Genomic DNA, 115,343 nt, shown 5'->3' with positions numbered 1-115,343 from the left:
TGCTGAATGTGTGATCCAGCCTGAAGAAATCAAGTCGACACCGCTTTCTGCGACCGCCCTGACCGTGTCGAGTTCTATGCCGCCAGATGCTTCCAAAAGCACCTTGCCGTTTGCGATTCCGACGGCTTTTTCAAGCGTTTCGGGCGGCATGTTGTCGAGCATGACGACATCCGGCGCTGCAGCGAGGGCCTCTTCAAGCTGTTCCAGCGTATCGACTTCCACCTCGATTTTGACAAGGTGCCCGGCAAAGGCCTTGGCTGCTTTGATGGCGTTTGTCACCCCACCGGCAACCGCAATGTGGTTGTCCTTGATCAATACGGCATCATCCAAACCAAAACGGTGGTTGGCACCCCCGCCGCATTTGACCGCGTATTTTTCGAAGGCGCGTAGACCCGGCGTGGTCTTTCGTGTGCAAACAATATCGGCTTTCGTATGGGTGATCTGATCGGCAAACAAGGATGTTGCCGTTGCGATTCCTGACATATGCCCGAGGAAATTCAAGGCAACCCGTTCCGCGGCAAGCAGCCCCCGTGCCGGTCCTTCAATACGCGCAACGATGTCTCCCGGAGCCAGCCGATCGCCGTCATTGCGGGCAATTTCAAACTGCAACGCTGTATCGGTTTGCCGAAACGCACTTTCTGAACATCCAACGCCTGCAAGCACACCTGGCTTTCGCGCTGCTATCACCGCGCGGGCTGTCGAGGTGGATGGCAGCGTCGCCTGACTGGTGACATCACCCGCCCTGCCCCAGTCTTCAAGCAGTGCGGATTTGACCGCCTCATCGATCATGAGACGCGGGAGTTCAGGCAGTGTGGCGCGAGACATGCGCTCCTCCGGTCAAACAGTTTCCAGAGCTTCGGCGGTCAAGGTCTCGACCTCGCTCAATGTGGTATAAGAGCGCTTGGCAAGATCCGGATTTTCCTGAGGGAAATCCTTGCGGAAATGGCCTCCCCGGCTCTCTTCCCGTTTCAGCGCCGCGGCCGCAATAATCTTTCCGGCGACCATCATGTTCCTGATCGATTGACGTACGCAGATCTTCTCGGCACGCACAATATCACTCAAGGCTTCTTTCAAGCTGCCAGCATCGCGAAGGACCCCGACATTCTTGGACAAGGTCGTTCGCAGAACGGTGATGGCGTCGCGTTCTTCAACATTGCGCTGACTTGGAAGACCAGGAGCGTCGTCCATTTCGTTCCAATAAGCGCTTCGAGGCGTCGGCATCAATCCCTGGATGTCTTCTGCAATCCTGGCGGCGAACACCACGGCCTCGAGCAGAGAATTGGAAGCAAGACGATTGGCGCCGTGAGCACCGGTTGAGGCCACCTCACCGGCCGCCCACAGACCGTCAAGCGATGTCCGCCCATTTGCGTCTGTCAGGACGCCACCCATGTGATAGTGCTCCGCCGGCGCAACGGGCAGCAAATCTTTTGACGGATCGATGCCGGCGGCCGCAGCCGCCCTGAAAACCGTTGGAAACTCTTCCTGAAACTTTGCGCCGATCGCCTCGCGGCAGTCGAGAAACGCGCCTCGCCCAGCCGAAACTTCCTCATGGATTGCCCGGGCAACAATGTCGCGAGGGGCAAGTTCCAGGTTAGGGTGGACCTTTTCCATGAAACGCTCACCGGCCTTGTTCACAAGAATAGCGCCTTCTCCACGAAGGGCCTCCGTGGCAAGAGGGGCAGGATCTTTGCCGACATCAAGAGCAGTGGGGTGGAACTGAACGAATTCAGCGTCTGCAATAACAGCTCCAGCTCTTGCTGCCATCGCAAGTCCGTGCCCATTGGCCTCGTAAGGGTTTGTGGTCAGGCCGAACAGGTGACCGACCCCACCGGAGGCTAGCACCACCGCTTTGGCCGGGAAAGCCAAACGCTCAATGCCGCCGCGCCGACGTGCTAGGACACCGGTCACATAACGACCTTTGCCCAGAAAACTCTCGCCGATATAGCCTTCAAGAATACGGATGGACGGCGTCTTGCGTACGGCTGAAATGAGCGCATCCATGATTGCCCGGCCGGCCATATCCCCGCGAACCCGAACAACCCTGCTGTGGGAATGGGCCGCTTCGCGCGAAAACTTCAAACGTCCTTCCAAGTCCTTGTCGAATGGCACGCCATAGGAGAGCAGATCGTGGATACGGTCGCTGCCTTCACGGGTCATCTGTTCGACGATTTTCTCCTCGCAAATGCCGCAACCGGCCGCCAGCGTATCGTCGCGATGCTCTTCAACCGAATCCGGTTCTGATATTGCCGCGGCAATGCCACCCTGCGCCCAGGCAGACGAAGCGCCTTGCCCGATGGGGGCATTGGTGATGACGGTTACCGGGCGCGGGCTGAGTTTCAACGCACAAAACAAACCGGCTAGGCCGCCGCCGAGAATGACGACATCATCGACATCCTTGCCAATATAGGCAGGTGCAAAATCCTCAACCGACACTTCCATGGGAACTTCCTGGAACAAATTGGGCATGGCCCGAAAAGCTTCCGGATCGGCCATCGCTTGTTACGCCGGCCGATCCTGAGCAGAACGCTTTATGCGGTTTAGACCGAAGCGGGTCAGATTTTCAAGTTGATCATCCGTTCAACCGCAACCCGCGCTCTTTCCGCAATCGCCGGATCCACAACGACTTCTTCCTTCATCTCAAGCAAAGACTCCAGGATCTTGTCCAAAGTGATCCGTTTCATGTGTGGGCACAGGTTGCACGGGCGAATGAAATCCACATCGGGCGTTTCGCTGGCAACATTATCGGCCATGGAACACTCGGTGATCATCATGACCTTTTCCGGTTGCCTGGTTTTCACCCAGTCGATCATATGCGCCGTGGAACCTGCAAAATCGGCCTCGGCAACAACCTCCGGCGGGCATTCCGGGTGCGCGATGATCTTCACACCCGGCTCGATCTTGCGGTAGTCGCGCAGTTCCTCGGCAGTGAAGCGTTCATGGACTTCACAAGCGCCGTCCCAGATGAGGACTTCCACATCGGTCTTGTTACCGACATTGGCCGCCAGGTATTTGTCCGGGATCAGAAAAACCTTGTCGACACCAAAACTCTCGACGACCTGCAGTGCGTTGGAGGATGTGCAGCAAATGTCGCATTCGGCTTTCACGTCTGCGGACGTGTTCACGTAAGTGATGATCGGCACACCTGGATTTCGTTCCCGAAGCGCGCGCACATCCGCGCCGGTGATGGATTCGGCAAGCGAACAGCCGGCGCGCATGTCCGGGATCAGTACGGTCTTTTCCGGGCTGAGGATCTTGGAAGTCTCGGCCATGAAATGCACACCGCATTGAACGATCACATCGGCGTCCGTCCGGGTTGCCTCGATCGCCAGCTGCAGGCTGTCACCCACAATGTCCGCGACCCCGTGAAAGATATCAGGCGTCATGTAGTTGTGTGCGAGAATGACGGCGTTGCGCTGCTTCTTAAGCTGATTGATCGCATGAATTGTCGGAGCCAGGGCCGGCCACTCAATGGCCGGGATGATGTGCTTGACCTTTTCATAGATCGGCGCGGTCGCTTCCGCGACTTCAGGTGTATAGCTCAAATCAGGGCGTTCGATCTTCCCGAAACGCTCCAATGCCGTCGTTCCATTTGCGATCGGTGTTCCGACCGGTGCAGATGTCTGGGCGATGGTCATGGCGACCTCCCTAATGCGCGGGTCTTGCATAAGCACTTTGCCCGCCCTCTATTATACTCAATATGAGCATATATCTCGCAAAAGAAAACGGGCACGGTGACCCTTACCCTTTTGCTCTTTCGGAGTTTATATAGGCCTGTTTTACTCTCAAATCCATCGTTTTTCCTCAAAAACCGGAACTAAATTTCATTCTTGTTAGATTTCAGAGCGTTATCAACAATTCTCCCGCTGCGACAAGTAGCCAGCTAAACACCTGACAGCCAAGTTGTATCCGTTTCAGGACACATTCGGCTCATTGATCAACCTATCAAAAATACGCGTTTTGCGATGACCAACCCCTCACTTATCCTATCGTAAACTCACGATATGAGGTGTCCATGTCTGCCACATCCAGCTTGCCCCGATCGGGTCCCAATATTCCCCTGATCATTGCCTGCGGTTGCCTGATTGCCCTGCTTTCCTTTGGTCCGCGTTCGGCCATGGGGCTCTTTTTCCAACCCATGACGGAAGCACGCGACTGGAGCAGGGAAATTTTTGCCCTGGCCATTGCAATTCAAAACCTCATGTGGGGCATCGCTCAACCGGTCGCGGGAATGGTATCCGATCGGTTTGGCACCTGGAAGACGATGGCATTCGGCTCACTGCTCTATGCCAGCGGATTGCTTATGATGATAGATGCTGAAAGCGCAGTCGCCCTTCATGTTTCTGCTGGTGTCCTGATCGGCCTTGGAATTGCGTTTTCGTCTTTCTCCCTTGTCCTGGCCGCATTTGGACGCGCGGTGTCACCCGAACAAAGATCTCTCGCATTCGGAATTGGAACGGCTTCCGGCTCGCTTGGACAGTTTCTGTTCGCACCTCTTGGAGGGGCGCTCATCGCAAATATCGGCTGGCAACAGACATTGCTTGTCTTCGCAGGCCTGGTTGCGCTTGTCCCGCTGCTGGCCATTGCGTTACGCGGCAAGTCAGATCCGCCACAAGAACAAAACCCGGCGAGTGATCAGAAGCTGAGCGCCGCGGTTGCCGAAGCATTCCGAACCCGCGGTTTCATCTTGTTGACCATCGGCTTCTTTGTTTGCGGCTTCCACGTTGCCTTCATCACCGTGCACCTGCCTCCCTATATTGCCGACCTTGGCCTGGATCCGGCGTGGGGCGCGACGGCCATTGCGTTGATTGGACTGTGCAACATCGTAGGGTCTTTGGCGGCCGGGTATATTGGCGGACGCTATTCGAAGCCGATCTTTCTATCGCTGATCTATATCGGTCGTTCCATTGCGATTTTCACTTTCATCATGCTGCCGATCACACCGTTTTCGGTTTTGGTCTTTGCGGGCGTCATGGGGCTGCTGTGGCTTTCAACGATCCCGCCGACATCCGGGCTGGTAGCCGTGATGTTCGGTCCCCGTTACATGGCGACCTTGTTCGGTTTTGTCTTCCTGTCTCACCAGATTGGCTCATTCCTGGGGGTTTGGCTGGGCGGCAAACTCTATGATGAGACTGGCTCATATGATGCAATCTGGTGGTGCGGTATCGCACTGGGTATTTTTGCGGCCATCGTCCATTGGCCCATCGAAGAAAAACCGGTGCAGCGTCTGGCACAGGAAGCCGCAGAATGAAAAAAGGCGGGCCTCGGCCCGCCTTTTCCAACAAAGGAATCGGAGATTTTATCCAGCTACTTTCGAAAAATCCGCGACAACGTGTGTCGCGTCCCTGATCTCGGCGAGCAACTGCAAGCGGTTGGTTCTCAAGACCTGATCTTCCGCATTGACCAGAATATCCTCAAAGAACCTGTCTACCGGTGCGCGTAGCCGTGAAAGCGCTTCCATGGCACCTTCGAAATCCTCGTGTGCGACAGCTTTCGCCGCATCGGCGCGGGCCGTGTCGATGGCAGCAGCCAGGTCGATCTCGGCCTGCTCCTGAAGATGATCCGCATGAGGCTTTCCGGTAACCGGTGTTCCGTCCTTCTTCTCTTCCGCACGCAGAATGTTTACCGCGCGCTTATACCCGGCAAGCAGGTTGGTACCATCGTCGGATGAAATGAACTTACCCAGCGCGTCGACACGTTTTACCACCATCAGAAGATCGTCCCGGCCTTCCAACGCGAAAACCGCGTCGATCAAGTCATGTCGGGCCCCTTCGTCTTTCAAGTGAACTTTCAGTCTGTCGCCGAGAAACGCCAGCAGATCTTCCGTCATACCGTCAGGATCGCTGATCGGGACAGAATTCAAGCCAGCCGCTGACAGGATTGCTTCGCCAAGTCTGACACGAATGCCATTCTCCAGCACAATTCTGATCACGCCAAGGGCGGCGCGCCGAAGTGCATAGGGATCCTTGGATCCGGTTGGCTTCTCATCGATCGCCCAGAAGCCGGCGAGCAGGTCGAGCTTTTCCGCCAGAGCGACAGCAATCGCCACCGGGTCCGTCGGCACTGTGTCGCTTGGACCCTGCGGCTTGTAGTGTTCCTCGATTGCCGCGGCGACCGATGCGTCCTCACCTTGCGCCTCCGCGTAGTAGCGCCCCATCAGACCTTGCAGCTCCGGAAACTCGAACACCATTTGCGAAACGAGATCGGCCTTCGCCAGTTCCGCACCCCGCCTTGCTTTGGCGTCGTCGGCGCCGACAATCGGTGCGAGTTGAGACGACAAAGTCATCAGTCGATTGACCCGGTCTCCAACGCTGCCCAGTTTTTCGTGAAACTTGACTTCACCCAACTTCGGCAAATTATCCGAGAGCTTGGATTTCAAGTCCGTCTCCCAGAAGAACCTGGCATCCGACAAACGGGCCCGGATGACCTTTTCATTGCCCGCAACAATCAGTTTGCCGCCATCTTCCGCGACAATGTTGGAGACTAGAACAAATTGGTTCGCCAGTCGCCCCGTTCCCGGGTCCTTCATGACAAAGCACTTCTGGTTCACCTTGATCGTAAGCTGGATGCACTCATCTGGGATTTCCAGAAATGCGTCATCGAAACTACCCGTCAAAACAACGGGCCACTCAACAAGCCCCGCGACTTCCTCCAGAAGTCCAGGATCTTCGACAAGATCAAGTCCCAGCGCCAGTGCCCGGTCCTTGGCATCGTTGAGAATAATTTCTTTGCGGCGGTCTGCCTCCAGAACCACTTTGTGCTTGTCAAGGCCGGTCGCATAGTCGTCGAACCTGCGCACATCGAACGGCTTGTCAGCCAGAAAACGATGGCCACGTGTGGTCTGACCTGATCGAATGCCGTCAAATTCAAAGCGAACGACATCCGGTTCTTCCGTTTCGGGACCAAATGTTGCAACGATCGAGTGTAAAGGCCGGACCCAACGTGTCGACCTAGTTCCCCAGCGCATGGATTTTGGCCACGGGAAATTTCTCAAAAGACCCGGCATGAACTCGCCAATGATATCGAGCGCGGTCCTGCCCGGTTTTTCAATGACGGCGACGTAAAAGTCGCCTTTCTTCGGGTCGTTATGAATTGAAGCCTGATCAATTGAAGACAGTCCTGCTCCGCGCAGGAAACCTTCCAATGCCTTTTCCGGTGCCCCGACGCGCGGACCTTTGCGTTCTTCACGCGTCGCCTTTGATCCGACCGGCACACCGGCCACATGCAATGCCAGGCGGCGTGGCGTCGAAAATGCCTTGGCGCCTTCATAGGGCAGACCGGCCTCCACCAGAGCGTTGGTCACAAGGGATTTCAGGTCTTCAGCCGCCTTACGCTGCATACGGGCTGGGATTTCTTCGCTGAAAAGCTCAAGCAGAAGATCGGGCATGGAATTTCGGACCTTTGGCATTGGTGAGACATCACCGGACATGTGTGAGCGTCCGTTAGCAAGACAGCAGCCTCTTGTCACCCCTTTTCCCGGCAAACGTATCCTAAGTACTTCTGACGAGCATTGAGTGTTTCCAGACAAATGCTTCATTCTTCTTCAAGAAATGCATGTGAAACTCGAGCTGCATTAAAGAATTTGATGTATTGAGGCTCCTCAAGTGATAAAACGAGAAGTTGCGAACAACCGTTACCTGGCACGATCAATGGTTGTATTACTTGCACTTGTACTTGCGAGTTTTATTTCCTTGCAAATTTTTCCTGATATTTTTTTCAATCTGGAAACAAACAACGATCAATTTCTCCTCAAGATCATCACTAGTTCCCTGTTGGCCGTCGCGTTTGTCGGACTTGCCGTTGGAACCTGGGCAACGCGCCGTCTGCGCAAAGAACTGAAAGCACGTTCCTCCGCACATAGTGAAGCCCTGGCTCTGGCGCAGCACGATCCCCTTACAGGGCTTCCCAACCGCCGCAGGTTGCTGGAGGCTTTCAGCGACCTCAGCAGAGACCTTAAACCGGACAGTTTCCGCGCGATCATGATGCTTGATCTGGATGGGTTCAAACCGATCAACGATGTCTATGGTCATGCATTCGGCGACACGCTGTTGCGCAGCTTTGCGGACCGGCTGGCCGAAACGCTCGGCAAGGATGGGATTGTAGCCCGTATCGGCGGCGATGAGTTTGCAATTGTTTCGCCTGTCTTCAAGGACAAGTCGGAAGCAGCAGGCTTTGCCCGCCGGCTCCTGACGCGCATCAACGACCGGTTTGAATTCGGTGAACGACAGATTTCAATAGGGTCCGGCATCGGCATTGCACTTTATCCGCATGACGGGCACGCCATCACGGAATTGTTGCGCAGGGCCGACATCGCGCTCTACAGGGCCAAGTCCTCAGGCCGTTCGACCTATCGTTTCTTCGAAGTCGATATGGATGCATCCATCCTGCATCGGACACTCCTGGAACAGCGCTTGCGCAAGGCAATCGCCGACAAGGAAGTCAAAGTCCACTATCAGCCTATTCTGGAAATGACATCTGGTCGTATCGCAGGCTTTGAAGCCCTTGCCAGATGGACAGATGCGGACTTCGGACAAGTTCCGCCTCTGCAATTCATTCCTATTGCTGAAGACTGCGGAATCATCTCAGAGCTGACACAGCACTTGCTTGCTGAAGCCTGCAGTGTCGCAAAGACCTGGCCGGAAGACCTTTACCTGTCTTTCAACCTCTCTCCCGTGCAACTGCAAGACCCGGCCTTGCCGGACCAGATCCATTCGATCCTCCAGGCCTCGGATTATCCTCCCAAGAGCCTCGTCCTGGAAATCACGGAAACGTCCTTGGTGAAAAATCCTGAGTCTGCTAAGCGGATACTGGGAGAACTGACCGAGACCGGTGTCTCCATTGCCCTGGATGATTTTGGGGCCGGGCACTCCAGTCTGAGTTATTTGCGTGACTTCCCGATCCAGAAGGTGAAGATCGACAAGTCCTTCACGGAAAGGATGCTCGTCGACAAGCAGTGTGCGGCAATTGTTGAGGCAATCCTCGTGCTGTCAAAAGGGCTCGATATCGATGCGGTCGCCGAGGGCGTAGAGGAAAATGACGTCCACGAAGCCCTCAACTCCAATGGCTGTCACTATGGCCAGGGGTTTCTTTATGCAGCTGCAGTAACTGCCGAAAACGCTGCTTCGCTATTGGAATCACAGACCGATGGACGGTTGCCCTTCACCAGCAAAACAAGTGCGGCTTGAATCCAACTCCCTTTGACGCCTCAATGCACAGCCACCTCGGCGATCATCCGCCAAGAAACAGGATGATAATCGCCGCATTCGCAAGATCGACGAAGAAAGCCGACACAAGAGGCAAGATCAAGAACGCCTGTGTGGCCGGGCCATAGCGTTTGGTTACAGCTGTCATGTTGGCAATCGCCGTTGGAGTAGCGCCGAGGGCAAATCCGGCAAATCCTGCCCCCAGTACGGCTGCATTGTAGTTCCGCCCCATCATCGGATAGACCACCAGAACGATGAAGAGAGCAGCCACCACAATTTGCGTCGCGAGGATAAGCATCATGGGCCCGGCGAGACCTGCAATCGTCCAGAGCTGCAAACTCATGAGCGACATGGTCAGGAATATGCCCAGCGCCAGGTCCGAAAGGACGGCCAGCGACTGACTTCTGGCTGGCCAGGTCATTTTCTTGAATACCAATGGAACGGTGTTGGAAAGAACGATGCCGCAAAAAAGACAGCAAACAAAAATCGGCAAATCGAGACCGATCCCGGTCACTAGTGCTTCCTGAAGACCAACACCCAAGGCAATGGCAATATTCAGGACAAGCAATGAGCGCATAAGTCCGGTGTGAGTAACCTGCGCAACGGCTTCCCGCTCGGTTTCAATGCCGATCATCGGTGCTTCTTCCGGCCGGTCCGGATCTGGCTTTGCACCTTTTCGTTCAATCAGATAATTGCCGACCGGACCACCGAGCAAACTCGCCGCAATGAGACCGAGCGTAGCTGTCGCTGCACCGATTTCAACGGCGCCGACAACGCCATAGTCTTCAACCAGTTTCGGCCCCCAGGCGATGGCTGTGCCGTGACCTCCGACAAGCGAGATCGTTCCGCCAAGCAGCCCAAACCCGGTTGGCAGCCCGAGTGCGGCTGCAATCCCGGTCCCCACAGCATTTTGGAGCAACATGTAGCCGACGGTCAGGCAGAGCAAAATCAACAGCGGCTTGCCGCCTTTGGCCAGATCGGCAAATCGAGCATTCAGGCCAATTGCAGTGAAGAAGACAAACAGCAGATAATCTCTGGATTGCAGCGAAAACCCGATTGCCTTGTCGAAGGCGAGATAGACAATCAACGCCAATGCGGCGACCAGAAGTCCTCCAGAGACAGGTTCCGGTATGTTGTAGTGGCGCAGGAACGGGATTTTTTTGTTCAGTCTGACACCCAGGAAATAGACCAGGATAGCCAGATTGAAACTTACGAATTCGTCGAATGACAGTGCGTCGCCAGTCATTGCATTCCCTGCACAGCTAGTAGACCTGACGGCCCGAGATGTAATTTCATTCAAACCTCTGCGGAGGTGAAGTCAAGTTTGGCTACCAGCCACCGCCGCCGCCGCCACCGCCACCGCCGCCAGACGACCCACCGGACGAACCGGAGCTCGACGAAGAAGGGGCAGGCAATGAGGACTGGAAGGACCCTGCCATTGCGCTTGCAGTAGCTCCGACGCTTCTAGAGATATCATGGGCGTCAAAGGTTCTGCCGGAATACCAGTGAGGGTTATAGGACGCGGAAGTTGCTGAACCGGCGGCGCTCGAAAGCCAGCGTTCAAACGCCTCGGCCCAGGGTTTTTCAACGTCCAGAGCAACTGCGTAGGGCAAGAGCGCTTCAAAGTGCACCGTGCTCATATCCGGAACGCCTGACATGTTGAGGCGGTCTTTTTCAGCAACCGTCAGATAGAGCCGCAAGCCTTCAATTTCATCCAGCATGGCGCGACCTTGCCGCGTTGGCGCACCGATTATGGAAAAGAAAAGAATATTTCCTGAAATCAAGAGTGCGACGACGACGGGAACGGCCTGCATGGTACCCAATGCGCCGGTCACAAGACCCGCCAAAAGCGATGCGCCCAATAGAGCCACGCCCAATATCGCGAAGGTGAGCATCAATCTCCAGATCAGCCGAGCCCCCTCCAAGACAAGCAGACCGATGACCGCGGCAAACGCCGTGGCAAATACGGAGAAGAAAAGGAGCATAATAAGGAATTCCCTTTCGTTCTCTGCAACCGGAACAAACACAAACAGGCCTGCAATGGTGAGAAGGCTCAAAAGAACACCGGGAAAAAGATAGCCACCATTATTCCTGAAGTAGACGTTGTGGTTCTCGGAGACGATAGCACTTGTAAATGTGCTGCCCAGCAACTGGATCGATTTGCCATTCCGCTCATTCAGCGCGAGTGGCGCGTCTCTGCGATGCAGCCATTTTTCAAGAGCAGCTTCCCCCTTTGGCAGTCCTTCGCCCGGCTTTCGGCCTTCCGGTCCCTCCGATATCAGAGAGATCGTCATGTCACCGTCGCTATCATCAAGCCGCAAACGCTTTTTCACGGCCAAGTTGAGACAGGCTGCAGACAGCGCCACCCAACCACCACCGAGACCACGCTTATAGACATATCTCATAAGCGCTGGAGACATTCCTGACGGTGGCTTGAACCTGGGAAAGATAACGCCCTTAGCCGGGTCACGCCCAGCCCTTAACCAAGCCCAAAGGTAATAGAGCCACACCAGCAATACGCCCGCACCGCCGATCAGCTCGGTCCTGAAGTCGCCGGCAATCTGCAGCAGTTTCCGGGTTCCGGTTGGTTGCGCTATAGACCCGACCGGCATGGTCACCACGACCGTCAGCCCTTCTTCAGGTGAAAGCGGGGCCGTCGTGCTGAAAACTATCTCATGGCCATTATCGCCTGGCTGTGCCGAATAGTCCTGTCCGGTTGCTCCGAAGAAACCGGTATACCCGGTCCAGTCGGTGGCCCTGACCCCTTCCGGCAAAACGACGCGTGCCGATGCCTCGTCAATTGGAAATGCCCATTCATTGCCGGTAACGTTCCAATAGAGCTCATCATGAGATGAGAAAAAGCGTATCTGCCGGTCGGTTTCGTACTGGATCGTATAGGTGTAGGTTCCAGGCCTTAGCAGGATGCTCTCTTCACCGATATAGATCCGGACCCCGGCTCCATTCTCCTTGGTAAAATGCGCTGCTGAACGTCCATCCTGCATAACGGAAAGCAGCTTGAAACCGACCCTGTAGCTGCGCCCTCCTGCGCTCTTAGCAGTCAGTGGGATGTCCCGGAAAATGCCGCGCTTGATCTGATCACCTTCCGCCCGCACCGTAATCGTTTCAGTCACGGTCAGGTTGCCGCTCGCTGCAACTTCTATGTCTGAGACATAATTCAGGATTCTTTCGTCCGCACCGGCACTCGCCATTGCAACAAGAAGCCCGACCCATGCAAGACCGGTAGCAATAAGGCTCTTCATCATCCTGTCCACGGTTCAGAAAGAAACCTTGGGAACCGCGCGTTCGGCGTCATCTTCGATCTCAAAATATTCAGCCTTGTCGAACTTGAATTGGCTGGCGATCAGGTTCGACGGGAAGCTTTCAACAGCGACATTCAATCCTCTGACCGCGCCGTTGTAATACCGGCGTGCCATTTGGATGGCATTCTCGATCTCATCCAGTGACTGATGCAAATCAGTGAAGTTCTGGCTCGCCTTCAGGTCAGGATAGGCTTCCGCAACAGCAAACAATCGCCCCAATGCTTTCGAAAGCTCGCCTTCCGCCTTTGCCCGGCCTGCTATGTTGCCCGCCGGAATTGAACTTATGCTCGTGCGCAATTGCGTCACGGTGTCGAGCGTTTCCTGTTCATGGGATGCGTAGCCTTTGACCGTCTCAATAAGGTTTGGAATAAGATTGCTGCGGCGCTTGAGCTGGACTTCGATACCACTCCAGCCTTCCTCTACCATCTGACGCTTTTTCACGAGCGCGTTGTAGAGAAAGATGACAAGTACAGACAGCGCGATCAAAAGCGCCAGGAAAAACCAGGCCATATTCAAAACCTCCTAAAAAGTCTCGCGGAGGCTATCCGTTGCGACACGGATTGTCATCACGCAGAGTGAATGGACAGGGATGCAGCCGATGCATTCTGTTGCCAGCAAGAAGCCTCAATTCGGCATCGGCATATAGCAATTGCCAACGAGCTGGCCAGAACGCGTGATCATTCGTCCATCCGCTCTGATATCCCTGTCTTGCAGACGCAGAGAAATATTACTCGGCAGCCTGATTGTGATAGCCGACGCCACCGGCTTCTGTTTCCAGGAAGGCAGCACCGCATGCCTTGGCCAATTCGCGAACGCGCAAGATGTAGCTTTGGCGCTCTGTTACGGAAATAACACCACGTGCGTCCAGAAGATTGAAGGCATGACTAGCCTTGATGCACTGATCATAGGCCGGTAGCACGACCTGATGAACATTGGCTCCAGCCTCTTCACGGGCCTTCGCGCCCGCGTCGAGCAGCGATCGGCATTCCGTTTCCGCGTCCTTGAAGTGCCTAAACAGCATTTCCGTATCAGCGTGTTCAAAATTATGCCGGGAATATTCCTGTTCCGCCTGCAGGAAGACATCCCCGTAGGTGACTTTTTGGTCGCCTTCCATGCCGTTGTAGTTCAGCTCGTAGACGTTATCGACGCCCTGGATATACATTGCGAGACGCTCAAGACCATAGGTCAGCTCCCCGGAAACAGGCGAGCATTCAAAACCGGCGACCTGTTGGAAATACGTGAATTGCGAGACTTCCATGCCGTCGCACCAGCATTCCCAACCAAGACCCCAAGCGCCCAATGTCGGGCTTTCCCAGTCGTCCTCGACAAAGCGAATGTCATGTATCTTGGGATCGAGCCCGATCGCATAAAGCGAGTCCAGGTATAGCTGCTGCAGATTGTCGGGAGACGGTTTGAGGATAACCTGGAATTGGTAATAGTGTTGCAGCCTGTTCGGGTTTTCTCCGTAACGACCGTCGGTTGGCCGGCGCGAAGGCTGCACATAGGCAGCTTTCCAGGGCCGTGGTCCAAGCGAACGCAAAGTGGTTGCCGGATGAAAAGTTCCCGCGCCGACTTCCATGTCATAGGGCTGCAGAACCACGCAGCCCTGGTCTGCCCAAAAGCGCTGCAAAGTCAGGATCAGGCCTTGAAAGGAATTTTCCGGGCGCATGTGCGCCGGCACGGTTTCTGTCGACATTGGATATTCATTCCGCAAGAGGCTTTTGGCGGCAGGACATCCCGCCGATGCGGTGCGAGAGGTGCCACGATGTGACCTCTAGGTCAAGGTGAGTGCAACACAGCTGTTATGGAGCAACGGGACGCTCCTCCCTTACCAGGGGTTGACGGTTCCCGGCGGACAAACTACCAACGGGTCCGGCTCCAGGCGCCAGCTGCTCGCGGACTAAATGTCTTGGTGAAGATCTGGAACAGACGACTTTCGTTCCTCCGCGCGTTTCGTGAAGGCGGCAATGCGAGCTCCCCTCTCCCGTGAAACGCCAGATTTTGGAGAACGGAATGTCGACCGACATGTCCCAGACCAATGCGTTTACGCAAGGGCCCCTTGTCCCAACTCTTTTGAAAACTGCTTTACCAATCGTTCTGGTCATGAGCACAAACGGGCTTTTGACCGTTGCCGATGCGATGTTTCTTGGCCACTTTGTCGGACCGGAAGCGCTTAGTGCCGTTACTTTGATGTTTCCGGCCTATATGCTGCTCGTCGCAGCAGCGACGCTTATTTCAGGCGGAATGTCGAGTGTCCTCGCCCGCGCGCTCGGGGGTGAGCAAATACGTCTCGCCCAAGGCGTTTTTGTTGGCGCCCACGGTCTTTCGCTGCTTGCGGGCGCGACGGCGCTCCTCCTTTTCACAATGATCGGGTACCCGCTCATTCTCAAAGCGGCGGAAGGATCTGAGCCGATAGCCCGGATGGCCCATATTTATCTCGCGATTACAATATGGACCTCGCCTCTCCTGTTTGTACTGTCTGTGCAGTCAGATGCCCTGAGGTGCGAAGGCTATGTCATTCAAATGGCAGGCGTCAGTCTCTTTGTTTCGCTGTCCAATATCGCGTTCAATTTTCTGCTGGTCGCTATATTGGACTTTGGCGTTGCCGGAATGGCGTGTGGAACAGCGATGGCGCAAGTTTTGGCGTTTGTCTTCGTGATTGGCTTTCGCATGCGCACCAACAGCATTTTGAAACCTCAGGTTCTTCGCAGTCATTCGTTGACTGCACACTGGGTTTCAATTCTCAAACTCGGCGCTCCGCAAAGCCTCAACTTTGCAGGAATTGCCCTCGGATCGGCTGCAACCTTTGCTTCCCTTCAGCATTTCGGGTCGGCGGGTTACGAAGCCACTGTCGCCGCATTCGGTCTCATGACCCGCATCATGACGTTCGTGTTCTTGCCTCTTCTGGGGTTGACCCAAGCGCTGCAAGCCATGATCGGCAACAACTATGGTGCTGGAAAGTGGCAGCGGTCGGACAACACACTGCGTCTGGGGCTCATGATTGCGTTCTTCTATTGCCTTAGTGCCCAGGTCTTGCTGACACTTTTTGCCCGCCAAATAGGTTTCTTGTTTGTCGAGGATGCGAGGATCGTTGGCGAGTTGGACAGGATCATGCCGATCAACATCGCGATGATGCTGGTAACAGGGCCATTCTTCGTTATTGCGACCTATTTCCAGGCACTCGGCGATGCTGGACGCGCAGCATTGATCAGCCTGATCAAGCCCTACTTTTTCTTTCTGCCGCTGTTGTTCGTGTTACCTCAGTATTTCGGAGAAATCGGCATCTGGCTCGCCGGTCCTGCAGCCGAATGTCTGCTGCTTTTGCTGACGGTAGCCGTTCTTTGGTCAACTGCCAGAACAAACTCCACGCGCTGGGGATTGTTTGTCGCTTCGGCAGCAAAATAACGTCAAGACCAATTGTAGGCGGGGTATTTCGCTCCGCCTGCTTTCTCTAATTGCTGGGCCGGTACTTTCCGCTCACCGGGTCGCGCACCAGCTTGGTACCACGTCCATTCGGATCTGCGTTGGCAGCAGCTTTGGAGATCTGATTTTCAACTTCGGCCATCTTGCGCTTGACCCGTTGAACAATCCAGTAGCCGCCAACGGCCAAAGCTGCCACTCCAATCAATTCCGTCATCTTCTGTTCCCCTTCTTGCCCGGAAGATCACACTTGTATTGTGCCTTTTTAAAGGCCGTAGCGCATCCAGAGCGCTCGTTCCTCAACGGCGGAAATAAGGTCCTGTCCGAGCCCTTCCGTCAAAGATTTACCTGACAGGGCGACACCCAGTCCGGCTTTCCTTCCGAACAGTCCTCGCGGTGCTGCCACGAGTTTCGGCTCGGTCATGTCGCCATACCGGTCCCTGATAACGCTGCGCAAATCGCCAATTCCATCGACCAGGCCAAGTTCGACCGCTTTGCGCCCTGTCCAGAATTTGCCGCTGAACAGATCCGGATCGTCTGTCAGAATATCCCCCCGGCGCGACTTGACGATGTCGATGAAGGTGTCATGGATTTCCTGTTGCAGTGTCTTCAGATATTCGATGTCCTCAGGCACTTCAGGTTGGAAGGGATCGAGCGTGACCTTCTTTTCCCCGGCTGTGTAAACCCGGCGGTCAACTCCCACTTTCTTGATCAATTCCGTAAAGCCGAAGCCGGCAGCGACGACGCCAATCGAGCCGACGATTGAAGAGGGGTCGACAAAGATTTCATCGCCGGCCAGTGAAATCATGTACCCGCCGCTGGCGGCAACATCCTCGACAAAAACCAGAACGTCCTTTTCATTTTCCTTCGCAAGATCGCGAATGCGCTTGAAAATCAGCCTTGATTGAACCGGAGATCCGCCAGGCGAATTCACAATTATGGCAACCGCGGGTGCTTTCTTGAACGAAAAGGCTTTTTCCAGCGGCAATGCGGTTGTCGCGAGAGAAAGGCCAGTGCGCATCGGGCTGTTCATTCCGATGGCCCCTTGAAGGCGGACGACCGGAACAACCAGCTTTTCGTTTCGGAAACGTTTGGGGAGATAGCGGCGAAGAGAAGAAAGCACGCGCAATTGGTCCTGACAGAGTTCACAAACTCCTCCCGATATATGTATCGGGAACTGACTTTCAAAGGTTGTGATGCCGGGAAAATCAGCAGGACAGTATCAGCTTAGGCTCATGCACCGAATGCACTGATCTTCTTTTTCCGAACCGGTTTCGGTTTCGGCTCGGCTTTTTCTTCCTGAAGTTTTCGGATCAGCTCATTCGGCTGAGGGGCCGGTTCAGTGGCAAATGGCCAGCTGAGTTGAACCCCCGCCTGCCCGTTCTTGTGCCACACTATCCGTCCCGCTACCGGCAAATCCAGACCGGGTATGGATATGTCGATGTTGTCGGGCAGACGGGTGAGATGTTCCCCTTCCAGGCGGCAGCCGGACCGGCTGGCATCGACAATCCGGCACTTCATTGAAACAGGGTTGGACTTGCCGCAAACTATGGCGGTGATCCAGACCGGACGACGGACTTCGCGGCGCTTGTCATCTGAGGCAGGTTTGTTGACCTCAAACGAGATCTGCGCTTCGTTGTCGCCATAGGCGATAATCGCACCATGCAACAGCTTGTCAAAACCGTCGATGCGAAGCCCGACCTCTTCCTTAAGAAGGTCAACCTTATCTGAAACGATCCAACAACCGGTGTCCGTCAACTCGCGAGCAGCAACTTCGAAACAAGACATATCTGCAAGATCGACGACGAGTGCAGACATGCCTTCCGCAGCATTCGTCGCAATGGCCAAATGGTTCAATTTATCCCCCGCAATATTGACAGGGATGTTACAAATCGAAGCTGAATTCCGAGTTAACGCAAGGAGATAACACACTCTTTCAAGCCTGATCTGAGCTTGGTGCATTCGGTTCAAGCACCGCGTTTCAGATATAGCCGGCCCACCGCAATTCCCCTTTGTTCAGCAAGCGACTGCGGGACGAAAAAACCTCAGTCAGGTCCCTTCCGGCGCTTGACCCCAAAACCACTTGAGTTGCTTTTGGCTTTGTCCTTAACACCCGCTTTTCCAGCAAGATCCGGCGGTTTGATACGCGTTTCAGTGTTGTCACCGTCATTGGCGAATTGCCAAGTGAGCTTCACTCCGGCAAAGCTGGAATTTCGCCAAACAATTTCGCCTTTGACGGGCATATCGAGGCCGGCAATCTGCAGCTTGATGTTTTCTGGGAGAACTTCGAGACCTGTGCTCGACAATCGGCATCCGGATTTGCTGGCGTCGACAATGTCACATCTGACGCCATCATCAGACTTATGACCGCTGACCCAAGCAGGAATGGATACCGACTTGCGCGGCTCCCTGCGTTTCTCCACCTGGCTCTTGTCTTCAACCTTGAAGGATACATAAACGCTGCCGTCTTCGACTTTCTCGACGCGGCCTTTGATCATCTGCTCCATGTCGGCAAGGCGAATTCCAACCAATTGACCGATCTCGGTCAGCTTGCCCGAGCGGATCTCGCAACCGGACTTGTTGAACTTCGACGCGGTGGTTTCCTCACATGCGAGCGTGCCGAAATCGAGAACAAGAACCGGCTGACCTGTGACTTCAGGACCGTCTTTGACTGTCTCAGACAACGTGCCCTCCCTAGTCCTGGCGCACGAGCATGCCGCGCGCGGGCGGAAGAGTTTCAAGCGTCAAATATTAGGTCACATCCGATTTAACAGGACCTAAATATTTTCGCGGACTGGACAGTTAAACTTGGCAAATTGCGACGAAATACGAATCCCTACAGAGATTCCTTCAAGACGATTTCAAATTGATCCGTTCAACCAACTTTTAACTAGAAGATTTACCTAGGGAATAACGCACTCAAATTTGAATTTTGACTTTATTTTTTCAGGCTCTGACTGATCGCCAAAAAATCCCGCCAAGAAAGACGCTTCTCAAGGGGACTGCGAAGCAGATATGCCGGATGATAAGTCGCTATCGCGGCAATTTCCTTGCCGCTTCCGGGATAAGCCATCCAACGGCCACGCATCTTGCGAATACCCTCCTGAACGCCAAGCAAGGTCTTGGCTGAGGCCGCTCCGAGGAACACGAGCACATCCGGGTTCACAAGTTCAATCTGCCGCTTGATAAACGGTTTGCAGATCTCGGTTTCCTGAGGTGTGGGCGTCCGGTTTCCAGGTGGGCGCCAGGGCACTACATTGGCGATATAGGTTGACGATCGCTCCATGCCGATCGCGTCAAGCATGCGATCAAGGAGCTGTCCAGACCGGCCCACAAAAGGCTTGCCCTGCAAATCCTCATCCCGTCCAGGTGCTTCACCGACGAACATAAGCCTCGCCTCAGGGTGACCATCGGCAAACACAAGGGTCTTGGCTGTCAGTTTCAAATTGCACCCGTCAAAGGCTTCCAGACAGGCCCGCAACTCCTCAAGCGATGTCGCGGATGCTGCGATATCCCTGGCTGCCGCAATAATTTGAGCATCAGGCAGCACAGCACTCGGCTGCTCACCTCGCGTTGCCGCCGGTGCGGCTGGACTTGCTGGCGGCTGGGCGGGACGTGCGTCCCTCGGTCGTTCCGGAGCGACCAGGGTGGGCGCAACACTTGGCGGACCTGCGACCGTTTTCTTTTGACGAAACTGCTCCGCCTGCTTGTTGGTCAACTCATACCAGTCAAGTGGCTTGTCACCCATGAAACAGTCCACACCGGCGCTGGAATAGAAATCCAGCAGGGCTTCCAGGTGAGACATGTCGATTGGGTTTTGCTGCACTACCACTACCTCCGGCGGACGAGTTTAATCAGCTAATGCAATAGAACAAGAGAGCTCCTCGCCACAACGAGGGCCGATCATCGTTATCCAACGGGTTTGCACAATCTCAGGCCAAATTTGTTTATTACGTTTACGTAAACGTAATTTTCCACTCTTGACGCCCAGACCCCGCTTTGGTCTATCTGAACCTCAAATGGTGAGAACTGAACTCAAATTGCCTCTTAAAGACAAAAATTGTCGTGTTTTGCGCTGCAAAATGAGGCAAAAGGGCGATATGGGCGAAGCCGTGCCCCTTTTGGGCGGAGGGAGAAAAAGATGAGCGAACAAGACGCGCTTGGCGAACGCGAGAGCATGGATGTCGATGTCGTGATTGTGGGTGCAGGCCCTGCAGGTCTTGCAGCTGCAATCAGACTGAAACAGCTCGCCAACGAAAAAGGCGAGGAACTAAGTGTCGTGGTCCTGGAAAAGGGATCGGAAGTCGGCGCTCATATTTTGTCGGGCGCTGTGATCGACCCAGTCGCGCTGGACCAGCTTCTTCCGGAGTGGCGGGACGAGGACACGCCGATAAAAACGCCCGTCACCGCAGACCACTTTCTGGTGCTCGGACCGGCCGGTTCGATGCGTTTGCCAAATATGTTCATGCCCAAACTCATGGGCAACCACGGCAATTACATTGTTTCGCTTGGCAATGTCTGCCGCTGGCTTGCCGAGAAAGCGGAAGTTCTTGGCGTGGAGATTTACCCCGGATTTGCCGCCGCGGAGCTGCTTTACGACGAGAGCGGAAACGTTGTCGGTGTTGCCACTGGCGACATGGGTATTGGCCGCGACGGAAAACCGAATGCCATGTTCACCCGCGGCATGGAACTCAGAGGCAAATACACGCTGATCGGTGAAGGTGCGCGCGGATCGCTTGCCAAACAACTGATTGAGAAATTCGATCTCGACCGAGAGAGCGACGTCGCGAAATTCGGTATCGGCATCAAGGAACTATGGCAGGTTGACCCTTCGAAGCATCGACCAGGCCTGGTTCAGCACTCGTTTGGGTGGCCGCTGGACGGCAAGACCGGTGGTGGCTCGTTCCTCTATCATCTGGAAGACAACCAGGTGGCGGTCGGCTTTGTGGTTCATCTCAACTACGAAAATCCATGGCTCTCGCCGTTCGACGAATTCCAGCGTTTCAAAACGCACCCAGCCATTTGCGATACTTTCGAAGGCGGCAAGCGCATTTCCTATGGCGCACGCGCGATCACGGAAGGCGGCTTTCAGTCCGTGCCGAAGATGTCGTTTCCAGGAGGCCTGCTGATGGGATGCTCGGCCGGCCTCGTCAACGTGCCCAGGATCAAGGGCTCACACAACGCGATGCTGTCCGGAATGCTGGCGGCGGACGAAGTGATGTCGGCCATCGGGCGCGGGGAAGCTCATTCGGAACTGACGAATTACGATGCGGCATGGCGCAACAGCCCGATTGGCGACGACCTGAAAAAGGTACGTAATGCAAAGCCACTTTGGTCAAAGTTCGGCACCTGGCTTGGCATTGGCCTTGGTGGCCTGGACATGTGGACCAACGAGTTGTTCGGTTTCTCGTTCTTCGGAACAATGAAACACGGCAAAAAAGACTCCGAGACACTGAAACCGGCCAAAGACTGCAAGAAGATCGACTATCCGAAGCCAGACGGCGTAGTTTCCTTCGACAAGCTTTCGTCTGTGTTCCTGTCCAATACCAACCACGAAGAAGATCAGCCGATTCACCTGAAGGTGAAGGACGACGTCCTCCAGAAGTCTTCCGAGCATGACATCTTTGCAGGGCCCTCCAACCGTTACTGTCCGGCCGGCGTTTATGAATGGGTGGAAGAAGGTGAAGACGCTCCGCGATTCCAGATCAATTCGCAGAACTGCGTTCACTGCAAGACCTGCGATATCAAGGATCCGAACGGCAATATCACCTGGACCGTACCGGAAGGAGCTGGCGGGCCCAATTACCCGAACATGTAGGTGTGATTTCCGATGACCAAGGTTGAGCCACGGCAAGTCCGTGGCTTTTCTTTTTTATCGAAGACCCTTTTCCCAAAAACAAAACAGCACCGGAAAGACGTCTTTCCGGTGCTGCAGTCTTGCGGCCGATGGGTCGTATCAAGCCGGTATCAGTGGGGGTCCGGCTTGTTGCGGTTGTCCATTGCGTAACGCTGAGGAGCGGAAAGCCCACTCCTTCGCATGTCACGCAAACGCCCGCGCCACAAGGTCTTCGCCAGCGTTCATGACGACAGGCGATTATGTCGTGAGGTCGAAGGTCCTGATGGAGCCAACGTGCACAATATCCCAGATGTTGTCTGGATTATTTGGGTTTGGCCGAATAATTAAATTCGATTAACCAAACCTCATTGGGCGCTGATGTAGCTTCACGTTACGGAAACGTCAACCAGAAATTTCACGGGATAAAAACTAATTATAACCCCAGAAAGTCTCTTTATACCAATTGGTCAAATTTTGCTCCTGACCAAGTGTGAGATGACCTCCTGCTTCTCTGCATCTGAAGCTCCCGGCGAAAAGCTGCCGTAAAGGTTACTTGGCACTATTTACAGTACGCACAACTGTTTTTCCCTTTAATTTACAATCACATAGAGAAATGCATGTCGCATGTTTTGCCCATAAATTTTTTTTATATCACAATAGATTACAGAAATACTAAGTGCAATTCTTTGAATTTACAGCACTTATTCAATGTAGAAACGCTCGCAAGTCGCCTGCTTGCGTGACGCACTTCACCATAATGACGCGCATCCGCACTATAACTATTTGTTTTTATTTATCTTTAGACTTATCCACACCCAGAGGCATCGTGGAATAGTTATGATTGCGCAGTTGGGATGGTTAATTTAGTTTTACTTTTAACGGGGCTAATTTGATTTGTAATAACGTTCAAAGCGTTACCAGCAATCTCCTCGCGGTGTTCCCGCGGCAATCCCCAAATACGATCAAGAGGTCGGACCGCACAATGCGGTTGGATACCTTGTGGACAGGAGGGACATTAAGTCTCGAGCAAGGACGCGGCGGTTCTGGCTCAGGAATTAAGAAACTCCGACAATTTCATTCAGAAAAGCCTGTGCTCTTCTGAAACCCATCGACCACAAGGACAGCACCGGGAAGGCCACTTCCCGGTGCTTTTTCATGAAATCAAGACATCTTGGCGCAAACACAAATTCCCAAGACAGGAATACTAGGCTGCGTTTTGCCGATTTGACGTCCGTCTACGGCGTGAACGCCTGGAATGTGCCCTGTTGTCGTTATCGCCTGAAGCGGATTGTTTGCGGTACGGCTTCTTGGCCGAAGGCTTGTTGCCCCGATTGCCTCCACCACGCTTCGCTTTGCTTGCTGCTGACATGGGGGGAACTTCTCCACCAGCCACCGCAATCTCGATACCGATCAGTTTCTCGATCTGCCTGAAGAGACCGATTTCTTCCGGTGCACACAAGGCAACAGCTTCACCTTCCGCGCCTGCACGTGCTGTCCGGCCGATCCGATGCACATAGGCCTCGGCAACCTCAGGCAACTCGAAGTTATAGACGTGACTGACACCAGGGATATCGATCCCTCTTGCAGCAACATCCGTTGCGACGAGAACATTGATGGCGCCGGACTTGAGATCCCGGATTGCGCGTTCGCGCTGGTTCTGGCTTTTGTTGCCATGGATGGATCCTGCGGAAATGCCGGACTGCGCCAGTTTTCTCATCAGGCGCTCTGCACCGTGTTTGGTGCGGCAGAAAACCAAAGACATGCCATCCGGCTTGGCTTTCAGTTGACCGACCAGGAAATCGCCCTTGGCTTTTTGGTCCATGAAGTGGACCGACTGCGTGATCTTGTCGGCTGTCTTTCCAGCCGGTGCGACTTCAACCCGCTCCGGATTTCTGAGGTAGGACTGGGCAAGTTCATTGATCTGTTTCGGCATCGTGGCGGAAAACAGCAGTGTCTGGCGTTCATCGGCCACAAGGCCGGCAATCCGGCGAAGCGCGTGAATGAAGCCGAGATCCAGCATCTGATCTGCTTCGTCGAGAACGAGATAGGACGCGGTACCAAGATCAACGGCTCCACGGTCCACCAAATCAAGCAGACGGCCCGGCGTCGCCACAAGAATGTCCGTTCCCCTGGAAAGGCGTTTGATCTGGCCATTGATGGACACACCACCGACAACAGAGGTGACCCGAAGTGGCGTTTTCTTCAGGAACGAAATCAGGTTCTTTGCAATCTGATTGACAAGTTCGCGTGTCGGCGCCAGCACCAGCGCGCGCGTTCCCCGCGAGCGAGGCTGGGTTCCATCGGCCACGAGCTGGTCGATCAGGGGAAGTCCGAAAGCGGCAGTCTTGCCGGTACCCGTTTGAGCAAGACCCATCAGGTCCTTGCCCTCAAGAATAAGCGGGATTGCCTTTTGCTGGATCGGCGTCGGTGTCGCATAGCCATTTTCAGAAACGGCAGTAAGCAGGTCGCCGGAAAGTCCCAGGCTGTGAAAATCGGTCAAATTGAATTCCTTGACTGCAAGCGCTACGAAACACGCTTGCGGTACCGCACGGCACCTGCCCTGCGGTTTGTTATGAAGCGCGGCAGCCGGAATCAATACAATGAAGGCTCCATGCCGCCAGACCCTCGCGTGAATTGGGAACTGTTTGAGCCCCTCATTAGGCTCATGTTTGGACAATCGGAAGCGGCAGCCAGGAAACCAGTCGGTTTCCAAATTTTTCGGCGCGCTGTCTGCTCACGCGGCAGCGATTGCTGGCTGCTATATCGTCTTAGCAGCCGCAAAAGTCAAGCCAAGCAGCTTGAAATCCCTTTAATGATCAAACCATTCGTTAACGTGTCAGGGAACCAGCCGGATAAGGCGGCCCTCATCGCTGTCGGTCAAAACATAAATGAAACCATCAGGACCCTGACGCACATCACGGATTCGCTCGCCAAGATCCGTCAGCAACTGCTGCTCCCCAACAATTTCGTTTCCGCTCAAATCCAGTTTGGAAAGATGCTGGCCACGCAACGCCCCAACCAGAAGGTCGCCTTTCCAGTCAGGGTAGGTATCTCTCGTAACAAAGGCCATGCCTGAAGGCGCGATGGACGGATCCCAATAGTGAATGGGTTGCTCCAAACCAGGTTTGGAGGTGCCTTCGCCAATCTTGCCGCCCGAATAATGCCGTCCGTAGGAAATAATCGGCCAGCCATAGTTCTTGCCCGCCTCAGGAATGTTGATTTCATCCCCTCCCCGGGCTCCGTGCTCGACGGTCCAAAGAACACCGGTTGCGGGGTTGATCGCAGCACTTTGCGGGTTGCGATGACCAATTGACCAGATTTCCGGCTTGTAGCTGTCGTCGCCGACAAAGGGATTGTCAGGTGCCGGAGTGCCGTCTGAGGTCAGTCGCAAGACGGAACCTGTGTGGTCTGAAGTCACTTGAGCCCTGTCGCCGTCTCCCCTGTCGCCGATCGTCATGAACAACGTGCCATCCGGCGCGAAAGCGATCCTGGAGCCGAAGTGTCGCCCGCCATACGCCTTGTTGTTGCCTGCAAAGATCGTCTCGCCTTCGAGCGCATATCCGCCGCCTTGCGATTGACCCAGCACCGCTTTGAACAAAGATGTGCCGGCTCCTTCCGGAGACCCTTGCGAGAAGGTCAGGTATACCGTGGCATCGTTCTCAAAATCCGGGCTGAGGACAACATCCAGAAGACCACCCTGACCTTGCGCAAACACGTCCGGCACGCCTTCGACCACCTGTTGATTGCCTTCTGCATCGACGTGTTTCAAGACACCGTCGCGCTCAGTTACCAAAAAGCCGCCGTCCGGCAGCATGGCAACGCTCCAGGGATAGGAAAGTCCCTCTGTAACCGTCTCCAGATTGAACGAAGATTGAGCTGCCACTGGAAGCATCGTGGCACCTGTCATGGAAAGGGCCATTGCAGCAATTGCAGGCAGGCAAAACGTCCTGAAATTCATGAGGTGTTCCGTCCTTGAGCTGACCAACAAGTGACCACATAGGTAGGCACTTTGCTGGCGGTTGACAGCGTCAAACGTGCAAAAAACGGAAATGTCATTTCAGGAGGTTATAGCGCCGCCTTCCAATCGCGCGGAAATTGCCCGCTTTTCATAAGCGACATTCCAATCAATCAGAGTGCGCCAGATGAGCTCGGCCTGGTCACTTTCCAGACCCAGTTCCGCTGCCCGCGCTCTGATTGCTGCAACCATGGTTTCAATACGCTCATGGTCGAAGGCCTCTTCAGGCCGATTCTTCAATTCCGCCATGCGGCGCACATATTCTTGCCTGCGGGCAAAAATTTGAAGGAGGTCTTCATCAAGCCTGTCGATGGCTGTGCGGATGTCGGATTTGTTGACGCAATCTGCTGGGTGTTTCACTTGGTTCACGCTTTGGTGGACAGAACAGAAGCGAACCGGGTGTACCGGTTCGCATCAGGAAAGGGAATGCGCAAATTGAAGCAGCGATCAGCTCGTCCGGGTCTGCGCTTCCACGCTGGCAAGCGCTGACATGTTGACGACACCCCGGGAGGTTACGGACGGCGTCAGAATATGAGCCGGTCGCGCAGTTCCCAGAAGGATCGGCCCAACGTGGAGAGCTTGCGTGGCCACCTTCAAAAGATTGTGGGCAATGTTGGCGGAATCGAGGTTCGGAAACAGCAAGAGGTTCGCTTCGCCCGTAAGCTTGCTGTTGGGCATGACACGTTCACGCAAATCGGTACTCAGAGCAGAATCGCCATGCATTTCACCGTCGGCTTCCAGTTCCGGATGCCGTTCCCAGATAAGTTCAAGGGCTTCGCGCATCTTGCGCGAGGACGCTGTTTCACGAGAACCAAAATTGGACATCGACAGAAGAGCGATTTTGGGTTCGATACCAAACCGGCGAATTTCCTGGGCTGCCAGGATTGCCATTTCGGAGATCTCCTGAGCCGTCGGATCTTCGGTCACAAAGGTATCGGACAGGAACAGAGCGCCCTGGCTGTTGATCAACAATGACATGGCCGAGAGATCGCGTGCCGTTTCACAAACACCAATGACCTGCTTGATGTCTCTCAGATGGCGAGTGTAGCGCCCTTCCAGCCCGCAAATGACGGCGTCCGCCTCACCCCGCCGGACCGCGAGTGCGGAAATGACTGTGGCGTTCGTGCGCACGACGGTTCTTGCCGCATCAGGCGGCAGACCGAGGCGGCCGACACATTCGAAATACTCGTCGACATATTCGCGATAACGGGGATCGTCCTGCGGGTTGACGTATTCGAAATCGACCTCCGGGCGGATTTTCAATCCAAACCGTTCGCAGCGCTGCTGAAGAACATCGGGCCGGCCGACCAAAATGGGTTTCGCGATCTTGTCCTCAATCAGAACCTGCGCGGCTCTCAATACCCGCTCGTCTTCTCCTTCCGCGTAAATGATCCTTTGCGGATCCTTGGTAGCGTTGTGGATGATCGGTTTCATGATGAGACCTGACCGGAACACGAAGCGGTTCAGCCGGTCATAATAGGCAGCAAAATCCTCGATCGGACGCGTTGCAACACCGGTGTCCATGGCTGCCTTGGCAACAGCTGGTGCAATGCGCAGGATCAGACGCTGGTCGAATGGTGACGGTATGAGATAATTCGGGCCGAAGATTTCGGTCTTGCCGCCATAAGCACGCGCGGCCACATCGGAGGGTTCTTCCTGCGCAAGGCCCGCAATTGCCTCAACTGCAGCACGTTTCATTTCTTCATTGATCGTGGTCGCGCCAACGTCGAGCGCACCACGGAAGATATATGGAAAACACAAAACGTTGTTGACCTGGTTCGGATAGTCGGAGCGCCCGGTGCACATCACGACATCACTGCGCACTTTCTGCGCCTCTTCCGGCATGATCTCCGGGTTGGGGTTTGCAAGAGCAAGGATCAAGGGTCCCTTGCCCATCTTCTCAACCATATGTGGTTTCAAAACACCGCCTGCGGACAATCCCAGGAAGACATCCGCACCATCAATCACCTGATCAAGCGTGCGCAAATCTGTCTTTTGCGCAAAAGCGGACTTCCACTCATCCATGAGAGCTTCGCGTCCTTCATAGACGACACCCTCAATGTCAGTGACCCAGATGTTTTCACGTTTTGCGCCAAGGGATATCAGCATATTCAGACAGGCGAGCGCGGCAGCACCGGCCCCGGAGGCAACGATCTTGGCATCTTCAATCTTCTTGCCGGCCAGCTGCAGACCGTTTCGAACCGCCGCTCCAACGATGATCGCCGTGCCGTGCTGATCGTCGTGAAAAACCGGGATGTTCATTTTTTCGCGCAACTTGGCTTCGATCATGAAGCATTCAGGCGCCTTGATGTCTTCCAGGTTGATGCCCCCGAACGTCGGCTCCAGAACCGAAACGGCATCGACGAACTTGTCGACATTGTTTTGCGCAACTTCGATGTCGAACACATCAATGCCGGCGAATTTCTTGAAAAGAACCGCCTTGCCTTCCATCACCGGCTTTGAGGCAAGCGGTCCGATGTTGCCAAGTCCAAGAACAGCGGTTCCGTTCGAGATCACAGCGACAAGGTTGCCCCTGGACGTGTAATTGGCGGCCTTCGCGGGATCCTCGGCAATTTCAAGGCAGGGTGCGGCAACGCCCGGAGAATAGGCGAGCGCCAGGTCGCGCTGGTTGCCCAATGGCTTGGTGGCCTGGATTTCGAGTTTGCCAGGCCTTGGATGTTCGTGAAAATACAGGGCGGCTTCTGTCAGATCGCTTTCGTTGGATTTGCTGTCGCTCATGACTGTCCCTGTCTCCCTGGCATATTCCGTTAGGTAGTCTTTTTCTGCAATTCGCGGCGGCATGGCCCCCTGCCAACTATTGCAGCGATTTGATGAATTGTCTCTGAGCTTTATCTGGCGCGATGCAAAATGAGAACCCGCAACAGTCCAAAGAGCACAATGCTGTTCAGGATATGCCACAGGAAATGCGTTCCCAAGGCAAATTGGTTGCAGATTGGCTCATCCAACATGCGGAAAGTCAATGAAAGCGCGAAGACAATGCCCGTGATCAGCACCTGTGCGCCGAGGCGGCTGTTTTGCCTTCTGAACAAAGCGCCCACGACGAAAATCGCGAGCAGCGCCGGCACATATCCCGCAGAAGAGCCGACCAAAGGTGCGATCACTTGAGCGACAAACGGTGTTGCCAGAAAAAACCCGACAACAATCAACAATGCGAGCCACCAGGTGACTGCAAGAAACCGTTTCAGTGCAAAAAACAAATAGACATGAATGAATATGGCAATTGGCAATATGTCAGCGAGTGCTGCCCATCTGGTTGCGAAGGTGTGAAACAGGAATGAGCCGACACCTATTACAAAAACAACGCCAATCAAAACAAACGCCGGCCAGTCATCCGGTGTTTTTCGCCGCCACAAGAAAAACGCGACAATTGCGGCGACCAGAAAGGCAGCGTTTGTGATGGCGTTGACCGGTTCAGACCAGAAATCGGGCCCAACCCGCTCGCAATAATTGTCGACCTGTTCATTCAATGCCATCTGCAACGCACCAATCTGCTGCTTCTTTTCAGATCTAACTACAGCCTGGACGTGACAGTTTCAGCAATCAAGCGGGCCAATCGCGAAACACCTTCTTCAATTTTCCGTTCATCAGCGCAGGAAAAACTCAGCCGCATCGTGTTGGCACCGCTTCCATCGGGATGGAACGCTCTTCCGGGAACAAAGGCGACTTTGGCCTTTTCAACAGAGCTCTGCAGCAGTTCGGCAGCATCACACGCAGTCGGCAATTCCACCCAGATGAACATGCCGCCTTCCGGTCTGGCCCAACGGCACTCCGCCGGCATGTGCTTTTCCAATGCTTCCAGCATGGCATCGCGCCGCGCCCGGTAGATCCGATTTGTTCGGGCCGTGTGGGTGGCGAAGTCGCGTTCAGCAACGCGTGCCATGGCATCCTGGTTGAGAACGGGCGTGTTGAGATCGCTTGCCTGCTTGATCAACACAAGCCTGGAAATCACTTCAGAGGCCGCACAGATCCAGCCAAGCCTCAGACCTGGGGACAGGGATTTGGAGAAGCTGCCACAATAAAGCGTCCGGCTGTTCTCGATACCGCCGGAGTTTTGACAATCCAGAGCCAGCATCGGCTCAACGGCTTCACCGTCATATCGCAGACTTTCATAAGGAGCGTCTTCGACAACTGCGCAGGATAATTTCTCAGCCAAAGCCAAAATGCGGCGCCGGTCTTCAAGGCCAACAGTCAAACCCGTTGGATTGGCGAAATCGGGAGACAGATATGCGAACTTGACCTGCCCACCGAATTCATCAGCCTTTCTTGTGTAGTCTTCCGCGGCACGGTTGGTTCCAGGATCCAGCCGGTCGAATTGCAACTCATATGCGTTGAAGGCCTGAACCGCGCCGAGATAGGTTGGCCATTGGACAAGTGCAGTGTCCCCCGGGGACAAAAACAGCTTGCCGAGATAGTCCAGTGCCTGTTGCGATCCAGAGGTGATCAGAATGTTTTCAGGTGCGCATTCCACACCGAGTTCGCGCATGTGGGCGACAATCCACATTCTCAAGCGCAAGCTGCCTTCGCTCACTCCGTATTGAAGCGCCCTGGATGCCTCCGGACCGCCCAGGATCTCCTCATAGGCTTTCTGGAAACTCTCTGTGGGAAACAGCTCGGGGTCGGGAATACCGCCTGCAAATGAAATCACATCCGGGCGGTCCAGCAACTTCAGCAGTTCGCGAATTTCCGACGCGCGCATTCGACTGGCACGCTTGGCGTAAAGACTTTCCCAGGTGGTCATGGCGGGCTCACTGGCTTTCAAAAGAGACAAATTAAGTCAATAATACTGACCTATATATTTTGCAAGTGTCTCAATCTTTTTATTTTTTGTAATTTTATTGCGTAAACAATCTTCCAAACCACGCAAATACGGCTGAGCTGGACCCGAGGGTCCTGAGTGCCTAAGTGTTGATGCAAAGGAGTTATTCATGTCACGTCTCGATGAAAGCCGCCCGTTCATTCCGCTCAATATTGCCGTTCTGACGGTGTCCGACACACGTTCATTGGATGAAGACAAGTCGGGCAAAACGCTTGCAGACCGGATCAAAAGCGCTGGCCATACCCTGGCAGACCGCAAGATCGTCAAGGACGACGTTCCGGCCATTCAAGAGATCGCAAGAGCCTGGATTGCGGACAAGGGAGTTGACGTCATTGTCTCTACAGGTGGGACCGGTTTCACCGGCCGGGACGTAACACCTGAGGCCATGGAGCCGCTGTTTGAAAAGCGCATGGACGGTTTTTCCGAAGTGTTCCATCGCATTTCCTATGACAAGATTGGAACGTCGACTATCCAGTCCCGGGCAACAGGCGGAGTGGCCGGCGCAACGTACATTTTCGTGCTCCCCGGATCGACAGGGGCCTGCAAGGATGCGTGGGACGGAATTTTGAAGTGGCAGCTCGACTATCGCCACATGCCGTGCAACTTCGTTGAAATCATGCCGCGGCTCGATGAACACTTGAAACGCGGCAAACTCCAGGAGGCTTGAGAATTGCCGTTTCTCATTCGATCAGCAGTCCTGGACGATGAGCGCGCTGTTTCGGCATTGCTCCTCAAAAGCTACACAGCGCTGCTCAAGAGTGCTTACGATGCAGCAACACTTGCCAAGGCTCTGCCATTGATCACGCGTTCAAGACCGGAGCTCCTGACCTCCGGCAGCTATTATCTGGCGGAAACTGAAGACGGCCAGCTGGTCGGCGCAGGAGGCTGGACAAAGGCATCCCCGACAGGGCTCGACGAGACGGAAAACAACGGTAACATTCGCCATTTCGGCACAGATCCAGAATTTACCAGCCGGGGAATTGGGCGTTTGTTGATGCAACGTTGCTTCGAGGACGCGAAATCTGGCGGCCTTTCAGAGTTTAATTGCTATTCGACGCTGAATGGCGAGAGTTTTTACCGCGCCTGCGGCTTCAATAGCATCGAACGATTTCTCGTTCTCCTGCCCGGGAACGTCGAATTTCCATCCATCCGCATGACCTGTCCTCTGTAACTTCGGCAGAAACGGCCTAATTCAGCCGGAAAGGAGAAAAGAATGGGTATGCTCGTCGATGGCAACTGGGTTTCCGATGCAACAGGAGACAGCGTTGATGGCGATCGCTTCGAAAGATCGAAAGCACAGATCCGGAATTGGGTCACACCAGACGGCTCCGCAGGCGCAACGGGGAAAGCTGGATACCGCGCTGAAAGTGGCCGTTACCATCTCTACGTTGCCTGGAACTGCCCCTGGGCGCACCGCACGTTGTTGATGCGTGCGGTGAAGGGTCTTCAGGATCACATTGGAATATCTGTCCTTGCGCCGAAACGCACAGAAGATGGTTGGGTGTTTGACCCGAAAAACGGCTATACCGATACCCTCGCTGGCGCTGCGGCCCTGCACCAGATCTATGCGAAAGGCACCTCTGACTATACAGGGCGGGTCACAGTGCCCGTTCTGTGGGACACCAGAACCGATACTCTGGTGAGCAACGAGTCGGCTGAAATCATCCGCATGCTCAACAGTGCCTTCCAGGGCATTGCCGAAAACCCGGCCGACTATTTCCCAAGCGAGCTGCAGAACGACATCGACGACTGGAATGCCTTCATCTATCCGGAACTCAACAATGGCGTTTATCGTGCAGGCTTTGCGCGCTCACAAACAGCTTACGATGAAGCCGTTACCGAGGTCTTCGAAGCGCTGGACCGGATCGAAAGCGTGCTTGAGACACGTTCCTGGTTGACTGGGGAGAGCATCACGGAGGCCGACATTCGTCTTTTTCCGACACTGGCGCGGTTTGATACCGCTTATTGGAGCGCCTTCAAATGCAATAAACGCAGGCTGATCGACTACCCGCATCTGTGGGCCTATGCCCGCCGGTTCTTTGCCCTTCCAGGCGTCGCCGACACGGTAAAGCTCGACATTTACAGGCGAGGCTATCACTCAAAAAGCGAGCTGCGAAATCCGAACGGCATCGTGCCGCTTGGACCGATTGTCGACTTTTCAGAGCCGCTTGAGGCAGCCTAGGCTGCAGCCTCTCTAGCGCGTTGCCAAAGCAGGATGGCAACAGGCTTGACGAAGGCGAGGAAGAATTGGCGCTTCTAACCGCCATTCGGCGTCGGAGAAGGCCGTCTCATTCTCAGCGCTCGTTTGTAGAGCTTCAATCGTACAGACATACCGAACTTCAATGTCTGCTTTGCGCCCAAAACACTGCGGCTTGGTCCGTTTGGTCGGCCGGCGTCTTAGAGCCCAGAGTGTCCGATGCTGCGTTCCAGGCAAATGTCCGCAATACACGTCAGGCCGATTGATGAAGCAGCAGGAGAATTTCTAGTCCTTGATCTCCCATGGGGCTGTTGTCGCGAATGCGCCTCGAAGAGTATCTACGAACTCTTCGGCTCGCCGAGACAGCGGCCGGGCAGCCGGCCGAACCAGTTTTGCGTCTCGTCCATATGTGCGGTGATCGTTCAGCACTGTCTCCAAAGTGCCCTCTAGAATTGCATCGTTACAAACGAAACTGGGCTCCAGACAAACGCCCAGACCTGCTTTAGCCGCGTCAACCAAGACCGTACCATTATTGGTGACAATGCGCGGTGACAGTTGCACGTCCAGTTTTTGACCGTTCGGGCGCGAAAATCGCCAGCGCGCGGGATCCGGTCCAACACGATACGCGAGCGCCGGAAAACCAGTCAGATCTTCTGGTGTACCTGGGCGGCCATACTGATCCCAAAAGGCCGGGCTGGCTGCGACGACATAGTGGACAGAAAAAAGGGGTTCCGAGGTCAGCGCCGGATCATCCAAATGCCCGAGACGTATTGCAAAATCAAATCCCCCTTCGATCAGGTCGACGGGCCGATCACTTAATTCCATGTCGAAATGAATCTCGGGATTCGACGCTGCGAATTGGTTGGCGAGTGGTGCCAGATAGCGCAGACCGAATGCGGGTGGGCAAGCGACGCGTATGAGACCTTTTATCGGTCTGTCTTGACCGGAAATCGCGCTGTCTGCTTCGTTCAGATCAGATAAGAGCCGCAGACAGTGAGCGTAATATTCCCGGCCTCTTTCGGTGGCCTTTACTCCACGCGTCGAGCGGAGTGTAAGTCTGACGCCAAGGCGTGCTTCCATTTCGTCAACCCTGCGGCTGACTGCTGAAATCGCCACACCTTGGCGTTCAGCCGCAGCTGAAAACGAGCCAGTCTCGACAACGGCCACAAATGCTTCAATCTCGGCAAATCGATTCATTTGCTTTCCAAAAATTAGATATCAGATTTCAAAATAACACATCTACTGAAAATTATTAGAAATTATATATTCAGCCGACCCACGCTCTTGAATTGCCACCAGAGGAGCAAAATTTGCGCCGGCGCCTTCATACACTTCCGATTTTCACACTGGCTATCTTGTGGCTCGTCGGCTGGACACTGCGTGTACCGGTTTTGGCCACTCCTCCATTGGCAACCCGCATTGCGGAATCCTATGGGCTGGAAGCTATGGGGATCGGAGCTTTGACCATGTTGCCTGTGGTCGCCATTGCCTTTGGCGCGATCCCCGCGACTTTCCTAATCGGACGCTTCGGTTTGAAAGCTGCAATTGCTTTTGGTGTTTTGCTGATGGCGGTGGCCTCCACCGCGCGCGGATATGCGCCTTCGAGTCTGATGCTTTTTTCGGTTTCTGTTCTTATGGGATTTGGCGTTGCCCTGTTCCAGACTGCTTTACCCGCGGCGACCAGGGTTTGGACGCCTCGACACATTGCACTCGGAAACGCCGTATATCTGAACGGTATGATGGTTGGGGAAGTGTCTGGTGCAGGATTGACCTTGCCTTTGGTGCTGCCACTGGCCGGCGAAGACTGGCGCATGGCGTTGTTCCTGTGGTCTGTTCCCATCTTGCTCATATCGTTGGCCGCGACGTTCGTGCGTGCGCCCAAAGAAACCAATGATGCACCCGAAGTCGGTACGCGGGATCCGGCATCGACTGCATCACTGCCAAACTGGAACGACGCGTGCGTTTGGCAATTTGGGCTGCTCCTGGCCGGATCGATTGTCCTATTCTATGTCATCAACTCCTATATCGGCGTGATACTGGATGCACGAGGTGAGCGTGATGCACTTGCCTGGTTACTGTTGCTCTACAACGCGACCCCATTGATGGCTTCGTTCGCAGTGTTGGCAGCGCCAGGCTGGATTGGCAGGCGAATGCCCATAGCGGCATCTGCGGGATTGGCCGTGCTCGGGCTTGCTCTATTTACCTTCTTCTCCGGATGGGCTTCTTGGTTGGGTGCCCTGCTCACCGGGTTCGCAGCATCGGTAGAACTCATTCTGTTGGTATCGCTGCCAGCCGTCATTGCAAAAGGAAGAGCTGTGACACAGCTGTCTGCAGGAATGACTCTCATCGGCTACGGCATCGCATTCCCGCTGCCTATGATCGGTGGCTGGTTCGCTGAACAAGTTGGTTGGCTGGAAATCTCTCTGATCCCGTCCTTGGTGTTCGGGGTTGCCATTCTGATCCTGGCGGGAGAGCGCCGGTTTCCGGTCTACACCTGGGCACGATAGGAGACACAAGTAGAATGAAATGATCGTTGAACAAGTTACGATCAGGGTTGCCTTCGCCCGCGGCCAGACCGTTTGACCCAATCGCAGAGAGCGATTGTTTTCGGCAGGTGAGAGCGAAACAGTTAGGGCCCGTTCCGGGGGCGCATTGCAACCTGACAGCCCCCAACTGCAGCGAATGGCGGGTTTGAGCCCAGAGTGACCCTGAGAGGCACCCTTTGAGTTGCCTCTCATGGTCCATAGCGCTGAAGACAGTCAGACCGTCAAGCTAATGTTGAACTTATTTCCGTCTGGGTCACGAAAATAACCACCGTAAAAGTTCTTGCCTCGATGACCCGGGGCTCCTTCATCGGTTGCGCCGAGTTCAATTGCCAGAGCATGAACGGCATCGACTTGATCTTGATCCTTTGCTGCGAGCGCAACCATGGCACCATTTCCGTGAGACGCAGTTTCGCCATTGTAGGGCGTGGTCACTACTATTTTGGGTTTTTCAGGCCCAAAGCTATAGCCGATCATGTTGTCTAGGCTAAAGGCGCGTGTACCGTTTATTGCGCAGAACAACGCATCGAAAAAAGTTGCGGAAGCAGCAAGGTCATTTGACCCAAGAGTGATGTAGCTAATCATGATTTTTCTTTTTGCATGAGTAATTGTTGCGCCCTATGAGGCGGCGCGCTGTAAAACCAAAGAGCGGTTTGCGTGGAAATACTCAGGCAATCATGCACGCATTTTATCTGCGTAATTGCGGATTAGCAACGGCAGTTATGTCCGCGTAGCCGCCTGACGCGGCAGATGGATCAACCCCGGCAGTTATACCAGAAGCGGGCATCGGCCACTCTTCAATTATAAGTATACGTCCTCGGGCACGGTCCCAAGAAACTATGCGCTCAGATCCCTCGCAATCTGGATTGCATACAAGGTGCAAAGGCAAGGGAAACCCAGACGGTTTGTGAGCTGCTGCAACACAGATGACAGTCCCGCTCTAGGGGCTCCGATCAATGTCGGAGTGCACCATCATAAGGGGACGTTCCCTGGCTCGCCGTTGCCTGTCATTAGCCGTGGAGTTTGATCGCGACCCTTGCCGGAATGCGCAGGATCCCAACGCAGAACCGGGCAAATGATTGGCGCAAGCCTGCAATGAGGCCCTCCCGCTGCGGTTCGCCGGATGTGACCGCGGCTGCCCGCAGAAACACCATTCGGCCGCGGCCAATGCGCTTTGCTATGTCGAGATCTTCCAGCTGCGGCAAAGGCCTGTGACCACCGAGCTTTTGATAGAACTGACGTGAGATCAGCAGCCCTTGATTTCCGTAAGGCATGCCAAGCAGCTGGGAACGGAACGCCGCGACGGATTCCCCAAGACGGGCACCTGGCCCAAAGGCTTCGTATCGCAGCCGAAAGCTGGCCGCCGTCCGGGGTCCGTTTGGCGCGCGGGCTGCCCGTTCGACAAATGCCTGTGCTTCATGGTGCCAACCGCTCTCAAGTAGCGTTTCAGGCTGCAAGAACAGCAACCAGTCGCCTCTTTTGGCGATCTCAGCACCCAACGCGAGGCGTTCAGCCTTTGATTTCTTCAAGACCGCCCAGTGGCAACCGGCCGCGTCCGCGACCTTGCCGGTATTGTCCGATGAGCCACCGTCCACGATCACGACTTCGCGCACGACGCCTTCCGCTGCTGCGGGCACAAGCGCCGAGAGGGCATGGACCAGCTCGGTTTCGGAATTGTATGTCGGAATAATGACGCTAATCATGTCCCGAAGTTCTACAGGATTTTTTTTCAAAGTGCGAGTGAATGGGCTTGAGAACGCGCGGAAATTGGCTAATGTTCTACTTATGTTCTCATTTACTCGCCTGAAACGATCATGAACGCGCCTACGCAATTCGCTGCAGCGCAGCAAACGGCCGACATTCCCGAAGACAGTGCTTCCCGGTTGAAGGAGGATAGAACAAGAGGCCGGGGCTCAGCACTTAACAAGTCCGGCCGATTTGAACCCCTAGCCTATGAAAGCTTTGACGATGGCTGGGACACTCTTGAAGATCTGCCCCCATTGCAAACCGAGGTACAAGAAGAGCGTGCACGGACGATCATAACGCGCAATTCTTCGCCCGATCTTTCCTTTGACCGTTCGATTAACCCTTATCGCGGCTGCGAACATGGTTGTGTCTACTGTTTCGCGCGGCCAAGCCACGCCTATATGGGACTGTCTCCCGGGCTGGACTTTGAAACCCGCCTTTTCGCCAAACCCAATGCGGCGCAGCTTCTGGAGCGGGAATTGTCCAAACCGGGCTACATTCCGCGCGTGATCGCCATCGGCACGAACACCGACCCCTATCAACCGCTGGAACGCGGATACAAGTTGATGCGGGAAATCCTGGAAGTTCTCGACAACTGTTCTCATCCGGTCGCGATCGTGACAAAGTCAGCACTCGTGACCAGGGACATCGACATCCTCGCGCGGATGGCCGAACGCAATCTGGTCAAGGTCGCGCTCTCCGTCACCACCCTGGACAAGAAGTTGTGCCGTGCCATGGAGCCCCGCGCGTCCGCACCTCACAAACGTCTTGGTGCTATCAAGGCCCTGAACGCAGCAGGCATTCCCTCGCTGGTCATGATGGCACCCATTATCCCTGCTCTGACCGACAGTGAGATTGAAAACATATTGGAAGCAGCTGCCGAGCACGGTGCACAGGAAGCTGCTTATGTCCTTTTACGGTTGCCCCTTGAAGTCTCCGAACTGTTCCGCGACTGGCTGCTCAGGCATCGCCCTGACCGATACAGGCACGTCATGAACCTCATCAGATCCATGCGTGGCGGCAAAGACTATGACGCCAAATGGGGGGAACGCATGAGAGGTCGAGGTCCCTATGCGGATCAGATCTCCAAACGCTATTCGCTTGCTGCAAAACGTCTGGGCCTCAGCTTACGCAGAAAGAAACTGAACCTGAATGAATTCCGCCAACCTCAAAAAGGTGGTGTGCAACTGGACCTCTTTTGAAGTCCCGGCTTGAAGTGATTTCTTGCAAACGGCAGGTTGATCGACATGACTGGCACGCCTTCCCTGTTCGATCTGGCTTTTCCCGATCGCCCAGACCTATCTCTTGAGCGCAGGTACGCCTTGGATTTTGACGGGCTTTTGTGCGGTGTTGACGAAGCCGGGCGCGGGCCATGGGCCGGGCCGGTTGTCACTGCTGCTGTCATTCTTGACTACGAGCGCGTGCCGGATGGGCTGGATGATTCCAAGAAGCTCTCCGAGGCCAAACGCGAAGCCTTGTATCTGGACATCGTTTCCAGCGCCTGGATTTGTGTGGCCAGTGCCTCACCGGCGACGATTGACCGTCTCAACATCCGCGCGGCGACACTTTCCGCAATGGTGAGAGCCGTCAACGGATTGCCAAAACGCCCCAGCTATGCCTTGATCGACGGCAGAGACATTCCACCCGGTCTATCGCAACCGGGCCAGGCATTGATCAAGGGCGACGGCCGCTGCCTTTGTGTCGCTGCCGCGTCCATTGTGGCCAAGGTTACACGGGACAGAATGATGGTCCGGCTGGAGGACCGGTTTCCGGGATATGGCTTCGCCCAACACAAGGGATATGGAGTGCCCAGGCATCAGGAAGCGCTTGAGGCACTTGGCCCGACAGTTCATCACAGGATGAGCTTCAAACCCGTCCGGCTGGCCGCGGAAGTGTCGAGTGATTGATGTGCAGTGCGAATGTAAAAAACGCATGAAAAAAGCGGCCTCGAGAGGCCGCTTTTTTATCTCAACTCGGAAGTTCCCAAGTATTAATTCAGGCGCTCTTTTACCTGCGCGATGCTTTTGGTCAGGATGTCGTCGGCGACTTTGTCCTGAACCTTTGCAGCGAGGATCTCCTCGGCTGCTGCAACGGCGATATCGGCTGCCTTGGCGCGAACTTCAGAGATTGCCTGGCTTTCTGCCTGAGCGATCTTGTCTTCCGCCGCCTTTGTGCGGCGCGCGATCATCTCTTCAAGAGCCTGGTTGGTTTCAACCGTCAAACGCTCTGCTTCCGAATTGGCTTCAGCAATGATGGCTTCTGCCTCGCCCTCAGCTTCGTGGCGCTTGCGCTGATATTCCGACAAAAGAGCCTGGGCTTCTTCACGCATCTTGCGTGCTTCTTCCAGTTCCTTGCGGATTGTATCGGCGCGATCGTCAAGCGATCCGCCGATCTTGCCGGGCACCTTGAGATAGGCGATCAGTGCAAAGAAGAGAACGAGACCGACCAGGGCCCAAAATGTTGCGTCCATGATCGTCTCCTCAGTTCATCGCCGACTTCAGCGCTTTGTTCAGATCGGTTTTGGTCGGAGCCTTACCAATCAGCTGCTCTACGAGAGCTGATGTGGTGTCTCCGGCAATCTCTTCGATCTGGGACAGTGCTTCAGTCTTGATGCCGGTGATATGTGCTTCCGCCGCTTTCAGCTTTTCGCCGAGTTCGGTCTCAGCTTTTTCCCGGCGCGCATCCTGCTCGGCCTTCAACTTTGCCCGCGTGTCATGAGCAATCCCATGAGCCTTGTTGCGAGCTTCGGCTAGTGCCTGTTCGTACGCGGCGATCGCTGCGTCGGTTTCTGCCTTCAGGCGGTTGGCCTCGGAAAGATCTCCGGCGATGCGGTCCTTCCGGTCTTCCAGGATCCCTGCGATCCGCGGCATCGCCACGTTCTTCATGATCCAGTAGAAAATACCGAAAGTGATTGCGAGCCAGAACAACTGGGACGCAAAAGTCGTCGCATCGAACGGCGGGAAGCCCACGCCGTGCTCGCCGGCTGCTTCCGCGATGGCCGCATGGCCTTCAGTGGTCGTTTCGCCTGCCATTTCCTGTCTCCTAAATCCGGCTAGGCGGCGCTATTGGAGCGCCGCCACCGGAGTCGCATCAAATGTCGCTGTTTGAGAGCGATTAAGCGAACAGGATAAGGAAGGCGATCAGAAGGGAGAAGATGCCCAAAGCTTCCGTCACGGCGAAGCCGAAGATAAGACGGCCGAACTGGCCATCGGCAGCGGACGGGTTGCGCAGGGCGCCTGCGAGGTAGTTACCGAAGATGGTGCCGAGGCCGATACCAGCGCCGCCCATGCCCAGGCATGCGATACCCGCACCGATGTATTTTGCTGCTTCTGCTTCCATGACACGTGCTCCTAGATGTGTTTGCAGATTTCTCACGCACGGCGCTCTATCGCCGTGTGATTTGGATTACCCTTAGTGTGAAGGATGAATTGCGTCGTTCAGATACATGCAGGTCAGAACGGCAAAGACGTAGGCCTGCAGGAAAGCGACAAGAAATTCCAGCGCCGTCAAGGCGACCGTCATTGCGAGCGGCAGAATCGCGCCGAAAATGCCAAGGGCACCCATAGCGCTAAGGCTGACGACAAAGCCGGAGAAGACCTTCAATGTAATGTGCCCGGCAAGCATGTTCGCAAACAGACGAACAGAAAGGCTGATCGGGCGGGACAGGAACGAGATAACCTCGATCATGGTCACCAGCGGGATCAGTGCGCCAGGAACGCCACTTGGAATGAAGAGTTTCAGGAACTTCATTCCGTGCCGCATGAACCCGTAGAAAATCACGGTTAGAATCACCAACATCGCGAGGGCGAAGGTGACAATGATGTGGCTTGTGATGGTAAAGAAGTACGGGAACATCCCGAAGAGGTTGGCGACCAGAACGAACATAAAGAGCGAGAACACAAGCGGGAAGAATCGCATCCCGTCGGTTCCTGTCGCATCTCGAAGCGTTCCGGCAATGAATTCATACATCATTTCCGAGACCGACTGTACTCGGGTCGGCACCAGGCCGCGACCGCTGGTCGAGAAGATCAGAAACGCAGATGTCGCTGCCACGGTCAAAACCATGAACAACGAAGAATTGGTGAAAGAGAAATCCATTCCTCCGACTTCAATCGGAAAGATTTTCTGGATTTGGAACTGATGGATCGGATCGTTCGCCACCGGCCAGCCTTCTTCGTTCGTTCATTATCACAGCGCCGATAAGGCGCGACAAATTCTAGTCCGGCCTGTTCTTGTGAACGTCTTCTTTGCTGGTGCCCTTAGCCCCTGGCTGCTCGACAACACCGGCCGAGCGCAGAACATTCAAAACACCGGCCGCAAAGCCCAACAGCAAGAACACAATCAGCCCTAGAGGCGTTGTTCCTAGCCATTGGTCGGCCACCCAACCAATCCCGGCCCCCACCAACACACCAGCGATGAATTCTGAAGACAGTTTCATCGCCTGTGCGTATCCGGATGAGTTGCTCTGTGACTTGCGCGCGGCTTTTTCTTCCTCGACACGCCGGTCATCAAGCATCCGGTCCAATTGAGCCCGCCGTTCCGACAGACCTGCTTCCGGTGCGTCGCCGTTCTGATCTTCGTCACCGCCGTTTTGCGAAGACATGTTGTTAAGTCCCCACCACGCCGACATGTCAGATACAACAACGGGAGAGCCCCGTAAGCCGCGCGCACCATAGTCGGCACCTCATGCCGTGTCAAGAAGCCATCAACAATCCTTATCTAGTTGAAAAATATTATCTTTTTAAGGTCACATCAAATTACCCAGACCTAAGTTGCATGCCGATCCCGCGGCAGTGCGCACCAAATGCGTTTCAGGGACGATTTCAACGCCGAATGAATCATTTGTTGTTGCTGAGACAAGCACAAGATCGCTGAACCGCCGCGAATTGATGCGATGCGGTATTGAGGGATCAGAAGACAATCAGGCAGTTGAAATGCCCGGCAGGTGAACAGACCTTTTGCCGCCAAGGCCTTAGCCGGTTTCGCGAAACCTTTCGGCTGTCTCGAGATCAACGGATACCAGTTGCGACACACCTCTTTCGGCCATGGTCACGCCGAACAGCCTGTTCATGCGTGCCATGGTGATCGGGTTGTGGGTGATCACAACAAAACGGGTTTCCGTGCTCGCGCACATCTCGTCCAGAAGATCGCAGTAACGCTCGACATTGGCATCATCGAGCGGAGCATCAACCTCGTCGAGAACACAGATCGGAGCCGGATTCGTCAGAAAAACGGCGAAAATCAGGGACATAGCAGTTAGCGCCTGCTCACCGCCGGACAGCAAAGTCATCGTCTGAGGCTTCTTGCCCGGCGGGCGTGCGACAATTTCGAGCCCAGCTTCAAGCGGATCATCGCTGTCCACGAGTTGAAGTTCTGCGGTGCCACCGCCAAACAGATGGGTAAAAAGACGCTGGAAATGCCCATTGACGACTTCAAATGAAGCAAGCAAACGTTCGCGCGCCTCGCGGTTTAGATTTGATATGCCGGTGCGCAGACGGCGAATCGCCTCGATCAGATCGTCACGCTCAGATGTCAGTGTGTTTTTCTGTTCGTCGATTTCCTTGAGTTCTTCTTCCGCCCGCAGGTTGACACCACCCAAACGCTCACGCTCGGCCTTCAGCCGCTCCAGTTTGCGTTCCATCGCTTCGGGATCCGGCAAGGGAGCTCCCTCTTTCAGACCCGCAATTTCCGGCAAGGCCGCAACTGTGACTTCGAGATCTTCATCAATCCTGCGTTCAAGATTGCCTTTGCGTTCGCGCGCTGCCTCCAATCGCTCTTCGGCGCGGATTTTTTCTTCCCTTGCGCCCGCCATTGCCTCCATTGCGACCTTTGCCGCCCGGTCGACGTCCGACAGGTCGAGTTCTGCCTGGGAGAGGCGGTCATCCTTTGCCTTCTTGACCTCTTCCGCATTGGCAATTGCGGAAAACAATTCACGACGTTTGAGTTCGATATCCTCCGGCGCTTCAATGAGCTCCGCCCGTTCTTCTTCGGCCTCTTCGCGCCGCTCGGTCAGAGTGGAAATCTGCCTCGTGGCATTGGCAGCCCGGGTTTTCCAGCCATCATATTCGCGGGCGATCGATTCAAGACGCCTGTCGCGCATCTGCTGTTCACGCGTTAGCCCTTCGGAAACGGCGCGCGCCTCCGCCAAAGCGCTCCGGGCAGCGCTGACCTTCGCTTGCAGCTCATCAATGCGCTCTCGATAGCTGGAGCTCTCAGGCGCGGCCTCATACCGCTCTTCGGCCTCTATGGCCTGCTCCCGCGCCATCTCGGCTTCCTCGCCAAGGCGTTCGGCTCTCTCCTGGGCAGCTTCCCGTCTGGCCGCCAGTTGCGAGGTTGCCCGTTCTGCCGCAACCAGGGCTTCCCGCGCAGCCGCCGCAAGGCGCTGTCCATCCCGAACCTTGCCTTTCGCAGCCTGTTCAAGCTCCACGGTCTGACGAATCGCATTTACCGCTTCTTCGAGTGCCCCTTGGTGCTGCCCAACCAACCGTCTTGCAGCCTCAATCTCGTCCGCCAGCTCCGCTATCCGGTTTTTCTGGGCAAGTCTTTGTGCAGCCGGTGTCGGAGCGTTGGCTGCAATGACAAATCCATCCCAACGCCAAAGATCGCCTTCTGCGGAGACCAGCCGCTGTCCGGGTTTGAGCGCGGCGCGGAGCCGCGGCCCTTCTTCCTGAGACACAATGCCTATCTGCGCCAGGCGGCGACTTAACTCCACCGGTGCAACAACAAGTGCAGACAATGGACGCGCACCATCAGGCAGCGGCGGATCACCTTCCCCTGACAGGGTTTGGCCCCATTTTACAGCAGCCGCTTCTTCCAGGGTTGCGTCCAGATCCTCACCAAGTGCGGCGCCGAGTGCGGTTTCAAAACCCTGTTCAACCTGGATCTGTTCGACAACAGGTGTGTGATCCTGTTCGGAATGAACATTCAGTACCTGCTCAAGAGTACGCGCCTCCGTTTCCAGCCCCTGCAGCAATTGTTGCGCTTCACCCAACGGGCCACGTGCGGCCTGTTCGCCTTCACGTGCTGCGCGGGTTGAGGCTTCAGCTTCCTCCACTGCCGTCTCAGCTTCGACCAGTGTTTCCTCAGCGAGTTCAAGCGCCTCGCGATTTTCTGAAACTCCGTCCTTCTCGGCCATTTGAGCATCGAGTTCTTGCAAGGTTTGCTGCGCATCCTGAGCTTGCGCGAGCAAGCGATCGGAACGCTGGCGGCTATCTGCGACAGCTCTTTCCAGCTGTTGCCGCTCCGCACGTGCACGTGCCTCAGCGGCCGTCAGGTCTGAAAGGCCGGCTTCAAGCTCTTGAACGGAGCTTTCGGCCTCGGCAACCTTCTCGCGGGCAGTTTCCGTGCGCTCCTGAACAAGCTCGTTTTCTTCAAGAAGCTCTGCTCTTTCTTCGCCCAAACGCTCAAGAACTTCATCGTTCTCAGAAACCATACTCTGTTCGCGGCGAATATCCTCAGCCAGTTGGACCAGTCTGCGTTCAAGATCCTGCAGACGCTCTTTCACCCGCCGCTCTTCTGCATCCAGTTCATTCCGTGCAAGGACAAGACGCTGCAGGGCAGCTCCGGCCCTGGCGGCCTCATCTCTGAGTTCCGGCAGTTTGTGAGCCGCTATTGCCTGAACGCGCGCGCTCTCGGCTTGAAGGGCCGTTGCTTCATTGACCTGCTTCTGCGCTTCAGCGAAATGGCTTTCGGCCGTTGCAAGAGCATCGCGGGATTCGGTCCATCGAATGTAGAGGATCGAGGCTTCGGCAGACCTGATTTCGGAAGAAAGGTTGCGGTACCTCGTCGCCTGACGCGACTGCCGACGGAGATTGTCGAGCTGACCATCGATCTGAACCAGAACGTCCTCAAGCCGTTCAAGGTTCTGCTCTGCCGCTCTCAGACGAATCTCGGCTTCATGCCGACGTGAGTGAAGCCCGGAAATGCCAGCCGCTTCCTCAAGAATCTGCCGACGCGATGTCGGCTTGGCGGCGATCAGTTCACCAATCTGGCCCTGACGAACCATTGCAGGTGATCTTGCACCCGTTGAAGCATCGGCAAACAGCAGCTGTACATCACGTGCACGCACGTCTTTTGCATTGATCTTGTAGTTGGAGCCCTGCTCGCGCTCGATCCGCCGGCTGACTTCAAGCAGATCCGCGTCGTTGAAAGCCGTTGGAGCCGTGCGATCCGGGTTTTCCAGAAACAGTGTGACTTCAGCGGTGTTGCGCGCAGGCCTGTTCAAACTTCCTGAGAAAATGACGTCGTCCATTCCGGACGCACGCATATTCTTGTAGGAGTTCTCGCCCATCACCCAGCGGAGCGCCTCCACCAGATTGGACTTACCGCAACCATTAGGCCCAACCACGCCGGTCAGGCCATTCCCGATGATGAATTCCATCGGTTCGACGAAGGACTTGAAACCGACGATACGGAGTTTCGAAAACTTCATCGGCGCCAACACTCCTCAGGAGTAGGCGCCGATGCAAACACGATCAGATCAAGGCAGGCTTTCGCCTTCGGCTGTTTGAAAGCCGGCTTAGAGGTTTTCCTCGATAAGTTTGCCCATTTCTTCAATCGACAGTGCCCCGGACACTCTTTCGCCATTGATGAAGAACGTTGGCGTGGAGTTTACACCGAACTCGTTTGCACCACGGTCTTTCACAGCGTTAACTGCGTCAAGCAAGCCCTGGTTTGTCAAGCATTCCTCAAAGGACTCTTGTGTAAATCCGATCTGTTTCGAAAAATCGAGCATAGATTGGTACGGATTGTCGGTGAAAGCCCATGATCTCTGGTTTTCAAACAGGGTATCCACAATCTCGAAATATTTGTCCTGAGGCGCACAGCGGGCCAGCATGAAGGCCGCCGCAGCGACCGGATCCAGCGGGAATTCACGGAATACGAAACGGACTTTTCCAGTCTCGATATATTCCTTTTTCAGGTCCGGCCAGGTGCGCTTGTGGAAACTTGCACAATGACCACAGGTCATGGACGCATATTCGATGATGGTCACCGGTGCGTTTTCGTCACCCAGAGCCTTTTCACCCAATGGACCGGGTTTCATGAGTTCGTCCACATCGACGGACTGTGCAAGGGCCGGAAGACTGCCGGCCAGGCCGAATGCGGCTGTCGCCAAGGCAGTGGTTTTTAGAAACTGTCTACGGTTCTGGGTCACGAACATTGTCCTGTCAAAAGTCAAAGCGGCACTCGCAAGTGCCTGTTCCAACATCTCATGTGCCCCTTCGAGCACTCCGCGTCAACAAGGCTTATCAAATGTGGCAAGAGAGAGGACGTAACAAGCGCTTGCATCACAGTGTTGTTATCGCAAATCGCCGTGAAATGAGGGATTTCGCCCACAAACGAGCCTTAAATCTCAAGCAGCCTTGTCCGGGTTTCGGGCGATCACCTGAGCGCCGAGCTTCTTGAGTGCCTGCCGCAAACGGTCGTTTTCAACCCCTTCAAGGCGCTCCTCCAGCCGCTTTTCCTCCGATTGCGTCAGGTCGCGAAGTCGCCTGGGCTGTTCTTGCCGCCTGACTTGAACCGGTCGTTGCAGAATCTTGAGGCGGCCAACGGCTGCCCAGCCATAGAAGGTGTTGATGCGCTCGATCAATTGCGCACTGTCATGGGACAGCATCAGGGCAGTCGCCCCATCAGTGTGGACGACAAGTATCGCCGGTTCCGGCGGTCTTTCGGGGTCGCTGAGGTCCGGCCTTCTTGGCCAGATCAGGCGATCCGGCTGAACCCTGCCACCATACCGTTCTCCAACGATATCTGCCCACGCGGCCACAATATCGACAGACGCAAACCCTCGCTTTCTGCAGGCAGGCGTCATCGCCTTGCCGACAAGATCGGCAAGCGGTTTAGCCCCTTTGGGCTTGTGGTGAGCGATTGCCTTTACCACGCGAATGACATACCTCCTCACCAAGCTGATGAAATCAGATTTCAAAACTCAGCTTGGGGTCTGGGATGAAGTGTTCCAATAGAATACGACAAAATGACGACGAATACTTGGTGCAATCCAATTCACGGATGTTTACCGCCAAAGTTGTCCCCAGGCTTTCCAAAGGTTCAATCTGTGAAAATGCCTTGTTAGCCCAAGTGATATCATGACATCTGCTTCTCCTGCCTCAACCTTGCTCGACTGGTATGATCGCCATGCACGGCGCCTCCCCTGGAGAGTTTCACCGCAGGACCGCGCTGTTGGTGAAGTTCCAGACCCCTATCGCGTCTGGCTATCGGAAATAATGCTGCAGCAGACCACAGTTGCGGCCGTGAAGGACTACTTCGAAAAGTTCGTCAAAATCTGGCCGACCGTAGAGCACCTCGCTGCTGCAAGCGAGGAAGATGTGATGAAGGCCTGGGCCGGTCTTGGCTATTATTCCCGTGCCCGCAACCTCAAAAAATGTGCAAACACTGTCGCCAACCAGCTGGATGGGCGATTTCCCGCGAGCGAGGCGGAACTTCTGAAACTGCCTGGAATCGGGCCCTACACCGCGGCGGCAATCGCAACTATTGCCTTTGACAGACACGCGGCTGTAGTCGACGGCAATGTTGAACGCGTCATAACGAGGCTGGACCGGCTTGAAACGCCGCTGCCCGATGCCAAACCTCTTGTAAAAGCCCGGATGGGTGAATTGACACCCGTTGTACGCCCAGGAGACTTCGCTCAAGCCGTAATGGACCTTGGCGCCACTATCTGTACACCGAGACGACCAGCCTGCGCGCTTTGCCCATGGACTTCAATTTGCAAGGTCCAGGGAACCGAAATTGCTGAAACGTTGCCGCTAAAGGCCCCCAAGAAGCAAAAACCGACCCGATTTGGCGCGGCATTCGTTGCTGTCAATTCTGGTAACGGCGCAGTATTGCTACGCCGGCGGCCTCCAAGCGGTCTGCTTGGTGGTATGACCGAAGTGCCCGGCACACACTGGACTGAGCAGTTTGAAGCCGACTCGGCCCTGGAAGATGTTCCCTTCGCGGCAAACTGGCGAAAGCGGCCAACCGAGGTCAAACACACGTTCACTCATTTTCATTTGCGCCTCACAGTTTTCCGCACCGACCTTTTCGGTGACACTATGCCTGAGCTTGAAGCCAGTTGGTGGTCCGAACCCGACGCGCTTGAAACAGAAGCGCTCCCCACTGTTATGCGCAAAGTGCTGGCAGCAGCCCTTTCGTAATTCTCACGCGCCAGCTCGCGCCCGGCAAACTGCACCCTTTTGCCCCGTCACAGGTGGCGTTATCAAATGCCCCTGGGCAGGCAGCGTCGCACCACCCACAACCAAACCGAGAGCGCCCACGTTTTACGACCACTTCTGGATCAACAAAAAACATGGATAAATTCGTCCTGATTTTTTCCTCATCCAATGTGCATTGGCCGTCGTACCAAGACCGACACAGAATTCGATCAAGCACCTGAAAAATCTCGGAAAAAGAAATGTCCGGGAACGGGACAGCTGTGTCTTTGTGAAACCATGGGAGTGCGTCATGAAATTCGTTCAGAAACTGGTCTTTGCTCTACTTCTCGTCCTGCCGCTATCTGCTGCCAATGCCGGTCAGAAGGACATTGTTGACACCGCAGTCGACGCAGGTTCCTTCGGCACCTTGGTCGCTGCAGTTCAAGCAGCCGGTCTCGTTGACACATTGAAAGGCGAAGGTCCGTTCACCGTCTTCGCACCTACAGATGAAGCATTCGCCAAGCTGCCTGAAGGCACAGTTGAGACCCTGCTCAAGCCGGAAAACAAAGACCAGCTCGTTGCGATCCTCACCTACCACGTTGTCCCGGGCAAAGTGATGTCATCCGATATCGCCGGCAAGAAAGCCGAAGTTGCTTCCGTTGAAGGCAGCGAGATCTCCGTTGACGCAACCGACGGCGTAAAAGTCGACAACGCCAACGTCGTGACTGCAGACATTGAAACCTCAAATGGCGTCATCCACGTCATCGACACGGTTATCATGCCGAAGTCGTAATCCAGTTTTAAGGTCCAAGAAAACAAAGCGCGGTCTTTTCAAAGACCGCGCTTTGTTTTTGATTTTCGGCGGTTCGAGGTGTTGGTCTCACTTTACCGGAGATGCAATTCCACTCATAAACTCGGGATGCGTCATTTTATTCCGAATTCAAGCTTTGATTGTCTGGACACGCACCCTAGAATAATTCTAAAGTGCGCCAAGATTCAATTACAGGAGGCATCCCATGAAGGGAAATGAGAAGGTCATCGAGCGTTTGAATGAGGCTCTGTTTCTGGAGCTCGGCGCGATCAATCAGTACTGGCTGCACTACCGCCTCCTTGCCGATTGGGGTTTTGCGCGGCTGGCCAAGAAAGAGCGTGAGGAAAGCATTGAAGAAATGCAGCACGCCGACAAAATCACGGATCGTATTATCTTTCTTGAAGGCCACCCCAACATGCAGAAGGTTGCGCCTCTGCGGATTGGGCAGAATATCAAGGAAGTCCTGGAATCCGATCTGGCGGGCGAATACGACGCTCGCACTTCATATTCCAAGTCGCGCGACATCTGCCGAGACGAAGGTGACTATGTCTCCATGCAGCTGTTCGAAGAACTTCTTTCAGATGAAGAAGGTCACATCGACTTTCTGGAAACTCAGCTGGACCTGCTGGAAAAAATCGGGGTCGAGCGCTACGGCATGTTGAATGCCGTTCCTGCAGACGAAGCCGAGTAACGCAAATTCGGCCACGCGTTGATATCGCGTGGCCGTTGTTTTAGTTCATTTTTGAAACTTTTTTCGACCAGCCAGTCCGGTCATATGCCGAGCTGGTCCTTTGAACCTTTCGCTACCTACTGGAAAGCTGTCTCTGCAAAACTTCTGAGTTTGCGGGAATGGAGTCGCTCGGCCGTCATGTCGCGCATCTTTTCCATCGCCCTGATGCCGATTTCCAGATGCTGGGCAACTTGCCGCTTATAGAAATCGGTAGCCATGCCCGGCAACTTCAGCTCACCATGCAAGGGTTTGTCCGAGATACACAAAAGCGTTCCGTAGGGAACCCGGAAACGAAAGCCATTGGCCGCAATTGTCGCCGATTCCATATCAAGCGCAATCGCCCTGGACTGTGAGAACCTTTTGACAAGTTCGGGCTGATCCCAGAGTTCCCAGTTCCTGTTGTCCAGTGACACAACTGTGCCGGTTCGCATAACACGTTTGAGGTCATAACCATCAATGCCGGTAATCTCGGCAACCGCATCCTCAAGCGCAACCTGGACTTCCGCAAGAGGTGGGATCGGCACCCAAACCGGCAAATCCTGATTGAGGACGTTGTCGTCTCGCACATAACCATGTGCAAGCACATAATCGCCGAGCGTCTGGCTGTTTCTGAGACCGGCACAGTGGCCAAGCATCAGCCAGACATGCGGCCGCAGGACGGCGACATGATCTGTAATGGTTTTGGCATTGGACGGGCCGACGCCAATGTTGATCATTGTGATGCCGCTGCCATCGGCCCGCTTCAGATGATAGGCCGGCATCTGCGGCAGCTTTGCAGGTTCAGTACCGCTGCAGGGCTCGCAGTCTCCAGCCCTGGTTACCAGATTTCCCGGTGATACAAAGGCCTCGTATCCGCTATCCGGATTTGCCAGGAGTTCCTGGGACATGCGGCAAAATTCGTCGATATAGAACTGATAGTTCGTGAAAAGAACATAGTTCTGAAAGTGTTCAGCTGCGGTTGCCGTATAGTGCTGGAGGCGGTGCAATGAATAGTCAACACGCGGCGCCGTGAAGGACGCAAGCGGCATGATCCCGTCACTCGGCTCATAAGTGCCATTGGCGATGGAATCGTCCATCACGGTCAAATCAGGCAAGTCGAATATGTCCGCCAGCGGACGATCCAGATTGGCCGCTGCCGCGCCGCCCTCCACATGCGTTCCATCGTAGAAGGCAAAATGCAGCGGGATCGGCATTTCACTGTCGCCAACCTGAATTGGCACATCGTGGTTCTTCATCAGAAGCGAAAGCTGCGTACACAAATAATTTCGAAAAAGATCCGGCCGTGTGATGGTTGAGGCGTGGGTCCCCGGCCCGGAGACAAAACCGTAAGAAAGGCGACTGTCGAGACGTATATGGCTGTCGGTCACGATCCGCACTTGCGGATAATACGCTCGTACGCGTTCAGTGATTTCCTTGCCTTCAAGAAGATTTTGAAATTGGGATCGCAAGAATGCAGTGTTGTCTTCAAAGATTTCAATCAGCCTGTCGACCGCCTTGCCGGCATCGGTGAAGACCTCTAGCGGGTGCGAGGGTGCCAGCCGAACGCGCCGGACTTCGGGTTGCAAATTCTTGCTGATACTGTTGGACATAAACCGTCTCCTTATTGTTGTTATGGGCCACACAGTCCTGCCAACTCATGCCCTGGTCAATAGATCCAGCATCTGTTTTTGAATTTTTTTTCGCAGAGAGAAAAATTCTGCGCTTATAGTTCAAGGCAAATCTGATGCACTTTTCCCGACGATGCGAAGCCGGTATTGTCATCATGAATTTTTACAAGGAGTTTCCCATGCAACGGTCCATAGTTTCTTTTGCGCTTGCAGCCTCGGTGGTGGTTGGCACCGGTTTCGCAGCCCTTGCCGATAGTCTTCCCGACCTCGGCGGCAAGGAAGTCGTCATAGCGTCGGAAAACACCTACCCGCCTCTCCAGTTCGTTGATCCCAAGTCTGGCGATGCAATCGGTTGGGAATATGACGCAATTGCCGAGATCGCCAAACGTCTGAACATGAAAGTCACCTTTCAAAACACCAGTTGGGACGCCATGATCCCTGCGATCAGCGCTGGTGAATATGATCTCGCCATGAACGGCATCACCATTCGTGAAGATCGAGCACAGCAAGTGGATTTCTCAGATCCTTACATGCGCTCCGAAATGTTCATGCTGGTAAGAGAAGACGAAGACCGCTTCACCGATCCGAAAAGTTTTGCTGCCAACAACGATTTTCTGGCCGGAGCACAACCAGGCACAACACCGTTTTACGTGACTGTTTATGACGTACTGGACGGAGACGAGGCCAATCCCCGGATCAAACTCTTTGAAACATTCGGCGCCGCCGTTCAGGCACTCAAGATCGGTGATGTCGATCTCGTTCTGACAGACAGCACCGGCGGACAAGGCTATGTCGCAGCCAACCCGGACACGTTCAAACTGATCGGCGATCCGATGGGAACAGAGGACTTCGGCTTCATCTTCCCGAAAGGGTCCGAACTCGTTGGCCCCTTCAATGCAGCAATTGCCAGCATGCGCAGCGATGGAACCATTGATGCGCTCAACACGAAGTGGTTCTTTGACTACAAAGTGGGGCAATAGCACTTTGTTCGCTCTCTGATCGTTCAGAGACGCCGCCGTTGGGCCGGCATCGGGGAGAGTTTTCCGGTGCCGGCTGTTTTTTATCCGCTGACTTGTCAATCTTTCCTGGCCGGTGGCACATCTCCCAAATCCAAACAAAGACCGAGCCATGTTCCGCAAATCCAAACAGACCGGCGCCTCAAAACAGGACTTCCCATACTGGTTGGTGGCCGCTTGCGGCATAGCGGTTTTCCTGCTGATACAAATCGCAACGGACGATATCTACAGCCAGGTAATGGCAACGGTTTCTCGCGGGATCGGCCTGACGATCTTCGTCACGCTTGTCGGTTTCTTCCTGGCGTCTGTGCTTGGTCTTCTTTTGGCGCTGGCCTCATTGTCCTCTTCCCTGATCCTCAGGCAAGTGGCGCGATTTTATGTCGAGATCGTGCGTGGATTGCCGATCATCGTGTTGTTGCTTTATATCGCCTTTGTCGGGACCCCGCTCCTGATAGCACTCGTCAATGCGGTGCTGGAACCATTAGGCCAGGACCCCCTGCGCACGCGCGACTTCCCCCTTTTGTGGCGCGCTGTCCTGGCGCTTACCATCGGTTATTCCGCTTTTATCGCCGAAGTTTTCAGGGCTGGCATTCAGGCAGTCGACAAGGGACAGATCGAGGCGGCCGAGGCGCTTGGCATGAACCGGTGGCTCAGGTTTCGATTGATCGTGTTCCCACAGGCGCTGAAAACAATTCTGCCACCGCTCGGAAACGATTTTGTCGCCATGATCAAGGACAGTTCGCTGGTTTCCGTTCTCGGCGTTGCCGACATCACCCAGCTCGGCAAGGTCTATGCCGCCGGTTCTTTCCGGTATTTCGAAACTTACAATATCGTTGCCTTGATCTACCTGATGATGACCATAACCCTTTCACTGGCTTTGCGCCGTTTTGAGCGCACACGCACTGTCGGAGAGCGGTAAGTCTCATATAGCGATCACGGCAACTGGTTCTGAACTTGTTGTCTAGTTCCAGCTCTTGCTCATTCTGAAGACGATACCTTCATCGACATTCAGCAGGGTCAGGTTCGAAACCGCATACCCCGCTTTGCCAACGTTCGGTTCTGTGGAATCTTAGTCTGGCTTGAGAAATATGCTGTAGCGGGGGGAGAACAGAATGCGTTCCTTTGACGAAATTGTAGCGCTGACAGAGGAAAAAAAGGGCGGCCCGGACAATTTGAAGAAGCTCCTGAGTGAGCACAATCAACCCAAATCCGAACAAGAACTTGAGCAGCTTGGTGATGACCGCTGGCTCTCCATGTTCACAAAATGCGTATTTCAGGCAGGTTTCAGCTGGAAGGTCATCGACCAGAAATGGCCGGGTTTCGAAGAGGCTTTCGATGGCTTCGATGTCGCCCGCCTCGCCTTCTTGCCGGACGAGGCTTATGAAGCCCTTATGAAGGACGCTCGTATTGTCCGAAATGCTGCCAAGATCAAATCAGTACAGCACAACGCCATCTTCCTGAAGGATCTTGCCACCGAACACGGGAGCGCATCCAGGTTCTTTGCTCAATATCCGCCAAGCGATCAAGTCGGGTTGATGGAGACGATCAAGAAGCGCGGCAGCCGCCTGGGAGGAAGTACGGGGCAAATCGCCCTGCGCTTCCTGGGCAAGGAAAGTTTCATCCTCACAGGTGATGTGGTTAATGCCCTTATCCGTGAAAATGTCATTGAGAATGACCGCATGTCGAAAAAAAATCTAAATGCCGCACAGGTTGCCTTTAACGAATGGAAGGCAACTTCCGGTCGTAGCATGAATGAAATCAGCAGAATTCTGGCCTTTTCGGTCTGAAGCGGCCATTAACTTCTCATTTAACTTTTACGATTGTAAACAAAGCATTGATTCAATAAGAATTTTTGTTTTGATTGTTTAACCGCTGATTTACCAAACCCGGTAACCATGACACTCGAAATTGCGTGAGGTATTGCGTCGCAATGAGTGTACTGAGTACCGGGGTGTCCTCCGCGGCACCCCATCTAACAAATTCAACGGAAGCATCCGCTTCCTGGCTGAACACGATCCTGAAGGGCGACTGCGTAGCCGCCCTTGAGAAGCTGCCGTCCCGGTCTGTCGACCTGGTCTTTGCCGACCCACCCTACAATCTCCAGCTGGGTGGCGATCTGCACCGGCCGGATCAGTCCAAGGTGGATGCGTGCGACGATCATTGGGATCAGTTCGAGAGCTTCGAGGCCTATGATGCCTTCACCAGAGCTTGGCTTCTGGCGGTTCGCCGGGTGATGAAACCTGACGGTTCGCTTTATGTAATCGGCTCTTACCACAACATCTTCCGTGTCGGCGCGATCCTGCAGGATCTCGGCTTCTGGATCATGAATGATATTGTCTGGCTGAAATCCAACCCAATGCCGAACTTTCGCGGCAAGCGGTTCACCAATGCCCACGAGACGATGATCTGGGCGGTCAGGTCCAAGGATGCCAAGCCGACGTTCAACTATGATGCATTGAAAGTCTTCAACGAAGACCTCCAGATGCGCTCAGACTGGCACTTGCCGCTCTGCACCGGTGCGGAGCGCTTGAAAGGTGCCGACGGCCAGAAAGTACATCCGACCCAGAAACCGGAGGCGCTGCTCTATCGGGTTCTGACCGCCTCTTCAAAACCGGACGATGTTGTGCTCGACCCGTTTTTCGGCACCGGCACCACAGGCGCTGTTGCCAAGAAACTTGGCCGCAACTTTGTCGGTGTTGAACGCGAACAGGACTACATCGATGCCGCGATGGAGCGCATCGATGCCATTGAGACGGGTGACGCGAGTGCTTTGGAAATGCAGCAGGGCAAACGTGCCCTGAAGCGCATTCCTTTCGGGACCCTTCTCGAAAACGGCCTCCTGCAACCGGGCACTGAACTGACCTGTTCCAAAGGCAAGCATCTGGCGATCGTGCGGGCAGACGGCTCGCTCAAGTCCGGAGATCACACCGGATCCATCCACAAAGTGGGTGCCCTGGTCCAAGGCCAGGAAGCCTGCAATGGCTGGACGTTCTGGCATACAATAAAAGGCACTCGAAAAGCCCCGATTGACGACCTCCGCAAGGAAATCAGATCGAGGCTGCAGGCCTGACGAATAAAAAAGCAGAAGAGACTTCGCGTTCCCCGCGGGATCCCACTTCCCCGCCCTCCAGAAATGAGGGCGGGTTTTTCTTTTTGTGCGTGCCGAATTTTTTTGCACCGGTCGCAAACCTTTGCCCGGATCAGGCGCCCCCAATTTGCAACACTCAGATCCAGGACTGTCGATTAACGTGTGCAAACTCATCAAACGTGCGAGGTTGGGTACCGGTTAAATTCTGAACTTCATCGGTCACTCTGTTTTCGCTGCCTTGTGAGATGCTGACGTCCATTCCAGCCAGTATCTCGGCGTAGTTGCGAGGCATTCCCAAACCGGTAAAGCGATCGATCATCTGCTTTTCACTTTGCTCGACATAACGAATTTCTCGCCCGGTCTCAGATGAGAGGATCCTGGCCACATCTTCATAGGAAAGCGCTTCGGGACCCGTTAGCAACACATCACTGTTCACGGCAGAACTCGCGGTGAGTGCAGCAAAAGCGGCTTCAGCGATATCGTCCGTATCGATGAACGGAACACGTCCTTCAGCCGTCGCAGAATAAATTTCATCATTCTCGCGGATGGTTCTCAGGTGTTGTTGTTCTGAAAAGTTCTGCATGAACCACGTCGGTCGGAGGACACACCATTCCGGCGCTACTTTTTGCAAATAGTCGTGCACCTGCCCCATCATTGGCCCGCCTGACGGGAGTGATGACGCACTCAACAGCACAAATCGGCGCACACCTTTTGCAAGAGCCAGATCAATGAACGGCTTCATGACCTTGAGATGATCTGCGCGGTCAGTCGGTGCCAGTAGATAGACGCCAGTGACCCCAGCCAATGCGGCAGTGAAACCGTCATGGTTTTCCCAGTCATGCAACACGTGGTTCGTCTCTTCGGGCTTTCGCGTTCCCACACGAACCGCAAGGCCACTTTCCTGCAGGCGCTTGACGATCCGCCTGCCGGTTTTCCCGGTGCCACCCGTCACAAGATACTCAGCGCTCATCTTGTGCCTCGTTCTGCAAAATCTGACGAAGCGACTCTGTGCTTCCAGCTGCGGCCAAAACCACAAGTGGATTCCAATAGTCCTTGTATGAGCTGATCAATCCGTCTTTCAGTTCGATCACCGAAATGTAGTCCTGATCGTATCCGGCGTCGGTCACATTGCTTTCTCCGGTGCAACTGAACTCAACAACAAATCGCGATTTGTCCGCAGTGGCGGTCACCTGATGTAAGATCAGAGTGTGCAATGACACGAGCTTGCCAACCCGCGGCAGATATCGCGCAAGCGCCGCCTTGCCATCCAGTCTTCGAATTGCGCCTTCTGGTGCATAGGGGAATTCAAAAACGATTTCTTCACAGACCATATCGAGAAGCGTTTCTGAACCCGGATTGAGCGCATCACCGAGTGCCTTGCGCAACAGGGCTGCGAAGTCTGTCAATTGAGGTTGTTGCGTAGTCATCTGACTTTACCTTTCAACGTCGGAACGCTACCGTCTCATCCTATTTAGGAGAGTTTCGATGGAACGCAACCGTATCGACGAAAAAAAACCTCGAAAACCTGCCGGCGCAGCGTTGAAAAGGCCTGAACTGACGCAGGCCCTCTACAGAGCGTTGTTCGAAGAATGGGCGGAAAGAGGATACGCGGCCATCAGCCTGGAAAGGGTCGCCTCGCGGGCGCAGGCCGGAAAGGCGGCTATCTATAGACGTTGGCCGTCAAAGCTCTCGTTTTGTAGCGATGCAATCAAGGAAACCGCGGTTCCCTTGGTGGAAACTCCGGATTGCGGATCGTTGCAGGAAGACGTTCAGGCATTTCTTGTAAATCTCAGACGGGTCTTGAGACATCCGCTTGTAAGAAAAATCCTGCCTGACCTGGAAGCAGAGCGCGCTCGCGGAGGCGAGATCACTTCCGTGCTCGATCATCTTGCCGCAGAACGGCGCGCGCGATTTCAAGATCTGATCGACCGGGCCGTGTTGCGGGGCGAGCTTGGTCAAACTGTCGATCGGGACCTGATTTTGGATACCTTGCCGGCTCCCCTCTACTGGAGAATGATCGTCAGAGGGCAAAATGCAAGCAGGACTGTGCTGCAGACGCAGGCAAGTATGCTGGCGGCTGCGCTCCGGGAAGCCTAGGGCAGATCATTCTCCAGAATATCCGCCAACGCCAAAGGCTCTATCACCATCGCATCGTGGCCGGATGCAATCTGGACCACAGGCCATCCGAAGCCTTTAGCCCGTTCCAAGGCAACCTTCGCGGGTCGATATGGCGGATCAGTACACTCGATATATGCGGCTGGAATGCCGTTGCCGATCGGATTGTTGAGTTTCAGCGCGGTTGTGAAGGTTCGAAACGGATGCGGGGTCAGCCTGGATTGGAGAAAAGCCACGTCCTGCGGGTGTGTGACACCAAAACTCTCGGGAGGTGCGGGAGGCAGGCTCAGACCTCCACTGGTTTGTCTGGCCAATTCCGTTCGGTCGCGCGCCATATCCTCAGGCAATAGATCCATCCAGGTTTCACCCGAATTCAGCATGATCGCGTCAAGATAAACCAGTTTTGCGATGCGGTCCGGAAGGAGATCGGCAACGCCGGTAATCGGGATTCCTCCGAAACTGTGACCGACCAGGACAACGTCTCTTATGTCCTCGAACTGAAGATGCGCGACAATATCCTCAACAAAGGTCTGGATGGTTATGTCCGCTGACAATAGATGCGCTCTTTCACCCAGACCTGTGTGGGTTGGCGTACTGACGCTGTGACCGCGCTTGCGCAGAATGTCCGCAACGCGTGACCAGCACCAACCACCATGCCAAACGCCGTGCACAAAAACATATGTTCTGGAAGTCATATGGTTATCCTGGGTCTATTCGGCCGCGTCTTGCTCAAACTGATACCCCTGCAACTGCTTGAGTTTGTGCCCCACCTGCACAATCGCTTCAAGAGCTGGAATGAGCTCCAGACCCAGGTCGGTCAGCTCATATTCGACGGACGGCGGTGACGTCGGGCGCACGTGGCGGAGCAAAACACCCCGGCTTTCCAGTTCCGACAAGCGTGCAGACAAGACCTTGGAAGAGACTGGAGGAATATCACTTTTCAGCTCGTTGAAGCGTCTTGGTCCCGCACGCAGGCTCCAGATCACGTTCGGCGCCCAAGCCCCGGCAATCACTTGCATGCACTCAGTCAGCATACAGGGTTCAGGTGGGCTGGGGCTCTTATTCTTGCGCATTTTCAACGGCATAACGCGTCTTTCACTTGTCGGGGTTTCCAGGTCACGGCGGCGAAATCAGGTTTCCCGGCGGTAACTCGATAATGCAAGTTACCAGTAGTTACCTACTTGTCAACAGATATCAAATTCCACACCTTCAGGCCATCGAAACCTCAAATGGAAACCTGAAACATGAAACTCTTTTACAAGCCCGGTGCCTGTTCCATGGCTGCACACCTGCTGCTGAATGAAGCCAATGCAAACTACAGTCTTGAAAAGGTCGACACAGAGGCTGGCCTGACGCAAAGCGGCGCTTCCTTTTCCGAGACCAACCCTCGGGGCTATGTGCCTGCCCTGGAATTCGAAAACGGCTATGTGCTGACCGAGAATGTTTCCGTTCTTCATTGGATCGGAGAAAATTTTCCGGAACTCTCATCAGACAGTGCCGGAAATCCTCTGGACCGCTTTCGGCAGCTGGAACTCTTGAGCTTCCTGTCCTCAGAACTGCACAAGGCCTTCAGCCCCTACTTTTCCGGCAAGGACTTTTCAGAAGCGGAGACACGGGAAAACCTGAGAAAACTGAAAGTCAAGATTTCGGATTTTGACAGTCTGTTAGTCGGTAGTGGCCGCTACCTGTTGGGCGATGCGTTCTCGGTCGTCGACGCCTATGCCTTTGTCATCTTGAACTGGAGCAACTTCATCGGCGTTCCCCTGACCGATTGGCCGGCGACACAGGACTATGTTGCGCGGATCAAAGCCCGGCCAGCTGCGCAAAGGACGTTTGAAGAAGAAGGCCTTGCAGCATGAGCGACGCCACCAGCCCCATCAAATCCGTTCTTTCCGATTATTTCGATGCGCTCTACTTTTGCGACACCGTGCTGCTGCAAAAGGTGTTTCACTCAAAGGCAATCTACGCAACTGCGGACGAAACACCCCTGCTCTACAGGACCATGAGCGACTACGTCCCTGTGGTCGCACGGCGACAGTCGCCGGCATCGCGCGGCGAAGAGCGCAATGATTCCGTGGACGAAATCCAGCTCGCCGGAGAAAATACCGCCTTCGCGCGAGTTCGCTGTACCATCGGCGACAAGGATTTCGTGGATCTACTAACCCTCGTTCGAGACCAGGGCACATGGAAGATCATGGCCAAAATATTTCAAATCAAAGTCCGGGAAGAAGGAGCCGAATGATCGATGCCCTATGTCAATATTCAAGTCACTCGCGAGGGAGTTTCGCCTGATCAGAAGGCTGAACTCATCAAGGGCGCAACAGACCTGCTGGTCAACATTCTCGGCAAAAGCCCCTCGACGACCTTCGTGGTGATTGAGGAAGTCGAGATGGAAAACTGGGGCATTGGCGGCCTGCCCGTTGAAGAGTACCGCGCAAGGCAAACGCAACGTTAAGTCAATGAAGCCGGATCTGTTCCGGCTTCATTGCCAATTGCGAACAGAAGGAGACACCTAATCCGAGACAGGCCTGGCAAAGATCGCTCCAAAGCTGTAGCAATTCAGCACCTCAATCAAGAAGCTCTATTGCTGTCAAAATCAAGACAATGACCCGCACGCTCTACCAGACAATTCTTGGTGCCGACTTCGATCAGGTACCTCCCGAAATCCGAAGGATGCACAGCTTTGCCCGTGTGGCGACCGGTTCTGCTGATGTGACACGCGGCCGCTCGCTGGTTGCCGGACTGATCTGCTATCTCGCGAGGCTCCCGGAGGCACGGAAGGGCGTCGCCGTTGAAACACGCTTTGCCCCCATAGAAAGAGGTGAAAGGTGGACGCGCGTTTTTGGCAAACAACCGTTTCAAACAGATATGATGGTTGGCACGCGAGACAATTTTCCCTGCATGGAAGAACGTCTTGGGCCGTTCTTGTTCAAAATGCGCGTCATCGCGACACCAGACGGTGTCGACCTGACACCGGAGAAAGTCTATCTCGGACCACTTTCCATTCCCCTGTGGCTTTCCCCCAAGGCGATTGGCCGTGAGCGGGTCAAAAACGGAAAGTACTCGTTTTTCGTCGAGGTGACCTTCCCAATTGTCGGGAAGGTCTTTGGCTATTCGGGCTGGCTTGAGCCCTCCGTGCTTCTGGACGAAACCAGGAAAGCCTGAACAGGTCATTCAAACTCCACCAGAGCCTTGCGTCGTTTGCCGACCGAAAGGGACAAGCGCTCATTTGCGCCCAGATCACCCGTGCCGATACGACGGCGCGCATCGTCAATAATATGATTGTTGAGACGCACGGCTCCTCCTTCGACCAACCGTCTGGCCTCGCCGTTCGAGCCGGCAAACCCCAGGGCGACGACCAGTTCCAAAAGGCCGAGGCCCTCGGCCAATCGGGCGAGCGGCAACTTGTGGGTCGGCTCAAGAATGTCGCCTTCACCCGCGAAGAGCGCATCCCCCTGCCGCAGAGCACTCAGCGCTTCCTCCGGACCGTGAACAATGGTCGTTACCTGCGTGGCAAGTATCTTCTTTGCTTCGTTCAACTCAGCGCCCTGCAACTCTGACAAACGCTCGACTTCCTTGATCGGCAGTTCAGTGAAGAGACGCAGGAATTTGCCGACATCGGCATCTGCCGTGTTGCGCCAGAATTGCCAGAACCCGAAAGGCGACAGGTGTTCAGGATGCAGCCAGACGGCACCGGCCGCAGTCTTGCCCATCTTGGACCCACCTGCCGTTGTCAGAAGCGGTACCGTCAGTCCATGAAGCTTGCGGCCGTCGCGACGACCTAACTCAACACCATTGACGATGTTTCCCCACTGATCGGATCCTCCGACCTGAAGACGGCACTCGTGACGTTTGGAAAGCTCCAGAAAATCAACGGCCTGCAGCATCATGTAGCAGAACTCCAGAACCGTCAGCGGCATTTGTGCCTCAAGGCGAGACTTGACGCTATCGAACGTCATCATCCGGTTGACGGTGAACTGGGAGCCATAATCGCGGAGGAATTCGAGGAAGCGAAATTCGTTCAGCCACTCCGCATTGTCGACCAACAGAGCCCCATCCGGTCCATCCATGTCGACCAGCCGTTCGACCGAGCGCCTGATGGAGGCAATGTTTGCGGCGATCTGGCGTTCTTCCAGCATCGGTCTTGCGTCCTTGCGGAAGCTCGGATCTCCAACCAGGCTTGTGCCCCCGCCAAGAACGACGATCGGACGATGTCCGAGCTTTTGCAGCCAACGCATCGTCATGAGCGGCATCAAATGTCCGACATGGAGGCTGGCTGCCGTCGCATCGAAACCGGCGTATGCGGTAATAGCCCCCTGCGACAGGGTGTTGTCGAGGGCTTCGATGTCCGTGCACTGATGCACGAGCCCACGCTCAAGAAGCACAGCGAGCGCTTCCGATTTGAGTTTTGAAGCAGGTTTCCCGGCTTCGATCATATGTTTGGTCATGGTTCGCTTCCCGGTTCCCCCGCCAGGAAGCTTGGGTCCTAGAAACCAAAAAGCCGCCCGACGCGGCGGCTTTTGAGGTGTCTATGTTGTGAGCAAGATCCTACGCAGCCGCCGGTATGTCGGTGACGTAATAAAAATACACAAAGGATGCGCTGGTCTTGATCATGGGAGCTTGATGCAAGATGACGAAGGATGAGTCAAGTGGCTTATCCGCTAACCGTCTCAGTCGGGCAAAAGTTTTGCAAGGATCTTGAAGAGCGTTTCGATGTCCCTTTCGGTCAATCGGTCGGCGAAATCTTCTTTGATCGCAGTGCGGTAAGTCGGCCACATTTCATCAAGCAGTCTTCCCCCTGATGACGTCAGATAGACCAGGACGCCACGCCCATCCTCCTGCGCTTTCCGCTTTTCCGCATGGCCAGCTGCGACAATCCTATCGACAAGCCGTGAGGCGTTGTACTGGGCAAGCAAGGTGCGTTTTTCAATCTCAATCAGACGCAATCCCTGTCCCTTTGCCCGCCGCAGTTCAAGCAGTACGTCGTACCAGGCAAGAGGCGGTAGACCCGATTTCTTCAATCTGTCTTCGACGCGCTCAAGAGCAATGTTGCTTATACGGTGTAGCCGCGCCCACGCGTTTATCGCCATTTCGTCCGGCAATTCTTCTGATTTCTCGGTCATGGACTGACATTGCCTTTTTAATGCAGATGCATCAATCTTGATTTTTCATGCAAATGCATCTAACTAGATGCAACTGCATAAAATTGGAGTATCACATGAGCGAAGTTCAAACTCTCATCAGCCATACCCTTTGCCCCTATGTTCAACGGGCGGCCATTGTTCTTTCTGAAAAATCCGCTCCGTTCGACCGGATTTACATCGATCTGGCAGACAAACCTGAATGGTTTCAAAAGGCTTCGCCTCTTGGAAAGGTGCCTTTGCTCAAGACCGGAGAAGGGCGTTACCTCTTTGAATCCGCGCCAATCGTCGAATATCTGGACGAAACCCAACCGGGCAGACTTCACCCGGACCAGCCTGTCGAACGCGCCAGACATCGGGCCTATGTCGAATTTGCCTCGCAAGTCCTGAACGGCATCGGCTCGCTTTACAACGCGAAACACAAGCAGGATTTCGAAGCAGCGAAGGCAGCGTTAAGACTGAATTTCTGCCATCTGGAAGAACAAATTGATCCCGAGGGCCCCTTCTTTGCAGGCGACCCCTTTTCGCTCGTCGACGCGGCCTTTGCGCCGGTTTTCAGATATTTCGATGTGCTTGATGACTTCGTGGACCTGAAGGTTTTGGATGGATTGGAGAATACTGAGAAATGGCGACAGCATCTGGCCAAGCGCCCCTCGGTGGTGACCGCCGTTGCCGAAACCTATCAGGAGGACCTCAGAGCATTCCTGCGCAGACGCGACAGTTGGCTATCCTACCTCTTGAAACAGTCTGACATTGCAGCATCGGCAACAGCAAAACACTGACTTGCAGCCCGTAATTCAGGCGATCGCGGCTCCGGCCCTGGTGAGGTCTTGCTTCAGAGATGGCCATTTGGCCGGCGTCGCGGTCAATATTGCCGGCTCGCGGATTTCAACTTCATATCCTCGAGACAGTGCTCCCTTGGCCGTTAACTGGACACAATGGCAAGCATCGAGACCGACAAGCGTCAAGCGGCCGATGTCCCGCTTTGCAAGAAAGTTCTCGAAATCCGGGCTCGAAAACGTGTCACCGATCGATTTTTCAAAGACGGAAGAATCACGAATTTCAAGCTTGCGGTCGAACTTCAACTCTTCCCGTCCTGGCGTTCCTATGCCTCCGGCGACAAGCTTCATCAACTGGATGATGGGCCAGTCACGAAAGACGTTCCTGACAAAAACCACGTCGTGACCAGCTTTCCGCGCGGCAGAAATCATCCTGTTGATTTCATCAAGAGCGGCGTCGCGCACACTCGGATCGAATGCGTTCTTACCGGTGTTGCGGGTAAAGTCTTCCTGCACATCAATAACGACCAGCGCTTCGTTCGGCCGAACACTATTGTCGATCTTGGCCCCTTTGGTCGGCGTTCCAAGCTTGCGGACGAAATAGGCAATATAGAGAAAGAGCCCCAGAAGACCCAGGATCACCAACCCGACGATACTCAATACTAAGGACATGATTGACCTCCTTGATGTCGTTTCATTCAAGCGCTTTCGGCTGATCCGGATCGTCTTCGAACTCGGCGAAATGATCGAGCATGGCACACAGAACCCGCTGGGTGGATTGAAGATCCTGTGCGGAGAACAGTTCGCAGACCTCATCGATCTCACCATTCTCCCTTGTGCGGATGTCGCCAAACACCGTTTCACCCGCCTCGGTCAGTAAGAAAAGCGGTGAGCGCTTGTGCGCCGGATTGGGTTTTCGCTCCACCAGGTGTTGATCTTCCAGCGCATACATCAACAACTGGATTTGTTGGCGGGCGAGGAAAAGCGTTCTGGCAACTTCGGGCACCGAAAGCGGACCCGCCTCCTGAAGCACTTCCAAAACGGCACGCATTCCCACGGTCACATCCGTCCCCTGAAGCTTTGCCTCCACGGCGCGTGCAAGGCGCCGATGCACCGGTCGGATCAAACGGATGATCTCATAAAGTTCGATTGATTTATCCATGAAACTCTCTTTGACAATAATATTGTCATTTTGACATATGTATTGTCAACAAGGAAAATTGAACAAACAAAAACCCCGGCAAAGCGCCGGGGTTCTCGCGTCTCAGAATACTGATGTCCAACCTATTCAGCAGCTTCCGGCGTCACCTGAGCTGGTTCCGGTTCGGTCCATTTCAGGACCGGTTTGCGGGCAGCGCCGGTTTCGTCGAGACGGCGGCGTGGAGCAAGATACGGCGCTCCGGAGAAGCGCTCTGTCTCACCTCGCTGCGCACTCATGACGAGATCGCGCATGGTGGCGACGAACAGGTCGAGCGACGCCCGGCTTTCAGATTCCGTCGGTTCGATCAGCATCGCGCCATGGACAACCAGCGGGAAATACATGGTCATCGGGTGATAGCCCTCGTCAATCATTGCCTTGGCAAAATCGAGCGTAGTCACTCCGCTGTCTTTCAGGAAACTGTCGTCAAAGAGCACTTCGTGCATACAGGGGCGGACGCCAAAAGGAAGGCTCATCAAATCCTGAAGGCCGACACGGATATAGTTGGCGTTGAGGACAGCATCCTCGGAAGCCTGTTTCAGGCCATCAGAACCGTGGCTCATCATGTAGGACAGTGCCCGAACATACATGCCCATCTGCCCATGAAATGCAGTCATGCGACCGAAAGGCTGCTCGTCCTCTGACGTTGCCGCATTCGTCTCAACCAATTCAAGTCCGGCATCGGACTTGCGGATGAAGGGAAGCGGCGCATAGGGCGCCAGACGATCCGACAGCACAACCGGACCGGAACCTGGACCACCACCGCCATGAGGTGTCGAAAAGGTCTTGTGCAGGTTGATATGCATGGCATCAACACCAAGATCACCGGGACGGGCCTTGCCGACAATGGCGTTGAAGTTAGCGCCATCGCAATAGAAGAAGCCACCTGCATCGTGGATCAGGTCGGCAATTTCCTTAACGTCCCGTTCGAACAATCCGCAGGTATTCGGATTGGTCAGCATGATCCCGGCAATGTTGTCTGTGTGCTCTGAAATTCTGTTTTTCAAAGTTGCCAGGTCTACGGTGCCATCATCCTTGGCATCGATGGAAACGACCTTGAACCCGAGCAGTGCCGCGGTCGCCGGATTGGTGCCGTGGGCGCTTTCCGGCACCAGCACGATCTTGGGATCCCGGCCGGCAGCCGTATGTGCGGCCTTGATCGCCATCATACCGCAGAGTTCACCATGTGCGCCGGCCTTGGGGCTCATGGCGACCGCGTGTGTCCCTGTCGAGACCATCAGCCAGTGGGCGAGTTCGTCGATCAGTTCCAGCGCGCCGGGTACAGATGAAACCGGCTGCAGCGGATGAATGTCGGAGAAGCCCGGCAGACGTGCCATCTTCTCGTTCAGCCGTGGATTGTGCTTCATCGTGCAAGAGCCGAGCGGATAAAGACCGCTGTCGATTGCGTAGTTGTTGCGCGACAGGCGAACATAATGGCGCATGGCTTCAGGCTCGGCGAGGCCAGCCAGACCGATATCGGCCTTACGTTCAAACGCACCGAGCTCAAACTCAATCCCATCGTCCTCGTCAAGATCGACGCCGGTCGTTTCAAGCGACCCGAATTCGAAGATCAGTGGCTCTTCCATATCGAGAGCGCGATTGCCGGTGAAGGTTTTTGGCCGGAAGCTCTCTCCTGCGTTGCCAGGTGCGGTCGGGCGTCCTTGTGTGTTCATGCTCATGCCAGCAACTCCTTCAGAGCGGCTGCGAAGGCAGCCCGGTCTTCATCCGTGTTGACTTCTGTCGAAGCAACAACCAGCAGATTGGCCAGGTCCCGGTTCTCGGGTTCAAGGCGCGATACCGGCAGACCTGCAAGGATCCCGCGCTCGACGAGGCGCTCAACAACGTCTTCGGCAACTTTCGGAAGAGACAGAGTGAACTCGTTGAAATAGGCCGTATTCAAGACTTCAACACCAGGCACGGCGCTGAGCAATTTCCTGAGTTTTACGGCATTGCCGTGGTTTATCCTGGCCAGCTTTGTCAACCCCGCCTGTCCCAGCAACGCCATGTGAATGGTGAAGGCCAGACAGCAAAGTCCAGAGTTGGTGCAGATGTTGGATGTTGCCTTGTCACGACGGATATGCTGCTCACGCGTTGAAAGCGTCAGCACGAACCCGCGCTTGCCTTCCGCGTCGACAGTTTCACCGCAAAGACGGCCCGGCATCTGGCGAACATATTTCTGGCGAGTGGCAAAGAGACCGACATAAGGGCCACCGAAGTTGAGGCCGTTGCCAATCGATTGACCCTCGCCAACAACAATGTCGGCACCTTGTGTTCCGGGAGGTTCGATTAGTCCCAGGGAAACCACTTCCGTGAACACTGCAATCAGCAACGCCTTGTGCTGATGCGCCTTTTCAGCAATCGGCTTCAGGTCGATAAGCTGGCCGTAGAATGAGGGCGACTGCACAACAACACAGGATGTTTCGTCGTCGATCTGCGAGAGGATATCTTCGGTCCCCATCGGATCTGCGGGAAGACTGACAACCCTGTCGCCTGACATGTTAGACAGGCCTTCGACGACTTCTCGATATTGCGGATGAAGACCGCCGGAAAGCACCGCCTTGTTGCGTTTCGTGACCCTGTGAGCCATCAGAACAGCTTCACCTGTGCCGGTGGAACCGTCATACATGGATGCATTTGCAACATCCATGGCTGTCAATCGGGCAACCTGTGTCTGAAACTCAAACAGATACTGCAAAGTGCCTTGGGTGATTTCCGGCTGGTAAGGCGTATAGGAGGTCAGAAACTCAGACCGCTGAATGAGATGATCAACGGTTGCAGGAACATGGTGCTTGTAAGCCCCGGCTCCAACGAAAAATGGTACTGACCCGGCCGACGTGTTTTTCGCAGCCATTGCAGAGAGCTTGCGCTCAACCTGCATTTCACTTGCACGTTTCGGAAGGTCCAAGAGGCCGTCCAGACGAACGTTTTCCGGTATGTCGGCAAACAGGTCGTCAATCGAATTGACACCGATCCGCGCAAGCATGTCGCCGCGGTCGGTATTGCTTAATGGCAAATAGCGCATCAGGCAGCTCCCAAGAGTTGTCAGACCCTGCCAACGGTGTCCGGATCCTGCTCCGGCCCTGTCCCGGCCAGTTGATCAACCGGCCGCGTCCACTCGTCAGCAGAGCGGTTCAATTTCTGCGGTTCATGCGGCATTTCAGGTTTCAACCACCCTTGCTGCATGTACCGGTCTACGGGCGTTCGACCTTTGCCTCACTCGTGCAGCTTGCGCCAACACGTTGAGCCTCGCTGGCCGTGCGCCCCGTTGTCATGGCGCCGTCAATCGGAGTGGTTCGGGCTCCACCACGATTTCGCATTTCACGGAGTTGGCGATGAAACAGATATCATGCGCCTTCTCGTGGAGATCCGTCATCCAGGTCGGATCCGGGGCTTCCGCTGCAATCAAAGTGATTTCCGGCTTCAATACCACTTTGGTAATCGCCATCTTGCCTCTGGCCACGCGGTTCATTTCACCGCGTGCATCGTCACGATAGCTCGCTACGTTAAAACCCGCCCTTCGGGCGAGGTCCAGAAACGACATCATGTGACAAGACGAAATGGCAGCCACGAGGGCTTCTTCCGGATCAACCGCACCTTCGATGGAATGAGGCAGGGGCACTATCGTGGGCGACGCGCTTGCCGGAACTTCCAAGCCACCGTCAAAACGCCAGATATGCCCACGAGAATAAGCATTGGCGGCATAATCACCGTCACATGCCCATTCAATCTTAGCTGAATAGTGGTGCCCCGCCATGAATTAAAGTGTCTCCACGAATGCCTTGTAGGCCGCCTGGTCCATAAGCTCGTTCAACTGGTCTGCATTGCCGACCTTCATCTTCAGAAACCAGGCGGCGCCCTCAGGGTCCTCGTTGACCTTGGCAGGTTCGTCTGCGAGCGCGTCGTTCGCTTCGACAATTTCACCGTCGATCGGTGCATAAACCTCACTTGCGGCCTTAACAGATTCCACCACGGCGGCCTCATCGCCCTGTGACAGCGCCTTGCCTGCTTCCGGCAGTTCGACAAAGACAACGTCGCCAAGCTGTTCCTGGGCATAAGAAGTGATGCCAACGGTGGCGACATCGCCTTCCACGGCAATCCATTCGTGATCCTTGGAGTAGTAAGTGGTCATAATTCTCGTCCGTTCTCTGGAGCTTTTTTACGATTTTGGTTTGCGGTAATAGCGATTGGGCACAAAAGGCATGTCCGCCACGGTGGCGGGCAAGCGGCGTCCTCGCACGATAAGTTCAAGCTGAGTTCCAATTTCGGCCTGCGCGCGTGGCACAAAGCCCATGGCAATCGGGGCACCGACAGTCGGCGCGAATCCGCCCGAAGTCACGGTTCCGATCACATCTGCACCCGGCAGAGCTATTTCAGCACCTTCACGAGCAGGCGCTTTGCCATCGAGGCTTAACCCGACGCGTACGCGGTCAGCGCCGTCACGGAGCTCTGCCTGAATCCGATCTGAACCCGGGAATCCGCCTTCTTCGCGGCGGCGTTTCTGCATACAGAACGTGATATTGCCTTCGACAGGAGAGGTCGTTTCATCAATATCGTGGCCATAAAGGCAAAGGCCTGCCTCAAGACGTAGACTGTCGCGTGCGCCAAGTCCGATGGGCTCGACCCTGTCATCTGCCAGAAGTGCCCGGGCTATTGCCTCGGCCGCACCAGCAGGAACGGACATTTCGACGCCATCCTCACCCGTATACCCAGCTCGCGCGATGTGACAGTCAATTCCGTCGAATTCCATGGAAGACGCGCTCATGAAAGCAAGTTCTGCCGCTTTGGGCGCGTGCGCAGCGACCGCAGCGACAGCTTCTGGACCCTGCACCGCAATCAACGCACGGTCCTCGACCACTTCGAGCCTGACATTTTCCGGAAGTCTGGCGCGAAAATGCGCGTAGTCGACATCCTTGCGCGCGGCGTTGACGACAAGCATGAGCCGACCATCATCATCGGTCGAGATCGAGCGGGTGACCATCAGGTCGTCGATAATTCCGCCTTCGTCATTCAACAGGACGGTGTAACGCTGTCGGCCGAGCCCAAGTTCGACAAAGTTCGACGGGGTCAATGCTTCCAGCGCGCGCGCGGTGGTTTCATGATCGGGTCCGATTAGAAAGGCCTGGCCCATATGGGACACATCGAACAAACCGGCCCTTGAGCGGGTATGCTGATGTTCGGCCATAATGCCGGCCTTGAATTGCACAGGCATGGAATAACCCGCGAAGGGTACCATTCGTGCGCCAAGTTCCACATGAAGGTCGTGAAGAGGCGTTTGTTTCAGATCGGACTCTGTAACGGGTTCCGCCATAACGGTCCTCGAGTTCGGGGTTGCGCAGTCTCAAACCGCCCATCGTGGGCAATGGTTTGTCTGCACCCCCTCTGTCCGAGTACCTGAGAGATTTCCCGCTAGCCGCCTCAGACGGCCGAGCGGTTACTCCTTCGGTGAGCAGTCCGCTTGAACGGATCACTGCTTTCCAGAGCGTTTTAACCTATGCGGTCCTTTTGCCTGAGAGTTTCCGGGGCGGTTGCTCCTTCGGCGCCGGCATCTAAACATCCGGCCTCTCCCGCATAAGCTTTAGCGTGTCACCACACCAATCAGGGGACGACCCTGATTAGGGCGCGATTGTGCGAGCCGGACATACTCTTGTCAATATGCGACGTGTCGCAACTGATGTTTGCCCGTGCAAAATCTGTTTGTCTTCTCCTCACAACGAGGTTTTTTAGCGACGGCGGCCTTCATCAAATCCGAAGACGATCTTGACGCTTGCGCCGGCGGGAATCGTGAATTTGTTTTCAATCAAGGTCCAGGTTTCGGCAGGTGCTCCAGCCGCAATTGAAACCGGGATCTTGAGAATCTCGGAACTCAGCGGTTTCTCGTCCTCTCCGCCGGGGACAACAGCAACACGCAGCGGCAAGACAATGTCTCCGCCCTGCCAGGCAGGGCCCGGGGTCACATCACCTGAGAAACCGAGCTTCATGCGGCGCCCGCCATCCGCTTCACTTGTGCAGGTGACAGCCCATTCCTCTACCGTGGCCTGATAGCGCAAACCCGATGGTTCGTTCTGTTTGCCGCGCACATAATTCATGATCAGATAGGTGTTGGGCTTCAACTGCATCGGCGGGCAAGGTACAGGCGGGGCAAACGTTTCAGGGGTCACTTCAATTGGCGCACGACCGCCTGAAATCACCTTGCCAGCAACGCTGTCCGCACCACCGCAGCCACTCAAAACCACCGCACACAGGCCAGCCCCAAAGGCAAGCTTTATCTTGGTTGCGGACACGGCTCGAAACGTTCTGATCATCATTTTCCCATTCGAATGCAACGCGACTTGGCGGGGCTTATTAGCAGGTCCCGCAATGCTTGGCGAGACTTGATGGCGACAATGCATGAAGCAGGAGATTATGGCCGAAATTATGCGCACTTGAGCGCACCTCCCTTGACAGGGAGGGAGGTGAAGCCCTTATTGCGGCCATAAGGGTTTGTCGAAAGTGGACCATGACCGAGACCAAACACGAAAAACAGCCTCTCAGCCTTCAGCTTTGCGCTCCGCGCGGCTTCTGCGCAGGCGTGGACCGGGCCATTCAGATCGTCGAACTGGCACTGACGAAGTACGGTCGTCCGGTCTACGTTCGTCACGAAATCGTGCATAATAAATTCGTGGTGGACGGTCTGAAGGCAAAGGGGGCGGTCTTCGTTGAAGAGCTGGAGGAAATCCCTTCAGAACACAGTGACAGACCCGTTATCTTTTCAGCACATGGTGTTCCCAAATCCGTTCCGCAGGATGCCGAGGCGCGGAAGATGTTCTATCTCGATGCCACCTGTCCGCTTGTTTCGAAAGTGCACAAGGAAGCGGAAATCCATTTCCGCCGTGACCGCGAAGTTCTCTTGATCGGACACGCAGGCCACCCTGAAGTGATCGGAACCATGGGTCAGTTGCCGGAGGGCACGGTCACCTTGATCGAGACCGAAGACGATGCCCGCGCCTATGTGCCCAAAAGCGATCGGCCCCTTGCTTATATCACCCAGACGACCCTTTCGGTCGATGACACTGCCGGCATTGTTGCAGTCCTGCAGCAGCGGTTCCCCGATATAGTGGCACCGCACAAGGAAGACATTTGTTACGCGACGACCAACCGTCAGGAAGCCGTCAAACACGTCGCGCCCAAGGTGGATGCGATGATTGTTGTCGGCGCGCCGAACTCGTCCAATTCGCAGCGGCTGCGTGAGGTCGCAGAGCGCGCAGGTTGCAAGATATCTGTGCTTATCCAGCGTGCAAGCGACATTCAATGGCAGGAATTCGAAGGCGTTCGGACTTTGGGCCTGACGGCCGGTGCATCAGCTCCCGAAACTCTGGTAGAGGAAATCATCACTGCTTTCGCCGAACGGTTCGATGTGACAGTTGAGACCGTTCATACGGCGGAGGAGACGATTTCCTTCAACCTGCCAAGGGAACTGCGGGACATGATTGCCCCGGCCCAGGCAGCCACCGGGTAAGACTATGGCTGTGTATACCGAAGTCACCGATGAAGAGCTGAGCGACTTCATCGGCCAATATGATGTCGGGCGCCTGCTCTCGTTCAAGGGCATCGCGGAAGGCGTCGAAAACAGCAATTTCCTGGTACATACGGACAAGGCGTCCTTCATTCTGACCCTTTACGAAAAGCGGGTAAATCCGGACGACCTGCCCTATTTCCTGAACCTATTGCAACACTTGGCGGCAAAGGGTTTGTCCTGCCCGACACCGGTCGCCTCGAGGTCAGGCAAGCTTCTGGGCACACTGGCCGAGCGTCCGGCCGCGCTTGTTACCTTTCTGGAAGGAATGTGGGTCAAGCGGCCCCGCGTTGAGCATTGTGGTGAACTCGGCAAAGCCATGGCTGAGCTTCATCTCGACGGGCGGGACTATGACGGTTTCAGAAAAAACGCTCTGGATGTCAGCGGTTGGCGCCCTTTGTTCGATCAATGCGGGGACCGCAGTGACAGCGTTCATCCAGGCCTGACAACCGAACTTGCCACCGAACTCGAACATCTCGAAACCATCTGGCCCTCGGACCTGCCAAGCGGCGTCATTCATGCAGACCTCTTTCCCGACAACGTCTTTTTTCTGGGCGACGAACTCTCGGGCCTGATTGATTTCTATTTCGCGTGCAACGATGCTTTCGCCTACGACATTGCCATCTGCCTCAACGCATGGTGCTTCGAGCAAGATCTTTCCTTCAATGTGACCAAGGCCAGGGCGCTTCTGAACGGCTACACAGGTGTCCGGCCGCTGAACGAGGCCGAGTATGATGCGTTGCCGATCCTGTGCCGAGGTGCTGCGCTGCGCTTCTTGCTCACCCGGCTCTATGACTGGTTAAGCGTACCTCCCGGTGCATTGGTCACTCCGAAAGATCCGATGGAATACATAAAGAAACTGCGTTTTCACCAAACGGTCAGTTCCACAGAGGCTTACGGATTGGAAAGATGAGCACCGAAAACCGCGTCACCATTTATACCGACGGTGCCTGTTCCGGAAATCCCGGACCAGGTGGGTGGGGAGCGATATTGCGTTTTGGCGGTCACGAGCGGGAACTGCAGGGTGGCGACACGGAAACCACCAACAACCGCATGGAACTGATGGCAGCAATCGAAGCGCTCAACACGCTTAAGCGCCCTTGCGCCGTCGATCTGTATACCGACAGCACCTATGTGCGCAGCGGCATTCGAGAATGGCTTGAGGGTTGGAAACGAAAAAACTGGCGGACCGCTGCGAACAAGCCCGTGAAGAATGCAGACCTCTGGCAAGCCCTTGATACAGCAAGGGAACGGCATGACGTGACCTGGCACTGGGTCAAGGGACATGCCGGTCACCCCGACAATGAGCGTGCAGATGAGCTGGCGCGTGGGGGCATGGCTCCCTATAAGAGCGGCGGCTAATAACAAGATCTGTTCGTGCAACAGAGGATTTCGAGTGAGCGATATCAGGGGGTCCGCACCGGCAGCGTCACGCCGGACCGAGCCGCATTCAACCGGCAAGGTGCTGATAATGGCGAACCCGACGTCAGGCGGGTATGACGACCAGTTTCTCGAAGACGTTCGACAGCGGCTGGAAAGCCAAGGGCGTTCGACGGAAATCCGCCTGACTCAACGTGCCGGTGAAATCGGTGAAACATGTGCTGACCCTGCATTGAGCGTTCAGACACTCGTGGTCGCAGGTGGCGACGGTTCAATCAACGAAGCGCTCACCGGTTTCCAAGATCATCCCGCCCCGCCGCAACTGGCTGTGATCCCCACCGGCACGGCGAATGTGCTCGCGCTGGAGCTGTCCTTACCGCGGTCTGCTGCTGCCGTTGCCGATATGATCCTCGCCCAAAAGACAAAGCCTTTGCACTTCGGCATTGCCAATGGCAGGCCTTTCGCGCTTATGGCCTCAACCGGGTTCGATGCTGAAGTCGTCCACGGCGTCCCGCTTGCTCTGAAACGCCGATTCGGCAGGCTTGCCTATGTGATTACAGCCATCCGAATAGGACTGAAACGCAAAGGCGCCCTCTTGGACGTCACGCTGGACGGCGAGACCCTGAGAGGCAAGTTCGCCGTTGCGTGCAATGCGCACCACTATGGCGGCCCATTTGTGATTTCTCCTGGCGGAGCGACCGATCCCGGTCTCCATATGCTGGTGTTGGAAAAAGACGACCCTTGGTCGTCCCTGCGCTATGGGATCGCTCTCCTATGCGGGCGCATTCACAAGGCGAAAGGCGCGACCGTAAGACCGTTCAAAATTGCATCGATCAAGGCGATGAAAGCTGTCGCGGCCCAAATCGACGGCGATCCCTTTGGCGCGACGCCGCTGGAAATCCAGGCATCGGACAAGACTGTGCCAATCCTCGTGCCTTAGCCTCCGCACCGATGACAACCGCTTCAATGGCGGACACCTGTCAGGCGCTTTCGGCTTCCGCCGGCATTTTCCGCAAGATCTTCGTGGCTTCAGAGGCCGAGACAGCTTCTCCGAAAAAGAAACCTTGCGCATACTCACAGCCAAGCTGATAGAGCTCCAGAGCGTCGTTTTCGCTCTCCGCACCTTCTGCAACCACCTGCATGCCCAGATCATGTCCCATGGCAACAATGGTCCTGAGCAGCACCGGCCGCGCAGAAGATCCGTTGGGTTTGACGAAGGATTGATCAATCTTGATGGTGTCAAACGGAAACCGCTGCAGGTAAGACAGCGAAGAATGGCCGGTACCGAAGTCATCCAGCGACAACCCTGCCCCAAGGCCCCGCAAACGCTCCAGAACCTTCGCGGAGTATTCCGGGTTGGACATGAGCAGAGATTCGGTCAACTCGAGCTTGAGCGTTCCCGGCTCCAATGACGTTCTGGACAGCACCGCTTTTACGTCGTTGATCAGATCCTGCTTGAGCAGCTGGCGAGACGATAGGTTGACTGATGCGAACAGCGGGCGTTGCATCGGAAACTCGCGCTGCCAATGTGCAAGCTGCTGAGCGCCCTTGTCCAGCATGTACATGCCAAGTTCATTGATCAGACCAGACTGCTCGGCAACCGGAATGAATTCGGACGGAGAAATCTTGCCGCGTTTTGAGTGGTTCCAGCGAGCAAGAACCTCAAATCCAGCGACAGACTGATCTTCCAGACGAATGATCGGTTGGAAGAAAACACCAAGTGTCTCCTTCTTGATCGCTTCTCTGAGATCTGCCTCCAGATCAACGATATTCTTGTCGAGTGGGCGCAGAATCGGACGGAAGACTTCCTGGCGGTCCCCTCCGAGACGCTTTGCGTGATTAAGCGCAATCTCAGCGTTGGTGAGCATGTCTTCAACGCCCTGTTTGCCACCCTCAAAGAACGAGATGCCAACCGAACAAGTCAGAAAGATCTCCCGGTCTCCAAAGGTAATCGGGGCGCGAACTGCCTTGCGCAGAGCATCGGTCAGCGCGACAATTCTGTCTGGCTCCTGTTCCGACAAGAGCACCAGACCATACTGGTCGCCCGACAGTCGGCCCAATGTGTCCTGTTGGCCGATCAGACGGCCAAGGCGCCGCGCAACCGTCAAGAGAATACTGTCGCCGGCCGACAGACCTATACTGTCATTGACCTGCTTGAACCGGTCGAGGTTCAAAACCAGAATTGTCGGTTTGGACGTTTCCTCAGCCTTCGCACGGACCACTGTTGTACGAAGGCGGTCGACAAAGAGCTCGCGGTTGGGCAATCCCGTCAAATTGTCATGGACCGCATCATGCAGAAGTCGCTCTTCAGCCGTGCGTTCTTCGGTGACGTCCAGGAGCGTCCCGACACAACGTATGACCTCGCCGTCAGACCCGATGATGGGCCGCGCGCGCAACCGGAACCAACGGAAATGGCCATCTTCAGACCTCAGCCGGAACGTTTGCATCACACGCCCGCGGCGCTGGTCTATCACCGCATCCAGCGTCGCGCGGAACCGGTCGCGATCCTGCGGGTGCAACACATCAAGCCAGTCCCGCGCCGGTCCTTCCAGCGTGCCATGTTTGAGGCTCAGAAGGTCTTCGACTTCGTTGCCGGTAAAGATCCGATCCCGATCGATATCCCAGTCCCAGATGATGTCGCCTGCACCCGTCAGCGCCAAGGCCTTGCGCTCAACGTCAGAGATCAGACCCTGTGCGATAGCGCCACCTGCGAAGGCGTGCTGCATCACCGTAAAGCCGATCAGAAGAACAATCAGAACCAGACCGCCGCCAAGTGCCGGTTGAACGATGTCGTTGCCAAGATATCCGGTCACGGACATGGCTGCGCCAATCAACCAGGCAATCAACAGACACCAGGTGGGGATGAGCAGGATTGCCCTGTCGTAATGCTGAAAGGCCAGCACTGCGATGGTCACGAAGCCCAGTACGCCAATTACTCCCAATGAAAGCCGCGCAATGCCGGCCGCAACCGACGGATCCCAAACCGCCACGCCCAACAGCCCCAATATGAGGATCAATGTCGTCAGCGCGAGGTGAGAATAGTGAATGTTCCAGCGATTAAGATTGAGATAGGCATAAAGAAAGATGATCAAGCTGGCCGCAAGCATCACTTCCGCACAGGCCCTGGCGAGCTGGCTGCCACCGCCGCCCAGATTGAACACCATGCCCCAGAAGCCGAAGTCGATGCACAAATAGGCAAGCACCGACCAGGCAAGCGCTGCTGTTGCCGGGAACATGACGGTGCCCTTGACGACGAACAAGATCGTCAGGAAGAGAGCCAGCAAGCCTGAAATACCGAGAATAATGCCCCGGTAAAGAGTGTAGGCGTTAATGGTTTCCTTATAAACATCCGGTTCCCAGATCCGGATTTCAGGCAGATTGGGCGTCGTCAGTTCCGCGACGAAAGTCACGATGGAGCCCGGGTCGAGCGTCACTAGGAAGACATCTGCTTCCAGGCTTTTCTGACGCTGCGGGGCAATACCCTGGCTTGGGGTGATTGTGGCGATACGCGAGGAACCAAGGTCCGGCCAAAAGACTTCGGAGCTGACAAGCTTGTAGTTCGGCGCGACGATCAAACGGTCTATCTGTTCATCGCTGGTGTTGGCCAGGGCAAAAACGGCCCAGTTTGTGTTGGTACCATCAAGCGACGGAACCTCGATCCGGCGGACGATGCCGTCAGCACCGGGCGCCGTAGAGACCTGCAGCCGTGTTCCGGCGTCCCTGTGAAGCTCAACGGAATTGGTGATATCCAGCGCTTCGATATCAATCGGCACGGGGATCGGTTCGAGAGCTTGCGCCGGGAAGGCAACAAGCATCGCGAAGATCAACCACAGTCCTATGACAATGCGTTTCAGAACGCTGACGTATGTTTCCGGTAACGTATGCGACATGGGGCGAAGAACTACCGGGTTGTTGCGCATCTCACAAGAATTCTTTCAAGATACCGTCAACACTCGGCGCCACCTTTTCCAGCCGTGATGCGTGATCTTCCGCCAAACAGGCAAACAAGAGATGATCCTGCCAGGTGCCGTTAATTAACAGATAGTTGCGCGCATAGCCTTCTCTGTGGAAGCCTGCATTCTCGAGTAGTCGGATGGACGGCATGTTGGTCGGAAGACACGCCGCTTCAATTCGGTGAAGGTTCAAAACGCCGAAACAAAACGGCAAGATCATGGCGACCGCGGAAGACATATGGCCTTTCCCCGCATGCCTTTCCCCCATCCAATAGCCGAGAGTTGCTGTCTGGCTTACACCGCGGCGAATATTGCTCAGCGTCAAGCCACCGAGTATCTCGTGTCGTTTGGCACGAAACAGCAGAAAAGAGAGGCTGCGGCCTTCCTTACGGTCCTTCGCGTAACGGCGCAGACGGCGGCGAAAACCTGACTTCGTCAGATCGTCGGAAGGCCATAACGGCTCCCAGGGTTTCAGGAACCGTCGGCTTTCTGCACGCAGCTCCGACCACTCTTTATAGTCGGACATGATCGGAGGACGCAGAAAGTAACCGCCGGCTTCGATCAGCAGTTCGGCGTCAGGCGATGTTCCCGGCCGTAGCAATGCCATCCTCGCGCGCCTCCAGCCAAACTACATGGAAGCTGCCTGCAGAACGGGTCCCTGCTGAAGCCTGTCCGCAAGCTCTGCTGCGGTCATGATGCCATCAACCGGCCCAATTGCAGTCAGTGTCGGCGTTGCGCCGACAAAGGTTTCGTGCGCCACCCGCCGGATATCTGCAGCGGTGACTGCGTCAATTTTGGCAGAGATTTCGTCCGGGCCCAGGACGCGTCCATGAACGAGGATCTGGCGCGCGATCTGCCCGGCACGCGCTGCGGGACTTTCCAGCGCCATCATAAGGCCTGCGCGGATCTGCGCCCGTGACCTGGCCACCTCATCATCCGTAATCGTCTGGGTGGCGGACACCAGCTCATCTGCAATCATCGGCATCAGAGCGCCAAGGTCTTCATGACTTGTTGCAGCATGAAGGCCGAACAGGCCGGTATCGGAAAAAGCCCAATGGAAGCTGTAGATTGCGTAACACAGCCCGTGTTTTTCGCGAATTTCCTGGAACAGCCGCGAAGACATCCCGCCACCGAGCACGGAGGCGAGGATCTGAATGGCGTAGTAATCCTTGGACTTATAGGGTCTGCCTTCAAAGCCCATTAGTACCTGGGCTTCCATGAGATCCTTGTTGCGCAGGGTTTCACCGCCCCGGTAGGTGGCTTCAGATTCCTGCGACGCAGCTTCGCTGCTGAAACCGCCCAGTTTTTCCCGAGCCATTGCAACCAGCTCGTCATGATCGACGGCGCCTGCAGCTGCCAGAACCATGTCCGGAGCCCGATACCGTTCCGCCAGATACGTGTTCAACGCGTCCCGATTGAACCCCTGCACCGTCTCCGGTGTGCCCAGAATGGGGCGTCCGATTGGCTGGTCGGGCCAAGCGGTCGACTGAAACAGATCAAATGCCTGATCTTCAGGTGAATCGTTGGCCGCACCGATTTCCTGCAGGATCACATGCTGTTCACGCATCAGCTCCTGGGCGTCAAAGGTAGAGTTCTGCAGAATGTCTGCCAGTATATCGACTGCAAGGGGCATGTCTTCAGCAAGAATACGGGCGTAATAGTTGGTATGTTCGATACTGGTCGAGGCGTTCAGCTCTCCTCCGACGGCCTCGATTTCCTCGGCAATGCCTCTCGCGGTGCGCGATTTGGTGCCTTTGAAAGCCATGTGTTCAAGAAGATGGGTGATGCCGTTCTGGTTCACCAGTTCCGCTCGAGAGCCCGTGCGGACCCAAATTCCAAGCGCCGCGGTTTTCAGGTAAGGCATCTGGTCGGTAACGACCGTCATCCCGTTTTCAAGAACAGTTGTTTGTACTTTCATATAGTCACACCCCAGCGGTGACGGCCCGGGCGTGATCTTCGATATATCGCTCCACCACGTCCTGATCTGCCGCCAATATTTGCTGGCGCTCCTCCGCGCTCATCATGTCTTTAAGATTTTCCGGCAATTCCGGGTGTATGCCAGCCGCTTTTTCGACTGCATCCGGGAATTTGGCCGGATGAGCCGTTCCCAGAACCACCATGGGAACAGAACTATCGTTCTGCTCCTTTGCAACGTGCACACCAATAGCGGTGTGCGGATCCAGAAGGTATCCCGCGTCTTCCCAGACCCGTGCAATTGTTGAGGCCGTTTGTGCTTCATCACACCGCCCGGCTCCAAAGGAGCTCCGCATGTCGGCGAGTGGCCCTTCATCAATCGTAAAACTGCCGGACTGCATAAGCTGGTTCATCATGCGCTGAACAACTGCTCCATCCCTGCCGCAAACTTCCGCAAGAAGGCGCTCGAAGTTGGAGGAAACCTGAATGTCCATCGACGGTGAAATCGTTGGCGTCACGCCGCGCTTTTCATAGCGTCCGGTCTCAAGCGTGCGCGCCAGAATGTCATTGACATTGGTCGCAACTATCAATTTTTCGACTGGAAGTCCCATTTTCATGGCCGCATAGCCAGCGAAGATATCGCCGAAATTGCCCGTTGGCACCGTAAAGGAGACCTTCCTTTGCGGAGAACCCAACGCAGCTCCGGCGACGAAGTAATAGACGATCTGTGCCAGAATGCGCGCCCAGTTAATCGAGTTGACACCCGACAAAGCGACCCGATCGCGGAACGAGAAATGGTTGAACATGCCTTTGACGATTGCCTGGCAGTCATCAAAGTTCCCGGTCAGCGCCAAGGCATGCACGTTGGCATCGTCAGGCGTGGTCATCTGCCGCCGCTGGACATTCGATACCCGGCCGTCCGGAAACAGGATGAATATGTCTGTTCGCTCTCGGCCCCGGAACGCATCGATTGCAGCGCCGCCAGTATCGCCCGAAGTTGCACCGACGATCGTTGCGCGGAGACCGCGCTTGGCCAGGACATAATCCATGATCCGGCCTAGCAACTGCATCGCGACGTCCTTGAACGCCAGCGTGGGTCCGTGAAAGAGTTCCAGGACAAAAGTGTTTGCGTCGGTCTGGACCAATGGTGTTACGGCTGGATGCCGGAAGCCTTCATAGGCTTCTTTGATCATGGACTTCAGATCGTCATTCGGGATGTCGTTGCCAACGAACGGCTGCATCACCTGGAAGGCAACGTCCTCATAGGGCTTGCCCGCGAAGGACGCTATGGTTTCGGCATCAAATTGCGGCCACGTTTCCGGCAAATACAAACCACCGTCGCGGGCAAGCCCCTGGAGCAGGACATCGGAGAATTCCAGAACTGGTGCTTCACCACGGGTGCTCGTGTATTTCACCGCGCAACTTCCCTTTCGATTTGATCTTGTTTCGGGACGCCCTTAAGCCCCTTGCCCGATCTGCCAGAAATGAAGATTACTTCAAAGCCGGCGGATTTGAAACAAACCATGCCAAACATGCGACTTACGCGCCATAACAATCAAGCGCAAGTCGCTTTTGGCTAAAATCGTGACTGTAGTGGGACAGGGATCAGGCGTGGCCAGCATCAGAAAACAGCATCGCCGGGTCGATGCCCAGACTGCCGAGAGCACGGTGCCATTTTCTATCGGATTCCCGATCGAACAGAATGTCTGAGTCGGCGGGTGCCGTAAGCCAGCCATTGGATTGTATCTCGCTCTCAAGCTGGCCCGGTGACCAGCCGGCATAACCCAGAGCCAACATGGCCTGCTCCGGGCCGGTTCCCTGTGCAAGAGCTCTGAGTATTTCAAGCGTTGCTGTCAGACAAATGCCGTTGTCGATCGCCAATGTCGACTGGTTGAGCATGAAGTCGTCGCTGTGCAGGACAAATCCGCGTTCAACTTCAACCGGACCACCTTTGTGAACATTCATGCCGCGTACGCTGGCGGGCATCCGAATGGCACTGTCGTCGTTGACGATATCCAATTGTATTAAGAGTTCTTCCAGTGACAGGTGTCTGGCAACCTGATTTACAACCAGACCCATCGCCCCCTGATCCGAGTGGGAGCATACATAAATTACAGAGTGTTCGAACCGGCTGTCTGCCATGCTCGGCATCGCAATCAGAAACTGTCCTTCGAGGGTATCTGTTGCTTCGGTTACAGCCATTCGTACCTCATTTGCCGTTGATGCCCCCTGCCGCCTTGAAGTGTAGCCCCTTTGGTTGTGTTTGTTAATGTCAGTTTCCAATTTCACTGGTGTTGGGTTCACGGCGGCGTCACAAGGATATGACCCCGATTTAGGCAACCGGCTGATGACCTCCTCCGGAAAGTCGTGTAGCAAAAAGAGCATGAAACGATTTGCCCTTTTTCTTTCGCTCGCCCTCCTGACAGCCCTTTCTCCGGCGCGTGCCGCCATGACCGACTGGACTGAGGTTCAAGGTGGTGCTGTGCGGTTGATTGCCTCCGCCCCGCTAAAAGACGGCACCTATCTGGCGGGCCTGGAATTTCTTATGGAAGAGGGCTGGCATACTTATTGGCGTTACCCTGGCGAAGCTGGAATTCCGCCGCAAATCACGCTTTCTAACACCGAAAACCTGAAAGACATTGAAGTCCTCTATCCGGTGCCGGAGCGCTACAATGACGGGTTTTCAGAATCAATCGTCTATCACGATGGCATCGTGTTGCCTATAAAGGTAACGCCTGAGGACCCTTCTGGTGAGGTTCGTCTTTCCATCGAACTTTTCTTCGGTATCTGCAAGGACATCTGTGTTCCGGGTGATGCTGTTCTCAGTCTCGATTTCGGCCCGAACATGGAAGAAGACAAGCTCGCGGCCAAACTGATCGAACGAGACCTCGACAATGTGCCGGCTTCGTCCAGCGACGATACGCTGAAGATCGAGAATGTAAGCCTGTCTGAGGACAAGACATTGCTTGTCATCGATGCCACCGTTGGCACTGAGGAACAACCGGATCTCTTTGCCGCCGGTCCGCACGGGTCTTTCATCGGCTTGCCAAAGCTGGCCAGCCACGACGGGGATGCCGCGACCTGGCACCTCTCCACCAAGGGTCTGTCCACACATGACGAGGACACGACACTCCGGCTGGTGCTGACCTCTGGCGGCAAGGCAACGGAAGTATTGCAACCGATTGATCCCGCCTGGGTGGAATAGTTCGCAGTCAAGCTTCAAGTTTCCGTTTTTGGCGCCGTGTCCCTCGACTGGAACAGCATTCCGCCCTATCTCTGGCCCGGGCTGCATTTTCCTTCGGCAGCCAACGGACAAGGGATTTTAGTTATGACACTTAAGGTTGGGGACCGCCTCCCAGAGGCCACGTTCAAGATCATGACCGCGGACGGTCCGGGCGAGACGACAACAAGCGCGCTGACGAATGGCAAGACGATGGTACTCTTTGGAGTGCCGGGTGCCTTTACGCCAACCTGCCACATGAATCATCTGCCCGGCTTTGTCGAACACTCCGAGACGCTCAAGAACAAAGGCGTCGACGAGATCGCCGTTGTTTCCGTCAACGACGTTTTTGTGATGGATGCCTGGGAAAAGGGCTCAAACACAGGCGGCAAAATCACGTTCCTGGCCGACACCGGCGCTGAATTCGTCGAAGCTGTCGGTCTCGGGCTCGGTCCTGCACCAATTTTCGGTCATTTGCGCTCACAGCGCTTCGCGCTCATCGCAAAAGACGGAGAAGTAACGTTCCTCGCCGTTGAAGACAGCCCTGGTGACGCCACCAAATCAGGTGCCGCCGCTATTTTGGAAGCGCTCGGTTAAGGTTTTTCGATAGCCGTCAAAATTCAGAGAGCCCGCAAGGGCTCTCTTTTTATGTGCTGTCCGTGCGCCTTCGTGGCCAAATCACCCCGGCGGCCCACGTCAAATAGACGCCCACCAATGTCGCTGCGAGACCGAACCACGTGAGAGCATAGCCGAGGTGGTCGTTTTTGAAGCGCACAATCGTTTCGCCAGCCTGAGGCAATCCGGCGACAGGCGTAAATGCCGCATCCAAGTCGACGCTATAGGGCGCGAGGCCTGTGGTTTCGACCCCCAGAAGCTCAGCCATCGATGCCGTATCGCGCGCGAACCAGATGAGATCATTCTTGTCCGGTTCTGGTGTCGTCCAATTTGGCTCCTCGCTGAGACGCAACAACCCCGTTAGGGTGATTTCACCTTCAGGCAGGTCAAGTGCTTCAGTTCGGCGATCGCCATCAAGCCCTTGGGGTAGAAAGCCGCGATTGACAAAGACCGTCCAACCTTCATCTGATTTGAACGGCGCATAGACCATCAGTCCGGGCCCGCCAATGGTGCCAACAGGATCTGTCAGTGCGGTGTAATAAAAGGCAGAGCCTCCCTGGAACACGCCGCGGACTTCAACATGACGATAATCGTCGTCTTCGGTAAGGGCGTCCCAAGCTGCTGGACCAGGTGCCGAAATCGGGGAACTGGCAACACCTGCCTTCACTCTGTCGATCAAAGCTTCTTTCCAGGCCAATCGGTTGAGCTGCCAGAAGCCAAGATTGAGCAGGATAGCCAGCGCTATCAACGTCGCAAGGGTCGGGAAAATGAGCTTCCTCATGGGCCCCATCTTAGGGACAATCCTTTCAGTCAGGAGTTTTGGTCGTCGTCGAGGCGGCCTTCCGCGGCCTTGTGGCGAAATTGCAGGGCAATCATAAGGCCTTTGAGGGGACGAAGCACCAATCCGGCAAGAACGACGGTCAACGGCAGCCAAAGCAACAGGTGTAGCCAGATCGGTGGCTGGAAGGACAGTTCAACAAAAAGCACCAGCCCGACGATGACAAAACCAACCAGCATAATGACAAACACTGCTGGCCCATCGCCACTGTCGGCAAAGCTATAGTCCAGTCCACAGGACATGCAGGATTTCTTCACGCTCAGGAAACCATCAAAGAGATTGCCCTGGCCGCATTGCGGGCACTTGCCCGACAGCCCGGCAGACACCGGATTAACCGGAGGAAAATGTGCCTTGACTTCCATCGTCTGCCTTACTCCATGCACCAAACGATTGCGCCCGACCCGGTTGGCCGGATCGGGCGCAAGTGTCGTTCTTTGTGTGTCGTCCTAGTGGGCGGCAGGCGTACCCGCACCCCAGATATAGATGGCGACGAACAGGAACAGCCAGACAACGTCAACGAAGTGCCAGTACCAGGCAGCCGCTTCGAACCCGAAGTGCTTTTCCTTGGTGAATTGACCCGCGAGTGCGCGGCCCAGGCAAACAGCCAGGAAGATCGTACCGACAATCACGTGGAAGCCGTGGAAGCCGGTGGCCATGTAGAAGGTCGCGCCATAGATGTTGCCGCTGAAGCCAAATGCTGCGTGGCCGTATTCATAGACTTGGCAGATGGTGAAGAGCACGCCGAGGATCACTGTCAGCGTCAACCCCCATTTCAGGCCTTCGCGGTCCTCGTGCAGCAGAGCGTGGTGCGCCCAGGTCACCGTGGTGCCTGAGCACAGAAGGATCAGCGTGTTGAGCAGCGGCAGGTGCCAGGGGTCGAATGTTTCAATGCCATCGGGTGGCCAATGGCCGCCTGTCGCTTCTACCCTTGCGAACTGGATCGCTTCTCCCGCAAAAAGCGCGGCATCGAAATAGGCCCAGAACCAGGCTACGAAGAACATCACTTCAGAAGCGATGAAGAGCAGCATGCCGTAGCGCAGATGCAGGGAAACAACCCGAGTGTGGTGGCCCTGATGCGATTCATTGATGGTGTCGCGCCACCACCCAAACATCACATAGAGAATAACCAGAAGGCCTATGGCGAACAGGCCCCAGCCAGTCAGGTTCATTCCGAACAGAACAAACTCCGTGCCCTGTGCCGACTTCATGAAGCCGATGGCTCCAAGAGCAAACACAAATGCGCCCACTCCACCTAGAAACGGCCACGGACTTGGTTCCACAAGGTGGTAGTCGTGGTTTTTGGTATGTGCCTCAGCCATCGGCAAGCTCCCCAAACACAGTCATTTCAATCGCGCTCAAGCGCCATTCTCACAATTTCGTCTCAGCACCGGGCTGTTCGGCTCGGGCTGCTACAGGGCGTTCCGGTTGTTCTACCGGGAAGAAGGTATAGGACAAAGTGATTTCCTTCACGTGTTTCAGTTCAGGATCCTTGTCCATTTCAGGGTCGACAAAAAAGACGACCGGCATTTCGACAGTTTCGCCGGATTCAAGTGCCTGCTCTGTAAAGCAGAAACAGTCCAGCTTGTTGAAATAGGCTCCAGCGGCGGGTGGCCACACATTGTAGGTGGATGTGCCAACGCTCGGTCCCACGCCAGTGTTCGTAGCGAGGTAAGCAAGTTGCGCCGACTCGCCCATCTTGAGGGTTACAGACCGTTGCTCAGGCTTGAATGCCCAGGCAAGACTCTGGTTCACATTGCCGTCGAAACGGATGGTGATCTTCCGGTCGATCACGACATCGCTGGCGGCATCTGCAACCTGTGTCGTGCCACCGAATCCGGTGACCCGGCAGAACAGGTCATAAAGCGGTACGGCTGCATAGGCCATACCCACCATCGAGGCAAACATCCCGACGCAAATGACCGCGACTTTGCGGTTCTTACGGGCCAGATCCTGATCCGCTTCCCGGCTCATGCGTTCCTCCATCAGAGCGCCCTGTCCATTACACTCGGTCCCAGCTTGATGATGGTAACGATGTAAAAGAGCACAACCATGGCAACCAACACGGCTGCTATCGCAATCGAGCGCGCACGGCGCTTTTTCTTTTGCTCGTCCGTCAGCTTGATGCCCTGTTCTTCGGCGGCCATGCGATCAGGCCCCCGCGATCAGGCTTTCGCCCAGAAGAAGGGCGAACAGCATGAACAGATAGAAGATCGAAAACTTGAACAGGCGCCAGCAAGCTGCTTTGGCGGCATCGCCTTCTCGCTTGCGCCAGATATCGGCGGCAAGGGCAACAAAGATCACGCCGAGAAATGCGGACGCTGCACCGTAAAAGAGGCTTGCGAACCCGAGCAGATAGGGCGCCACACCGACAGGCGCCAGAAGGATTGAATAGATCAGAATGTGGTGACGCGTGCTGGTCGGTCCCGCGACCACCGGAAGCATCGGCACTTTTGCAGCCGTGTAGTCACCGTTTTTGACCAGGGCCAAGGCCCAGAAATGCGGCGGTGTCCACATGAAGATGATCAGGAACAGTACAAAGCTTTCCAGACTGACGCTGCCAGTCACGGACGCCCAGCCAATCATCGGCGGAAAGGCCCCGGCTGCGCCACCAATGACAATGTTTTGAGGCGTCGAGCGTTTCAGCCACATCGTATAGACGACGACATAAAAGGCGATTGTGAAGGCCAGGAAAGCGCCGGCAAACCAGTTCACCAACAGACCAAGCGTCAGAACCGAACCGATCGACAGAGTGATGCCAAAGGCCAGCGCTTCGTCAGGCGTAATCTTGCCTGCGGGGATAGGCCGATTGCGTGTTCGGGTCATGACGACGTCTATGTCAGCATCGTACCACATATTGAGAGCGCCGGATGCGCCGGCACCGATTGCGATACACAAGATCGCGACAACGCCGAGCACAGGGTGCACGTTGCCGGGGGCAAGCATGAGACCGACAAATGCAGTGAAGATGACCAACGACATGACACGGGGTTTCAGGAGCGCCACATAGTCGCTCACAGATCCCATTCCACCGTTCCAAACGGCGCTGTCCTGGTTCATCGTTTCCTGGCGCTCAACGAGCGACATAGGCGCGTCCTTTGATTTCCATGTTCGCCTGTTCTTTCAGTTGGCTTCGAGTATCTGCCGAACCGTCAGGCTTTCAAACTGGCACCGCGCCGGGAACCGGCGCGGTGCAGATCGTGCGATGGAGGCTATCCTCCACACCGCGCTTACTTGATGCGCGGTAGCGTTTCGAACTGGTGGAACGGCGGAGGAGAAGACAGTGTCCACTCCAGGGTTGTCGCCCCTTCGCCCCACGGATTGTTGCCGACAGCGCGCTTCTTGGAGAACGCCTCGACAATACCGTAGATGAACACCAGGACAGCGAAGGCCGAGATGTACGATCCGATGGAGGAAACATAGTTCCAGCCAGCCAGCGCGTCAGGGTAGTCGGCATAGCGACGGGGCATGCCATTCAGACCCAGGAAGTGCTGCGGGAAGAACACCAGGTTCACGCCAATGAACGTAATCCAGAAGTGCGCCTTGCCGATCGTCTCGTTGTACATGTAGCCGAACATCTTCGGGAACCAGTAGTACCAGGCCGCGAAAATCGCGAAGACGGCTCCGAGTGACAAAACGTAGTGGAAGTGAGCCACAACGTAGTAAGTGTCGTGGAACGCACGGTCGAGACCCGCGTTAGCCAGCTGCACACCTGTCACACCGCCGACGGTGAACAGGAAGATGAAGCCGACAGCCCAGACCATCGGAGTTTTGAACTCGATCGAACCGCCCCACATGGTCGCGATCCAGGAGAAGATCTTCACTCCTGTCGGAACCGCGATCACCATAGTGGCCGCCACAAAATAGGCCTGGGTCTCGGAAGACATGCCAACGGTGTACATGTGGTGTGCCCACACGATAAAGCCGACGACGCCGATAGCGACCATGGCATAGGCCATGCCGAGGTAGCCGAAGATCGGCTTGCGGGAAAATGTCGAGATGATGTGGCTGACGATACCGAAGCCCGGAAGGATCAGAATATACACTTCAGGGTGGCCGAAGAACCAGAACAGATGCTGGAACAGGATCGGGTCACCACCACCTGACGGCGTGAAGAACGTCGTTCCGAAGTTACGGTCGGTCAGAAGCATGGTGATGGCGCCGGCCAGAACAGGCAGCGACAGAACCAGCAGGAACGCCGTGATCAGAACGGACCAGGCAAACAGCGGCATCTTGTGCAGCGTCATGCCCGGAGCACGCATGTTGAAAATGGTGGTAATGAAGTTGATCGCACCCAGGATCGAAGATGCACCTGCGATGTGCAGGGACAGGATCGCAAGATCCATCGCCGGGCCAGGTTGGCCGGAGGTCGACAATGGCGGGTAGATCGTCCAGCCGCCACCAACACCGTTTCCGCCCGGAGGCCCTTCAACGAAGAGAGACAGAACCAGAAGCAGGAATGCCGGAGGAAGCAGCCAGAAGGAAATGTTGTTCATGCGCGGAAACGCCATATCAGGCGCACCGATCATGATCGGAACAAAGTAGTTGGCGTATCCGCCAATCATGGCAGGCATCACCATGAAGAAGATCATGATCAGACCGTGGGCCGTCGTGAACACATTGAACATGTGTGCATTTGCGAAGATCTGCATCCCCGGCTCTTGCAGCTCCATGCGCATTCCGACGCTGAGTGCACCGCCTACGATCCCGGCAAAGATCGCAAAGAAGAGATACAACAGGCCAATGTCTTTGTGGTTGGTCGAATAGACCCAGCGACGCCATCCGTAGGGATGGTCATGTGCCGCATGTGCTTCGGTCGCAGCCATTTGGGGCTCCCTCTTTCAAACTTTCTCAGCGGCGCTGCGTCTCATCGCGCGCATCGCCAAACAAGAAAAGCCGCAGCGTTATTTCGCTGCGACCGAGACTTCTTTATCTTTGCCGCCTTCAGCGACTTTTTTCGCTTCGGCGATGGACGCCATCAGCTGTTCGTTGGCGGTGTCCAAGTCTTCTTGGGCCGCAGTCGCCCAAGTCTGGAACTGCTCCTTAGAGACCACGCGAACAGCAATCGGCATGAAGGCGTGATTGATACCGCACAACTCGGAACACTGTCCGTAGAAAACGCCTTCTTCACGGGCATGGAACCATGTCTCGTTCAGGCGGCCGGGGATCGCATCGATCTTGAGACCCATGGACGGCATTGCAAATGCGTGAATCACATCTTCGGCAGTCACTTGCAGCCGGATCGTTGTATCTACAGGAACGATCAAATCTTGGTCGACTGCTAGAAGGCGTGGAACTTCGTTGAGGGTAACGCCCCGCGCTTCGGCAAACTCGCGCCTTGCCTCTTCATCTTTAACCGGGTCCTGTACATCCCCTACCATGTAGGAGTCGAAATACAGTTCGCCCATGTTTTCATCGGTGTATTCGTACCCCCAGTACCACTGATAACCGATCGCCTTGATGGTCATGTCGTACTCGGGAATATCCAGCTGCTTGTAAAGCAGACGGAAGGACGGAATGGCGATCACAACAAGGATCAGGATCGGGACAACCGTCCACGCGACCTCGATCATCGTGTTGTGCGACGTGCGTGAGGGAACCGGGTTCGCCTTTGCACTGAAGCGCGACATGCAGACAAGCAGCAGCGCCAACACGAAAAGTGTGATGACGGTGATGATTATCAACGTGAAGCTGTTGAACCATGTGATGTCGTCCATCACTTCAGTGACAGACCGCTGAAATCCGAGCTGCCAGTTCGTCATGCCGGATTCGGCAGCCAGGGCCGCAGTGGACACCCCAGCAAATGTCGCCGCCATACCGGCTATAGTCATGAGACGCTTGAAGACTGCCTTCACGTCTGCGCTCCCTTCCCTCAGCCGCTTCACGCGGCACATGCATCAATACCGGATACACACTCCGGCCCAATCCAGTGCGGCAGTAGCGGGCTTGGCGCAGCTTCGCAAGCCCCTATCTGCAGCATCCGGACACCCGACAGGATTATCTGATGGCCGGACTATAACCACAAACTGGTATTGAGGGCGATGGTTTCTAGCGTGCAGAGCGGCGATGTGCCGCATCACCCCACCAACACCCTGCTGTCGCACAAAAACCACAAGAAACGCCGTGCTGCAACGGAATTTCCAACTTTTCACAGCCCCTGAAAGGCTTTGGCCATTTGACAAGGGTCAAGGACAGGCTGATTTTCGACAAAAAATGCAACTATCGCTGCCGATTGAAACCCCGCCGGACTGGAATCACACGCTCTCATGCGGCAAGGTCGGCTCGGGATCACATTCATGATTCGCAGGCCAGCCGGTTTCCGGATGCGGGGAGCGGCTCACGGATCATATAACGCTTGACTGGAGGATTTCTTGTCAACCCTTTTGACGCAGTCCCTGGCTGCCCGCAAGACCGGACGCTCCAAATTGTCGATTGCCAAGTTAGCCGCCATTGCCGGACTTCTTTTCAGCGCCATTTCGCACTCTACGTTGCCCGCGTCCGCTCAAGGCGAGGTTCGCTCTGCGCATGGCGACTGGCAAATGCGCTGCGATACGCCTCCCGGGTCGACCGGCGAACAGTGTGCCTTGATACAGAATGTGACGGCCGCCGACCGCGAGAATGTCGGCCTGTCAGTGATTATTCTGAAAACCGCGGACAAGCAGGCACGTATCCTGCGTGTTCTTGCACCGCTCGGCGTGCTTCTGCCTTCCGGCCTCGGGCTGCGGGTCGACAATGCCGATATCGGACGCGCCGGATTTGTCCGCTGCCTGCCGAACGGCTGCATAGCCGAAGTCATCCTGGAAGAAGACCTGCTGTCCAAACTGCAAGGGGGCGGACAGGCCACTTTCATCATTTTCCAGACACCGGAAGAAGGGATCGGCATCCCGATTTCGCTGAACGGCTTTTCAGCAGGGTTTGACGCTCTGCCTTAAGGCTGCCGCAAGCGAACCTCCGCCGAATTCAACGATCACAAAAAAGCGCCGCTCGGCGCTTTTTTATTCTGCCGGTTTATTCTGCCGGTTCGTCATGTTCATCCGAGACCGTCTTGCGCGGAGTGACCTTATGCAGACGGTCCATTCCGGCATACATGCCTTCTGTCAGCTGCATGGCCAGCCGTTCTTCATCCCGGTGGCGCACGTCCTCCTCGATCTGATCAATCCGGTCGAGAGGTGTGCCGAGCGCTTCCAGAGCCGCTCTGCCGAACACGACACTTGATTCGAACGTTTCCCGTATCTGAAAGTCGACGCCACGTTTTGTAAGGTCAAGGGCATGGGCGCGGTCAGTCGCGCGACAGAAAATCAGAACTTCCGGAAAGTCTTTCCGAATAAGATCGATAGCCTTGCCCATTACCTTGTCATTTTCAATGCACATGGCAATCAGCGCAGCCTTGCTGGCACCGGCAGCACTCAAGACGTCTGCGCGCGTCGCATCGCCGTAATAGACCTTGTAACCCTGTTTGCGGGCGTAATCGATACGGTCGGGCCGATTGTCGATAGCCGTTATTTCAAGGCCTTCAGACGTCAGGATCTGAGCGGCGACCATCCCAAACCGGCCAAAACCAACAACAAGAACCGTCGGCGTCGCCTCCTCGAAGGTTTCAATCGACGGGTTCTCGACACCTTTCGCCTTGGCCCGGGCCGCAAGTTTGTCCAGGGCCAGACAGGCCACCGGCGTGAGCAGCATTGTCAGGATCACGATGGCATTCAGAAGGTTTGCCGTTTGATAGTCCAAAAGAGCATTGCTGACGGCAGCCGTGAAGAGAACGAAAGCGAATTCACCGCCCTGAGGCAACGTCACAGCTATGCGCATTGCATCGGAGTTCGGTGATCCCGTCCCCCGGGACAGGCCCCAGAGGAACAAACCCTTGATGCCCATGACAAGAAGGACCCCAACAGCCAGGATGACCCAGTTCTCCATGACAAGATAAACGTCCAGCGACATACCAACGGCGACGAAGAACAATCCCATCAACAAGGAGCGAAACGGTTCAATGTCAGCTTCCAACGTGTGCCTGAAACTCGATTCGGCGAGAAGCACACCTGCCAGAAATGCACCGAGCGCCATCGACAGGCCAACGGTATGCATGATCCCCGCACTGCCCAGGGCAACCAGAAGCGCTGCCGTCAGCATGACTTCGCGCGCGCGGCTGGCGGCGAGAAACAGGAATATCGGCGAGATCAGATACCGGCCCGTGAGAATAACTGCGGCCACGGCTGCCAGAACGAGAATGATCTCCCTGAATATCTGAGCAGCTGTCGATGGCCCTTCGCCCGGCGCCAATATGGCCACCATTGCCAAAAGAGGAACGATCGCAATGTCCTGCATGAGCAGGATGCCAAATGCTCGTTGGCCGTAGTTTGAGGACAACTGTCCGCGCTCCTGCAGGATCTGCAGGGCAAAGGCTGTCGAAGAAAGCGCCAGCCCAAAGCCAGCAACAAGGGAAGTGGAGAATGATACTCCCGAAATCAACCCTACGCCCAGCAACGTCAGGCCGGTGAGCATCACCTGGGCGGATCCGAGACCGAAAATATCGCGCTTCATTCGCCAGAGTTTCTGGGGGTCAAGCTCCAGGCCAATGACAAAAAGCAGCAAGACGACACCGAGCTCGGCCACATGAAGGACGTCTTCTCCAGAGCCCAGAAGCTGCAACCCATGCGGCCCGATCGCCGCGCCGGCGGCCAGATAGCCAACGACCGATCCCAGTCCCAACCGTTTTGCAATCGGAACGGCCACAACGGTCGCAGCCAGAAACACGATAGATTCAGCAAAAAACGGAGGTGCTGCCTCGCTGGCCATTCTTTCTCCTAAACCGGATTGCGGCGACCGGAATCAGTTAAACTGTGATGACATTTTTAACTGTAGCAAATTTGCAGGCTTTAACCTGTCTCAAAATGGCTGCAATACAGGTTATTGCTTCGCATTTTCTGCCGCTGAAGCAAGCTCCGACCTCTGCTTTCATTCAAGAGCTAAGTCAAAATGCCCTGCGCAAAGCAATCGGCTTGGCGGTATGCGCAGAATTTCGCTGCCCGGGAAACCATTTCTGCCACTCAGAAACGTCTTATCACCTGCGAAAAGCCAGGTCTGTCTGCGTTGCCGTCGTCAGATCAACTCATGGCTTGAAAGAAAAGCTTCCAGCGCATCACACGATGAATAGTGGTGTCCGACAAGGCCAGCCTCTTCAGCGCCGGAGACGTTTTCCAACTTGTCATCAACGAAGACGCATCGGTCTGGCTGATGCTCATATTTCTCGCAAATGGCCCGATAGATCCGCGGATCGGGCTTTCGCAGTCCAAACTCTGCTGAAACATGGGCTTTACCGCCGAAGATTTCGAACGCTTCCGGTGCACAAACAGGAAGCGCGGCCTTCAGCATCATGCCGTTGTTCGTCAAAAGCGCGATATCGGCCTTGGCCGTGATCCGTTGCACCAAGGAAAGCACTTCTAACCTCGGCCGCATCATTCGGCGTCGGACATCGCACCAGGTGTTAAAATCGATCGGGTAGCCGAGCAATCTGCCATATTGAGCCAGATAGGCTTCAGCAGTTCCCGGTTCGCCAGCTTCTGCGGCTTCTTCGTGAGGTCCGCCCCAGACCGCTGTATCAATTTCAGCAGCCGGTCTTCCGGTCAACTCCTCAAGCAGTTCAAGTCGCGTTTCATGACGGTAGTCATAGAGAACCTCATCCATGTCGAAGATAACGAATTCAATGCCCGGCATCTTCACACTCCGGATCAGACCGCAGTCCCTCCTACCGTCAACTCGTTGATGCGCATGGATGGCTGACCGACACCGACCGGCACGCCTTGCCCCTGCTTGCCGCAAGTGCCCATGCCCGGATCAAGTTTCATGTCATTGCCGATCATGGAAACACGTGTCAGTGCGTCCGGGCCGTTGCCGATCAGCATTGCCCCTTTCACCGGTGCGCCGACCTTGCCGTTTTCGACCCGATAGGCCTCCGTACAGGAAAAGACGAATTTGCCCGACGTTATATCCACCTGGCCGCCACCGAACGAGACGGCGTAGATACCATCCTTCACAGAACCGAGGATCTCTTCCGGGTCCTTGTCGCCAGCCATCATCACTGTGTTGGTCATGCGCGGCATTGGAATATGAGCATAGGATTGACGCCGGCCATTGCCGGTTGGTGCCATTCCCATCAATCGGGCGTTCTGGCGATCTTGCATGTATCCCTTCAAAATGCCGTCTTCGATCAGAACGGTGCGGCTGGCAGGCGTTCCTTCGTCATCTACGGTCAAAGAGCCACGGCGATCCGGTATTGTGCCGTCGTCGACGATGGTGACGCCTGGAGATGCAACCCTTTCGCCCATGAGCCCAGCAAATGCGGATGTTTTCTTTCGGTTGAAATCACCTTCCAAACCATGACCGACGGCTTCATGGAGCAGAATACCCGGCCACCCAGGCCCAAGAACAACGTCAAACGTGCCTGCCGGCGCCGGTACGGCTTCCAGATTGACCAAGGCCTGGCGCAAGGCTTCGTCCACACCGCCCTGCCAGTTTTCCGTCGTGATAAACCGGTCGAAACCTTCGCGGCCGCCGCATCCAAACGAACCGCTTTCCTGTCGGTCCTCATTTCCCGCGACAACGGATATGCTCAAGCGCACCATCGGCCGAACATCGCGGACAAGATGACCATCTGCACGAAGGATCTCAACAACCTGCCAGGACCCGGCCAGTGACGCCGTCACCTGCCGCACGCGCGGATCGACCGACCTTGCGTAGGCGTCTATTTCCTGCAGAAGCTTGACCTTGTCTTCAAAACTCGGGCCGCCGAGCGGGTTGGCATCAGAATAAAGCGACACGTTTGTTCTTGCAGGAGCCGCAGCATAGCTGCCCGAATAGCCCTTCTTGACTGCGCTCACTGCATCGACCGCGCGTTTCAGGGCACCTTCTGAAATGTCTCCGGCATGGGCATATCCCGCCGCATCTCCGGCGACGGCTCTCAGGCCGAACCCCTGAGCCGTATCGTAGTTGGCTCCCTTGAGGCGTCCATTGTCGAATACCAACCCTTCCGTCTGCCGGTATTCCACAAACAGTTCACCGTCATCGGCACCGTCCAGGGCGTCTTTTGTGAGGCGTTTTGCTGTTTCCAGCCCAAGGCCTGACGATTCAATGAGATCTGCCGTGGAAATGGTCATCGTTGTTTCCTGCGTAATCGTTTGAGGCCATTGCCTTTCCGGAAGAGCTTCCACCGTCAAGCAAGGCGTTACACACAACATAGGGTTTTTGGCGCGCAATTCACCCCGAATTCCTCGAAATCCACTTGCGAGATTTTAAACTTGACTCTAAAACTCATCTTTATGGATTCTTCACATCCTCTGTCAGCCTGACCGCTTCTAAAGCGGCCTCGCCAGCCCTCTCAAAAATTCCCTCATTCAAATTCGCACTTGTCGCGAACAGAAAGACCTATGCGCATGCCCAAGCGACCCAAGGATCTCATTGGCGGGACTTACAGTTCTTTTCATGATCTGGCTGCCCAGCGAGGCGACGGACTGCATCCGCTTATTCTTCAAGCACTGAGCAAGTCAGGAAGTGTTTCCGGCCCTCCGCGGCCCTCTGAACAAAACGACGATATGATTGTGCCTATCGATTTCAGTCGGGCCAAACCATCGGCTTCTAAAAACGGCAAGGCAGCCTCATGAAAACCGTGCTCATCGCGATGCATCTGGTTGCCTGTGAGCCCGACCTGCTCATCTGTCAGGATGTTTCGATGGACGCCAAACGCTGGCAGGACATGGGAACCTGTCAAAACGACCGTGACCATGAAATGCAAAAAGCACAGGAAGAACTGCCGGAATGGGCTGTGGTCATGTCCCGCTGCAGATATCTCGTTGGAAGAGATCGACGAACCGCGCCGATGTTCTGATGCCATGCAAGCGAACAAAGCCCCGACTTGCCCTTGGCGGTCAATTTACCGTACAAGTCTTCAGGCACACATGACCTTGCAACACAGCAGCAGACGCAATGATGAACCGTTACGAAAATCCGCGAATTCCAAGCGAAGCCCGCGTCCGTTACCTGGATGGTGACTACCAGGTGGAAACACCCGGAACATTCGTGCGATGTGCTGTGACCGGAACGACGATTCCGCTTGATGAGTTGAAATACTGGTCCGTGGATCGGCAGGAAGCCTATGTCGATGCCAAAGCGTCTATGAAGCGGTATCTGGAGACGCGCTAGACGCGCCGCCCCTAGCTCTTGAAACTCCGCTGTCGCAGTTTTTCCCGGATTAGGTTCATCAACCGGTCTTCGTCGTCGATGTCCATGCGCACATGCACGACAATGGCCGTCGATGCGATCCAGTGAAAGAGCTCGCCTTCAGTCGTCTCCAGTCTTGCCATGTCCTTAGACGTGGTCACGAGCTGTAGTCCCTCCTCTTCGGCTTCAGTCAGCAGCGCTCTGACATCGGCCTGGCTATAGAGGTGGTGGTCGGCGAAGGCACGTACCTTCTTTACCAGATAACCAAGGTCTTTCAGCGCTTCGAAGAATTTTTGCGGCCGCCCTATCCCGGCAAAAGCGAAGAGCTTCTGACCTTCCAGCGCTGTGTCCTTTTGAGGGCGAATATGTGCATGCAAGATGGGCAGTCCCCTGCGCCCCGAAAGATGAATAGCGGTTTCAGCTGCATTCCCATCCCCAACAAGAACAAGGCAATCGGCTTTGATGATCTGCTTTTCCGCCGGGGCCCGCAAAGGACCTGCAGGCAGGCAGCGGCCGTTGCCGAAGCCAACGGTACAGTCCACCAGTATTAAACTTAGGTCCTTTTTGAGCGCAGGGTTCTGAAACCCGTCGTCCATCAGTAGAATGTCAATGGGCTGCTCTTCGGCAAGCCTTGCCCCTTGCGCGCGGAGCGCCGAAACAACCGTTGGACCGTGGCGGGCGAGGAGCAGAGCTTCATCGCCAACATCGGCGGCATCATGCCGGTCAGGATCTACCAGAACCGGGCCCTTGGTCCGGCCCCCATAGCCGCGCAGCAGAAAGCCGGGTGTATAGCCTTCTTCGCGCAGCCGAAAGGCCAACTCGATCGCGAACGGTGTCTTCCCGGTACCACCGACAACAAAATTGCCTATACAAATGACTGGCAGCCGGCTTTCCGCTTTCGGCCTTGCCAGCATGCGCCGTCCCGCAACAAGGCCGTAGATCCAACCAACCGGTGCAAGGAGAGCCCCTGCAACAGAAAACCCTTGTTGCCACCAGAAGTCGGGCGCTTTGCTCACGCCGCACCTCCAGCTGTATCCGTCGTCTTCAAATAGGGTCCCAGCGCTTCAAGCGTCTTGTCCAGAGCGCCCCGTCCTGCCTCGACCAGTTCACGTGCTCTTGCTGCCTGACCTTCGGCAGCTTCCGGATCTTTAAACAGATCCTCGACACTTGCGCCAAGGTTTTCCGGTGAAGACACTCTCAATGCTGCCCCATGTTTCCAGAAGTCTTTATAGACGGCTCTGGCGTTGGAAACCCTTGGACCGGTAACGAGAGCCGATCCGCATAAAGCGGCCTCAACAGGATTATGCCCTCCTGCTTCAGTATAAGACCCTCCGAGAAATGTAACTGGTGCCAGTCGGTAGAAAAGCCCCATCTCGCCAAGTGTATCGCCGAGATAAACCTGTATTTCCGGCGATATTTTTCCACCGGAACTGCGGCGGGAATAGGTCAGGCCCCTGCTCTGCAGTATTTCGCATATCTGGTCGGCTCGAGCTGGGTGCCTAGGAACAAGGATGAGAAGAAGATCGGGGTAGACGCTGCGAAGCTTATCGAACGCATCAAGTGCGTAATCATCTTCGCCCGGATGGGTCAGTGCTGCCAGCCAGACCGGCCGTTGACCCAATTGAACCTTCATTGTCTCGAAGGTGGCCTCATCCAGGATCGGTTCTTCCGCATCGAATTTGAGGTTGCCCGGCATTCCGACATTGCTGCATCCCAAGTGCCGGAACCTGTCGGCGTCTGCCTCGCTCTGCGCCAATACAAAGTCCAGACACTGAAACAAATACCGGGCAACGCCGCGTAGTATCGACCAGTTCCGGTGCGATTTGTCTGACAGACGTCCATTCACAAGCAAAAAGGGAATGGGCCGGTGGCGCAGTTCGTCGAACAGGCAAGGCCAGATCTCAGATTCTACAACCATGGCCAGGTCCGGTCGCCAGCTGTCCAGAAACCTTGCAATTGGTGCCGGTGCGTCGAAAGGCATGAACTGATGGATCGCATCGGCCGGCAATCGTTTTTCCGCCAATTCCGCGGCCGTAACTGTCACCGTGGTCAACAATACTTTGCTGCCGTTGCCGATCAACGCATCAACCAATGGCAGCACCGAGACAGTCTCACCCACGCTCGCGGCATGGATCCAGACCAATTGACCTTCAGGACGGACCACATCGGCCTTGCCGAACCGTTCGCACTTTCTATGGGGGACTTCCTTTCCCGACCGGCTGCGCAACCAGAAGAGAAAGTGAAACAAGGGTGTCAGGACCACCGCGAGGACCCGATAGGCTGTCACAAGAGCGGGACGGCGATCAGCCATCGGCCCTTCCGACAAGCTGATAGGCACGCGTCGTCGCCTTGTTCAAGCCGTCCTCGACCTGTTGCCGGTAGACTTCGAGCGCATCATCCTCGATTTCCGAAGGCACCCAGATCAACTCGCTCGTTGCAATTGCGCCGCGCCCAAACGGCAAGTTCACGCTGGCTTTGTCCCAGCTGTTGAGTTCAATACTGCGGCTCGTGGCAACCGCCACAGGCAGGATCGGTCTGCCCGAGTGTTTTGCCAGCTGAACAATGCCGACGCCGGAATGGCGCGCAGGTCCCTTTGGAACGTCAGCAGTCATGGCAATGCTGAAGCCGTCTTTCAAAGCGCGCAGAGCTTCGATGAACCCGCGCATGCCTCCCCGCTTCTTGATCTGGCGCGCGTTTCGCCCGCCCGATGCCCTGATAAGACCAAGCCCGAGTTTGCGCGCAGCAATCGCATTGACTTCACCGTCTGCAGATCGCGAAATCATGACTTTCGCCGGCCAGCTGGAAGGCTTGGCAAACGGCACCATGAAATGCTGGCCATGCCACATTGCGACGATCACCGGAAGATCACTTTCCGTTTCTTCATGAACGCCATGTGGCTCAATCGTGAAGCGATTGGTGTGATAGACGAGCTTGAGATAGCCGGCGAGCACGGAGCCGACTGCAGAAAGAACCCAAGGTTGGCGGCCGAGGCGTTTGATCATTTTTCTTGTCGCCTAAAAACGACCGTTCAGGCCGTTGTATCCGGGTCCAGCAAGCGATGCAGGTGGACTACAAAATAGCGCATATGCGCGTTGTCGACCGTCGCCTGTGCCTTGGCCTTCCAGGCCTTGGAGGCTTCAGCATAGTTCGGGTAGATGCCGACAATATCCAACTGATCCAGATCCCGGAAGGTCAGTCCTTCAGGCGACTCCAGCTCACCGCCGAACACCAGATGCAGCAGCTGTTTGGGGCTGTCGGTTTCGCTCATGGATATCCTCATTGTTTGTCGGTGCAATCCGTTCAGGATCTGATCATTTCGCCAAGAACTGCGCGAACCGGTTCGATCAACGCGTCCGGTGCTGCAATCAGTCCGGGATGTCCGGTCTTGGTCCGGTTGTAAACAAGGTTCCGGCCGGAAAGGTCGGTCAGCCTGCCGCCCGCTTCCTGCACCAAAAGATCAGCTGCTGCAAGGTCCCAGTCGCTTGGCCCACCACGCGCTGCGCCGACATCGACGCGCCCAGCAGCCACAATGGCGAGGCGATAAGCCAGTGACCTCAAGATTTCCGTACCGCTAAATCCAGCTGCTATCACATCTTTATTGGCGACAATGGAATGGGGACCAGACAAGGTCGCGCCTTCGACACCCTGCCGTGGCGAAACATAAATTTTTTCACCATTCAAAGTGGTTCCGCCTCCGGCGCGCGCAGCGAACAATTCGTTCCGGCGCGGACAAAAGACGACACCAGCGGTCGGGCGGCCCTGTTCGACAACAGCCAGGGAGACCGTCCACTCGTCGCCCCCTGCCAGAAATGCCCGAGTTCCATCTATCGGATCGACGATGAATGTCCGGACGCAGCCCAGACGACTTTTGTCGTCTGCCGTTTCCTCTGAAAGCCAGCCATATTCAGGCCGCGCTCCGCGCAACTCGTCGGCAAGCAACTTGTCAACGGCAAGGTCCGCTTCAGAGACCGGAGAGCGGTTGTTCCCCTTGAACCAGGTTTCGGGGTCGCGTCCGAAATAACTGAGCGCCAATTCTCCAGCCTTGCGCGCTGCGTCTTCCAACAGACGCAGATCAAGGTCGAGCCAGGAGTGATTGTTGCCCGTATCAGCTTCCAGCAAGTGCCATCCCTTCGATCATGACAGACGGGGCGGCACTCGAATAGCGATTGTCCAGGTCATTGCCTGGCACAAGGCGCTTGAACATGTCGTTCAGGTTTCCTGCGATGGTGATTTCACTGACCGGTTCGACAACCTTACCGTTCTCGAACCAGAAACCGGCGGCCCCGCGGGAATAGTCACCGGTCACGCCATTGACACCATGGCCAATCAGATCGGTGACCAGCAGACCTTCGCCTGCATCCGCCATCAGCTCTTCCAACGATTTTTCGCCCGGCATCAAGGTGATGTTGGTTGGGCCGGGAGATGTACCACTGCCACCTCGATGAGCACGGCCGTTGGGTTTCATTTCAAGTTCGCGTGCCGAAGCGCCATCAAGGAACCAGTGTTGCAGCACGCCGTCACTGACCATTTCGAGCTGATCAGCGCGTGTTCCCTCTCCATCGAAAGGCCGGGTGGCAGCACCACGTCGCTTGAAGGGGTCATCGACAACACGAATGCCCGGTGCGAACACCGCTTCACCCATTCTGTCTTTCAGGAAACTTGTTTTGCGAGCAACTGCAGCACCGTTGATTGCGCCAACCAGGTGACCGAGGATGCTGCGCGCTGCACGGGACTCGTAAATGACATTTGCTGTTCGGGTCGAAAGCTTTTGCGGGTTCAGCCTGCGTACCGCGCGCTCACCAGCGCGCAGTCCAATTTCCTTTGGCCGGTCCAGATCCGCAAAGAAAGTCCTGCTGTCGAAGTCGTAGTCCCGTTCCATGCCGGTGCCTTCGCCTGCGACCGCTGTCATAGACATGCCGTATCGCGAAGATATGTAGGACCCTTCGAAGCCGTGGCTCGTAGCAAGCACTATTCCGGCAAGTCGCCAAGACGCTGAAGCGCCTCCCGACTTGCTGACGCCGTCCACCTCGAGACCGGCCGTTTCCGCCTCAAGTGCAATGTCCGTCAATTCGTCGGCTGTCAGTTCCTTGTCGTCTAGCAGCTCCAGAACCGGGAATTCCTTCACCAGCAGCTCCGGATCAGCAAGCCCGGCAAAAGGATCCTCCGGTGCGACCTTGGCCATCGAGACTGCTCGTTCGGCAAGACTGTCCGGATCGTCGAGACGGTTTGCAGAAACGGCGGCAGTGCGTCTGCCGACAAAGACGCGCAATGTGACATCGTCACCCTCGGCACGTTCCGTTTCTTCAACCTTGCCCTCGCGCACGTCGACGGAGAGCGATACTCCGGTTACTGCGACAGCGTCGCAGGCATCGGCTCCCGCTTGCCGCGCAGCTTCGACGAGCCGTGCTGCGCGTGACTGCAATTCACTTTGATCGATCAGTTCCGACATTTGGTCCGCTCTTGTGCCATCAGCTCTGGCTGTTGTTTACGCTTCGCACCGTTCAGCTGCAACAGCCAGCTTGAGATGCCAACAATCTGTTTCATTCCGAACCAGAAAAGCCGCGAGGCCTTCACATCGGCGCAATACCCCGTTGCTGCACCAGCGTGACCGGTTCGACACCTCCTATGTGTGCCGCTTCCGGGGCAGATCAATGGAAGTCCGCAGAAACACTGGGCGTTTTAGGCACCACCCACTCTCTCGCTAAAGTAGAATCAACACGTTCCCGACACATGTCTGAACCAGGTCTTACCGAGCCACTTACAAACCAGTAACCCTCTTTAAAAACAGACTTTTTTAACTCTGTCTCTTAAGCGCTTTACGACCTTTCCGTCTTAGATTGAAAGACATCGAGAGACCAAAAGGTCCGGTGGAGAGTTACTTGAGACGTCAAACAGAAAAACAGGAAATGGCAGCAACCGGGACAGCGGCAGAAACAATGCCGCATCCCGGTTGTCTTCCGGTACGCTTTCAGCAACGACTGGAAGCGCGTCCGGGAACACCTTCTCTTCCCGCTGACATTCTTCTTGATCGCGACAGGGCAATCATCAAGCGTCGTGTCGCGGGTGTTCCGGTCAACCTTGTTGTGCCGACGGAAGCGTTCGATGGCGTGATGGTCCGAATTATTCCGGGCGATGTACCGGGTGAAATCCAGGCTGCGCTGATCCTCAAGCATCACGACAGCGCATTGTCGATTACGCTTGCGGAGACCGAGAACTCCGATGATCTTGCCGTCCTCTGGAGCCGATGGGCGCAGGTGTTCAACTTGCCCATGCTTGTCTGCGACCTTGGCGGCAAGGTTAAACCGATTGATGCCTTCCGCGCCGTTCCCGCCGCGCAACCGGCCCCTCGCCGCCAATTGCGGATGTTGACAGGCCGTAGACCAAGGTTCCTGAACAAAAGATCGGTTGGCAAACCGGCTGGAACATCAGTCTGCCACAGCCGTGAACGCGAGATTATTGCCCGCACTTAAGGCTCTGGTCCGCAGAGGCTGGAATAGAGAGCAAAGGGCTCCGCACAGCGGAGCCTCTGTTCATTTATAGCCAGGCTACAAAGGCATCGATGACAAACCCGGCAAACAGGATCCAGCCATAGGTTCCGTTGGAACGGAACAGGCGAAGGCACTGGTCACCGTCATCAATGTCCAGCGTGACGATCTGCCAGCCGAGGTGAATGACGCCGGCAAGAATGCCGATAAAGGCAGCCGGCCCGGCGTCCGCCATGACAGCAGCGGTCGCAAAAAGCAGGGTGGCCAGCGCATATAGAACAATTAGCGCAGGTTTGGTGCGCGCTCCGAAAAGACGTGCGGTGGACTTCACGCCAACCAGGGCATCGTCTTCCTTGTCCTGATGCGCATAGATCGTGTCGTAACCGATTGTCCAACAAATGCCGCCTGCGTACAGGAACACCGGAGCCCATCCGAGCGAACCGAATTCGGCGGCCCAACCCATGAATGCCCCCCAGGAAAAGGCGAGGCCCAGAAAAAGCTGCGGCCAATTGGTAAACCGCTTCATGAAGGGATAGATCGCGACCGGTAGCAATGACACGATCCCGAGCACAATTGAATACGTGTTGAACTGGAGCAAGACGATCAGGCCAACCAGTGCCTGAAGGAACAGGAATGCCTTCGCCTGCAGTCTTGTGACCTGTCCGGCAGGAATCGGCCTTGACCGGGTCCGCTCCACCTTTGCGTCGATATCAACATCAACCAGGTCATTGTAAGTGCAGCCTGCACCACGCATTGCGACCGCTCCGATGAAGAAGAGGGCAAGATGCCACGGGTTCGGCCAGCCCTGGCCGGCCGCGATCGCCGCAAGCGCTGCAGACCACCAACAGGGCCAAAGCAGCAACCACCAGCCGATCGGCCGCTCCCATCGCGCGAGCCGCGCGAACGGTCGCAAGGAGGATGGCAGACTTGTATCGACCCAGTGCTTTTTCACTGCATCCGCGACAGGTCCTGTATCCTTGGTGGAAAAAATCATGACACTTCACACTCGATTTGCTTAGACCCGTTGCCCAACACGAACATTCAACAGGACCGGGTCATCCCCGGCATTTCTACCGATTATTTGGATGAAATTCATCCTGCAAGGGGTCATAGTGACACTGTCTTGGTGTGGGTTTGTTGAAAATCGGCGGAATTGCTCTGTTCATGGAAGACTTGTGGAGACCGATTCGCCATAGCCAAGGAGTGCAGTGTGTATTTTTCTCCAAAACTTGCAGTTAGTGTTTTCCTGTCTCTAGTTGTCGGCCTCAGCGCCATCCCGACCAGCTCTTTCGCTCAAAAGCCTCCTCCACCCCCTAAACGCGGGGACGGTAACCCACCACCGCGTCCAGGTGACGACCGGCCACCCAAACGTGGCGGCAAGGAAGTCAACGAAAGCAAGATCAATTCCGGTGGATCCCGACAAGTGCTCGGTGAAGTCTGGGTCGACAACTGGTTCAAGCTTTACATCAATGGCGAGCCGCTGCTGGAAGACAGCGTTTCGATCAGAACCGAGCGTTCTTTCAATGCCGAGCGTTTTGAATTCGGTTCAGACTTCCCGATGACGATTGCCTTCGAGTTTCGCGACTTCATGGAGAACGACACCGGACTTGAGTATATCGGTTCGCGGCGCCAGCAACTAGGCGATGGAGGTGCGATCGCGCAATTCAAGGACGCTGCCAGCGGGAAGCTGATTGCCGCAACCGGAAGCGACTGGCGATGCCTGACAGTTCAAGCTGCTCCGGCAGACGCGTCCTGTGCGCGCGAACGCAATCCCGATGTGACTCAAGCCGTGTGTGCACAGACACGCGTTGAGGTTCCGGAAAACTGGACAGCTCCAGGGTTCGACGACAGCAACTGGCCAAAGGCCAGTGTCTATAGCGCCCGCGACGTCGGCCCCAAGGACGGCTACAACCAGATCCAATGGGACAGTTCTGCGGAGCTTATCTGGGGCAAGGACCTGAAGAAGGACAACATCGTCTATTGCCGTGCAACAGTCGGCGGCTGACGCTCATTCGGTCATCCCAGGCGTAATATGTGCCTGGGCTGCCCTCCAACGCTTGAAAACCGGTCAGTGTCCGGTCGTGGTAGCGTGGTTCGATTGCAGGCGTTCACCGTGCATGCTAGACCCCGCCCCATGATGGCGACGGGCCCTTCAGGCAAGTCGCCGCTCAAGCGTCACCTACTCTCAGAGACCTGCAATTCATGAAACTTCTCCTGATCGGATCCGGCGGCCGCGAACATGCTCTTGCGTGGGCACTGGCAAAGTCTCCCAGATTGACAAAACTCTACGCAGCTCCTGGCAATGCCGGTATCGCGGATGCCGCAGAGCTCACCGATCTGAATGTTTCCGACCACCGGGCAGTTATCACGTTTTGCCAGGAACACGACATCGACCTGGTTGTCGTTGGACCAGAGGCTCCCCTCGTCGCCGGGCTTGTTGATGACCTCGAAGCCGCCGGCATAAAAGCGTTTGGGCCGAGAAAGGCCGCAGCGCAACTTGAAGGCTCCAAAGCCTTTACCAAGGGCGTTTGCGATGACGCCAACATCCCGACAGCGGCGTATGGCCGATTTGACGATGCACAAGCTGCACTGGACTATGTTCGACAGCAGGGTGCTCCGATTGTTGTGAAGGCTGACGGACTGGCAGCCGGCAAGGGCGTGGTCGTGGCCATGTCGCTGGAAGACGCAGAAGAAGCCGTGAAGGCCTGTTTTGATGGATCATTCGGCGATGCGGGTGCGGAAGTCGTTGTCGAAGAATTCCTGGACGGCGAAGAAGCAAGTTTTTTTGTTCTTTCCGACGGGACCAATGCCTTGCCTCTGGCAACGGCGCAGGATCACAAGCGCGCCTTTGACGGCGACGAAGGCCCGAACACCGGTGGCATGGGCGCTTACTCACCCGCGCCGGTTTTGACCGATGACATTGTTGCGGACGTGATGGAGCGGATCATCAAACCGACCATCTCGACGCTTGCGGGACGCGGCACTCCCTTCAAGGGCGTTCTTTATGCGGGATTGATGATTACAAGCGACGGCCCAAAGCTGATTGAGTACAACACGCGCTTTGGCGATCCGGAGTGCCAGGTATTATTGATGCGCCTGAAAAGCGATCTTTTGGATCTGTTGGAGGCCAGTGCCGACGGGACACTTGGCGAAGCGAGTGCGGATTGGCACGACAGCGTTGCCCTGACTGTTGTGATGGCGGCAAAAGGCTATCCAGGCTCTTATGAAAAAGGCACCGAAATTCGCGGCCTGGACAAACTCGGAAGTGAGAAGCTTCAAGTCTTTCATGCCGGAACGCAGTTGAAGAACGGAACGCTTTGCGCCACTGGCGGCCGGGTGTTGAACGTAACTGCACTTGGCGGCGATGTCCGCGAAGCACAACAAAATGCCTATGAAGCCGTCAACCAGATCGATTGGCCAGACGGATTTTGCCGGACCGATATCGGCTGGCGAGCGGTCGACCGCGAAACCAAGTCGTAAGTTGCAAAACCGTCACTTTATTGGACTTGGCAGGCACTCCCCACCTCCGCTAGCTTAACCCGGCAGGCGGAGGACTCATTTTGGCTAGCGAATTTCCTGACCTGTTTCCAGGTTTCAAGAGTGAAACTGTGGAAACGGAAGAAGCACAGCTGTTCTGCCGTATTGGCGGATCCGGCCCTCCATTGCTGCTTTTGCACGGTTATCCGCAATCACATACCTGTTGGCACAAGGTTGCACCTCTTCTTGCTGACCGATTTACGCTCGTGCTCCCCGATCTGCCGGGGTACGGGAAATCGTCCATTCCGCCCCTCAGCCAGGATCATCAGGCCTACTCCAAGCGGGCCATGGCAGATGGCATCGTTGAATTGATGCGTCTTCTCGGTTTCGACAAATTTCATTTGGCCGGCCACGACCGCGGTGGACGGGTTGCATACCGTATGGCCCTGGACCATCCGCACGCAGTCAACCGCGTAGCAGTACTCGATATTTTGCCAACCTTCGACTACTGGGAAAAACTCGACCGGCAGTTTGGGCTCAAGGTTTACCATTGGATGTTTCTGGCTCAGCCAGCCCCTTTCCCTGAAAAGCTCATTGCTGCGTCTCCTGTCCGCTTTCTGGAGCACACACTTGCCAGTTGGACCGGAAGCAAGAACCTTGATTGCTTTTCCGAAGAAGCATTGGACGACAACCGTGCCTGGTTCCGGGATCCGGATCGCATTTCGGCAACCTGCGAGGATTACCGGGCCGGTGCCACAATCGATTTCGAGCACGACAATCTTGACCACCAGGCCGGCAACCGGATCCTGATTCCCTTGCTTGCACTTTGGGGTGAGAAGGGCATTGCCACCAGCGTTAAGAGCCCGCTCGACGTCTGGAGATCCTGGTGCCCATATGCGGAGGGCCGCTCCGTTCCAGGCGGCCACTTCCTTCCAGAAGAAGCCTGGCAAGAAACCGCAGAAGAGTTACAGAAATTCTTCGCACACTGAGCAAAACGCAGGATCGGCAGCATTACTACTTTAGATTGCCGCTAGATTTTTTCATTTCAAGATAGTTTTCGGGTGAAATTTTTCGGTTAAGGGCCATTTGCTCTTAACACTATTTAACAAATGCATTCAAAACTATTTAACCAATAGTGTTTATTGAAGAAATAGGCGGTGAGTGTTCACAAAAACAGACTGCGAATTTGCAGTTACTTCAAATTCGAACATCGCAGCCGGGGGATTGTGCGGTTTCAAAACCGGCGGTGTGGGTGGCTAGTGTGGGCGAGCAAGTAAATAGGGACAAGGAACAGCTGCGTGCGGGCAAACCCTGCCGACGCGGTCTGAGTGCTTGCCTGGATCAGCTCCTTGCGAAATGGAGCGTGGACGATTCCCAGTTTGAAAAACCGTTGCGCGGTGTGTTCCTGTCGTTCCTCGTCCTGATCGTCGCCGTCCTTTGCATTCAAAACATCGCCACGGGCTATCGCAACCTGCTTGAGCCTCAAGAAGTCGTCATCCGGACCACCGAGCGACTGCTGACGCAGCAACGCGCCTTTGGCGCACAGGTGCTTGATAGCGCGGTTCGCGAGATCAGTGCCGATAAAAACCTTCAAAATGCTATCAAGCTGCGTGACACCGGCACAATCCGCACCATCGCGGACAACATTATGCTGACTGCCCCGGAAGGCAGCAGTGTTGCGGAATTCACAATCTATGGTGCGGATCAGAAGCCGATTTACAGCTCGAGAAGCCCTGTCGTTGCAGAGCCGGCCCACCTGGCATTTCAAAATGACCTGAATGCAAACCTGACACGCAACACCAACAACATTGAATTGAGTGTCGACGGCAAATTCGTGGTCAGTGTCTTCCAGGCCTGGACCGTCGAAGGCAACCTTGTCGGATATCTGAAACTCGCCGTCGACATTGAGCGCTCACTTGTTGTTGCCGGGGCTGCAGTCGACGCTGAACTCGTTAACTTGAGCAGCATAGACATTCCTCAAAGTCTGAATGGTCAACAGATCAGTTATCGCGTTCTTGGCGAACCGATGAAGACCGAATTCAATTTCAATGAATTGACCAATTCAGCAACCGATCTACACAGACTGGACCGGTTCTATTTCCAAAATTCGCAAGTTTTCATTGTCCACGAGCTGCCCATACGCGCTGCCATGCCCGGACACGACGTCAAACTTATTCTGGTGAAGAACATCACCGGTCATTTCTGGACCTTTCTTCAAGGGGCCCTGCTCACGCTTTCAGCCGGTGGCGGCATCGCTTTTCTTGCCTGGATCGCGATCCGCCGATTGCTCTCCAGGCTGCAAGCCTCTGTGCAAACCACGCATTCGCGCCTGACAGCCATGGTCGCGGAAAATACACGGCAACTGGAAGAAAGTGCTTCGCAATTGCTCGAGGCCCAGCGCATTGCCGGAGTTGGCAGCTGGGAACGGGACTTGACGACCGACCAATTCATCGGGTCTGAAGAGTTCTTCCGGATTACCCGTCTTTCACCCGATTTGCCGGGAGGCGAAACCCGCAGGCAACTGCTCGATTTGGTGCCTGAAAAGGAACGCTTAAGGAACCTCGAGGTAGTCCGAGAGGCAATCGAAAACCGCAGCGAGTTCGAATTTGAACATTCCCTGGTATTTGCGCCGGACGACTGCTGCAGCATTTATGTTCGCGGCTACGTTTTGGCCGGACCGAATGGCGAAGCCGCGAAAATCGTCGGGATCATTCATGACATAACCGACCGCCAGAAGGCTGAACGCCAGAGCCAGCTCTTGGCCAACATTCTGGAATCGTCCCTGAACGAGATCTATATTCTGAACGCCGATACGTTCCGCATCGAATACGCAAACAAATGTGCGATCGACAATCTTGGCTTTGATCTCGACGAGCTGAAGTCACGCCGGATCTGGGATATCAACCCGCTTTATGATCAGGATACTGTTCGCAGGCATGTAACACCCCTGCTCAAGGGTGCGCGCGGCAGCCTGTCGGTTGAAAGTGAGCACAGACGCAAAGACGGCAGCGAATACCCGGTTGACCTACGGGTTCAGATCCTGAAGGACCACGACCGCAACCTGTTTGTTGCGATTGCCAACGATGTTTCGGACCGGGTCCAACGGGAAAGGGAAACACGAGAGGCCAAGAACCGTGCGGAGCGTCTGGCTTATTTCGATCCGCTCACGAAACTGTCCAATCGTGCTGGATGCCAGCGGGACGCCAAGTTGCTCTTTGCCAAGGACGACAAGCCGTCTTTTCTCATTCATGTGGACATGGATGGCTTCAAGCGCGTCAATGACACGCTCGGTCATCTTGCCGGTGATCATTGTCTTGAGGAAACCGGCAGACGGCTTCGGGAAGTCTGCCGCGGCCTTGGCACTCCTTACCGGTGGGGCGGAGACGAGTTTGTTATTCTGGCCAACAGCAGCACATCTGATCCAAATCAGCTGTGCGAGCGCGCTCGGCGCCTCATGCGCCAGCCGATGGAATTCAATGGCAATCGCTTCTGGCCAACCGTCAGTATGGGGATTGCGCTCTGTCCGGAAGATGCGGACACTTTCGACGCCCTCCTCGTGAACGCGGATCTGGCGCTCTATCAGTCAAAGGAAAACGGCAAAGACCGCTACACGTTCTTCAAAACCAACATGAAAGCGGAAAGCGAGACCGAGGCGCAAATCGAGCTTGAGCTTCATGATGCCGTCAAACACGATCAGTTTTACCTTGTCTTCCAGCCTCAGGTGAATTTGAGAAGCCAGGCGGTTACCGGCGTTGAGGCGCTGTTACGGTGGACACATCCCGAAAGAGGCGAGCTCTCGCCCGGCGAATTTCTGCCGGTTGTCGAGAAAAGCAGCCTTGCCCCTGTCCTTGGCGAGATCGTCATCAACAAGGCGCTGGCGGCGGCAAAGAGCTGGCTCGATGGCGGCATCAATTTTGGCCGTATTTCCATCAATGTGTCCCCGGCCCATCTCGCCTCGGGCAAACTGGTCGAGCACTTCAGCGCCGCGATGGAACGCCATGGCGTCAGCCCGGACAAGGTCACCGCAGAAGTTCTGGAATCAGTGTTTCTGAATGACAATGGTTCAGGACACCTTGAAGCGCTGAAAGAACTTTATGATCTCGGCGTCCACATCGAACTTGACGATTTCGGCACTGGCTACGCATCGCTGACGCATGTTGCTGATCTGCCGATCAACGGCCTCAAGATCGACCGGTCCTTTACGCGCCAGATGCTTCAGGACGCGAAGAAGGAAGCCGTGGTCAATCAGCTGATCCACCTGGCCCGCTCTTTGAATATCGGCGTGGTTTGCGAGGGCGTCGAAACAGAGGCGCAATATGACCGGTTGCGCATGATGGGCGATTTCTCCATTCAGGGTTTCCTGATCGCCAAACCTATGGTCTTCGACCAGGTGACAAACTGGATTTCCGAATCGAGCGACGACTTATACTTCGTTCTTTGAGAACGTTCCTGCTCGCGCGCCAAGGTCGATGGCTTGGCAAAGCATGAGCCACTCCCCATCTGCTTGAGTGTAGTCAAAACAGGACGATGCTCATGCAATCCGACACTCCCCTTCCCAGGATTGGCCTTGCGCTTGGAGGCGGCGGTGCGCGTGGTCTCGCACACATTCCGGTCCTGGAAGCCCTGGACGATCTCGGTTTGAGACCGGCACAAATCGCTGGAACATCAATCGGCGCGATCATGGGTGCCGCCTATGCAAGCGGCCTTAGCGGAGAGCAAATTCGAGAAATCACCCTCAAAACTTTTTCGGATAGAAACACGGTTCTTTCGCGCCTTTGGCAACTCAGGCCAAAGAAGTTTGCAGACATGTTCCGCTCAGGACCGGTTCAATTCGACCCAGAACGCGTCCTGGAAGTTTTCATTTCCGAGTTTCTCCCTGACAGTTTCGAAGACCTGGATATCCCCCTCAGACTGATCGCGACCGACTTTTTTGGCTGTCGCGAGGTCGACTTCGATTCGGGCCCTCTTCTTCCTGCGATTGCAGCCTCGATTGCAATACCCGCCGTTTTCAAGCCTGTACGTCATAAAGGCCGTCACTTGATCGATGGCGGCGTTGTGAACCCGTTACCATTTGATGGCCTGCGAGACCGGTGTGACATTGTCATCGCCGTCGATGTCGTCGGAGCACCGGTTCCCCGCCCAAACAGCGACGACATCAACATGCTGGACAGCCTTTTTGGCTCCTCGCAGATCCTTATGCAAACGATCACAAACCAAAAACTCAAGTTGGATCAGCCAGATATGCTGGTTCGTCCGCCACACGACACAATCCGTGTGCTTGATTTCATGAAAGCTGACCGCATTCTGGACAAGGCAGAGCCATTGCGAGATCAAACAAAGGAACAACTGTCAGCATTGATAAAAGAAACGTCACTCGTTACTTGAAAGCAACATGAGCACAATTAACAAGAACGATCACTCTTGTTATCACAATTACTTTATTTAATAGTTCATTAATAAAACCCGTAAATACTTTTCCTATCTTATTAGGAGAAGGTCTATGCGGCCAGTTGGTTCTACAGATTTGGAAGACTGCCCTGTTTCCGAAGATTTGCTGAAGCGTTTGCTCGAAGCGACGCTGAGCGCAGTCTCAGATGTGGGCGATCAGCTGCCGGAACGCCAACGCGCGGCGCTGGCTGTTTATTGTTATCGCCGGTCACATTTTCGCAAGCTTGGACTCTCGCTCGCAAGCCATTGCAGCAAGCAAGCCATGATTCTGGAAGCCGGCCATGCCGGCGAGATGATCCACATGCAGGCAACTGATGACAAAAAGGCGCTAGAAATCGAGCGGCACTCCACGCCTAAAGGGGCAAAGGCCCCTGTCAGCCTGTACGTGGTTTGAACATTTCATACCGGGGCAGGTCCTTCCTCCCACCCGCCCCCACCTCAGGCAACCGCCTTCGCAAATACGCTGCGAACGGTTGCCTTTTCTTTTGGCAGCTTTGGGTAAAAACGATCAAGTTCTGGCCAAAGCAACAGAGAAACGTCCGTAGTCGCTTGCCCTGACAGTCCGACCCGCTAACTTAGGGTCATGGCAGTCTTCAGGGAGAGCGCATCATGACCCGGGACGTTCCGGCCCCATTTCAGTTGTTGGCACACGGCCTTTGCCGAATCCGCACAGCTTCGACGCTGCTCGGGTGCCTTTTCGCGGTCGCATTTGTTCAGCCTGCTTTGGCCATTTGCCAATTGGTTGCAGACGCCCCCTACCGGCAATTGCTCCCTGGTGAAGCGAGGGTATGGAATGCATCGCTGCAAGCGGGGGAAGTTCAGATCCGTTATATCGGGCATTCCACTTTCGAGTTGGAGACCCCCAAAGGCGTGCGAATAGCGACGGACTACAACGACAGCGTTCGTCCTTTTCTTCCGCCAACTGTCGCCACCATGAACGGTGCTCACAGCACACACTATTCACTCAACCCAGACCCGAGCATCGAGCACCTTCTTTATGGCTGGAACCCAGAGGGCGGCGTAATGGATCACGACATGACGGTTGAAGATGTCCGGATCCGCAATATCCAGACCAATATACGCGGATGGGACGGCGAAACCCGGCGGCTCGGAAATTCCATCTTCGTTTTTGAGGTCGCCGACCTGTGTATTGCCCATCTCGGTCACCTGCACCACAGACTGACCAAGGAAGACCTGACCAGACTGGGGCAGATCGATATCGTGTTCGCCGCGGTGGACAACACGTCGACATTGCGTCTGGACAGTCTCATGGATGTGCTGGAAAGCATCGGACCAGCCTTGGTGATACCGATGCATTTTCACTTTTCAGGCGCGCTTCAAGCGTTTACAGGGCGCGCCACGGAAGCTGGATATGAGATTGTTCGTGCAGAAACCGCCAAACTGATTGTCAGCCGCGCCAGCCTACCTGCCAAACCAACCGCATACATTATGATGCCCGGCGGCGCGTGAGCTGATACCAACCTCAACAAATAGGAACCCATTCGACCGTGACATGAGTGTGTTCCGAGAGGAGCGTGTCGCAGGGCGATGTAAGGCATCGTCCAACACGCGCGACGCTGGGGAACACTCCCATGTCGCGGCCTCGGGTGGGTTTTATTTGGTGAGGTTGATATGAGGCGCAAAGCGCAAAAAGAGAACCTGACTGTCCCCGGCCTGCCGCCGGTCGACTTCGGAAAACCCTTCAGGTGTTTCTATGTCGGCACTTGCACGCTCTTCCAGGACGCAGATTGCGTCCGGCTTGAGCCAGCCTCCGACACCAGCAGAATGTAATGCCTTTTCACCAAGCCCCTTGTCATAAGGCGGATCGGCAAAAAGAAGGTCGAAGGGTTCGATCGTGCCTGGAACGCCCAGGCGGGTTGCGTCCCGGCGGAAGATTTTTGCCGCCCCGTTGAGCCCCAGACCTTCCATATTTCGCCGGATCACGCCGCGCGCTTCAGCCCCTTCTTCTATAAAAGTGCAATGGCGCGCTCCTCTGCTGATGGCTTCAAAGCCGAGCGCTCCGGTTCCGGCAAACAAGTCCAGAACACGCGCATCTTCGAGATTCATTCCCACGCCATGCGCGAGAATGTTGAAGATTGTCTCGCGCAATCTGTCGCTTGTCGGACGGGTTTCCTGGGATTTGGGTGCCGCAATTGCGGCCCCCTTGAAGCGCCCTGCGACTATTCTCACGAGCGGTCTCCGCGACGCGGTCCCCGGCCGCCCTTGGGTGGACCACGCCGCTCATCCTTGTCGCGATTGTTTCGATTTTCCTGCTGCTTGTCGTCAAGAAGGCCATCGTCGCTCCAGATCCGGCGCTGCGGTGAGCTGCGTCGACCTTCTTCGATGTCCTTGCGGGGCCTGGGTGCTGAGGTCATGCGGAAACGGGAACGGGGAGACACTTTTTCCTGTCGTTGACCGCTGTCCTTGCGCGGAGCCTTGCCTTGCTTGCGATCTGAGCGGTCACTCTTGGCAGCCTTTTTCCGGTCGGTTTCTGTCTTGCCTTCGCGCGCCGTCAACCACTTGCCCTGGCTCTCTTCGCGGCGGCCGCCGGATTTACGATCACCCGATTTGCGATCACCGGATTTGCGGTCATCTCTCCCGCCACCGGCACGATTTGTAGCGGACGTCTTTTCAATTTCCTGTTTGGGGGTATGAAAAATCGGGGCATCGAAATCCGCTCCCGCTTCTTCGGCCAAGGCCTCTCCAAGCTGGTCACGCAATACGCGACCCCGAATTTCACGGACGTCATTTTCCGGCAGATCCATGAGCTGAAACGGCCCATAGGACACGCGGATCAGTCGGTTCACCGCAAGACCGAGATGTTCAAGCACCCGCTTGACCTCCCGGTTCTTCCCTTCCCGCAAGCTGACGGTCATCCAGACGTTTCCACCCTGCTCCTTGTCGAGCACAGCTTCGATCGCGCCATATAGAACACCATCGATTGCGACACCGTCCTGCAGCCCGTCCAGATCAGCCTGCGTGATTTTGCCAAAGGCGCGAACACGGTAACGCCTCAGCCACCCGGTGGCAGGGAGTTCGAGAACCCTTGCGAGCCCGCCATCATTCGTTAAGAGCAACAGGCCTTCCGTGTTGATGTCAAGCCGCCCAACCGTCAGCACCCGCGGCAGATCGTCCGGCAACCTGTCAAAGACAGTGGGACGCCCCTCCGGATCCTTGTTCGTCGTCACAAGCCCACGCGGCTTGTGATAGAGCCAAAGCCTTGTTCTTTCACGGGTAGGCAGAGCTGTGCCGTCCACAAGGACCTTGTCGTCCGGCGTCACCGTGACTGCCGGTGTGGTGAGAACCTGACCATTCAGCTCAACACGGCCATTGGCAATCCAGGTCTCCGCCTCACGACGCGAACACAAGCCTGCACGCGCCATGACCTTGGCAATCCGTTCGCCTCGTGTGCCTGTCTCGTCGGTCATGCTGCGCGGTGCCGGCACGACCGCGCTTTTCTTTGGACCGTCTTTCTTCGCACCTTGTGGCCCACGCCGTTTTG

General features: G+C 55.4%; 110 protein-coding genes and 1 riboswitch (2 of these 111 cut by a window edge). Of the genes, 40 read left to right on the top strand and 70 right to left on the bottom strand.

The window, feature by feature from the left end; genetic code table 11:
• The 3 genes from nadC to nadA all read right to left on the bottom strand — a co-directional run.
• Positions 1-825, bottom strand: the 5' portion of a protein-coding gene (gene nadC, locus Q0835_RS04910; protein WP_298958899.1) for a carboxylating nicotinate-nucleotide diphosphorylase. 39 nt of this gene lie to the left of the window's left edge; the window shows 825 of its 864 coding nt (coding positions 1-825); its start codon is at positions 823-825; its stop codon lies beyond the left edge, outside the window.
• 12 nt (positions 826-837) lie between these two features.
• On the bottom strand, positions 838-2,439 hold the full coding sequence (locus Q0835_RS04905; RefSeq protein ID WP_298959497.1) for an L-aspartate oxidase: 1,602 nt from the start codon (positions 2,437-2,439) through the stop codon (positions 838-840).
• A 113-nt stretch (positions 2,440-2,552) separates the two neighbouring features.
• Positions 2,553-3,635: a quinolinate synthase NadA gene (nadA, locus tag Q0835_RS04900; protein WP_298813761.1), complete on the bottom strand. Its 1,083-nt coding sequence runs from the start codon at positions 3,633-3,635 to the stop codon at positions 2,553-2,555.
• Between the two features lie 377 nt (positions 3,636-4,012).
• Between nadA and Q0835_RS04895 the strand changes: the two genes are divergently transcribed.
• Positions 4,013-5,248, top strand: coding sequence for an MFS transporter (locus Q0835_RS04895; RefSeq protein ID WP_298813763.1), 1,236 nt, complete (start codon positions 4,013-4,015; stop codon positions 5,246-5,248).
• A gap of 48 nt (positions 5,249-5,296) precedes the next feature.
• Here Q0835_RS04895 and glyS read toward each other — a convergent pair whose 3' ends face one another.
• The gene (gene glyS, locus Q0835_RS04890) at positions 5,297-7,384 is read right to left on the bottom strand and encodes a glycine--tRNA ligase subunit beta (protein ID WP_298959494.1); all 2,088 of its coding nucleotides are present in this window, start codon (positions 7,382-7,384) and stop codon (positions 5,297-5,299) included.
• 262 nt (positions 7,385-7,646) lie between these two features.
• Here glyS and Q0835_RS04885 point away from each other — a divergent pair, with 262 nt between their 5' ends.
• The gene (locus Q0835_RS04885) at positions 7,647-9,182 is read left to right on the top strand and encodes an EAL domain-containing protein (RefSeq protein WP_298958895.1); all 1,536 of its coding nucleotides are present in this window, start codon (positions 7,647-7,649) and stop codon (positions 9,180-9,182) included.
• A gap of 43 nt (positions 9,183-9,225) precedes the next feature.
• Here the strand turns inward: Q0835_RS04885 and gltS are convergent, their stop codons facing one another.
• The 4 genes from gltS to Q0835_RS04865 all read right to left on the bottom strand — a co-directional run bounded on the left by gltS (position 9,226) and on the right by Q0835_RS04865 (position 14,216).
• Positions 9,226-10,446: a sodium/glutamate symporter gene (gltS, locus tag Q0835_RS04880; RefSeq protein ID WP_298958893.1), complete on the bottom strand. Its 1,221-nt coding sequence runs from the start codon at positions 10,444-10,446 to the stop codon at positions 9,226-9,228.
• 82 nt (positions 10,447-10,528) lie between these two features.
• Positions 10,529-12,460 carry a DUF2207 domain-containing protein gene (locus Q0835_RS04875; protein ID WP_298958890.1) on the bottom strand — a complete coding sequence of 644 codons (1,932 nt, stop codon included), beginning with the start codon at positions 12,458-12,460 and terminating at the stop codon, positions 10,529-10,531.
• A gap of 15 nt (positions 12,461-12,475) precedes the next feature.
• Complete coding sequence (locus tag Q0835_RS04870; RefSeq protein WP_298813768.1) at positions 12,476-13,030, bottom strand: LemA family protein; 555 nt, start codon at positions 13,028-13,030, stop codon at positions 12,476-12,478.
• A gap of 217 nt (positions 13,031-13,247) precedes the next feature.
• The gene (locus tag Q0835_RS04865) at positions 13,248-14,216 is read right to left on the bottom strand and encodes a glycine--tRNA ligase subunit alpha (protein ID WP_298813770.1); all 969 of its coding nucleotides are present in this window, start codon (positions 14,214-14,216) and stop codon (positions 13,248-13,250) included.
• 317 nt (positions 14,217-14,533) lie between these two features.
• Here Q0835_RS04865 and Q0835_RS04860 point away from each other — a divergent pair, with 317 nt between their 5' ends.
• The gene (locus tag Q0835_RS04860) at positions 14,534-15,925 is read left to right on the top strand and encodes an MATE family efflux transporter (protein ID WP_298958887.1); all 1,392 of its coding nucleotides are present in this window, start codon (positions 14,534-14,536) and stop codon (positions 15,923-15,925) included.
• Between the two features lie 46 nt (positions 15,926-15,971).
• Here Q0835_RS04860 and Q0835_RS04855 read toward each other — a convergent pair whose 3' ends face one another.
• From Q0835_RS04855 to Q0835_RS04835, 5 genes are all read right to left on the bottom strand, one after another.
• A complete protein-coding gene (locus Q0835_RS04855; protein WP_298958885.1) occupies positions 15,972-16,157 on the bottom strand; it encodes a hypothetical protein in 186 nt (61 codons plus the stop codon).
• 48 nt (positions 16,158-16,205) lie between these two features.
• Positions 16,206-17,063, bottom strand: a complete 858-nt coding sequence (locus tag Q0835_RS04850; RefSeq protein ID WP_298958883.1) for a S49 family peptidase — start codon at positions 17,061-17,063, stop codon at positions 16,206-16,208.
• Between the two features lie 110 nt (positions 17,064-17,173).
• Positions 17,174-17,797 carry a PilZ domain-containing protein gene (locus Q0835_RS04845; RefSeq protein ID WP_298958880.1) on the bottom strand — a complete coding sequence of 208 codons (624 nt, stop codon included), beginning with the start codon at positions 17,795-17,797 and terminating at the stop codon, positions 17,174-17,176.
• Between the two features lie 188 nt (positions 17,798-17,985).
• The gene (locus Q0835_RS04840) at positions 17,986-18,624 is read right to left on the bottom strand and encodes a PilZ domain-containing protein (RefSeq protein WP_298813781.1); all 639 of its coding nucleotides are present in this window, start codon (positions 18,622-18,624) and stop codon (positions 17,986-17,988) included.
• Positions 18,625-18,878: 254 nt separating this feature from the next.
• Positions 18,879-19,745, bottom strand: coding sequence for a uracil-DNA glycosylase (locus tag Q0835_RS04835; RefSeq protein WP_298959491.1), 867 nt, complete (start codon positions 19,743-19,745; stop codon positions 18,879-18,881).
• A 336-nt stretch (positions 19,746-20,081) separates the two neighbouring features.
• Between Q0835_RS04835 and Q0835_RS04830 the strand changes: the two genes are divergently transcribed.
• Positions 20,082-21,758: an electron transfer flavoprotein-ubiquinone oxidoreductase gene (locus Q0835_RS04830; protein WP_298958877.1), complete on the top strand. Its 1,677-nt coding sequence runs from the start codon at positions 20,082-20,084 to the stop codon at positions 21,756-21,758.
• A gap of 1,222 nt (positions 21,759-22,980) precedes the next feature.
• On the opposite strand, the gene Q0835_RS04825 is transcribed toward Q0835_RS04830, so the two are convergent.
• From Q0835_RS04825 to Q0835_RS04800, 6 genes are all read right to left on the bottom strand, one after another.
• Positions 22,981-24,276, bottom strand: coding sequence for a DEAD/DEAH box helicase (locus Q0835_RS04825; protein WP_298958875.1), 1,296 nt, complete (start codon positions 24,274-24,276; stop codon positions 22,981-22,983).
• A 336-nt stretch (positions 24,277-24,612) separates the two neighbouring features.
• Positions 24,613-25,734, bottom strand: a complete 1,122-nt coding sequence (locus tag Q0835_RS04820; RefSeq protein ID WP_298958872.1) for a PQQ-dependent sugar dehydrogenase — start codon at positions 25,732-25,734, stop codon at positions 24,613-24,615.
• A 99-nt stretch (positions 25,735-25,833) separates the two neighbouring features.
• Positions 25,834-26,151, bottom strand: coding sequence for a chorismate mutase (locus tag Q0835_RS04815; RefSeq protein WP_363324496.1), 318 nt, complete (start codon positions 26,149-26,151; stop codon positions 25,834-25,836).
• A gap of 87 nt (positions 26,152-26,238) precedes the next feature.
• The gene (locus Q0835_RS04810; protein WP_298958868.1) at positions 26,239-28,530 is read right to left on the bottom strand and encodes an NADP-dependent malic enzyme; all 2,292 of its coding nucleotides are present in this window, start codon (positions 28,528-28,530) and stop codon (positions 26,239-26,241) included.
• Between the two features lie 110 nt (positions 28,531-28,640).
• Positions 28,641-29,285 carry a ceramidase domain-containing protein gene (locus Q0835_RS04805; protein ID WP_298958866.1) on the bottom strand — a complete coding sequence of 215 codons (645 nt, stop codon included), beginning with the start codon at positions 29,283-29,285 and terminating at the stop codon, positions 28,641-28,643.
• A 38-nt stretch (positions 29,286-29,323) separates the two neighbouring features.
• Positions 29,324-30,550: a PLP-dependent aminotransferase family protein gene (locus Q0835_RS04800; RefSeq protein ID WP_298958864.1), complete on the bottom strand. Its 1,227-nt coding sequence runs from the start codon at positions 30,548-30,550 to the stop codon at positions 29,324-29,326.
• A 187-nt stretch (positions 30,551-30,737) separates the two neighbouring features.
• Here Q0835_RS04800 and moaB point away from each other — a divergent pair, with 187 nt between their 5' ends.
• Genes moaB through Q0835_RS04785 form a run of 3 tightly spaced genes read left to right on the top strand, consistent with a single transcriptional unit; the run spans position 30,738 to position 32,810 of the window.
• Positions 30,738-31,295: a molybdenum cofactor biosynthesis protein B gene (gene moaB, locus Q0835_RS04795; RefSeq protein ID WP_298958863.1), complete on the top strand. Its 558-nt coding sequence runs from the start codon at positions 30,738-30,740 to the stop codon at positions 31,293-31,295.
• A 3-nt stretch (positions 31,296-31,298) separates the two neighbouring features.
• Positions 31,299-31,799 carry a GNAT family N-acetyltransferase gene (locus tag Q0835_RS04790; protein WP_298958861.1) on the top strand — a complete coding sequence of 167 codons (501 nt, stop codon included), beginning with the start codon at positions 31,299-31,301 and terminating at the stop codon, positions 31,797-31,799.
• A 42-nt stretch (positions 31,800-31,841) separates the two neighbouring features.
• On the top strand, positions 31,842-32,810 hold the full coding sequence (locus Q0835_RS04785; RefSeq protein ID WP_298958859.1) for a glutathione S-transferase C-terminal domain-containing protein: 969 nt from the start codon (positions 31,842-31,844) through the stop codon (positions 32,808-32,810).
• 300 nt (positions 32,811-33,110) lie between these two features.
• Here Q0835_RS04785 and Q0835_RS04780 read toward each other — a convergent pair whose 3' ends face one another.
• Entirely contained in the window at positions 33,111-34,022 is a 912-nt protein-coding gene (locus tag Q0835_RS04780) for a LysR family transcriptional regulator (RefSeq protein WP_298958857.1), read from the bottom strand.
• A 113-nt stretch (positions 34,023-34,135) separates the two neighbouring features.
• Here Q0835_RS04780 and Q0835_RS04775 point away from each other — a divergent pair, with 113 nt between their 5' ends.
• Positions 34,136-35,332, top strand: a complete 1,197-nt coding sequence (locus Q0835_RS04775; protein WP_298958855.1) for an MFS transporter — start codon at positions 34,136-34,138, stop codon at positions 35,330-35,332.
• Between the two features lie 252 nt (positions 35,333-35,584).
• Here Q0835_RS04775 and Q0835_RS04770 read toward each other — a convergent pair whose 3' ends face one another.
• Positions 35,585-35,953: a VOC family protein gene (locus Q0835_RS04770; RefSeq protein ID WP_298958852.1), complete on the bottom strand. Its 369-nt coding sequence runs from the start codon at positions 35,951-35,953 to the stop codon at positions 35,585-35,587.
• A 425-nt stretch (positions 35,954-36,378) separates the two neighbouring features.
• Positions 36,379-37,071 carry a glycosyltransferase gene (locus Q0835_RS04765; RefSeq protein WP_298813805.1) on the bottom strand — a complete coding sequence of 231 codons (693 nt, stop codon included), beginning with the start codon at positions 37,069-37,071 and terminating at the stop codon, positions 36,379-36,381.
• Positions 37,072-37,182: 111 nt separating this feature from the next.
• Between Q0835_RS04765 and Q0835_RS04760 the strand changes: the two genes are divergently transcribed.
• Positions 37,183-38,316, top strand: a complete 1,134-nt coding sequence (locus tag Q0835_RS04760; RefSeq protein ID WP_298958849.1) for a PA0069 family radical SAM protein — start codon at positions 37,183-37,185, stop codon at positions 38,314-38,316.
• 45 nt (positions 38,317-38,361) lie between these two features.
• A complete protein-coding gene (locus Q0835_RS04755) occupies positions 38,362-39,021 on the top strand; it encodes a ribonuclease HII (RefSeq protein WP_298958846.1) in 660 nt (219 codons plus the stop codon).
• Between the two features lie 83 nt (positions 39,022-39,104).
• Here Q0835_RS04755 and Q0835_RS04750 read toward each other — a convergent pair whose 3' ends face one another.
• From Q0835_RS04750 to Q0835_RS04715, 8 genes are all read right to left on the bottom strand, one after another.
• Complete coding sequence (locus Q0835_RS04750; protein WP_298958843.1) at positions 39,105-39,584, bottom strand: F0F1 ATP synthase subunit B; 480 nt, start codon at positions 39,582-39,584, stop codon at positions 39,105-39,107.
• A gap of 10 nt (positions 39,585-39,594) precedes the next feature.
• The gene (locus tag Q0835_RS04745) at positions 39,595-40,146 is read right to left on the bottom strand and encodes a F0F1 ATP synthase subunit B (protein WP_298813812.1); all 552 of its coding nucleotides are present in this window, start codon (positions 40,144-40,146) and stop codon (positions 39,595-39,597) included.
• An 82-nt stretch (positions 40,147-40,228) separates the two neighbouring features.
• A complete protein-coding gene (locus Q0835_RS04740) occupies positions 40,229-40,453 on the bottom strand; it encodes a F0F1 ATP synthase subunit C (RefSeq protein ID WP_055111220.1) in 225 nt (74 codons plus the stop codon).
• Between the two features lie 72 nt (positions 40,454-40,525).
• Positions 40,526-41,275 (bottom strand): F0F1 ATP synthase subunit A, encoded by a 750-nt coding sequence (locus Q0835_RS04735; protein WP_298813822.1) that lies wholly within the window; start codon positions 41,273-41,275, stop codon positions 40,526-40,528.
• Positions 41,276-41,330: 55 nt separating this feature from the next.
• On the bottom strand, positions 41,331-41,717 hold the full coding sequence (locus Q0835_RS04730; protein WP_298813824.1) for an AtpZ/AtpI family protein: 387 nt from the start codon (positions 41,715-41,717) through the stop codon (positions 41,331-41,333).
• A gap of 369 nt (positions 41,718-42,086) precedes the next feature.
• Entirely contained in the window at positions 42,087-45,545 is a 3,459-nt protein-coding gene (locus Q0835_RS04725) for an AAA family ATPase (RefSeq protein WP_298813826.1), read from the bottom strand.
• A gap of 87 nt (positions 45,546-45,632) precedes the next feature.
• A complete protein-coding gene (locus tag Q0835_RS04720) occupies positions 45,633-46,268 on the bottom strand; it encodes a thioredoxin domain-containing protein (protein WP_298814055.1) in 636 nt (211 codons plus the stop codon).
• A gap of 198 nt (positions 46,269-46,466) precedes the next feature.
• Complete coding sequence (locus Q0835_RS04715; protein WP_298813828.1) at positions 46,467-46,994, bottom strand: DciA family protein; 528 nt, start codon at positions 46,992-46,994, stop codon at positions 46,467-46,469.
• Between the two features lie 205 nt (positions 46,995-47,199).
• Here Q0835_RS04715 and mutY point away from each other — a divergent pair, with 205 nt between their 5' ends.
• The 3 genes from mutY to bfr all read left to right on the top strand — a co-directional run bounded on the left by mutY (position 47,200) and on the right by bfr (position 49,766).
• Positions 47,200-48,267, top strand: a complete 1,068-nt coding sequence (gene mutY, locus Q0835_RS04710; RefSeq protein ID WP_298958841.1) for an A/G-specific adenine glycosylase — start codon at positions 47,200-47,202, stop codon at positions 48,265-48,267.
• Between the two features lie 307 nt (positions 48,268-48,574).
• Positions 48,575-49,057, top strand: coding sequence for a fasciclin domain-containing protein (locus tag Q0835_RS04705; protein WP_298958839.1), 483 nt, complete (start codon positions 48,575-48,577; stop codon positions 49,055-49,057).
• Positions 49,058-49,280: 223 nt separating this feature from the next.
• Entirely contained in the window at positions 49,281-49,766 is a 486-nt protein-coding gene (gene bfr / locus Q0835_RS04700; protein ID WP_298958834.1) for a bacterioferritin, read from the top strand.
• A gap of 116 nt (positions 49,767-49,882) precedes the next feature.
• On the opposite strand, the gene Q0835_RS04695 is transcribed toward bfr, so the two are convergent.
• Positions 49,883-51,394 (bottom strand): AMP nucleosidase, encoded by a 1,512-nt coding sequence (locus Q0835_RS04695; protein WP_298813835.1) that lies wholly within the window; start codon positions 51,392-51,394, stop codon positions 49,883-49,885.
• Between the two features lie 197 nt (positions 51,395-51,591).
• Here Q0835_RS04695 and Q0835_RS04690 point away from each other — a divergent pair, with 197 nt between their 5' ends.
• From Q0835_RS04690 to Q0835_RS04675, 4 genes are all read left to right on the top strand, one after another.
• A complete protein-coding gene (locus Q0835_RS04690) occupies positions 51,592-52,392 on the top strand; it encodes a transporter substrate-binding domain-containing protein (RefSeq protein ID WP_298813837.1) in 801 nt (266 codons plus the stop codon).
• A 148-nt stretch (positions 52,393-52,540) separates the two neighbouring features.
• Positions 52,541-53,347 (top strand): amino acid ABC transporter permease, encoded by an 807-nt coding sequence (locus Q0835_RS04685; RefSeq protein WP_298958831.1) that lies wholly within the window; start codon positions 52,541-52,543, stop codon positions 53,345-53,347.
• A 193-nt stretch (positions 53,348-53,540) separates the two neighbouring features.
• Positions 53,541-54,215, top strand: coding sequence for a DNA-3-methyladenine glycosylase I (locus tag Q0835_RS04680; RefSeq protein WP_298958828.1), 675 nt, complete (start codon positions 53,541-53,543; stop codon positions 54,213-54,215).
• A 143-nt stretch (positions 54,216-54,358) separates the two neighbouring features.
• Positions 54,359-55,498 (top strand): site-specific DNA-methyltransferase, encoded by a 1,140-nt coding sequence (locus tag Q0835_RS04675; protein WP_298813843.1) that lies wholly within the window; start codon positions 54,359-54,361, stop codon positions 55,496-55,498.
• Positions 55,499-55,652: 154 nt separating this feature from the next.
• Here the strand turns inward: Q0835_RS04675 and Q0835_RS04670 are convergent, their stop codons facing one another.
• Together Q0835_RS04670 and Q0835_RS04665 are read right to left on the bottom strand one after the other, a co-directional pair.
• Entirely contained in the window at positions 55,653-56,486 is an 834-nt protein-coding gene (locus Q0835_RS04670; RefSeq protein WP_298958826.1) for an ergot alkaloid biosynthesis protein, read from the bottom strand.
• On the bottom strand, positions 56,476-56,943 hold the full coding sequence (locus Q0835_RS04665; protein WP_298958824.1) for a nuclear transport factor 2 family protein: 468 nt from the start codon (positions 56,941-56,943) through the stop codon (positions 56,476-56,478). The genes Q0835_RS04670 and Q0835_RS04665 overlap by 11 nt, the downstream gene beginning before the upstream one ends.
• 58 nt (positions 56,944-57,001) lie before the next feature.
• On the opposite strand from Q0835_RS04665, the gene Q0835_RS04660 reads away from it, so the two are divergent.
• Complete coding sequence (locus Q0835_RS04660) at positions 57,002-57,613, top strand: TetR/AcrR family transcriptional regulator (RefSeq protein WP_298813849.1); 612 nt, start codon at positions 57,002-57,004, stop codon at positions 57,611-57,613.
• Here Q0835_RS04660 and Q0835_RS04655 read toward each other — a convergent pair.
• The gene (locus tag Q0835_RS04655; protein ID WP_298958822.1) at positions 57,610-58,326 is read right to left on the bottom strand and encodes an alpha/beta fold hydrolase; all 717 of its coding nucleotides are present in this window, start codon (positions 58,324-58,326) and stop codon (positions 57,610-57,612) included. The genes Q0835_RS04660 and Q0835_RS04655 overlap by 4 nt on opposite strands.
• Before the next feature lie 15 nt (positions 58,327-58,341).
• Positions 58,342-58,665 (bottom strand): helix-turn-helix domain-containing protein, encoded by a 324-nt coding sequence (locus Q0835_RS04650; RefSeq protein WP_265680758.1) that lies wholly within the window; start codon positions 58,663-58,665, stop codon positions 58,342-58,344.
• Between the two features lie 210 nt (positions 58,666-58,875).
• Between Q0835_RS04650 and Q0835_RS04645 the strand changes: the two genes are divergently transcribed.
• From Q0835_RS04645 to Q0835_RS04630, 4 genes are all read left to right on the top strand, one after another.
• Positions 58,876-59,490: a glutathione binding-like protein gene (locus tag Q0835_RS04645; protein WP_298958820.1), complete on the top strand. Its 615-nt coding sequence runs from the start codon at positions 58,876-58,878 to the stop codon at positions 59,488-59,490.
• Positions 59,487-59,873, top strand: a complete 387-nt coding sequence (locus Q0835_RS04640) for a nuclear transport factor 2 family protein (RefSeq protein ID WP_298958818.1) — start codon at positions 59,487-59,489, stop codon at positions 59,871-59,873. Before Q0835_RS04645 ends, Q0835_RS04640 begins: the two co-directional genes overlap by 4 nt.
• A 3-nt stretch (positions 59,874-59,876) precedes the next feature.
• Positions 59,877-60,086, top strand: a complete 210-nt coding sequence (locus Q0835_RS04635; RefSeq protein WP_298958811.1) for a 4-oxalocrotonate tautomerase family protein — start codon at positions 59,877-59,879, stop codon at positions 60,084-60,086.
• 149 nt (positions 60,087-60,235) lie between these two features.
• Positions 60,236-60,796, top strand: coding sequence for a DUF4166 domain-containing protein (locus tag Q0835_RS04630; RefSeq protein ID WP_298958808.1), 561 nt, complete (start codon positions 60,236-60,238; stop codon positions 60,794-60,796).
• 5 nt (positions 60,797-60,801) lie between these two features.
• On the opposite strand, the gene tyrS is transcribed toward Q0835_RS04630, so the two are convergent.
• On the bottom strand, positions 60,802-62,079 hold the full coding sequence (gene tyrS / locus Q0835_RS04625; protein ID WP_298958805.1) for a tyrosine--tRNA ligase: 1,278 nt from the start codon (positions 62,077-62,079) through the stop codon (positions 60,802-60,804).
• Between the two features lie 222 nt (positions 62,080-62,301).
• Positions 62,302-62,754: a MarR family winged helix-turn-helix transcriptional regulator gene (locus Q0835_RS04620; RefSeq protein ID WP_298958802.1), complete on the bottom strand. Its 453-nt coding sequence runs from the start codon at positions 62,752-62,754 to the stop codon at positions 62,302-62,304.
• Positions 62,755-62,849: 95 nt separating this feature from the next.
• Here Q0835_RS04620 and Q0835_RS04615 point away from each other — a divergent pair, with 95 nt between their 5' ends.
• The gene (locus Q0835_RS04615) at positions 62,850-63,554 is read left to right on the top strand and encodes a glutathione S-transferase family protein (protein ID WP_298813868.1); all 705 of its coding nucleotides are present in this window, start codon (positions 62,850-62,852) and stop codon (positions 63,552-63,554) included.
• Positions 63,555-63,569: 15 nt separating this feature from the next.
• Here the strand turns inward: Q0835_RS04615 and Q0835_RS04610 are convergent, their stop codons facing one another.
• From Q0835_RS04610 to Q0835_RS04575, 8 genes are all read right to left on the bottom strand, one after another.
• Positions 63,570-64,223, bottom strand: a complete 654-nt coding sequence (locus tag Q0835_RS04610) for a cysteine hydrolase (protein WP_298813870.1) — start codon at positions 64,221-64,223, stop codon at positions 63,570-63,572.
• A 22-nt stretch (positions 64,224-64,245) separates the two neighbouring features.
• Positions 64,246-64,713, bottom strand: coding sequence for a MarR family winged helix-turn-helix transcriptional regulator (locus Q0835_RS04605; RefSeq protein ID WP_298958799.1), 468 nt, complete (start codon positions 64,711-64,713; stop codon positions 64,246-64,248).
• Positions 64,714-64,835: 122 nt separating this feature from the next.
• Positions 64,836-66,428: an aminomethyl-transferring glycine dehydrogenase subunit GcvPB gene (gene gcvPB, locus Q0835_RS04600; RefSeq protein ID WP_298958796.1), complete on the bottom strand. Its 1,593-nt coding sequence runs from the start codon at positions 66,426-66,428 to the stop codon at positions 64,836-64,838.
• Complete coding sequence (gcvPA, locus tag Q0835_RS04595; protein WP_298958793.1) at positions 66,425-67,771, bottom strand: aminomethyl-transferring glycine dehydrogenase subunit GcvPA; 1,347 nt, start codon at positions 67,769-67,771, stop codon at positions 66,425-66,427. Before gcvPA ends, gcvPB begins: the two co-directional genes overlap by 4 nt.
• A gap of 246 nt (positions 67,772-68,017) precedes the next feature.
• Positions 68,018-68,503 (bottom strand): OsmC family protein, encoded by a 486-nt coding sequence (locus Q0835_RS04590; RefSeq protein WP_298958790.1) that lies wholly within the window; start codon positions 68,501-68,503, stop codon positions 68,018-68,020.
• A gap of 3 nt (positions 68,504-68,506) precedes the next feature.
• Positions 68,507-68,878, bottom strand: a complete 372-nt coding sequence (gene gcvH / locus Q0835_RS04585; RefSeq protein WP_298813878.1) for a glycine cleavage system protein GcvH — start codon at positions 68,876-68,878, stop codon at positions 68,507-68,509.
• 27 nt (positions 68,879-68,905) lie between these two features.
• On the bottom strand, positions 68,906-70,057 hold the full coding sequence (gene gcvT / locus Q0835_RS04580; protein ID WP_298958787.1) for a glycine cleavage system aminomethyltransferase GcvT: 1,152 nt from the start codon (positions 70,055-70,057) through the stop codon (positions 68,906-68,908).
• A 176-nt stretch (positions 70,058-70,233) separates the two neighbouring features.
• Positions 70,234-70,326, bottom strand: a riboswitch (glycine riboswitch).
• A gap of 143 nt (positions 70,327-70,469) precedes the next feature.
• A complete protein-coding gene (locus tag Q0835_RS04575) occupies positions 70,470-71,054 on the bottom strand; it encodes a hypothetical protein (RefSeq protein ID WP_298813882.1) in 585 nt (194 codons plus the stop codon).
• 191 nt (positions 71,055-71,245) lie between these two features.
• Between Q0835_RS04575 and ispH the strand changes: the two genes are divergently transcribed.
• From ispH to Q0835_RS04555, 4 genes are read left to right on the top strand one after another with little or no spacing between them, the layout of a single operon-like run.
• Positions 71,246-72,244, top strand: coding sequence for a 4-hydroxy-3-methylbut-2-enyl diphosphate reductase (gene ispH / locus Q0835_RS04570; protein WP_298813884.1), 999 nt, complete (start codon positions 71,246-71,248; stop codon positions 72,242-72,244).
• A 4-nt stretch (positions 72,245-72,248) separates the two neighbouring features.
• The gene (gene thrB, locus Q0835_RS04565; RefSeq protein WP_298958784.1) at positions 72,249-73,214 is read left to right on the top strand and encodes a homoserine kinase; all 966 of its coding nucleotides are present in this window, start codon (positions 72,249-72,251) and stop codon (positions 73,212-73,214) included.
• On the top strand, positions 73,211-73,663 hold the full coding sequence (gene rnhA, locus Q0835_RS04560; RefSeq protein ID WP_298958781.1) for a ribonuclease HI: 453 nt from the start codon (positions 73,211-73,213) through the stop codon (positions 73,661-73,663). Before thrB ends, rnhA begins: the two co-directional genes overlap by 4 nt.
• A gap of 34 nt (positions 73,664-73,697) precedes the next feature.
• Entirely contained in the window at positions 73,698-74,621 is a 924-nt protein-coding gene (locus Q0835_RS04555) for a diacylglycerol kinase family protein (protein WP_298958778.1), read from the top strand.
• A 40-nt stretch (positions 74,622-74,661) separates the two neighbouring features.
• Here the strand turns inward: Q0835_RS04555 and Q0835_RS04550 are convergent, their stop codons facing one another.
• The 5 genes from Q0835_RS04550 to Q0835_RS04530 form a co-directional block, all read right to left on the bottom strand.
• Positions 74,662-77,571 (bottom strand): EAL domain-containing protein, encoded by a 2,910-nt coding sequence (locus Q0835_RS04550; RefSeq protein WP_298958775.1) that lies wholly within the window; start codon positions 77,569-77,571, stop codon positions 74,662-74,664.
• Between the two features lie 31 nt (positions 77,572-77,602).
• Positions 77,603-78,241 carry a GNAT family N-acetyltransferase gene (locus tag Q0835_RS04545; protein WP_298813894.1) on the bottom strand — a complete coding sequence of 213 codons (639 nt, stop codon included), beginning with the start codon at positions 78,239-78,241 and terminating at the stop codon, positions 77,603-77,605.
• 21 nt (positions 78,242-78,262) lie between these two features.
• On the bottom strand, positions 78,263-79,552 hold the full coding sequence (locus Q0835_RS04540; RefSeq protein WP_298813896.1) for a pitrilysin family protein: 1,290 nt from the start codon (positions 79,550-79,552) through the stop codon (positions 78,263-78,265).
• A gap of 4 nt (positions 79,553-79,556) precedes the next feature.
• Positions 79,557-80,963, bottom strand: a complete 1,407-nt coding sequence (gene thrC, locus Q0835_RS04535) for a threonine synthase (protein WP_298958773.1) — start codon at positions 80,961-80,963, stop codon at positions 79,557-79,559.
• Positions 80,964-81,153: 190 nt separating this feature from the next.
• Entirely contained in the window at positions 81,154-81,750 is a 597-nt protein-coding gene (locus Q0835_RS04530; RefSeq protein ID WP_298813900.1) for a YqgE/AlgH family protein, read from the bottom strand.
• A gap of 181 nt (positions 81,751-81,931) precedes the next feature.
• On the opposite strand from Q0835_RS04530, the gene Q0835_RS04525 reads away from it, so the two are divergent.
• A complete protein-coding gene (locus Q0835_RS04525; protein WP_298813902.1) occupies positions 81,932-82,753 on the top strand; it encodes a protein-disulfide reductase DsbD domain-containing protein in 822 nt (273 codons plus the stop codon).
• A 123-nt stretch (positions 82,754-82,876) separates the two neighbouring features.
• Complete coding sequence (locus Q0835_RS04520; RefSeq protein WP_298958770.1) at positions 82,877-83,365, top strand: peroxiredoxin; 489 nt, start codon at positions 82,877-82,879, stop codon at positions 83,363-83,365.
• Positions 83,366-83,414: 49 nt separating this feature from the next.
• Here Q0835_RS04520 and Q0835_RS04515 read toward each other — a convergent pair whose 3' ends face one another.
• The 8 genes from Q0835_RS04515 to coxB form a co-directional block, all read right to left on the bottom strand.
• Positions 83,415-84,164 carry an SURF1 family protein gene (locus tag Q0835_RS04515; RefSeq protein WP_298958767.1) on the bottom strand — a complete coding sequence of 250 codons (750 nt, stop codon included), beginning with the start codon at positions 84,162-84,164 and terminating at the stop codon, positions 83,415-83,417.
• Between the two features lie 29 nt (positions 84,165-84,193).
• Complete coding sequence (locus Q0835_RS04510; protein ID WP_298958765.1) at positions 84,194-84,583, bottom strand: DUF983 domain-containing protein; 390 nt, start codon at positions 84,581-84,583, stop codon at positions 84,194-84,196.
• An 84-nt stretch (positions 84,584-84,667) separates the two neighbouring features.
• On the bottom strand, positions 84,668-85,540 hold the full coding sequence (locus Q0835_RS04505) for a cytochrome c oxidase subunit 3 (protein ID WP_298813908.1): 873 nt from the start codon (positions 85,538-85,540) through the stop codon (positions 84,668-84,670).
• A gap of 49 nt (positions 85,541-85,589) precedes the next feature.
• On the bottom strand, positions 85,590-86,192 hold the full coding sequence (locus tag Q0835_RS04500) for a cytochrome c oxidase assembly protein (protein ID WP_298813909.1): 603 nt from the start codon (positions 86,190-86,192) through the stop codon (positions 85,590-85,592).
• 11 nt (positions 86,193-86,203) lie between these two features.
• Positions 86,204-86,365: a hypothetical protein gene (locus tag Q0835_RS04495; RefSeq protein ID WP_173006127.1), complete on the bottom strand. Its 162-nt coding sequence runs from the start codon at positions 86,363-86,365 to the stop codon at positions 86,204-86,206.
• Between the two features lie 4 nt (positions 86,366-86,369).
• Entirely contained in the window at positions 86,370-87,305 is a 936-nt protein-coding gene (locus tag Q0835_RS04490) for a heme o synthase (RefSeq protein ID WP_298958762.1), read from the bottom strand.
• A gap of 143 nt (positions 87,306-87,448) precedes the next feature.
• Positions 87,449-89,044 carry a cytochrome c oxidase subunit I gene (gene ctaD, locus Q0835_RS04485; protein WP_298813913.1) on the bottom strand — a complete coding sequence of 532 codons (1,596 nt, stop codon included), beginning with the start codon at positions 89,042-89,044 and terminating at the stop codon, positions 87,449-87,451.
• A gap of 78 nt (positions 89,045-89,122) precedes the next feature.
• Positions 89,123-90,034, bottom strand: coding sequence for a cytochrome c oxidase subunit II (gene coxB / locus Q0835_RS04480; RefSeq protein WP_298814057.1), 912 nt, complete (start codon positions 90,032-90,034; stop codon positions 89,123-89,125).
• Between the two features lie 633 nt (positions 90,035-90,667).
• Between coxB and Q0835_RS04475 the strand changes: the two genes are divergently transcribed.
• Positions 90,668-91,150 (top strand): invasion associated locus B family protein, encoded by a 483-nt coding sequence (locus Q0835_RS04475; RefSeq protein ID WP_298959489.1) that lies wholly within the window; start codon positions 90,668-90,670, stop codon positions 91,148-91,150.
• Positions 91,151-91,226: 76 nt separating this feature from the next.
• On the opposite strand, the gene Q0835_RS04470 is transcribed toward Q0835_RS04475, so the two are convergent.
• The 3 genes from Q0835_RS04470 to tldD form a co-directional block, all read right to left on the bottom strand.
• Positions 91,227-93,014 carry a monovalent cation:proton antiporter-2 (CPA2) family protein gene (locus Q0835_RS04470; protein WP_298813916.1) on the bottom strand — a complete coding sequence of 596 codons (1,788 nt, stop codon included), beginning with the start codon at positions 93,012-93,014 and terminating at the stop codon, positions 91,227-91,229.
• A 303-nt stretch (positions 93,015-93,317) separates the two neighbouring features.
• Positions 93,318-93,932, bottom strand: a complete 615-nt coding sequence (locus tag Q0835_RS04465; protein WP_298958759.1) for an HAD-IA family hydrolase — start codon at positions 93,930-93,932, stop codon at positions 93,318-93,320.
• Between the two features lie 14 nt (positions 93,933-93,946).
• Complete coding sequence (gene tldD, locus Q0835_RS04460; protein WP_298958756.1) at positions 93,947-95,371, bottom strand: metalloprotease TldD; 1,425 nt, start codon at positions 95,369-95,371, stop codon at positions 93,947-93,949.
• 500 nt (positions 95,372-95,871) lie between these two features.
• Between tldD and Q0835_RS04455 the strand changes: the two genes are divergently transcribed.
• Both Q0835_RS04455 and Q0835_RS04450 read left to right on the top strand, forming a co-directional pair.
• Positions 95,872-96,099, top strand: coding sequence for a hypothetical protein (locus Q0835_RS04455; protein ID WP_298958753.1), 228 nt, complete (start codon positions 95,872-95,874; stop codon positions 96,097-96,099).
• 98 nt (positions 96,100-96,197) lie between these two features.
• A complete protein-coding gene (locus Q0835_RS04450) occupies positions 96,198-96,413 on the top strand; it encodes a DUF2093 domain-containing protein (protein WP_298813924.1) in 216 nt (71 codons plus the stop codon).
• 11 nt (positions 96,414-96,424) lie between these two features.
• On the opposite strand, the gene lpxK is transcribed toward Q0835_RS04450, so the two are convergent.
• Genes lpxK through Q0835_RS04420 form a run of 6 tightly spaced genes read right to left on the bottom strand, consistent with a single transcriptional unit; the run spans position 96,425 to position 101,880 of the window.
• The gene (lpxK, locus tag Q0835_RS04445; RefSeq protein ID WP_298958750.1) at positions 96,425-97,447 is read right to left on the bottom strand and encodes a tetraacyldisaccharide 4'-kinase; all 1,023 of its coding nucleotides are present in this window, start codon (positions 97,445-97,447) and stop codon (positions 96,425-96,427) included.
• Positions 97,444-98,742, bottom strand: a complete 1,299-nt coding sequence (locus tag Q0835_RS04440; protein ID WP_298958747.1) for a 3-deoxy-D-manno-octulosonic acid transferase — start codon at positions 98,740-98,742, stop codon at positions 97,444-97,446. Before Q0835_RS04440 ends, lpxK begins: the two co-directional genes overlap by 4 nt.
• Entirely contained in the window at positions 98,735-99,433 is a 699-nt protein-coding gene (locus Q0835_RS04435; RefSeq protein ID WP_298958744.1) for a lysophospholipid acyltransferase family protein, read from the bottom strand. Before Q0835_RS04435 ends, Q0835_RS04440 begins: the two co-directional genes overlap by 8 nt.
• Positions 99,434-99,459: 26 nt before the next feature.
• On the bottom strand, positions 99,460-99,699 hold the full coding sequence (locus Q0835_RS04430; protein WP_298813932.1) for a DUF4170 domain-containing protein: 240 nt from the start codon (positions 99,697-99,699) through the stop codon (positions 99,460-99,462).
• 32 nt (positions 99,700-99,731) lie between these two features.
• On the bottom strand, positions 99,732-100,550 hold the full coding sequence (locus Q0835_RS04425) for a 3'(2'),5'-bisphosphate nucleotidase CysQ (protein ID WP_298958741.1): 819 nt from the start codon (positions 100,548-100,550) through the stop codon (positions 99,732-99,734).
• Positions 100,537-101,880 (bottom strand): TldD/PmbA family protein, encoded by a 1,344-nt coding sequence (locus tag Q0835_RS04420; protein WP_298813936.1) that lies wholly within the window; start codon positions 101,878-101,880, stop codon positions 100,537-100,539. The genes Q0835_RS04425 and Q0835_RS04420 overlap by 14 nt, the downstream gene beginning before the upstream one ends.
• 430 nt (positions 101,881-102,310) lie before the next feature.
• Here Q0835_RS04420 and Q0835_RS04415 point away from each other — a divergent pair, with 430 nt between their 5' ends.
• Positions 102,311-102,901, top strand: coding sequence for a DUF6101 family protein (locus Q0835_RS04415; RefSeq protein WP_298813938.1), 591 nt, complete (start codon positions 102,311-102,313; stop codon positions 102,899-102,901).
• Between the two features lie 64 nt (positions 102,902-102,965).
• Here the strand turns inward: Q0835_RS04415 and ubiA are convergent, their stop codons facing one another.
• Positions 102,966-103,910 (bottom strand): 4-hydroxybenzoate octaprenyltransferase, encoded by a 945-nt coding sequence (gene ubiA, locus Q0835_RS04410; RefSeq protein ID WP_298813940.1) that lies wholly within the window; start codon positions 103,908-103,910, stop codon positions 102,966-102,968.
• A 216-nt stretch (positions 103,911-104,126) separates the two neighbouring features.
• Between ubiA and Q0835_RS04405 the strand changes: the two genes are divergently transcribed.
• From Q0835_RS04405 to Q0835_RS04375, 7 genes are all read left to right on the top strand, one after another.
• Positions 104,127-104,921 (top strand): PEBP family protein, encoded by a 795-nt coding sequence (locus Q0835_RS04405; RefSeq protein WP_298958738.1) that lies wholly within the window; start codon positions 104,127-104,129, stop codon positions 104,919-104,921.
• A gap of 197 nt (positions 104,922-105,118) precedes the next feature.
• Entirely contained in the window at positions 105,119-106,396 is a 1,278-nt protein-coding gene (purD, locus tag Q0835_RS04400) for a phosphoribosylamine--glycine ligase (RefSeq protein ID WP_298958735.1), read from the top strand.
• Between the two features lie 80 nt (positions 106,397-106,476).
• Complete coding sequence (locus tag Q0835_RS04395) at positions 106,477-107,382, top strand: alpha/beta hydrolase (protein WP_298958732.1); 906 nt, start codon at positions 106,477-106,479, stop codon at positions 107,380-107,382.
• A 272-nt stretch (positions 107,383-107,654) separates the two neighbouring features.
• A complete protein-coding gene (locus Q0835_RS04390) occupies positions 107,655-110,834 on the top strand; it encodes an EAL domain-containing protein (RefSeq protein ID WP_298958730.1) in 3,180 nt (1,059 codons plus the stop codon).
• A gap of 92 nt (positions 110,835-110,926) precedes the next feature.
• Positions 110,927-111,778 carry a patatin-like phospholipase family protein gene (locus Q0835_RS04385; RefSeq protein ID WP_298958728.1) on the top strand — a complete coding sequence of 284 codons (852 nt, stop codon included), beginning with the start codon at positions 110,927-110,929 and terminating at the stop codon, positions 111,776-111,778.
• A gap of 115 nt (positions 111,779-111,893) precedes the next feature.
• Positions 111,894-112,235: a hypothetical protein gene (locus Q0835_RS04380; protein ID WP_298813952.1), complete on the top strand. Its 342-nt coding sequence runs from the start codon at positions 111,894-111,896 to the stop codon at positions 112,233-112,235.
• 215 nt (positions 112,236-112,450) lie between these two features.
• Positions 112,451-113,311, top strand: a complete 861-nt coding sequence (locus tag Q0835_RS04375; protein WP_298813954.1) for an MBL fold metallo-hydrolase — start codon at positions 112,451-112,453, stop codon at positions 113,309-113,311.
• 144 nt (positions 113,312-113,455) lie between these two features.
• Here the strand turns inward: Q0835_RS04375 and rsmD are convergent, their stop codons facing one another.
• Together rsmD and Q0835_RS04365 are read right to left on the bottom strand one after the other, a co-directional pair.
• A complete protein-coding gene (gene rsmD, locus Q0835_RS04370) occupies positions 113,456-114,031 on the bottom strand; it encodes a 16S rRNA (guanine(966)-N(2))-methyltransferase RsmD (protein WP_298958725.1) in 576 nt (191 codons plus the stop codon).
• Positions 114,028-115,343 carry the 3' portion of a pseudouridine synthase gene (locus tag Q0835_RS04365; RefSeq protein WP_298958722.1) on the bottom strand. 73 nt of this gene lie beyond the right edge of the window, so 1,316 of the gene's 1,389 nt are visible here — the last part of the coding sequence; its start codon lies beyond the right edge, outside the window — the gene reads right to left on this strand; the stop codon is at positions 114,028-114,030. Before Q0835_RS04365 ends, rsmD begins: the two co-directional genes overlap by 4 nt.

The organism is uncultured Roseibium sp., from assembly GCF_947499295.1.
Lineage (GTDB): Bacteria > Pseudomonadota > Alphaproteobacteria > Rhizobiales > Stappiaceae > Roseibium.
This window is presented reverse-complemented; position numbering and strand designations above follow the sequence as displayed.

Bases quoted from the DNA above. Each gene is read 5' to 3' on its own strand.
- Q0835_RS04435 (WP_298958744.1), bottom strand. From the start codon at position 99,433: ATGATCAAACGCCTCGGCCGCCAACCTTGGGTTCTTTCTGCAGTCGGC.
- Q0835_RS04520 (WP_298958770.1), top strand. From the start codon at position 82,877: ATGACACTTAAGGTTGGGGACCGCCTCCCAGAGGCCACGTTCAAGATC.
- Q0835_RS04835 (WP_298959491.1), bottom strand. From the start codon at position 19,745: ATGTCTCACCTGGAAGCCCTGCTGGATTTCTATTCCAGCGCCGGTGTG.
- Q0835_RS04805 (WP_298958866.1), bottom strand. From the start codon at position 29,285: ATGGCATTGAATGAACAGGTCGACAATTATTGCGAGCGGGTTGGGCCC.
- Q0835_RS04610 (WP_298813870.1), bottom strand. From the start codon at position 64,223: ATGTCCTTAGTATTGAGTATCGTCGGGTTGGTGATCCTGGGTCTTCTG.
- Q0835_RS04885 (WP_298958895.1), top strand. From the start codon at position 7,647: ATGGTTGTATTACTTGCACTTGTACTTGCGAGTTTTATTTCCTTGCAA.
- gcvPB (WP_298958796.1), bottom strand. From the start codon at position 66,428: ATGAGCATGAACACACAAGGACGCCCGACCGCACCTGGCAACGCAGGA.
- Q0835_RS04605 (WP_298958799.1), bottom strand. From the start codon at position 64,713: ATGGATAAATCAATCGAACTTTATGAGATCATCCGTTTGATCCGACCG.
- Q0835_RS04640 (WP_298958818.1), top strand. From the start codon at position 59,487: ATGAGCGACGCCACCAGCCCCATCAAATCCGTTCTTTCCGATTATTTC.
- Q0835_RS04615 (WP_298813868.1), top strand. From the start codon at position 62,850: ATGAGCGAAGTTCAAACTCTCATCAGCCATACCCTTTGCCCCTATGTT.
- thrB (WP_298958784.1), top strand. From the start codon at position 72,249: ATGGCTGTGTATACCGAAGTCACCGATGAAGAGCTGAGCGACTTCATC.
- rnhA (WP_298958781.1), top strand. From the start codon at position 73,211: ATGAGCACCGAAAACCGCGTCACCATTTATACCGACGGTGCCTGTTCC.
- Q0835_RS04590 (WP_298958790.1), bottom strand. From the start codon at position 68,503: ATGGCGGGGCACCACTATTCAGCTAAGATTGAATGGGCATGTGACGGT.
- Q0835_RS04680 (WP_298958828.1), top strand. From the start codon at position 53,541: ATGCGTTCCTTTGACGAAATTGTAGCGCTGACAGAGGAAAAAAAGGGC.
- Q0835_RS04870 (WP_298813768.1), bottom strand. From the start codon at position 13,030: ATGGCCTGGTTTTTCCTGGCGCTTTTGATCGCGCTGTCTGTACTTGTC.
- Q0835_RS04635 (WP_298958811.1), top strand. From the start codon at position 59,877: ATGCCCTATGTCAATATTCAAGTCACTCGCGAGGGAGTTTCGCCTGAT.
- Q0835_RS04510 (WP_298958765.1), bottom strand. From the start codon at position 84,583: ATGGAAGTCAAGGCACATTTTCCTCCGGTTAATCCGGTGTCTGCCGGG.
- Q0835_RS04655 (WP_298958822.1), bottom strand. From the start codon at position 58,326: ATGACTTCCAGAACATATGTTTTTGTGCACGGCGTTTGGCATGGTGGT.
- Q0835_RS04525 (WP_298813902.1), top strand. From the start codon at position 81,932: ATGAAACGATTTGCCCTTTTTCTTTCGCTCGCCCTCCTGACAGCCCTT.
- Q0835_RS04660 (WP_298813849.1), top strand. From the start codon at position 57,002: ATGGAACGCAACCGTATCGACGAAAAAAAACCTCGAAAACCTGCCGGC.
- Q0835_RS04690 (WP_298813837.1), top strand. From the start codon at position 51,592: ATGCAACGGTCCATAGTTTCTTTTGCGCTTGCAGCCTCGGTGGTGGTT.
- Q0835_RS04695 (WP_298813835.1), bottom strand. From the start codon at position 51,394: ATGTCCAACAGTATCAGCAAGAATTTGCAACCCGAAGTCCGGCGCGTT.
- coxB (WP_298814057.1), bottom strand. From the start codon at position 90,034: ATGGCGGCGACATTTGCTGGGGTGTCCACTGCGGCCCTGGCTGCCGAA.
- ispH (WP_298813884.1), top strand. From the start codon at position 71,246: ATGACCGAGACCAAACACGAAAAACAGCCTCTCAGCCTTCAGCTTTGC.
- Q0835_RS04865 (WP_298813770.1), bottom strand. From the start codon at position 14,216: ATGTCGACAGAAACCGTGCCGGCGCACATGCGCCCGGAAAATTCCTTT.
- Q0835_RS04785 (WP_298958859.1), top strand. From the start codon at position 31,842: ATGGGTATGCTCGTCGATGGCAACTGGGTTTCCGATGCAACAGGAGAC.
- Q0835_RS04645 (WP_298958820.1), top strand. From the start codon at position 58,876: ATGAAACTCTTTTACAAGCCCGGTGCCTGTTCCATGGCTGCACACCTG.
- Q0835_RS04745 (WP_298813812.1), bottom strand. From the start codon at position 40,146: ATGGCAGGCGAAACGACCACTGAAGGCCATGCGGCCATCGCGGAAGCA.
- gcvT (WP_298958787.1), bottom strand. From the start codon at position 70,057: ATGGCGGAACCCGTTACAGAGTCCGATCTGAAACAAACGCCTCTTCAC.
- Q0835_RS04875 (WP_298958890.1), bottom strand. From the start codon at position 12,460: ATGAAGAGCCTTATTGCTACCGGTCTTGCATGGGTCGGGCTTCTTGTT.
- Q0835_RS04675 (WP_298813843.1), top strand. From the start codon at position 54,359: ATGAGTGTACTGAGTACCGGGGTGTCCTCCGCGGCACCCCATCTAACA.
- Q0835_RS04630 (WP_298958808.1), top strand. From the start codon at position 60,236: ATGACCCGCACGCTCTACCAGACAATTCTTGGTGCCGACTTCGATCAG.
- Q0835_RS04375 (WP_298813954.1), top strand. From the start codon at position 112,451: ATGACCCGGGACGTTCCGGCCCCATTTCAGTTGTTGGCACACGGCCTT.
- Q0835_RS04740 (WP_055111220.1), bottom strand. From the start codon at position 40,453: ATGGAAGCAGAAGCAGCAAAATACATCGGTGCGGGTATCGCATGCCTG.
- Q0835_RS04470 (WP_298813916.1), bottom strand. From the start codon at position 93,014: ATGGCCAGCGAGGCAGCACCTCCGTTTTTTGCTGAATCTATCGTGTTT.
- glyS (WP_298959494.1), bottom strand. From the start codon at position 7,384: ATGCCCGATCTTCTGCTTGAGCTTTTCAGCGAAGAAATCCCAGCCCGT.
- Q0835_RS04750 (WP_298958843.1), bottom strand. From the start codon at position 39,584: ATGGACGCAACATTTTGGGCCCTGGTCGGTCTCGTTCTCTTCTTTGCA.
- Q0835_RS04770 (WP_298958852.1), bottom strand. From the start codon at position 35,953: ATGATTAGCTACATCACTCTTGGGTCAAATGACCTTGCTGCTTCCGCA.
- Q0835_RS04860 (WP_298958887.1), top strand. From the start codon at position 14,534: ATGTCGACCGACATGTCCCAGACCAATGCGTTTACGCAAGGGCCCCTT.
- Q0835_RS04755 (WP_298958846.1), top strand. From the start codon at position 38,362: ATGACTGGCACGCCTTCCCTGTTCGATCTGGCTTTTCCCGATCGCCCA.
- Q0835_RS04575 (WP_298813882.1), bottom strand. From the start codon at position 71,054: ATGATGATCAGAACGTTTCGAGCCGTGTCCGCAACCAAGATAAAGCTT.
- Q0835_RS04650 (WP_265680758.1), bottom strand. From the start codon at position 58,665: ATGCTGACTGAGTGCATGCAAGTGATTGCCGGGGCTTGGGCGCCGAAC.
- Q0835_RS04665 (WP_298958824.1), bottom strand. From the start codon at position 56,943: ATGACTACGCAACAACCTCAATTGACAGACTTCGCAGCCCTGTTGCGC.
- Q0835_RS04670 (WP_298958826.1), bottom strand. From the start codon at position 56,486: ATGAGCGCTGAGTATCTTGTGACGGGTGGCACCGGGAAAACCGGCAGG.
- Q0835_RS04500 (WP_298813909.1), bottom strand. From the start codon at position 86,192: ATGAGCCGGGAAGCGGATCAGGATCTGGCCCGTAAGAACCGCAAAGTC.
- nadA (WP_298813761.1), bottom strand. From the start codon at position 3,635: ATGACCATCGCCCAGACATCTGCACCGGTCGGAACACCGATCGCAAAT.
- Q0835_RS04780 (WP_298958857.1), bottom strand. From the start codon at position 34,022: ATGAATCGATTTGCCGAGATTGAAGCATTTGTGGCCGTTGTCGAGACT.
- Q0835_RS04705 (WP_298958839.1), top strand. From the start codon at position 48,575: ATGAAATTCGTTCAGAAACTGGTCTTTGCTCTACTTCTCGTCCTGCCG.
- Q0835_RS04545 (WP_298813894.1), bottom strand. From the start codon at position 78,241: ATGGCATTGCTACGGCCGGGAACATCGCCTGACGCCGAACTGCTGATC.
- Q0835_RS04490 (WP_298958762.1), bottom strand. From the start codon at position 87,305: ATGTCGCTCGTTGAGCGCCAGGAAACGATGAACCAGGACAGCGCCGTT.
- ubiA (WP_298813940.1), bottom strand. From the start codon at position 103,910: ATGATTTTTTCCACCAAGGATACAGGACCTGTCGCGGATGCAGTGAAA.
- Q0835_RS04530 (WP_298813900.1), bottom strand. From the start codon at position 81,750: ATGGCTGTAACCGAAGCAACAGATACCCTCGAAGGACAGTTTCTGATT.
- Q0835_RS04765 (WP_298813805.1), bottom strand. From the start codon at position 37,071: ATGATTAGCGTCATTATTCCGACATACAATTCCGAAACCGAGCTGGTC.
- Q0835_RS04450 (WP_298813924.1), top strand. From the start codon at position 96,198: ATGATGAACCGTTACGAAAATCCGCGAATTCCAAGCGAAGCCCGCGTC.
- Q0835_RS04515 (WP_298958767.1), bottom strand. From the start codon at position 84,164: ATGAGGAAGCTCATTTTCCCGACCCTTGCGACGTTGATAGCGCTGGCT.
- Q0835_RS04495 (WP_173006127.1), bottom strand. From the start codon at position 86,365: ATGGCCGCCGAAGAACAGGGCATCAAGCTGACGGACGAGCAAAAGAAA.
- Q0835_RS04465 (WP_298958759.1), bottom strand. From the start codon at position 93,932: ATGCCGGGCATTGAATTCGTTATCTTCGACATGGATGAGGTTCTCTAT.
- Q0835_RS04725 (WP_298813826.1), bottom strand. From the start codon at position 45,545: ATGAAGTTTTCGAAACTCCGTATCGTCGGTTTCAAGTCCTTCGTCGAA.
- ctaD (WP_298813913.1), bottom strand. From the start codon at position 89,044: ATGGCTGCGACCGAAGCACATGCGGCACATGACCATCCCTACGGATGG.
- tyrS (WP_298958805.1), bottom strand. From the start codon at position 62,079: ATGACCAAACATATGATCGAAGCCGGGAAACCTGCTTCAAAACTCAAA.
- Q0835_RS04420 (WP_298813936.1), bottom strand. From the start codon at position 101,880: ATGTCGGAACTGATCGATCAAAGTGAATTGCAGTCACGCGCAGCACGG.
- Q0835_RS04430 (WP_298813932.1), bottom strand. From the start codon at position 99,699: ATGAGCGAAACCGACAGCCCCAAACAGCTGCTGCATCTGGTGTTCGGC.
- Q0835_RS04760 (WP_298958849.1), top strand. From the start codon at position 37,183: ATGAACGCGCCTACGCAATTCGCTGCAGCGCAGCAAACGGCCGACATT.
- Q0835_RS04455 (WP_298958753.1), top strand. From the start codon at position 95,872: ATGAAAACCGTGCTCATCGCGATGCATCTGGTTGCCTGTGAGCCCGAC.
- Q0835_RS04685 (WP_298958831.1), top strand. From the start codon at position 52,541: ATGTTCCGCAAATCCAAACAGACCGGCGCCTCAAAACAGGACTTCCCA.
- Q0835_RS04540 (WP_298813896.1), bottom strand. From the start codon at position 79,552: ATGAAAGTACAAACAACTGTTCTTGAAAACGGGATGACGGTCGTTACC.
- gcvH (WP_298813878.1), bottom strand. From the start codon at position 68,878: ATGACCACTTACTACTCCAAGGATCACGAATGGATTGCCGTGGAAGGC.
- Q0835_RS04800 (WP_298958864.1), bottom strand. From the start codon at position 30,550: ATGACCACCTGGGAAAGTCTTTACGCCAAGCGTGCCAGTCGAATGCGC.
- bfr (WP_298958834.1), top strand. From the start codon at position 49,281: ATGAAGGGAAATGAGAAGGTCATCGAGCGTTTGAATGAGGCTCTGTTT.
- Q0835_RS04855 (WP_298958885.1), bottom strand. From the start codon at position 16,157: ATGACGGAATTGATTGGAGTGGCAGCTTTGGCCGTTGGCGGCTACTGG.
- mutY (WP_298958841.1), top strand. From the start codon at position 47,200: ATGACATCTGCTTCTCCTGCCTCAACCTTGCTCGACTGGTATGATCGC.
- gltS (WP_298958893.1), bottom strand. From the start codon at position 10,446: ATGACTGGCGACGCACTGTCATTCGACGAATTCGTAAGTTTCAATCTG.
- gcvPA (WP_298958793.1), bottom strand. From the start codon at position 67,771: ATGCGCTATTTGCCATTAAGCAATACCGACCGCGGCGACATGCTTGCG.
- Q0835_RS04905 (WP_298959497.1), bottom strand. From the start codon at position 2,439: ATGGAAGTGTCGGTTGAGGATTTTGCACCTGCCTATATTGGCAAGGAT.
- moaB (WP_298958863.1), top strand. From the start codon at position 30,738: ATGTCACGTCTCGATGAAAGCCGCCCGTTCATTCCGCTCAATATTGCC.
- Q0835_RS04620 (WP_298958802.1), bottom strand. From the start codon at position 62,754: ATGACCGAGAAATCAGAAGAATTGCCGGACGAAATGGCGATAAACGCG.
- Q0835_RS04505 (WP_298813908.1), bottom strand. From the start codon at position 85,540: ATGGCTGAGGCACATACCAAAAACCACGACTACCACCTTGTGGAACCA.
- Q0835_RS04830 (WP_298958877.1), top strand. From the start codon at position 20,082: ATGAGCGAACAAGACGCGCTTGGCGAACGCGAGAGCATGGATGTCGAT.
- Q0835_RS04820 (WP_298958872.1), bottom strand. From the start codon at position 25,734: ATGAATTTCAGGACGTTTTGCCTGCCTGCAATTGCTGCAATGGCCCTT.
- Q0835_RS04380 (WP_298813952.1), top strand. From the start codon at position 111,894: ATGCGGCCAGTTGGTTCTACAGATTTGGAAGACTGCCCTGTTTCCGAA.
- Q0835_RS04895 (WP_298813763.1), top strand. From the start codon at position 4,013: ATGTCTGCCACATCCAGCTTGCCCCGATCGGGTCCCAATATTCCCCTG.
- Q0835_RS04385 (WP_298958728.1), top strand. From the start codon at position 110,927: ATGCAATCCGACACTCCCCTTCCCAGGATTGGCCTTGCGCTTGGAGGC.
- purD (WP_298958735.1), top strand. From the start codon at position 105,119: ATGAAACTTCTCCTGATCGGATCCGGCGGCCGCGAACATGCTCTTGCG.
- Q0835_RS04550 (WP_298958775.1), bottom strand. From the start codon at position 77,571: ATGTCGCATACGTTACCGGAAACATACGTCAGCGTTCTGAAACGCATT.
- Q0835_RS04730 (WP_298813824.1), bottom strand. From the start codon at position 41,717: ATGTCTTCGCAAAACGGCGGTGACGAAGATCAGAACGGCGACGCACCG.
- tldD (WP_298958756.1), bottom strand. From the start codon at position 95,371: ATGACCATTTCCACGGCAGATCTCATTGAATCGTCAGGCCTTGGGCTG.
- Q0835_RS04440 (WP_298958747.1), bottom strand. From the start codon at position 98,742: ATGGCTGATCGCCGTCCCGCTCTTGTGACAGCCTATCGGGTCCTCGCG.
- Q0835_RS04810 (WP_298958868.1), bottom strand. From the start codon at position 28,530: ATGAGCGACAGCAAATCCAACGAAAGCGATCTGACAGAAGCCGCCCTG.